At 67.1% G+C, this 111,142-nt stretch carries 105 protein-coding genes (2 of these 105 only partly in view); 43 read left to right on the top strand and 62 right to left on the bottom strand.

The window, feature by feature from the left end:
• A protein-coding gene (locus tag ABRP34_RS17120; protein WP_353711105.1) for a hypothetical protein crosses the window boundary here: on the bottom strand, positions 1 to 1,114 show its 5' portion. It extends 68 nt beyond the left edge of the window; the window shows 1,114 of its 1,182 coding nt (coding positions 1–1,114); it begins with the start codon at positions 1,112 to 1,114; its stop codon lies off the left edge, out of view.
• Positions 1,115 to 1,267: 153 nt separating this feature from the next.
• Here ABRP34_RS17120 and ABRP34_RS17115 point away from each other — a divergent pair, with 153 nt between their 5' ends.
• On the top strand, positions 1,268 to 1,927 hold the full coding sequence (locus ABRP34_RS17115; RefSeq protein ID WP_353711104.1) for a DedA family protein: 660 nt from the start codon (positions 1,268 to 1,270) through the stop codon (positions 1,925 to 1,927).
• A gap of 25 nt (positions 1,928 to 1,952) precedes the next feature.
• Here the strand turns inward: ABRP34_RS17115 and ABRP34_RS17110 are convergent, their stop codons facing one another.
• Both ABRP34_RS17110 and ABRP34_RS17105 read right to left on the bottom strand, forming a co-directional pair.
• The gene (locus ABRP34_RS17110; RefSeq protein ID WP_353711103.1) at positions 1,953 to 4,778 is read right to left on the bottom strand and encodes a PEP/pyruvate-binding domain-containing protein; all 2,826 of its coding nucleotides are present in this window, start codon (positions 4,776 to 4,778) and stop codon (positions 1,953 to 1,955) included.
• 3 nt (positions 4,779 to 4,781) lie between these two features.
• A complete protein-coding gene (locus tag ABRP34_RS17105) occupies positions 4,782 to 5,819 on the bottom strand; it encodes a universal stress protein (RefSeq protein ID WP_353711102.1) in 1,038 nt (345 codons plus the stop codon).
• A gap of 443 nt (positions 5,820 to 6,262) precedes the next feature.
• Here ABRP34_RS17105 and ABRP34_RS17100 point away from each other — a divergent pair, with 443 nt between their 5' ends.
• Positions 6,263 to 6,892 carry an FAD-dependent monooxygenase gene (locus ABRP34_RS17100; protein WP_043417914.1) on the top strand — a complete coding sequence of 210 codons (630 nt, stop codon included), beginning with the start codon at positions 6,263 to 6,265 and terminating at the stop codon, positions 6,890 to 6,892.
• Between the two features lie 34 nt (positions 6,893 to 6,926).
• Here the strand turns inward: ABRP34_RS17100 and ABRP34_RS17095 are convergent, their stop codons facing one another.
• Positions 6,927 to 7,523 (bottom strand): copper resistance CopC family protein, encoded by a 597-nt coding sequence (locus tag ABRP34_RS17095; protein WP_353711101.1) that lies wholly within the window; start codon positions 7,521 to 7,523, stop codon positions 6,927 to 6,929.
• 112 nt (positions 7,524 to 7,635) lie between these two features.
• On the opposite strand from ABRP34_RS17095, the gene ABRP34_RS17090 reads away from it, so the two are divergent.
• The gene (locus ABRP34_RS17090; protein ID WP_003799155.1) at positions 7,636 to 9,075 is read left to right on the top strand and encodes an NCS2 family permease; all 1,440 of its coding nucleotides are present in this window, start codon (positions 7,636 to 7,638) and stop codon (positions 9,073 to 9,075) included.
• 97 nt (positions 9,076 to 9,172) lie between these two features.
• Positions 9,173 to 10,129: a formimidoylglutamase gene (gene hutG / locus ABRP34_RS17085; protein ID WP_353711100.1), complete on the top strand. Its 957-nt coding sequence runs from the start codon at positions 9,173 to 9,175 to the stop codon at positions 10,127 to 10,129.
• Positions 10,130 to 10,174: 45 nt separating this feature from the next.
• Here hutG and ABRP34_RS17080 read toward each other — a convergent pair whose 3' ends face one another.
• Together ABRP34_RS17080 and ABRP34_RS17075 are read right to left on the bottom strand one after the other, a co-directional pair.
• The gene (locus ABRP34_RS17080; RefSeq protein ID WP_353711099.1) at positions 10,175 to 12,394 is read right to left on the bottom strand and encodes a transglycosylase domain-containing protein; all 2,220 of its coding nucleotides are present in this window, start codon (positions 12,392 to 12,394) and stop codon (positions 10,175 to 10,177) included.
• 64 nt (positions 12,395 to 12,458) lie between these two features.
• Positions 12,459 to 13,763, bottom strand: a complete 1,305-nt coding sequence (locus tag ABRP34_RS17075; protein WP_353711098.1) for a cation:proton antiporter — start codon at positions 13,761 to 13,763, stop codon at positions 12,459 to 12,461.
• A gap of 222 nt (positions 13,764 to 13,985) precedes the next feature.
• Here ABRP34_RS17075 and ABRP34_RS17070 point away from each other — a divergent pair, with 222 nt between their 5' ends.
• A complete protein-coding gene (locus ABRP34_RS17070) occupies positions 13,986 to 14,246 on the top strand; it encodes a hypothetical protein (RefSeq protein ID WP_353711097.1) in 261 nt (86 codons plus the stop codon).
• A 111-nt stretch (positions 14,247 to 14,357) separates the two neighbouring features.
• Here the strand turns inward: ABRP34_RS17070 and ABRP34_RS17065 are convergent, their stop codons facing one another.
• The 4 genes from ABRP34_RS17065 to ABRP34_RS17050 form a co-directional block, all read right to left on the bottom strand.
• Positions 14,358 to 14,594, bottom strand: coding sequence for a hypothetical protein (locus tag ABRP34_RS17065; protein ID WP_003799164.1), 237 nt, complete (start codon positions 14,592 to 14,594; stop codon positions 14,358 to 14,360).
• Between the two features lie 165 nt (positions 14,595 to 14,759).
• On the bottom strand, positions 14,760 to 16,352 hold the full coding sequence (gene hutH / locus ABRP34_RS17060; protein ID WP_353711096.1) for a histidine ammonia-lyase: 1,593 nt from the start codon (positions 16,350 to 16,352) through the stop codon (positions 14,760 to 14,762).
• A 72-nt stretch (positions 16,353 to 16,424) separates the two neighbouring features.
• A complete protein-coding gene (gene hutU, locus ABRP34_RS17055) occupies positions 16,425 to 18,122 on the bottom strand; it encodes a urocanate hydratase (RefSeq protein WP_003799169.1) in 1,698 nt (565 codons plus the stop codon).
• A gap of 222 nt (positions 18,123 to 18,344) precedes the next feature.
• Complete coding sequence (locus ABRP34_RS17050) at positions 18,345 to 19,169, bottom strand: IclR family transcriptional regulator (protein ID WP_003799171.1); 825 nt, start codon at positions 19,167 to 19,169, stop codon at positions 18,345 to 18,347.
• A gap of 210 nt (positions 19,170 to 19,379) precedes the next feature.
• Here ABRP34_RS17050 and ABRP34_RS17045 point away from each other — a divergent pair, with 210 nt between their 5' ends.
• The 5 genes from ABRP34_RS17045 (at position 19,380) to ABRP34_RS17025 (ending at position 23,583) form a co-directional block, all read left to right on the top strand.
• Positions 19,380 to 20,297, top strand: a complete 918-nt coding sequence (locus ABRP34_RS17045) for an SDR family oxidoreductase (protein ID WP_353711095.1) — start codon at positions 19,380 to 19,382, stop codon at positions 20,295 to 20,297.
• Positions 20,298 to 20,585: 288 nt separating this feature from the next.
• The gene (locus ABRP34_RS17040) at positions 20,586 to 22,091 is read left to right on the top strand and encodes an amino acid permease (protein WP_353711094.1); all 1,506 of its coding nucleotides are present in this window, start codon (positions 20,586 to 20,588) and stop codon (positions 22,089 to 22,091) included.
• Positions 22,092 to 22,348: 257 nt separating this feature from the next.
• Positions 22,349 to 22,603, top strand: coding sequence for a hypothetical protein (locus ABRP34_RS17035; protein WP_003799177.1), 255 nt, complete (start codon positions 22,349 to 22,351; stop codon positions 22,601 to 22,603).
• Between the two features lie 47 nt (positions 22,604 to 22,650).
• Entirely contained in the window at positions 22,651 to 22,869 is a 219-nt protein-coding gene (locus ABRP34_RS17030; protein ID WP_003799178.1) for a helix-turn-helix domain-containing protein, read from the top strand.
• 78 nt (positions 22,870 to 22,947) lie between these two features.
• Positions 22,948 to 23,583 carry a LysE family translocator gene (locus ABRP34_RS17025; RefSeq protein ID WP_353711093.1) on the top strand — a complete coding sequence of 212 codons (636 nt, stop codon included), beginning with the start codon at positions 22,948 to 22,950 and terminating at the stop codon, positions 23,581 to 23,583.
• Positions 23,584 to 23,611: 28 nt separating this feature from the next.
• On the opposite strand, the gene ABRP34_RS17020 is transcribed toward ABRP34_RS17025, so the two are convergent.
• A complete protein-coding gene (locus tag ABRP34_RS17020) occupies positions 23,612 to 24,361 on the bottom strand; it encodes a 3-hydroxybutyrate dehydrogenase (protein WP_353713389.1) in 750 nt (249 codons plus the stop codon).
• A 152-nt stretch (positions 24,362 to 24,513) separates the two neighbouring features.
• Here ABRP34_RS17020 and ABRP34_RS17015 point away from each other — a divergent pair, with 152 nt between their 5' ends.
• Complete coding sequence (locus ABRP34_RS17015; protein ID WP_353713388.1) at positions 24,514 to 25,458, top strand: LysR family transcriptional regulator; 945 nt, start codon at positions 24,514 to 24,516, stop codon at positions 25,456 to 25,458.
• On the opposite strand, the gene ABRP34_RS17010 is transcribed toward ABRP34_RS17015, so the two are convergent.
• The 3 genes from ABRP34_RS17010 to ABRP34_RS17000 all read right to left on the bottom strand — a co-directional run bounded on the left by ABRP34_RS17010 (position 25,437) and on the right by ABRP34_RS17000 (position 29,550).
• The gene (locus ABRP34_RS17010; RefSeq protein WP_353711092.1) at positions 25,437 to 26,417 is read right to left on the bottom strand and encodes a fused MFS/spermidine synthase; all 981 of its coding nucleotides are present in this window, start codon (positions 26,415 to 26,417) and stop codon (positions 25,437 to 25,439) included. The genes ABRP34_RS17015 and ABRP34_RS17010 overlap by 22 nt on opposite strands.
• Positions 26,418 to 26,527: 110 nt before the next feature.
• Complete coding sequence (gene rfaE2 / locus ABRP34_RS17005; RefSeq protein WP_353713387.1) at positions 26,528 to 28,045, bottom strand: D-glycero-beta-D-manno-heptose 1-phosphate adenylyltransferase; 1,518 nt, start codon at positions 28,043 to 28,045, stop codon at positions 26,528 to 26,530.
• A 65-nt stretch (positions 28,046 to 28,110) separates the two neighbouring features.
• Entirely contained in the window at positions 28,111 to 29,550 is a 1,440-nt protein-coding gene (locus tag ABRP34_RS17000) for an aldehyde dehydrogenase family protein (protein WP_353711091.1), read from the bottom strand.
• A 291-nt stretch (positions 29,551 to 29,841) separates the two neighbouring features.
• Here ABRP34_RS17000 and ABRP34_RS16995 point away from each other — a divergent pair, with 291 nt between their 5' ends.
• Positions 29,842 to 31,101 carry a glycosyltransferase family 9 protein gene (locus tag ABRP34_RS16995; protein ID WP_353711090.1) on the top strand — a complete coding sequence of 420 codons (1,260 nt, stop codon included), beginning with the start codon at positions 29,842 to 29,844 and terminating at the stop codon, positions 31,099 to 31,101.
• On the opposite strand, the gene ABRP34_RS16990 is transcribed toward ABRP34_RS16995, so the two are convergent.
• From ABRP34_RS16990 to ABRP34_RS16960, 7 genes are all read right to left on the bottom strand, one after another.
• Positions 31,067 to 31,768 (bottom strand): SDR family oxidoreductase, encoded by a 702-nt coding sequence (locus tag ABRP34_RS16990; RefSeq protein ID WP_003799194.1) that lies wholly within the window; start codon positions 31,766 to 31,768, stop codon positions 31,067 to 31,069. The genes ABRP34_RS16995 and ABRP34_RS16990 overlap by 35 nt on opposite strands.
• A gap of 63 nt (positions 31,769 to 31,831) precedes the next feature.
• The gene (locus ABRP34_RS16985; RefSeq protein WP_353711089.1) at positions 31,832 to 33,205 is read right to left on the bottom strand and encodes a PfkB family carbohydrate kinase; all 1,374 of its coding nucleotides are present in this window, start codon (positions 33,203 to 33,205) and stop codon (positions 31,832 to 31,834) included.
• Positions 33,202 to 33,825 (bottom strand): SIS domain-containing protein, encoded by a 624-nt coding sequence (locus ABRP34_RS16980; RefSeq protein WP_353713386.1) that lies wholly within the window; start codon positions 33,823 to 33,825, stop codon positions 33,202 to 33,204. Before ABRP34_RS16980 ends, ABRP34_RS16985 begins: the two co-directional genes overlap by 4 nt.
• Positions 33,826 to 33,986: 161 nt before the next feature.
• Complete coding sequence (locus ABRP34_RS16975) at positions 33,987 to 35,240, bottom strand: glycosyltransferase (RefSeq protein WP_353711088.1); 1,254 nt, start codon at positions 35,238 to 35,240, stop codon at positions 33,987 to 33,989.
• Positions 35,237 to 36,304 carry a glycosyltransferase gene (locus ABRP34_RS16970; RefSeq protein ID WP_353711087.1) on the bottom strand — a complete coding sequence of 356 codons (1,068 nt, stop codon included), beginning with the start codon at positions 36,302 to 36,304 and terminating at the stop codon, positions 35,237 to 35,239. Before ABRP34_RS16970 ends, ABRP34_RS16975 begins: the two co-directional genes overlap by 4 nt.
• A complete protein-coding gene (locus ABRP34_RS16965) occupies positions 36,301 to 37,377 on the bottom strand; it encodes a glycosyltransferase family 9 protein (protein ID WP_353711086.1) in 1,077 nt (358 codons plus the stop codon). The genes ABRP34_RS16970 and ABRP34_RS16965 overlap by 4 nt, the downstream gene beginning before the upstream one ends.
• Positions 37,374 to 37,925, bottom strand: a complete 552-nt coding sequence (locus ABRP34_RS16960) for an HAD-IIIA family hydrolase (protein ID WP_353711085.1) — start codon at positions 37,923 to 37,925, stop codon at positions 37,374 to 37,376. Before ABRP34_RS16960 ends, ABRP34_RS16965 begins: the two co-directional genes overlap by 4 nt.
• A gap of 115 nt (positions 37,926 to 38,040) precedes the next feature.
• Here ABRP34_RS16960 and ABRP34_RS16955 point away from each other — a divergent pair, with 115 nt between their 5' ends.
• The gene (locus tag ABRP34_RS16955) at positions 38,041 to 38,985 is read left to right on the top strand and encodes a glycosyltransferase family 9 protein (RefSeq protein ID WP_353711084.1); all 945 of its coding nucleotides are present in this window, start codon (positions 38,041 to 38,043) and stop codon (positions 38,983 to 38,985) included.
• Here the strand turns inward: ABRP34_RS16955 and ABRP34_RS16950 are convergent.
• On the bottom strand, positions 38,880 to 39,833 hold the full coding sequence (locus ABRP34_RS16950) for a sigma-70 family RNA polymerase sigma factor (RefSeq protein WP_353711083.1): 954 nt from the start codon (positions 39,831 to 39,833) through the stop codon (positions 38,880 to 38,882). The two genes, ABRP34_RS16955 and ABRP34_RS16950, sit on opposite strands and share 106 nt — an antisense overlap.
• Before the next feature lie 178 nt (positions 39,834 to 40,011).
• Between ABRP34_RS16950 and ABRP34_RS16945 the strand changes: the two genes are divergently transcribed.
• The gene (locus ABRP34_RS16945; RefSeq protein WP_353711082.1) at positions 40,012 to 41,076 is read left to right on the top strand and encodes an NAD-dependent epimerase/dehydratase family protein; all 1,065 of its coding nucleotides are present in this window, start codon (positions 40,012 to 40,014) and stop codon (positions 41,074 to 41,076) included.
• Positions 41,077 to 41,133: 57 nt separating this feature from the next.
• Here the strand turns inward: ABRP34_RS16945 and ABRP34_RS16940 are convergent, their stop codons facing one another.
• A complete protein-coding gene (locus ABRP34_RS16940; RefSeq protein WP_003799216.1) occupies positions 41,134 to 41,709 on the bottom strand; it encodes a hypothetical protein in 576 nt (191 codons plus the stop codon).
• Positions 41,710 to 41,913: 204 nt separating this feature from the next.
• Between ABRP34_RS16940 and ABRP34_RS16935 the strand changes: the two genes are divergently transcribed.
• Both ABRP34_RS16935 and ABRP34_RS16930 read left to right on the top strand, forming a co-directional pair.
• Positions 41,914 to 42,129, top strand: a complete 216-nt coding sequence (locus ABRP34_RS16935) for a hypothetical protein (RefSeq protein WP_353711081.1) — start codon at positions 41,914 to 41,916, stop codon at positions 42,127 to 42,129.
• 117 nt (positions 42,130 to 42,246) lie between these two features.
• A complete protein-coding gene (locus tag ABRP34_RS16930) occupies positions 42,247 to 43,425 on the top strand; it encodes a YihY/virulence factor BrkB family protein (protein ID WP_353711080.1) in 1,179 nt (392 codons plus the stop codon).
• Positions 43,426 to 43,485: 60 nt separating this feature from the next.
• Here the strand turns inward: ABRP34_RS16930 and ABRP34_RS16925 are convergent, their stop codons facing one another.
• From ABRP34_RS16925 to ABRP34_RS16900, 6 genes are all read right to left on the bottom strand, one after another.
• Positions 43,486 to 44,241 carry a glycosyltransferase family 2 protein gene (locus ABRP34_RS16925; protein ID WP_353711079.1) on the bottom strand — a complete coding sequence of 252 codons (756 nt, stop codon included), beginning with the start codon at positions 44,239 to 44,241 and terminating at the stop codon, positions 43,486 to 43,488.
• The gene (locus ABRP34_RS16920) at positions 44,238 to 45,602 is read right to left on the bottom strand and encodes a bifunctional PIG-L family deacetylase/class I SAM-dependent methyltransferase (RefSeq protein ID WP_353711078.1); all 1,365 of its coding nucleotides are present in this window, start codon (positions 45,600 to 45,602) and stop codon (positions 44,238 to 44,240) included. The genes ABRP34_RS16925 and ABRP34_RS16920 overlap by 4 nt, the downstream gene beginning before the upstream one ends.
• Complete coding sequence (locus tag ABRP34_RS16915) at positions 45,596 to 46,774, bottom strand: acyl-CoA dehydrogenase family protein (protein ID WP_353711077.1); 1,179 nt, start codon at positions 46,772 to 46,774, stop codon at positions 45,596 to 45,598. The genes ABRP34_RS16920 and ABRP34_RS16915 overlap by 7 nt, the downstream gene beginning before the upstream one ends.
• Positions 46,775 to 46,816: 42 nt before the next feature.
• The gene (locus tag ABRP34_RS16910; protein WP_307099345.1) at positions 46,817 to 47,296 is read right to left on the bottom strand and encodes a DNA starvation/stationary phase protection protein; all 480 of its coding nucleotides are present in this window, start codon (positions 47,294 to 47,296) and stop codon (positions 46,817 to 46,819) included.
• A 119-nt stretch (positions 47,297 to 47,415) separates the two neighbouring features.
• Positions 47,416 to 47,865 (bottom strand): signal peptidase I, encoded by a 450-nt coding sequence (lepB, locus tag ABRP34_RS16905; RefSeq protein ID WP_003799229.1) that lies wholly within the window; start codon positions 47,863 to 47,865, stop codon positions 47,416 to 47,418.
• Between the two features lie 113 nt (positions 47,866 to 47,978).
• Positions 47,979 to 49,583: a multicopper oxidase domain-containing protein gene (locus ABRP34_RS16900; protein ID WP_353711076.1), complete on the bottom strand. Its 1,605-nt coding sequence runs from the start codon at positions 49,581 to 49,583 to the stop codon at positions 47,979 to 47,981.
• 362 nt (positions 49,584 to 49,945) lie between these two features.
• Here ABRP34_RS16900 and ABRP34_RS16895 point away from each other — a divergent pair, with 362 nt between their 5' ends.
• Entirely contained in the window at positions 49,946 to 52,099 is a 2,154-nt protein-coding gene (locus ABRP34_RS16895) for an FG-GAP-like repeat-containing protein (protein ID WP_353711075.1), read from the top strand.
• 106 nt (positions 52,100 to 52,205) lie between these two features.
• Here the strand turns inward: ABRP34_RS16895 and ABRP34_RS16890 are convergent, their stop codons facing one another.
• The gene (locus ABRP34_RS16890; RefSeq protein WP_353711074.1) at positions 52,206 to 52,883 is read right to left on the bottom strand and encodes an O-methyltransferase; all 678 of its coding nucleotides are present in this window, start codon (positions 52,881 to 52,883) and stop codon (positions 52,206 to 52,208) included.
• A gap of 55 nt (positions 52,884 to 52,938) precedes the next feature.
• Complete coding sequence (locus ABRP34_RS16885; protein ID WP_353711073.1) at positions 52,939 to 53,277, bottom strand: thiamine-binding protein; 339 nt, start codon at positions 53,275 to 53,277, stop codon at positions 52,939 to 52,941.
• A 113-nt stretch (positions 53,278 to 53,390) separates the two neighbouring features.
• Here ABRP34_RS16885 and ABRP34_RS16880 point away from each other — a divergent pair, with 113 nt between their 5' ends.
• Both ABRP34_RS16880 and ABRP34_RS16875 read left to right on the top strand, forming a co-directional pair.
• Positions 53,391 to 54,011, top strand: coding sequence for a TetR/AcrR family transcriptional regulator (locus ABRP34_RS16880; RefSeq protein ID WP_353711072.1), 621 nt, complete (start codon positions 53,391 to 53,393; stop codon positions 54,009 to 54,011).
• A 167-nt stretch (positions 54,012 to 54,178) separates the two neighbouring features.
• Positions 54,179 to 54,403: a hypothetical protein gene (locus ABRP34_RS16875; RefSeq protein ID WP_003799243.1), complete on the top strand. Its 225-nt coding sequence runs from the start codon at positions 54,179 to 54,181 to the stop codon at positions 54,401 to 54,403.
• Positions 54,404 to 54,456: 53 nt separating this feature from the next.
• On the opposite strand, the gene ABRP34_RS16870 is transcribed toward ABRP34_RS16875, so the two are convergent.
• The 4 genes from ABRP34_RS16870 to ABRP34_RS16855 all read right to left on the bottom strand — a co-directional run bounded on the left by ABRP34_RS16870 (position 54,457) and on the right by ABRP34_RS16855 (position 57,261).
• Complete coding sequence (locus ABRP34_RS16870; protein WP_353711071.1) at positions 54,457 to 55,122, bottom strand: SIS domain-containing protein; 666 nt, start codon at positions 55,120 to 55,122, stop codon at positions 54,457 to 54,459.
• 94 nt (positions 55,123 to 55,216) lie between these two features.
• On the bottom strand, positions 55,217 to 55,528 hold the full coding sequence (locus ABRP34_RS16865; protein WP_003799246.1) for an AzlD domain-containing protein: 312 nt from the start codon (positions 55,526 to 55,528) through the stop codon (positions 55,217 to 55,219).
• A complete protein-coding gene (locus ABRP34_RS16860) occupies positions 55,525 to 56,319 on the bottom strand; it encodes an AzlC family ABC transporter permease (protein WP_353711070.1) in 795 nt (264 codons plus the stop codon). The genes ABRP34_RS16865 and ABRP34_RS16860 overlap by 4 nt, the downstream gene beginning before the upstream one ends.
• 12 nt (positions 56,320 to 56,331) lie before the next feature.
• Positions 56,332 to 57,261 carry a glycerophosphodiester phosphodiesterase family protein gene (locus ABRP34_RS16855; RefSeq protein ID WP_353711069.1) on the bottom strand — a complete coding sequence of 310 codons (930 nt, stop codon included), beginning with the start codon at positions 57,259 to 57,261 and terminating at the stop codon, positions 56,332 to 56,334.
• Between the two features lie 50 nt (positions 57,262 to 57,311).
• Between ABRP34_RS16855 and ABRP34_RS16850 the strand changes: the two genes are divergently transcribed.
• Positions 57,312 to 58,682: a DUF445 domain-containing protein gene (locus ABRP34_RS16850; protein ID WP_353711068.1), complete on the top strand. Its 1,371-nt coding sequence runs from the start codon at positions 57,312 to 57,314 to the stop codon at positions 58,680 to 58,682.
• A gap of 26 nt (positions 58,683 to 58,708) precedes the next feature.
• Here ABRP34_RS16850 and ABRP34_RS16845 read toward each other — a convergent pair whose 3' ends face one another.
• The 3 genes from ABRP34_RS16845 to ABRP34_RS16835 all read right to left on the bottom strand — a co-directional run bounded on the left by ABRP34_RS16845 (position 58,709) and on the right by ABRP34_RS16835 (position 60,957).
• Positions 58,709 to 59,458: a 5-oxoprolinase subunit PxpA gene (locus ABRP34_RS16845; protein ID WP_043417936.1), complete on the bottom strand. Its 750-nt coding sequence runs from the start codon at positions 59,456 to 59,458 to the stop codon at positions 58,709 to 58,711.
• Entirely contained in the window at positions 59,442 to 60,239 is a 798-nt protein-coding gene (locus tag ABRP34_RS16840) for a hypothetical protein (protein ID WP_003799257.1), read from the bottom strand. Before ABRP34_RS16840 ends, ABRP34_RS16845 begins: the two co-directional genes overlap by 17 nt.
• A gap of 127 nt (positions 60,240 to 60,366) precedes the next feature.
• Positions 60,367 to 60,957, bottom strand: coding sequence for a hypothetical protein (locus ABRP34_RS16835; protein WP_003799259.1), 591 nt, complete (start codon positions 60,955 to 60,957; stop codon positions 60,367 to 60,369).
• 61 nt (positions 60,958 to 61,018) lie between these two features.
• On the opposite strand from ABRP34_RS16835, the gene ABRP34_RS16830 reads away from it, so the two are divergent.
• Positions 61,019 to 62,311, top strand: coding sequence for an MFS transporter (locus ABRP34_RS16830; protein WP_353711067.1), 1,293 nt, complete (start codon positions 61,019 to 61,021; stop codon positions 62,309 to 62,311).
• 79 nt (positions 62,312 to 62,390) lie between these two features.
• Here the strand turns inward: ABRP34_RS16830 and ABRP34_RS16825 are convergent, their stop codons facing one another.
• The 3 genes from ABRP34_RS16825 to ABRP34_RS16815 all read right to left on the bottom strand — a co-directional run bounded on the left by ABRP34_RS16825 (position 62,391) and on the right by ABRP34_RS16815 (position 66,813).
• Positions 62,391 to 64,760 (bottom strand): glycosyl hydrolase family 65 protein, encoded by a 2,370-nt coding sequence (locus tag ABRP34_RS16825; RefSeq protein WP_353711066.1) that lies wholly within the window; start codon positions 64,758 to 64,760, stop codon positions 62,391 to 62,393.
• Positions 64,761 to 64,845: 85 nt separating this feature from the next.
• On the bottom strand, positions 64,846 to 65,592 hold the full coding sequence (locus ABRP34_RS16820; RefSeq protein ID WP_003799264.1) for an HAD-IA family hydrolase: 747 nt from the start codon (positions 65,590 to 65,592) through the stop codon (positions 64,846 to 64,848).
• A gap of 603 nt (positions 65,593 to 66,195) precedes the next feature.
• A complete protein-coding gene (locus ABRP34_RS16815) occupies positions 66,196 to 66,813 on the bottom strand; it encodes a phospholipase (protein ID WP_003799266.1) in 618 nt (205 codons plus the stop codon).
• Between the two features lie 170 nt (positions 66,814 to 66,983).
• Here ABRP34_RS16815 and ABRP34_RS16810 point away from each other — a divergent pair, with 170 nt between their 5' ends.
• From ABRP34_RS16810 to ABRP34_RS16780, 7 genes are all read left to right on the top strand, one after another.
• Complete coding sequence (locus ABRP34_RS16810; RefSeq protein ID WP_353711065.1) at positions 66,984 to 67,241, top strand: DUF6458 family protein; 258 nt, start codon at positions 66,984 to 66,986, stop codon at positions 67,239 to 67,241.
• Positions 67,242 to 67,493: 252 nt separating this feature from the next.
• On the top strand, positions 67,494 to 68,300 hold the full coding sequence (locus tag ABRP34_RS16805) for a DeoR/GlpR family DNA-binding transcription regulator (RefSeq protein WP_003799270.1): 807 nt from the start codon (positions 67,494 to 67,496) through the stop codon (positions 68,298 to 68,300).
• Positions 68,297 to 69,295: a hexose kinase gene (locus tag ABRP34_RS16800; RefSeq protein ID WP_003799271.1), complete on the top strand. Its 999-nt coding sequence runs from the start codon at positions 68,297 to 68,299 to the stop codon at positions 69,293 to 69,295. Before ABRP34_RS16805 ends, ABRP34_RS16800 begins: the two co-directional genes overlap by 4 nt.
• A gap of 2 nt (positions 69,296 to 69,297) precedes the next feature.
• Complete coding sequence (locus tag ABRP34_RS16795) at positions 69,298 to 71,355, top strand: fructose-specific PTS transporter subunit EIIC (RefSeq protein ID WP_353711064.1); 2,058 nt, start codon at positions 69,298 to 69,300, stop codon at positions 71,353 to 71,355.
• A 51-nt stretch (positions 71,356 to 71,406) separates the two neighbouring features.
• Positions 71,407 to 71,685, top strand: a complete 279-nt coding sequence (locus tag ABRP34_RS16790) for an HPr family phosphocarrier protein (RefSeq protein ID WP_003799274.1) — start codon at positions 71,407 to 71,409, stop codon at positions 71,683 to 71,685.
• 258 nt (positions 71,686 to 71,943) lie between these two features.
• Positions 71,944 to 72,423 carry an SRPBCC family protein gene (locus ABRP34_RS16785; protein WP_353711063.1) on the top strand — a complete coding sequence of 160 codons (480 nt, stop codon included), beginning with the start codon at positions 71,944 to 71,946 and terminating at the stop codon, positions 72,421 to 72,423.
• A gap of 53 nt (positions 72,424 to 72,476) precedes the next feature.
• Positions 72,477 to 72,743 carry a Rho termination factor N-terminal domain-containing protein gene (locus ABRP34_RS16780; RefSeq protein ID WP_353711062.1) on the top strand — a complete coding sequence of 89 codons (267 nt, stop codon included), beginning with the start codon at positions 72,477 to 72,479 and terminating at the stop codon, positions 72,741 to 72,743.
• Positions 72,744 to 72,783: 40 nt separating this feature from the next.
• Here the strand turns inward: ABRP34_RS16780 and ABRP34_RS16775 are convergent, their stop codons facing one another.
• Positions 72,784 to 73,932, bottom strand: coding sequence for a Ku protein (locus ABRP34_RS16775; protein WP_353711061.1), 1,149 nt, complete (start codon positions 73,930 to 73,932; stop codon positions 72,784 to 72,786).
• 40 nt (positions 73,933 to 73,972) lie between these two features.
• On the opposite strand from ABRP34_RS16775, the gene ABRP34_RS16770 reads away from it, so the two are divergent.
• Positions 73,973 to 76,549, top strand: a complete 2,577-nt coding sequence (locus ABRP34_RS16770; protein WP_353711060.1) for an ATP-dependent DNA ligase — start codon at positions 73,973 to 73,975, stop codon at positions 76,547 to 76,549.
• Positions 76,550 to 76,633: 84 nt separating this feature from the next.
• Here the strand turns inward: ABRP34_RS16770 and ABRP34_RS16765 are convergent, their stop codons facing one another.
• The 3 genes from ABRP34_RS16765 to ABRP34_RS16755 form a co-directional block, all read right to left on the bottom strand.
• Positions 76,634 to 76,894, bottom strand: a complete 261-nt coding sequence (locus ABRP34_RS16765) for a hypothetical protein (protein WP_307099294.1) — start codon at positions 76,892 to 76,894, stop codon at positions 76,634 to 76,636.
• Between the two features lie 229 nt (positions 76,895 to 77,123).
• Positions 77,124 to 77,630, bottom strand: coding sequence for a DUF2231 domain-containing protein (locus ABRP34_RS16760; RefSeq protein ID WP_003799286.1), 507 nt, complete (start codon positions 77,628 to 77,630; stop codon positions 77,124 to 77,126).
• Positions 77,631 to 77,676: 46 nt separating this feature from the next.
• Positions 77,677 to 77,862, bottom strand: coding sequence for a hypothetical protein (locus ABRP34_RS16755; RefSeq protein ID WP_139023247.1), 186 nt, complete (start codon positions 77,860 to 77,862; stop codon positions 77,677 to 77,679).
• A 156-nt stretch (positions 77,863 to 78,018) separates the two neighbouring features.
• Between ABRP34_RS16755 and ABRP34_RS16750 the strand changes: the two genes are divergently transcribed.
• Together ABRP34_RS16750 and ABRP34_RS16745 are read left to right on the top strand one after the other, a co-directional pair.
• A complete protein-coding gene (locus tag ABRP34_RS16750; RefSeq protein WP_353711059.1) occupies positions 78,019 to 79,629 on the top strand; it encodes an MFS transporter in 1,611 nt (536 codons plus the stop codon).
• A gap of 218 nt (positions 79,630 to 79,847) precedes the next feature.
• Positions 79,848 to 80,933 (top strand): FUSC family protein, encoded by a 1,086-nt coding sequence (locus ABRP34_RS16745; protein ID WP_353711058.1) that lies wholly within the window; start codon positions 79,848 to 79,850, stop codon positions 80,931 to 80,933.
• On the opposite strand, the gene ABRP34_RS16740 is transcribed toward ABRP34_RS16745, so the two are convergent.
• The 5 genes from ABRP34_RS16740 to ABRP34_RS16720 are packed head-to-tail and all read right to left on the bottom strand — an operon-like array spanning position 80,872 to position 87,138.
• Positions 80,872 to 81,675 (bottom strand): SDR family oxidoreductase, encoded by an 804-nt coding sequence (locus ABRP34_RS16740; protein WP_353711057.1) that lies wholly within the window; start codon positions 81,673 to 81,675, stop codon positions 80,872 to 80,874. The genes ABRP34_RS16745 and ABRP34_RS16740 overlap by 62 nt on opposite strands.
• A 54-nt stretch (positions 81,676 to 81,729) precedes the next feature.
• Positions 81,730 to 83,565 (bottom strand): IucA/IucC family siderophore biosynthesis protein, encoded by a 1,836-nt coding sequence (locus ABRP34_RS16735; protein WP_353711056.1) that lies wholly within the window; start codon positions 83,563 to 83,565, stop codon positions 81,730 to 81,732.
• A complete protein-coding gene (locus ABRP34_RS16730) occupies positions 83,562 to 84,134 on the bottom strand; it encodes a GNAT family N-acetyltransferase (protein WP_353711055.1) in 573 nt (190 codons plus the stop codon). The genes ABRP34_RS16735 and ABRP34_RS16730 overlap by 4 nt, the downstream gene beginning before the upstream one ends.
• Complete coding sequence (locus ABRP34_RS16725; RefSeq protein WP_353711054.1) at positions 84,131 to 85,501, bottom strand: lysine N(6)-hydroxylase/L-ornithine N(5)-oxygenase family protein; 1,371 nt, start codon at positions 85,499 to 85,501, stop codon at positions 84,131 to 84,133. The genes ABRP34_RS16730 and ABRP34_RS16725 overlap by 4 nt, the downstream gene beginning before the upstream one ends.
• A complete protein-coding gene (locus ABRP34_RS16720; RefSeq protein WP_353711053.1) occupies positions 85,498 to 87,138 on the bottom strand; it encodes a pyridoxal-dependent decarboxylase in 1,641 nt (546 codons plus the stop codon). Before ABRP34_RS16720 ends, ABRP34_RS16725 begins: the two co-directional genes overlap by 4 nt.
• Before the next feature lie 400 nt (positions 87,139 to 87,538).
• Here ABRP34_RS16720 and ABRP34_RS16715 point away from each other — a divergent pair, with 400 nt between their 5' ends.
• Positions 87,539 to 87,787: a hypothetical protein gene (locus ABRP34_RS16715; protein ID WP_353711052.1), complete on the top strand. Its 249-nt coding sequence runs from the start codon at positions 87,539 to 87,541 to the stop codon at positions 87,785 to 87,787.
• Positions 87,788 to 87,834: 47 nt separating this feature from the next.
• On the opposite strand, the gene ABRP34_RS16710 is transcribed toward ABRP34_RS16715, so the two are convergent.
• The 4 genes from ABRP34_RS16710 to ABRP34_RS16695 all read right to left on the bottom strand — a co-directional run bounded on the left by ABRP34_RS16710 (position 87,835) and on the right by ABRP34_RS16695 (position 91,116).
• Positions 87,835 to 88,146 carry a hypothetical protein gene (locus ABRP34_RS16710; RefSeq protein WP_353711051.1) on the bottom strand — a complete coding sequence of 104 codons (312 nt, stop codon included), beginning with the start codon at positions 88,144 to 88,146 and terminating at the stop codon, positions 87,835 to 87,837.
• 228 nt (positions 88,147 to 88,374) lie between these two features.
• Positions 88,375 to 88,728: a GNAT family N-acetyltransferase gene (locus ABRP34_RS16705; RefSeq protein WP_003799312.1), complete on the bottom strand. Its 354-nt coding sequence runs from the start codon at positions 88,726 to 88,728 to the stop codon at positions 88,375 to 88,377.
• Complete coding sequence (locus tag ABRP34_RS16700; protein ID WP_353711050.1) at positions 88,725 to 90,038, bottom strand: acyltransferase; 1,314 nt, start codon at positions 90,036 to 90,038, stop codon at positions 88,725 to 88,727. The genes ABRP34_RS16705 and ABRP34_RS16700 overlap by 4 nt, the downstream gene beginning before the upstream one ends.
• 148 nt (positions 90,039 to 90,186) lie before the next feature.
• Entirely contained in the window at positions 90,187 to 91,116 is a 930-nt protein-coding gene (locus tag ABRP34_RS16695) for a PaaX family transcriptional regulator C-terminal domain-containing protein (protein WP_353711049.1), read from the bottom strand.
• A 179-nt stretch (positions 91,117 to 91,295) separates the two neighbouring features.
• On the opposite strand from ABRP34_RS16695, the gene ABRP34_RS16690 reads away from it, so the two are divergent.
• From ABRP34_RS16690 to ABRP34_RS16680, 3 genes are all read left to right on the top strand, one after another.
• Positions 91,296 to 92,669 carry an MFS transporter gene (locus ABRP34_RS16690; protein WP_353711048.1) on the top strand — a complete coding sequence of 458 codons (1,374 nt, stop codon included), beginning with the start codon at positions 91,296 to 91,298 and terminating at the stop codon, positions 92,667 to 92,669.
• Positions 92,670 to 92,760: 91 nt separating this feature from the next.
• On the top strand, positions 92,761 to 94,506 hold the full coding sequence (locus tag ABRP34_RS16685; RefSeq protein WP_353711047.1) for a CocE/NonD family hydrolase: 1,746 nt from the start codon (positions 92,761 to 92,763) through the stop codon (positions 94,504 to 94,506).
• Complete coding sequence (locus ABRP34_RS16680) at positions 94,503 to 94,991, top strand: DUF3237 domain-containing protein (protein ID WP_353711046.1); 489 nt, start codon at positions 94,503 to 94,505, stop codon at positions 94,989 to 94,991. The genes ABRP34_RS16685 and ABRP34_RS16680 overlap by 4 nt, the downstream gene beginning before the upstream one ends.
• Before the next feature lie 67 nt (positions 94,992 to 95,058).
• Here the strand turns inward: ABRP34_RS16680 and ABRP34_RS16675 are convergent, their stop codons facing one another.
• From ABRP34_RS16675 to ABRP34_RS16665, 3 genes are all read right to left on the bottom strand, one after another.
• Positions 95,059 to 95,928, bottom strand: coding sequence for a class II fructose-bisphosphate aldolase (locus ABRP34_RS16675; protein ID WP_353711045.1), 870 nt, complete (start codon positions 95,926 to 95,928; stop codon positions 95,059 to 95,061).
• The gene (locus tag ABRP34_RS16670) at positions 95,928 to 96,836 is read right to left on the bottom strand and encodes an NAD(P)-dependent oxidoreductase (protein ID WP_353711044.1); all 909 of its coding nucleotides are present in this window, start codon (positions 96,834 to 96,836) and stop codon (positions 95,928 to 95,930) included. Before ABRP34_RS16670 ends, ABRP34_RS16675 begins: the two co-directional genes overlap by 1 nt.
• 63 nt (positions 96,837 to 96,899) lie before the next feature.
• Positions 96,900 to 98,381 carry a four-carbon acid sugar kinase family protein gene (locus ABRP34_RS16665; RefSeq protein WP_353711043.1) on the bottom strand — a complete coding sequence of 494 codons (1,482 nt, stop codon included), beginning with the start codon at positions 98,379 to 98,381 and terminating at the stop codon, positions 96,900 to 96,902.
• A 154-nt stretch (positions 98,382 to 98,535) separates the two neighbouring features.
• Here ABRP34_RS16665 and ABRP34_RS16660 point away from each other — a divergent pair, with 154 nt between their 5' ends.
• Positions 98,536 to 99,237: a FadR/GntR family transcriptional regulator gene (locus tag ABRP34_RS16660; protein ID WP_353711042.1), complete on the top strand. Its 702-nt coding sequence runs from the start codon at positions 98,536 to 98,538 to the stop codon at positions 99,235 to 99,237.
• Between the two features lie 75 nt (positions 99,238 to 99,312).
• Positions 99,313 to 99,525: a dodecin gene (locus ABRP34_RS16655; protein ID WP_003799328.1), complete on the top strand. Its 213-nt coding sequence runs from the start codon at positions 99,313 to 99,315 to the stop codon at positions 99,523 to 99,525.
• 162 nt (positions 99,526 to 99,687) lie between these two features.
• Here ABRP34_RS16655 and ABRP34_RS16650 read toward each other — a convergent pair whose 3' ends face one another.
• The 3 genes from ABRP34_RS16650 to ABRP34_RS16640 form a co-directional block, all read right to left on the bottom strand.
• Positions 99,688 to 99,879 (bottom strand): hypothetical protein, encoded by a 192-nt coding sequence (locus ABRP34_RS16650; protein WP_353711041.1) that lies wholly within the window; start codon positions 99,877 to 99,879, stop codon positions 99,688 to 99,690.
• 159 nt (positions 99,880 to 100,038) lie between these two features.
• Entirely contained in the window at positions 100,039 to 100,248 is a 210-nt protein-coding gene (locus tag ABRP34_RS16645; RefSeq protein WP_353711040.1) for a hypothetical protein, read from the bottom strand.
• Positions 100,249 to 100,401: 153 nt separating this feature from the next.
• Positions 100,402 to 101,118, bottom strand: a complete 717-nt coding sequence (locus ABRP34_RS16640) for a CDP-alcohol phosphatidyltransferase family protein (protein WP_353711039.1) — start codon at positions 101,116 to 101,118, stop codon at positions 100,402 to 100,404.
• Between the two features lie 166 nt (positions 101,119 to 101,284).
• Here ABRP34_RS16640 and ABRP34_RS16635 point away from each other — a divergent pair, with 166 nt between their 5' ends.
• The 4 genes from ABRP34_RS16635 (at position 101,285) to ABRP34_RS16620 (ending at position 105,650) form a co-directional block, all read left to right on the top strand.
• Positions 101,285 to 102,115, top strand: coding sequence for an aldo/keto reductase (locus ABRP34_RS16635; protein ID WP_353711038.1), 831 nt, complete (start codon positions 101,285 to 101,287; stop codon positions 102,113 to 102,115).
• A 147-nt stretch (positions 102,116 to 102,262) separates the two neighbouring features.
• Positions 102,263 to 102,526 (top strand): GlsB/YeaQ/YmgE family stress response membrane protein, encoded by a 264-nt coding sequence (locus ABRP34_RS16630; protein WP_214845850.1) that lies wholly within the window; start codon positions 102,263 to 102,265, stop codon positions 102,524 to 102,526.
• 111 nt (positions 102,527 to 102,637) lie between these two features.
• Positions 102,638 to 103,120: a hypothetical protein gene (locus ABRP34_RS16625; RefSeq protein WP_003799339.1), complete on the top strand. Its 483-nt coding sequence runs from the start codon at positions 102,638 to 102,640 to the stop codon at positions 103,118 to 103,120.
• A gap of 334 nt (positions 103,121 to 103,454) precedes the next feature.
• A complete protein-coding gene (locus ABRP34_RS16620) occupies positions 103,455 to 105,650 on the top strand; it encodes a DUF222 domain-containing protein (protein ID WP_353711037.1) in 2,196 nt (731 codons plus the stop codon).
• Positions 105,651 to 105,760: 110 nt separating this feature from the next.
• On the opposite strand, the gene ABRP34_RS16615 is transcribed toward ABRP34_RS16620, so the two are convergent.
• The gene (locus ABRP34_RS16615) at positions 105,761 to 106,582 is read right to left on the bottom strand and encodes a putative protein N(5)-glutamine methyltransferase (protein WP_353711036.1); all 822 of its coding nucleotides are present in this window, start codon (positions 106,580 to 106,582) and stop codon (positions 105,761 to 105,763) included.
• Between the two features lie 249 nt (positions 106,583 to 106,831).
• Between ABRP34_RS16615 and ABRP34_RS16610 the strand changes: the two genes are divergently transcribed.
• Both ABRP34_RS16610 and ABRP34_RS16605 read left to right on the top strand, forming a co-directional pair.
• Entirely contained in the window at positions 106,832 to 107,875 is a 1,044-nt protein-coding gene (locus ABRP34_RS16610; protein WP_353711035.1) for a beta-propeller fold lactonase family protein, read from the top strand.
• Positions 107,876 to 108,035: 160 nt separating this feature from the next.
• Complete coding sequence (locus tag ABRP34_RS16605) at positions 108,036 to 110,861, top strand: alpha-amylase family glycosyl hydrolase (RefSeq protein ID WP_353711034.1); 2,826 nt, start codon at positions 108,036 to 108,038, stop codon at positions 110,859 to 110,861.
• A gap of 56 nt (positions 110,862 to 110,917) precedes the next feature.
• Here the strand turns inward: ABRP34_RS16605 and malQ are convergent, their stop codons facing one another.
• On the bottom strand, positions 110,918 to 111,142 hold the 3' end of the coding sequence (malQ, locus tag ABRP34_RS16600; protein ID WP_353711033.1) for a 4-alpha-glucanotransferase. 2,034 nt of this gene lie beyond the right edge of the window; 225 of the gene's 2,259 nt are visible here — the last part of the coding sequence; its start codon lies off the right edge, out of view — the gene reads right to left on this strand; its stop codon occupies positions 110,918 to 110,920.

Genomic DNA, 111,142 nt, shown 5'->3' with positions numbered 1-111,142 from the left:
CCGTCAGCAGGACATTGACCAGTGATGTGGAGATGGCCCGTCCGCCCTCAACAGTCACAGTCGCCTGGCGAAGCAGGGGATCATTGAGCAGCCTGTCGACCGGTTGCTTTCCGGACTCAGGGGACCGCGCGGAAGCGGAGGGGGCCGGAATGCCGACGATCCGTTCCCAGCCTGAGCCGGTTACCGTCGGGGCGTGGCCGCGCAGGTCCTTGTGGGCTGAATCCTTTTCGGACTGATCCTTGCTGCCCAAATCCCTGTCAGCGGGATTGCTGCGGGTCCGGTTCCTGTCAGCCAGGTCCCTGGTGCCGCTGGGCTTCGCCGGCACCGCAAGTTCCTTCACCGAGGCACCCGGCGGCGGCGAGAAGTTGAACAGGCTCGCGTCGGGGGCCCCGAGCGTCAAGGTGGAGAACGCGGTCCGGAACGCAGGCTCCTGTTGCCCGCGTGCCCGCACTTCCACGCTCAGCGGCATGCCGTTCTCACCGTCCACGGCCACAGCCACGGAGCCCACCAAGGTCACGTCCGACCGCGGCGTGAGGACCAGATTGTAGGCCGTCCTGCCTGCCACCTCTGTGTCTTCGGCCACGGCCACGTCGGTGCTGCCGTCCAGCTTGTCAAGCATCTTGGCGGCCAGTTCCTCCGGCGTTGCCACACCTGCCGGCATGTCATGGCTGCGGGACTCCTTCGACGCATTCGCGGGAAGGGTGACGTGCGTGGCCGTGTTGTCCTTGGAGTTGTACAGCCACAGTTCGTTGCCCTGCCGGACGGCGTCGCGCTCGGCCATCCGGTCCATCACCTGGATGCGGGCCCTGCTTGGTCCGTCGACGTAGACCCGGGCGCTGTGTGGCCCGGTCAGCAGCTCGGCGAGGGAACCCGTGCCTGCGCCCGAGGTGGGTCCAACCTGAGGGACATCGGGCAGGCCAAGCTCGGAGGACTGCTCCACCGTGCCGGAAAAGGACTTGGTTTGGTGTTGTCCAATCATCGCCAGCACCTGTGCCGGCGTCTTCTCAGGCAACGGATCCCGCGCACTCGCGGGCAGGGACCCCGCCAGGACTCCAGCAGCAATAACAGCAGGTACGGCCACGGCGGGCGTCCACCGTAGCCAGGTCGCAGTCATGTCAACTCCGCTCCGACGTCGCAGCTCATACCATCAGGGTACGCCTCGGCATCCCTTGTGGCAGCCCCGGCCGGGCTGTCGGCTTTGCCTGTACCGGCTGGTGGACCAGACTGGGTGGGACGCCGTTTTCCAGCTTCCAGGAGCCTTCCCCACATGCGCATTCCAGGTGCCACATCCAGTCCCGCCGACGAACTGACAGGCATCGTGGGTTTTGCCGCCCAGTCGATCGATTCGCTCGGGGAATGGGGTGCGGGCCTCTTTACGCTCCTTGAGACCGTGTTCCCGCCGATCCCCAGCGAAGTGATTCTTCCCCTGGCGGGGTTCCTGACCCGGCAGGGGTCCCTCAACCTGGCCCTGGTCTTCGTCACCAGCACATTGGGGGCGTACGTGGGAGCCTTGGCGCTGTATTTCCTGGGCGCGAAGGTGGGGCTGGAGCGTTCGATCCGGTGGCTGTCCAAGCTGCCGCTGATGGACCGGGAGGACTTCGAGCGCGCAGACGTCTGGTTCCGCCGCCACGGCAGGTCGGCGATCTTCTTCGGACGGCTGCTGCCCGGCGTGCGGAGCCTCATTTCGTTGCCGGCGGGCGCCGAACGGATGCACCTGGGCACCTTCAGCATCTTCACCATCGCCGGCAGCGCCATCTGGAACGGAGCGCTGATCGGCCTCGGCGTGCTGCTGGGCCGGCAGTACTCGATGGTGGAGCAGTACTCCCGCTTCCTCAACTACGCCGTGTACGCCGCCCTGGCCATCTTCCTGGCCTGGCTCGTGGTCCGGCAGATCCGGCGGGGAAAGCCGGCACAGGACCGCCAGTAGCCCAGCCCTCAGTGGTCCCGAGCCCTTAGGCGCCGGGCACCACGGTGCCAGCACCGCCGTCGACTGTCACTTCCTGGCCCGTATTGAGCAGCGAGGTGGCGTCGGCGACGCCCACCACGGCGGGGATGCCGTACTCCCGGGCGACCACCGCGCCGTGGGAATTGGGGCCGCCCATCTCCATCACCAGGCCGCCTGCCGTGAGGAACAGCGGGGTCCAGCCCGGGTCCGTGGACGGTGCCACGAGGATCTCGCCCGGTTCCAGGTGGGCACCCACGGGGTCGAGGATGACGCGGGCGGGCGCTGTCACCGTTCCCGCCGACGCCGGGCTCCCGGACAGTGCCCCGGCGTCGGCGGTTCCGACCGCGGTAAGCAGCGTTTCGGGTTCCGTTCCGTCCGAGAGCAGCATCCGCGGAATGTGGCGCCGCTCAAGTTCCAGGTAATAGGCCCCCTGCCGCTGCGCCACAAGGTCCTGCATGTCTGTACCGTCCAGCGCCTGGTTCGCTTCGGCAAAGTCCAGGAAGAAGATGTCCTCTGCCCGGGCGAGCCGTTTCTGTTCCGCCAGCACGGTGCCGACTTCGGCCAGCTGTTTCCGGACCTCCGCCAGCGCCAGGACGATCTGGAATTTGGGAAGTTCGCGCAGCCCGGCGAAGAGCCTGGCCCGCCGCAGCGCCCCCCGGACGGCCACGGCGCGGAGGCGTCCCCTCGAACGGGCCTCGGCCACCAGCCGCTCGATGTGTGCGTCCGCTTCGGCCGCTGCCTTGCTGAACTGCCGGTCGGGGGCGCGTTCGGGGTCCTCCAGCCGGAGGTAGTTGGCCAGGACACCAAGGATGTGGGTAGGGTCGTCCCGCCAGCGGGGCATCCCGACGTCGATCTCGGCGACAGCCCGGTGCCCGTACCCGGCCAGGAATTCTGCCAGCCCATCTTGGGCTGCAGCCGGCAAGTCGCCCGCGGCGAAGCGCTGCGCCAGCACCGTCGGGGGATGCCCGGTGAGCACGGCCACCGATTCTGCGTCGGACCTGACCGCCGCGGCGATCCGCCACAGCTCGAGGTCCATCTCGGTTGTCACGTTGTTGGGGAGACCGCGGAGCACGGGCTGGAGGTCGATGTCACGTTCCGGCCCGGCATTGTCCTTGCTGGCACTGTCTTGCCCGGTGCTGCGTGTGCCGGCACCAAAAAGTTTGCCGGCACCAAGGAGTTTCCCGGCGAGCCCGAGCATGGCGAAGCCCAGGCCGGCCAGCGGGAGCACGGCTGGAAGGTTGGGGAAGAGCCGCGAGAGTATCCCCTCGGCGTGGTCAAGCCGCGCGCGCGGGGAGGCGCCCTGGGGCAGTTCCAGCGTCGCGTTGAATTCCGTGGTGAAGCGGTTCAGGCGTTTGAGGGCCGCCTCGGGACGGACCAGCGCCCGGATCGCTGCTTCCGGGACGCGGGCCCGGGCCGCGAGGGGGACCACGTGTCTGAGAAGGTCCCAGGGTGTGCGGCGGGTGACGGAGAGTCGCGGGTCGTCGAACACGCTGCGCAGGACCTTGGCGGAGCGTGCCTCCATGACGTCGAAGACATTCGGGACGATCCGGCGGCCCACGGTGCTCCGCGCGGCGGCGGTCAGGTCGACGAAGATGCGCTGTCCGGCCTCGACGTAGGGCGGGGGCCCGCTGCGGGGGTCCGGAACGTCAAAGCCGGCGGCGGCAGCAACCGACGAGCCGACCCGCCTGAGGGCGGCGAGCCCCATGGGAGTCAGCGGCCGGGTGAGGCCCTGGGCAAGGCTAAAGCACAGGTAGACCCGCAACTCCTCCACCGGGCTGCCCCGCCACGGGGCACTCTCCGTCAGACCGGCCTTCTCCCCAAGACGGTCCTGCTCCCCATGACGGTCCTTCGCCGGCAGCGGGTAAAGCGTGGTGATGGGCCGGGACTGGGTCAGCCAGACTTTACCCTCGCCGTCGAGCGCCCACTCCGTGTCCTGCGGGGCGCCGAAGTGGGCTTCGGCCTTGCTCCCCAGGGCTGCGAGTTCCCGGATCTGCGCGTCGGTGAGGCAGGGCTGGTTCGGTGCAACCTCATCTGTGCCCGCGCCCTGGTCTGTGCCCTGCTCGACGTATTCGGTGCCTCCCCCGGGCAGCGGCCTGACAGCCGTCCGCTTGTCGCCCAGGCGGCGCTGCAGGATGGCACCGGATGCGGTGTCCACGACGAAGTGGTCTGGATTGACGGCGCCCGACACCACGGCCTCGCCGAGCCCGGAGCTGGCGTCGATCACAGCCTCCCGGCGCCTGCCGGTGACCGGGTTGGCGGTGAACATCACCCCCGCCGCGTCGGCGTCCACCATGCGCTGGACGACGACGGCGAGGGCCACCGTTGCGGGGTCGATGTTCCGGCTGGCGCGGTATGCCACCGCCCGGTCAGTCCACAGCGAGGCCCAGCACTTCCGGACGGCGTCCAGCAGCGCGACGGCGTCGATGACATTCAGGTAGGTGTCCTGCTGGCCGGCAAAGCTGGCGAAGGGAAGGTCCTCGGCCGTGGCCGAGGACCGCACCGCGACGGGAACGCCGTCCAGCGCCCGGTAGGCCGTGAGTATTTCCCCGGCGGTCGCCGTCGGCAGTTCTGCTGCCGTAATCAGGCTGCGGGCCCTGCCGGCCAGGCCCGCGAGCGTTTCGAGGTCGTCGGCCGGAGTGTCCTGGAGGGCGCTGTGCACCTCTGCGAGCCCCAGCGGCCCCACGGCCTGGACGTAGGCTTCAGTGGTCAGGCAGAACCCGTCCGGCACCGGGAGGCCAGCCGCCAGCAACTCGCCGAGGTTGGCGGCCTTGCCGCCAACCTGCGGCAGCATGGATGCGCTGAGGTCCCCGAGGCCGAGCACCAGCCCGCTCATGCGCTACGAGGCGCCGAGCACCGGTCCGAAGCTGGCACGGTCGGCGAGCCGGGGGTCTTCCCGGTCCGGGACCACCATCACGGGGCTCTTGGCATGGTGCAGGACGCCATCCGACGTCGACCCCAGGAGCATGCCGGTAAAGCCGCCACGGCCGCGGGTTCCCACGACTATCAGCTCAACGTGCCGGCTGGCCTCCACCAGCACATCCACGGGCGAGCCGTCCAGCAGGCGGGTCTCGATGGCCAGCCGCGGGAAGTGGCTCTGCAGCCAGGCCACCCCGGCCTTGAGCTGGACCTGGATATCGGCGAAAAGCGCTTCCCGGTCCAGCGGGGCCGGAACCCAGGCAAGGGATCCGCTGTACTGCGGCACGGCGCAGATCACCCGAAGCGGCGCGCCGAGGCGTTCGGCCTGCTCCGCGGCTTCCAGGACCGCGACGCGGGCCTGCTCAGACCCGTCCACCCCCACGGCAACGACCTGCTCCACGGGGCCGTGGCCGGCCTTGGCCTGCTCGGCCCGGATGTGTTTGTCCTGGGTGGTCTCGCCCAGACGGTCGGAACAGATCAGCGGAACCGTGACCGTGGGGCATTTGGCGTGGGCCGGAAGCGCGCTGCTCACGGAGCCGAGGAGCCGCCCTACGAAGCCGCCACGCCCCCGCGTCCCGAAGACCAGCAGCTCGGCGGATTCGGACAGGTCCAGCAGCACGCCGGATGCGTCCCCGTTCTCGACCGAGGCACTGACGTTGATGTTGTAGCCCGCCACCTTGTCCACAGCATGCTGCAGGATGGCCTCGGCGCCCTCGCGGATCACCGAGTCATCCACGGTGGCATAGCCGCCGTCGAGTCCGGACGCGGCAAAGATGGGCACCGAGTAGGCGGTGACAATGTGGAGGGGACGACGGCGGCGTTCGGCTTCACGGGCAGCCCACACGAGTGCGCACTGGCCGTGGTCCGAACCGTCGACGCCGACGACGATTCCTTCGGGTCTCGCGTGCCGGGCACCGCCATCCCGTGCCGGGTCGGGATGCAATTCGTGTGCGTCCATTCGGTCCGCCTCCTCGCGATACTGCCTGATGATGCGGCTATTCTGCCAGAAGCGGCCCGCCTAGCCGTCACCGGCAGGCCGTCCGGTTCCCGGTTATGCACAGCCTGCCTTAAGACCAACTATTCTCGGTCGGCGACCTCTTAGCAAGCGGGCCCGACGGGGCCCTGAAGATCCTCGCGGGGTGCTGTTTTCCACCCCTTCTGGCACTCCTCCGGCGCCCTTCAGGGTGCTCCGGTGACGCCATGCAAAGCCCTGCAAATCAATGTTTCCGGAAGGGTATCCAGCGACCAAAAAATTCTGTAATGTCGAGGCACCATCGATCCGGATTGTGCTCCACCGCACAGCCGGAGATGGCTTGTGTCTGCTTGCTGGGGCAGTGGACGGTGCACGGCGATGATGCCCTGTACTTCGAAATTCTCGAGGAGGAAGTTGTAGTGTCACGCATGCCTGGTCTCAGCGGCGCAGAACGGACCACCACTGTGGTCATCGGCACCGGGCTTCCCGGTTTGGCAATCGCCACGGAACTCCGGCGCCGGGGAGTTGATTCAATCATCGTCAGCCGGCTGGAATCCCCCGGCGGCCAGTCGTTCCAGAAATCCGGGCACCAGCGGTGCGACGACGCCGAGGCGGCGTCAATCCAGGAGCGGAACGAAATCCTTCGGCACTTGCGCAACTACGCGTCAAGCCACCAGCTGGACATCCGCAGCGACACGTCTGCCGTGTTGCTCGACAAGATGGGGCCGGGGGCGGAAGCCTCGCTGCACCGCTGGGCCGTGCATACCCCGGACGGCGTCCTGCTGGCCGACCACATTGTGCTCACGCGCTGTGCGCACAGCCAGCTGCGGCGCATGCTCACGGACCTCGGCATCTCCATCGGCACCAACCTGGTCGCCGCCATGCGCGCCATAGGCATTTACCTGGTCGGCGTGGGTGAGCTCATTACGCCGACGCCGAAGGAAGTGTTGCGCCAGGCCAAGGTGGTGGGCCAGGCCATCTCGGCGAAGGTCTACCCGGACAGTGTGCCGTCGGTGCTGACCGGAAGCTTCCCGGCTCTGCCCGCCCCGGCTGTCTGAAGCGGGCGTCTGAAGCGGGCGTCTGAAGCGGGCGCTATTTCCCGGCATCCCCGTCGTCAGGCCGGTCGCCCACGCCGAGCCTCCGGCGTGCCAGCACACCGAGGATGACGAGCAGGCCGAGAGCCACGGCGGCAAACACCACGATGCTCCACGGGAAGGGCTCCGAGGACTCCGGAGCTGTTCCCGTGGCCTGCGTGGCTCCCGGCTGCGGCGTACCGGCGGTCTGAACGGGCGCCGATGTTCCCCCCGCCGCAGCGGCCGTGGCGGTAAAGGCGAACGTGCCCTCGATCGGATGGGAATCCGAGCTCACTACGCGCCACACCACGGTGTACTTCCCGGCAGGTGCGCCTTCCCGCAGCTTCTGCGAGGCGGTGTTGTCCACGATCTCCACCTTGCCGTCGGCCCAGTCAGTTCCGGCGGCGTCGGTCACCTTGACCTGCGAGCCGAGCCCCAGCGGGGTGTTGTTGAAGGTGATCGAGACCTTGGCGGGAGCTGTTGCCACCGTGGCGCCGTCGGCAGGGCTGCTGGCTTCGGCGGCGTCGTGCGCGGAAGCGGGTCCCGCGGTAAAGAGCAGGGCGACGAGCGCGAGCGCGCCAAGGAGGGCGGACAGCAGCTGGCGGGTGAAACGCATGGGCGGACGACTCCTCGTGTTGACTTCCTTACAGACTAGGCGAATTTGCTGGGTAGGCACCCGGCAACCTACTAGGATTCAAGTAACCCCACGCTCTCTCACCGGAGGACTAATGCTCAAACAGGGCTCTGCACTGGACCGGTACTTCAAGATTTCCGAACGGGGGTCCAACCTTTCCCGCGAGATCCGCGGCGGTTTTGCCACGTTCTTTGCCATGAGCTACATCGTGGTGCTAAACCCCCTGATCCTGTCCGTTGCGGACTCCTCCGGCGCCACACTCGGTTTCCAGGCGGTCGCTGCCGTCACCGCCTTTGTTGCCGGCATCCTGACCATCCTCATGGGCGCGTGGGCAAAGCACCCCTTCGCCATGGCCACCGGCCTGGGAGTCAACGCCTTCGTGGCCGTGACAGTGGCCACCAACCCGGGCCTGACCTGGCCGGACATGATGGGACTGGTGGTCCTCTCGGGCGTCACCATGATGATCCTGGTCCTGACCGGCTTCCGGACCGCCGTGTTCCGGGCCGTTCCGGACGGGCTCAAGACCGCAATCGTGGTGGGCATCGGCCTGTTCATCGCCCTCATCGGCCTGGTCAACGCCGGCTTCGTCCGGCGCGTTCCGGACGCGGCCGGGACCACCGTTCCGGTGGGTCTCGGCTTTGACGGCAAGCTCCTGGGCTGGCCCACCCTGGTGTTCGTGTTCGGCCTCATCCTGACCATCGCCTTGCTGGTGCGCAACGTCAAGGGCGCCATCCTGATCGGCATCGTCGCCTCCACCATCCTGGCCGTCATCCTCGAGTTCACGCTCCACATCGGCCCCAGCTTCGACGGCAAAAACTTCAACCCGCAGGGATGGTCCCTGGTTGCTCCCACGTTCACCGAATGGGCCGCTCCCGACCTCTCCCTGATCGGCAAAGCCAACCCGGTCGGCGCCTTCAGCCATCTGGGCGTTGTGGCCGCAGCGCTGCTCGCGTTCGTCATCCTGCTCAGCATCTTCTTCGACGCGATGGGCACCATGGTGGGCCTGGCCAACGAGGCCGGCACCGTGGACAAGGACGGCAACATCCCCAACGTTGACCGCGTCCTGCAGGTGGACGCCCTCGGCGCCATCGTCGGCGGCGGTGCGTCCGTCTCCTCCAACCAGATCTACGTCGAGTCCGGTGCAGGCATCGGCGAAGGCGCGCGGACGGGCCTGGCTTCGATCGTGACGGGCCTGCTGTTCCTGGTGGCCATGTTCTTCACCCCGCTCATCAACCTTGTGCCGTTCGAGGCCGTGGCCCCGGCCCTGGTGGTGGTCGGTTTCATGATGGTGGCCCAAATCAGCAAGATCCACTGGCAGGACTGGGGCATCGCCATGCCCGCTTTCCTCACGTTCACGCTGATGCCGTTCACCTACTCGATCGCCAACGGCCTGGGCGCCGGCTTTATCTCCTATGTCCTCATCCGCACCTTCCAGGGCCGCGCCCGCGAAGTGCACCCGCTGATGTGGGCCGTCGCAGCTGCCTTCGTCCTGTTCTTCGGAATCGGCCCGATTGAGCAGGCGCTGGGCATGTAGCACCGGCCTTCCTGGCGGGTTTGCCGTTTCCGGTATTTCAGACATCACGACGGCGGCGCTGCTGGCTTTAGCTGTGTCCTTACGGTGAGCTTGAAGCATGGACTTTCCCGCGCTCCCAGTTGACGTTCAACCCCGCCCCTGGACGGGCCGCTACGACGGCGACGGCGAAGCACACCGCCGGTGGTGGCAGGCGGTGACGCCTGCCACCGGTAAGACTGTGCTGGGCTCCGCCACACAGCGCCCGGCCGTGATTCTCGGGTTCTGCAGTGACGAGGGCGTGCGCCGGAACAAGGGCAGGACCGGAGCCGCGGCCGCCCCGGCGGCCATCCGCAGTGCACTGGGACCGCTCGCCTACCACTCGGAGCGGCCGGTCGCCGACGCCGGTGACGTGGCGGTCCGCGACGGCGAACTGGAGGCAGGCCAGGCCCGCGCAGGCCTCGCCGTTGCGGCACTGCTCGACGGCGGCCGCCTCACCGTGCTGCTGGGCGGCGGCCACGAAACCGCCTACGCCAGCTACCTCGGTGTGGCAGGGTCCCGGGCGGTCCGCGATGGCCAGCGGCTGGGCGTGCTCAACCTTGATGCCCACTTCGACCTCCGGGAGGAGGCCGCACCCAGCTCCGGGACCCCATTCCTCCAGATGGCCCGCGCGGAAGCGGCCGCGGGGCGCGAACTGAAGTACGCCGTCGTCGGAATTTCCGAACCCAACAACACGCGCGCGCTGTTCAGCACCGCCGACGAGCTGGGCGTGAAATACCTCCTGGACGAGGACTGCACCGCCGCCGCGGCCGAGGCCTTTGTGGCGGATTTCCTCAGCGGGATCGATGTCCTTTACCTGACCATCGACCTGGACGTGCTGCCGGCTGCGGTGGCCCCGGGCGTCAGCGCCCCGGCGGCGTACGGCGTTCCGCTGCCGGTGATCAGTGCCGTCTGCCGCCAGGCGGTGGCCAGCGGCAAGCTGCTGCACGCGGACGTGGCCGAACTGAACCCGGCCTTCGACATCGACAACCGGACCGCCCGCGTGGCCGCGCGTCTGGTCAGCATCCTGCTGGGCTGAGCGTTCGTCCGGGTTGTCCGGGGCCGTCTAAATCCTTGGCCCCGGCTAATCCTTGGGCTTGGGCTTGGCCGTGGGCTTCGGGGCTGGACGGGCGGGCGCCCCGGGCTTCGCCGCGGGCTTGCTGACGATCGACGCCGGCGGCTTGGGGAAGGCGGCGGCGGGATAGAGCCGCGCCACCTGGAGCATGTAGTTTGCCCACTGCGGACCCGCGATCATGTAGCCGTCAATGCGGTCGTAGTGCGTGCCCTTGATGGTGATGTTCCGGCCCGGACGCTGCTGGCCCTCGAGGGCGTCCCCGAAGAACGAGGCCGTGGCCAGGCCGGTGGTGTAGCCCAGCACCCAGGTGGCGCCGTTGCTGTTGTTGGTGCCTGTTTTGGCCGCCACCGGCACGCTCTTTTGCACCTTGGGGTTGATGTAGATTCCGGAGCCCTTGTTGAGCATGTCCTGCAATGCCTTATTCACCCCGCGGACCACGTTCTTGTCCACGGTTTCGCTGCACTTCTGCACCTCCGCGGGCAGCTTCTTGCCCGCCATGTCCGCCACCCCGGCCAGGGCCACCGGCACGCAGTAGCGGCCGTCCGCGGCGAAGGTGGCAAAGGCGTTGGCCATGGTCAGCGGGGCAACGCCGGTGCCGCCCAGGAGGTTGCCCAGCTGGTGCATATCGATTGGCGTCCCGTCCAGCCCGCTGCGGAGCCCGACCGCGTTGACCATGTTCTGGATCCCGCAGAAGTCCAGCTGCGCGGCCTCGGCAAAGGTGGCCGTGTTGATGGAGTTGTAGAGCCCGTAGTCGGCCGGCATCTTGCGGTAGTAGCCCTCCGAGGCGTTCTGCAGGTCGTCAGCCGTTTCAAGTCCTGCCCTGCGCTGCTTGGTGCTGTAGCCGCCGGCCACCTTGCCGCAGGAGGACCGCCAGCGGAAGCCCAGCGGATACTCTCGCTTCGAGGCGTCCACGACCGTGGTCATGGTCTTGCCCTGGTGCAGCCACTCGGCGAAGGTGAAGGGCTTCATGGTGGATCCGGGCTGGAACCCGCCGGCGCCGTTGAGGTCGTTGCCGATGGCGTCCTTGGCGTCCACGTTGAAGTTCAGCTGGGTGTCGAACTTGCCGGGCTGGGGCAGGTACACCGTGTTCTGCGCCATCGCCAGGACCCGGCCGGTGCCCGGCTGGACGGTGACCAGCGAAGCGCCCCACCTGTCCGGATTGGCGCCGGCGGTGGCGTTCACCTGCGCCTGGGCCTTGGCCTGCAGCCGGCTGTCCAGCGTGGTGGTGATGGTCAGGCCGCCGCGGAAGAGCCGCTTTTCCCGGGCCTCTGTGTCAGCGCCGTAGGCCGGGTTGTTGAGGAAGAGCCGGGTCACGTAGTCGCAGAAGTACGGGGCCATGGTGGCAGCGGCGCACCCCTGCCGCGAAGGCCGCACCTTCAGGCCAACCCCTGAAGCCACCGCGGCATCATGCTGCTTCTTGGTAATCATCTTCTGCTTGAGCATTTCGCCAAGGACCTGGTTGCGGCGCTTCAGCGAGTTCTTGGGGTTGGCCACAGGATCGTAGAAGCTGGGGCTGTTAACCAGGCCCGCGAGCAGCGCAGACTGCGGCAGGGTCAGCCTGCTGGCCGGAAGGCTGAAGAAATACTGGGCCGCCGCCTCAATGCCATAGGCGCTGCGGTTGAAGAAGACGATGTTGAGATAGCCCTCGAGGATCTGGTCCTTGGTGAATTTCTTCTCCAAGGCCATGGCGAGCCGCATCTCGCGCAGCTTGTCCCCCATGGTCTTCTGCCCGCTGAGCACCACCTGGTCCTCACGGCCTTCGGAAATCAGGGACTCGTTCACAATGTTGGTGACGTACTGCTGGGTGAGGGTGGAGGCGCCCTGCCGGTCGCCGCGGGTCAGGTTGCTGGTCAGAGCGCGGAGGATGCCCTGCGTGTCCACGCCGCTGTGCTCATAGAACCGGCTGTCCTCGATGGCGACGACGGCCTTCCGGATAAACGGGGACATCTGCTTCAGCGGAACGCGGACCCTGTTCTCTGAGTAGAACGTAGCGATGAGCTTGCCGTCAGCCGTCAGCATGCGGGTGGTTTGCGACGGCGCAGGCACCGCGAGTTCGGTGGGCAGGCTGTTGAAGTAGGAAATCGACCTGCTGACCGAGGTGCCGGCGAGGGCGGCCCCGGGCACCAGGAAGCTGGCCACGAGGACCCCGCAGAGGCAGCTGACAATCACGAACCCCAGCAGCTTTGCCAGCGCGAGGGCCAAACGGGATACCAACCTTCTGCCTGCCATGATCCAAGCTCACCACACGATCGGCCGGAAAGCAGAATACCCGCGAGATTCGTGATCCGCTGGGTCAGACCGGCGTGTGCGGCGCCTTTCCCTCGTCGCCGAATTTCTCGGCCGCCTTGTGCTCGCGGAGCCGGTCCAGACGCTTCATGACCGGCGCCGTGGTGGCCCCGTGAAGCACCACGGACATGGCCACGACGAGTCCGATGATGCTCCACAGGCGCTCCGCCTGGTCCCCGAAGCTGCCCTGGCCCAAGGCGTACGAAAGGTAATACAGGGAGCCGATGCCCCGGATGCCGAAGAAGGAAATGGCGATCCGTTCCCGGGGACCGGTCTTGCCGCGGGCCAGCGCCAGCCAGCCGGACAGCGGACGGACCAGGACCAGGAAGGCCAGCGCCACGCCCACCTCGACCCACCCGACGTCGGCCAGCAGGCCCCGCACGATCGCCCCGCCCAAGAGGACCAGGATGACCACCGTCAGGAGCCGCTCGAGCTGTTCCACGTAGGAGTGAAGGATGCGGTGATAGCCGTGGGTGCGTTCCGCCGCCCTGATGGTCACGGCACAGACGAACACAGCGATGAAGCCGTAGCCCTCGATCATTTCGGTGACGCCGTACGCCAGGAAGGTGGCGGCCAGCGCAACGAAGCCTTCGGAGTGGTTGGACAGCCGGATGCTGTCGTGCCGGGCGGAGAAGAACAGCCGGGCCAGCACCTTGCCAGTACCGTAGCCCAGCAGCACGCCCATTCCGATGCGCCACAGGACGTCCACGCCGAACCACTCCGGAAACCAGGCCGACGGCGCGGTCCCCACGAGGCTCATGGCAATGGCCAGGTACACAAAGGGAAAGGCCAGCCCGTCGTTCAGTCCCGCCTCCGAGGTCAGGGCGAACCTGACCTCGTCTTCCTGGTCGGTGCCCTCTTCCTCGTCGGCCGGCTCTCCCACCTGCACCTCGGACGCCAGGACCGGATCCGTGGGGGCCAGGGCGGCGGCCACGAGGAGCGCGGCGGCGAGTCCCAGGCCCAGCAGCCAGAGTCCGAGGAGTGTCAGGCCGAGCATGCACAGGGGCATCGCAATACCGAGCATCCGCCAGGTGGTGGCCCAGTTGCGCCGCCCCACCGGACGGTCCAGCGCCAGCCCGGCTCCCATCAGCGAGATGATCACGCACACCTCGGTCAGATGCAGCGTCAGTTCGGGGTGCTGGACAGGGCTCGGGTCGGGAAGATTGGGAAGCAGGCCGAAGGCGGCGGCGCCGGCGCCCAGGAACACCATCGGCATGGAGATTGGAGCATCGCGCAGGGCCTTGGGCAGGATCGCGGCAACAAAGACGGCTATGCCCGCCGCGGCGAACATGATGCTGGCACCTTCAAACACGGTCGCCTCCTGCGCCGTCGGCCTCTCGGACCTGACCAACACTAGCGCGCAAGGCACGAGGGAGCGCGGCGCAGGGGCGCTTCCAAATGCCGCGCCAGGGCAAAATGGTTGATAAGACAACTATCGTCAACAAGCTTGTCAAATGACAGTCATCTTACCTTTGGGCCGATTCCCGGTAGAATGGTCTACTGCCCCCCGGCAAGAACCAAAGAAAGTCAGTACATGAGCACAGCAACCATGGAGCGCCCAACCGCTCCTTCGAGCGCGTCCCGCTCAGCGGATGCCCGGTCCATCGACCTGGCCTTCACCAGCGCCGACCAGGTCCACGACGGCCTGGAAAGCGCGGTTGAGAGGCTGATCGAAACCGCTGCCCAGGAAGGCACCTGCGGCATCAAGGTCACCCGCCTGGAGCCAGGCCGTTACACGGTGGCCCTCGACGAGTCCGTTCCGTTCGGTGAAACACACGAGGACATCGCAGCCTAACACGCGAAAAAGCCCCCGATCCTGAGCCCATTCTGGCCGAAACGCCAAATGATCCAAGGTCGGGGGCTTTTTGATTTCCTGCGTGCGTTCTACCGCACGGCTTCAGCCGGATTACATCCGGCGCACCTGCACGCCGTCGGACTTCATAAAGAGCTGCGACTCTGCTGCTCCGCTGCAGACCAGCCACAGCACGTTTCCGCTCCGTGAGATTTCTTCCACCTCGCCTGCCGCAATGACGTGCGCCTGCTTGATGATCTCAACCCGCTCGCCCACGTGCAGCGATCCCCAGTCGGAAACCGTAGCTGCGTGTGCCATGCGTCTGGACAGAACTGTCCCGCGTGCTTTCATGTGAACTTCTACCCCTTTGTGGATGTTCTTCTTACGCCACAGCTTCTTTGATGTGACTTTTACTACACCTTTAGTTCTACTACACTCGCAGGGCTCTGTGCGGCGCGTTGCAGAGTATTTCGGCACCGCCGGCAAATGTTTGCCGGCGGTGCACAATGTTCACCTCTAGGCGAGGTTTCCGACGGCGGATTCGGCTGCCGTCCGCACCGCACCGGAGGCGACCAGCCGGTCGGCGGCCTCAAGCTCGGGTGAGAGGAACCGGTCCGTGCCCGGACCTCCAACGACGGTCCGCAGCGTTTCGAGGACCGCCGCCCCGGCAGGTCCGGGCGTCAGCTGGCCACCCGAAAGCTGGGTGCGCATGTCAATCGCCCGTGCCGAGGTCACGAGTTCAATCGCGAGCACCCGGCGCAGGTTCTCCACGGCCTTCCGGAGCTTGCGGGCAGCGTGCCAGCCCATGGACACGTGGTCTTCCTGCATGGCGGAGCTCGGGATGGAGTCCACGGACGCGGGAACCGCGAGCCGCTTGTTGTCCGAGACCAGACCGGCCTGGGTGTACTGGGCGATCATGAGGCCCGAGTCCACGCCCGGATCCGCGGCCAGGAACGCCGGCAAACCGTGCGAGCGGGCCGGGTCCAGCATGCGGTCCGTCCGCCGTTCGGCGATGGAGCTAAGGTCCGCGACCGCGATGGCCAGATAGTCGAGCACGTAGGCCACCGGGGCACCGTGGAAGTTGCCGTTGGAGCTGACCCGGCCGTCAGGCAGGACCACCGGGTTGTCGATGGCGGCCGCGAGTTCACGGGAGGCCACCAGTTCGGCGTGGTCCACGGTGTCCCTTACGGCGCCCGCGACCTGGGGTGCGCAGCGCAGGGAGTAGGCGTCCTGGACGCGGGAATCGCCCACGCGGTGCGAGGCAACGATCGCTGAGTCGGAAAGGACCCGGAGCATGTTGTCGGCACTGGCCGCCTGGCCCGGGTGCGGCCGCAGGGCGGCGTGCAGCTCGGGCAGGAACACCTGGTCGGTGCCGAGCAGCGCCTCGACGCTGAGCGCCGCGGTGATGTCCGCCGTCGTCAGCAGTTGCCGCAGGTCCGCAATGGCCATCAGGAGCATGCCCAGCATGCCCTCGGTGCCGTTGACCAGCGCCAGCCCTTCCTTCTCGGCCAGGGTCACCGGCTCGATGCCGTGCGCGGCGAGCAGCTGGGCAACCGTGGGCTGGCCGGCACCCCCGTAGAGTTCGCCGTCAGGCCCGGTTGCCTCGCCTTCGCCCATGAGGACAAGGGCGCAGTGGGACAGCGGTGCGAGGTCGCCGGAGCAGCCCAGCGAACCGAACTCGCGGACCACCGGGGTGATGCCGGCGTTCAGCACATCCACCATGGTCTGCAGGACCACGGGCCGGACCCCGGTGCGGCCCGATGCCAGCGTCTTGGCGCGCAGGAACATGATGCCGCGCACCACTTCGCGTTCCACCGCAGGGCCCATGCCGGCGGCGTGGCTGCGGATGAGGGACTTCTGCAGCTGTGTGCGCAGCTCGTTCGGGATGTGCCGGTTGGCCAGCGCGCCGAAGCCGGTGGAGATGCCGTAGGCCGGGACTTCGCTGTGGGCCAGTTCGTCGATGTGCGCGCGGACCTTGGCGACCGTGTCCAGTGCTTCCTGGGAGACAGTCACCTTGGCGTCGTGGCGGGCGACGGCGACGACGTCCTCAGGCGTGACACCGCTGGCACCGAGGGTAACGGTAAGCGGTTCGTGGGTAATGGCAGTCATGGTTCCTACTTCAGTGGTGGAGGTTTGCGGCGGTGGTTGAGCTTGTCTAAACCTGGATTTCGGCAGGCTCAATCACCGGGACTCGTTCATGGGGATGCGGACGCCGCGTTCCTTGGCGACGTCGACGGCGCGGTCGTAGCCGGCATCGACATGCCGGATCACGCCCATGCCCGGATCGTTGGTGAGAAGCCGCTCGAGTTTCTGCGCCGCGAGGTCGGTACCGTCGGCGACGGATACCTGGCCTGCGTGGATGGAGCGGCCGATGCCCACTCCCCCGCCGTGGTGCAGCGAGACCCACGTGGCGCCGGACGCCGTGTTGAGCAGGGCGTTGAGCATGGGCCAGTCGGCGATGGCGTCGGAGCCGTCGGCCATGGCCTCGGTCTCGCGGTACGGCGAGGCGACGGAGCCGGAGTCGAGGTGGTCGCGGCCAATCACGATGGGCGCCTTGACCTTGCCTTCCTTGACCAGCCGGTTGAACAACAGGCCGGCCTTGGCACGTTCGCCGTAGCCCAGCCAGCAGATCCGGGCGGGCAGGCCTTCGAATTCGACGCGCTCCTGGGCGGCGTCGATCCAGCGGTGCAGGTGCTTGTTCTCCGGGAACAGTTCCTTGATGGCCTCGTCGGTGACGCGGATATCTTCCGGGTCACCGGACAGGGCAACCCAGCGGAACGGGCCGAGGCCTTCGCAGAACAGCGGCCGGATGTAGGCGGGGACGAAGCCGGGGAATTCGAACGCCCGGCTGTAGCCGCCCTTGCGGGCTTCGTCACGGATGGAGTTGCCGTAGTCGAACACCTCGGCGCCGGCGTCCTGGAACTCGACCATGGCCTGGACGTGCTTGGCCATCGAGGCCTGGGCCTTCTTGGTGAAGCCCTCCGGATCAGCCTCGGCTTCGCGGTGCCATTCGTCCACGGAAATGCCCTCCGGCAGGTAGCTCAGGGGGTCGTGTGCGGAGGTCTGGTCGGTGACAATGTCGACCGTCAGCTCGCCGGCCTTGTGGCGGCGAAGCAGTTCGGGGAAGACCTCGGCCGCGTTGCCCACATAGCCCACGGACCAGCCGCGGCGTTCCTCTTTGGCTTTGAGGACCTTGGCGATGGCGGCCTCGAGGTCGGTTTCCACCTCGTCCAGGTAGCGCTTGCCGGCGCGGCGGCGCAGGCGGGTCTCGTCGACGTCGACAATCAGGCAGGCGCCCTCGTTCAGGGTGACGGCCAGCGGCTGGGCGCCGCCCATGCCGCCGCAGCCGCCGGTCAGCGTCAGGGTTCCCGCCAATGTGCCGTTTTCGTCCCCGGTGATCTTGCGGGCGATCGCGGCGAAGGTCTCGAAGGTGCCCTGCAGGATGCCCTGGGTTCCGATGTAGATCCAGGAGCCTGCCGTCATCTGGCCGTACATCATCAGGCCCTCGGCCTCGAGCCGGCGGAATTCCGGCCACGTGGCCCAGTCGCCGACGAGGTTGGAGTTGGCCAGCAGCACGCGCGGCGCCCACTCGTTGGTGCGGAACACCCCGACGGGCTTTCCGGACTGGACCAGCAGGGTCTCGTCCTTGTCCATGGTTTCGAGGGTTCGGGTGATGGCGTCGAATGCTGCCCAGGACCGGACCGCGCGGCCGGTGCCGCCGTAGACCACCAGGTCATCGGGGCGTTCGGCGACCTCGGGATCCAGGTTGTTCATGAGCATGCGCAGGGGTGCCTCGGTCTGCCAGGACTTGGCGGTGAGCTCGGTGCCGCGGGCTGCTTTGACCGGGCGGGCACCGGTGGTGAAATCGGCGGGTGCCATGGTGGCTCCTTCGTCTTGCGGGTGTGGGATGTATCGCTGTTGCGGGTTGCAGAATTCTTGGTTTGAGCGGAAGTGCTTCTGTATCAACTAAAGCCCCTTCTGAGCGGGCCAGACAGGGGTTTCCGGCTGGTGCTGTCCGGTATCCCAGACCCAACTAGGTAGCAGCACAGGGGGTTCTCAGGGCTGGGAACGCCCTCTGCTGCTACCTAGTTGGGCTGCTGCCTATTTCGCAGGGCGACCGTGGATGCGCACCGAGAGTTCGTCGGCGACCTTTTGCACACGGGCGGCGAGCACCGGCCACTGGTCCTCCGGCAGCTTGTCCTCGAGGAACGTGACGGCGACCGCCGCCGTCGGCCATCCAAGATGATCCGTGACAGCGGCGGCGATGGAGCCAAAGCCGGGTGTAACCTCCCCGTGTTCCGTGGCGTAGCCACGCTGCCGCACCTGGTCCAGGTGCGATGACAGGGCCGAGTACTTCATGATGGCCCCCTCCACCTCGTGCCGGGCAGTGAAGGCGGCGGCATTCGGATATAGCGCGCGTACCTGGGACTTGGGCAGTGCGGCAAGGATGGCCCGACCGCTGGCGGTAAGGTGGCTGGGCAGCCGGACCCCGACGTCGGTCACCAGGGATGGCCGGTGCTTGGCCCGCTCCTCCACAATGTAGAGCACGTCCCGGCCGTGCAGTACCGCCAGGTGTGCGCTTTCGCCAAGGACATCAACAAGGGACGCGAGCATGGGCCGCCCCAGCCTGGACAGCGGTTCCTGCCGCGAGTACGCGGAACTGAGCTCGAAGGCGCTGATGCCGAGGCCGTAGCGCTGCTCCTCGTGCAGGTGCAGGACGAAGCCGTTCGCCTCCATGACGCCCAGGAGGTGGTAGACGCTCGAGCGGGGCAGCCCCAGCGCCGTGGCAATGTTCGACGCCGCCATCGGCCCCCGCCTGGAAGCCAACAGTTTGAGGATCCGCAGGGTGTTTTCCGCGGCGGGAACCTTCGCTTTGACCGCTGATTCCGGCCGCCTTGCCGCCGTCGCCGCCATCGTGCCTGCCATGTGTCCTCCACGCCTCGTCGTCTGGCCGTCCATTCGGGATTTCTGTCTTTTCGGGGTCTAGCCCGAAAGGTGTCCGGTATCCCGTACTTAAGCTTGCGCCCAGTCCGCTCTCTGCGACCCTCCTTCGGAACCACGGCCGTCTGGAATACCAGACATCACTTGGTTGGTCCCATCATCCCGCTTCCCCGGATACGGCGGTAGCGTTTGTCCATGGAATTTCCGCTAAGGGGCAAGGTAGCGCTGGTCGCCGGGGCCACGCGGGGGGCAGGCCGCGGAACGGCCTTGGCCCTCGGTGAAGCCGGGGCGGTGGTCTACTGCACCGGACGCACTACCAAGGGCCGGACGTCCGACTACCGCCGCCCGGAAACCATTGATGAAACGGCCGCCATGGTGAGCGAGGCCGGCGGGACCGGCATCGCAGTGGCGGTGGACCATTTCAACGCCCCGGAGGTAGAAGCGCTGGTCCGCCGAATCGAGGACGGGCACGGTCGGCTTGACATCCTCGTGAATGACATTTGGGGCGGCGAAAACCTCATCCAGTGGAATACACCCCTTTGGGAACACGACCTGGACGGAGGTCTGCGGATGCTGCACGGGGCCGTCGACACGCACCTGGTCACGAGCCACTTCGCGCTGCCGCTGCTCATCCGGCGGCCGGGAGGACTAGTGGTGGAAATGACGGACGGAACGCGGGAGTACAACACCACGCATTACCGGCTTTCGGCGTTTTACGACCTCGCCAAGTCCGCTGTCCTGCGGCTCGCCTTCAGCCAGGCCGAGGAGCTGAAGCCGTTCGGTTGCGCGGCCGTGGCACTGACCCCGGGGTGGATGCGCTCGGAAATGATGCTCAAGCACTACGGCGTGACCGAAGCCAACTGGCGGGAGGCAGCGGCCACGAATCCGCACTTCGCCGCCATTTCGGAAAGCCCGTTGTTTGTGGGCCGGGCGGTCGCGGCCCTGGCCGCCGATTCTGACGTACACCGCCGAACCGGCGGCTCGTTCTCCTCCGGCGGGCTGGCACTGGAGTACGGCTTCACCGACGTCGACGGCTCCCGGCCTGACTGCTGGCGCTACCTGGCGGAGGTCCAGGACGCCGGACTTCCCGCCGATGATACCGGCTACCGCTGAGGCGGAGGGGGCTGCTGGATCTGACTTCGGCAGCTGCCATCCATCTCCTCGGGCTGCATGCATCTCGGATCCGGCAAAAACCAGGCACGGGGTTGCGAGGCATTAGCAGCAGGGACAGGGCACATTTTTGCCGACGCGGCCGCGGAGCATGGCCACCGTTCGCACCAAATGCAGTGCGTCGCACAGTCTGAAATCAAAGACACCAAGAGCCCGTGAGTCTCATCACAGCTCCTCCGAACATGGTCTGCTGGATAGCGATCCCCCTCCCAATGACGAGAAGGTATTCGCATGCAACAAGCCCAAACAACTGATGAGTTGGCGCCCGAAAACGCGACCAGCACCGCCGTCGGAACCGGGCGCAACGCCGTCGGAACCGCCGTCGGAACCGTTCTGAACCGCGGCCTCAACGTCCGCCACATCCGTTTCATGGCGCTGGGCTCCGCCATCGGCACCGGCCTGTTCTACGGTTCCGCGTCGGCCATCCAAAAAGCCGGCCCCGCCGTGCTGCTCGCCTACATGATCGGCGGCGCGGCCGTGTTCATGGTGATGCGCGCACTTGGCGAAATGGCCGTGCGGCACCCGGTTTCCGGATCCTTCGGGCAGTACGCCAGCCGCTATCTTGGCCCGCTCGCAGGCTTCGTGACCGGCTGGACCTACGTCTTCGAGATGGCGATCGTGGCCATCGCCGATGTCACCGCCTTCAGCATTTATATGGGCTTCTGGTTCCCGTCCGTGGAGCGGTGGGTCTGGATCCTGGCCATCATCTTCCTCCTTGCGGCGCTGAATCTGCTGAGCGTAAAGGTCTTCGGCGAACTCGAATTCTGGTTCACGCTGGTCAAGGTTGCAGCCATTATCGCCATGATCGCGGGCGGTGCGGCCATCCTGGCGTTCGGGTTCCAGAACGGTGACACCTCGGCAGTTCCGGGCCTGGGTAACCTGGTGGAGCACGGCGGCCTGTTCCCGAACGGCTTCGAGGGGCTCCTGGCCTCGTTCGCCGTCGTCATGTTCGCCTTCGGCGGGATTGAAACCATCGGCATCACAGCCGGCGAGGCAGCCGACCCCAAGAAGGTGATCCCGAAGGCCGTCAATACAGTGCCGGTCCGGGTCCTGCTGTTCTATGTACTCACCCTCGGCGTGCTGATGAGCCTCTTTCCGTGGAACGAGATCGGCAGCGGCGGCAGCCCGTTCGTGCAGATCTTCAGCGGCCTGGGCATTCCCGCCGCACCGCACATCCTCAATGCCGTGGTGATCACCGCCGCCCTGTCCGCCATCAACAGCGACATCTTCGGCGCCGGGCGGATCCTCTTCGGCTTGGCCAGGCAGGGGCATGCACCGCAGAGCTTCGGGCGGGTTTCCCGGCATGGCGTGCCGTGGATGACTGTGGTGATGATGGCCGGGATCCTGCTGGTGGGAGTGGTCCTGAACGCGGTCATCCCGGAAGATGTCTTCCTGCTCATCGCATCCATCGCCACGTTCGCCACGGTGTGGGTGTGGGTCATGATTCTGGCCTCCCACGTGGCGATGAAACGCGAGATCGCCCGGAATGGCCTGCCGGCGTCGGAGTTCCCCTCGCCTTGGTGGCCGGCGGCGTCGGTCCTCACCATCGGCTTCATGGGGCTGGTGATCGCGGTGCTTGGCTTCTTCGACGACACGCGCGTGGCGCTCTATGTGGGGGCCGCGTGGCTGGGACTGCTGGTGGTCGCCTTCCGGCTCTGGGTCAGGGGCAGCGGACGACGGCGTGCCCACCTTGAGGATGAGACCTCCCCGTTGCCTGTGGTCGCCAAAACTGAGTAGGATTCCCGCGAAAATGGCGTGGCAAGTGGGAAGAAGCAAAAACAAGTAGTAAAAATGGGTAAAGACAGGTACTTTCAGCCTGTTACGCGAGTGGCTGATGTGATAAATGAGGTAGATGTTACTCGTGTGACGTATGTGATTACTTCCTACAGTGGACTACACGGTGCAAGCCGGCTGGGGTAATGACCCCGGATGATGACCCGGAGCCGCGCCGCCAGTGATTCGACTATCGGTCACACTGTGAAGGAGTGGTCCTCATGTTGGAAATCCAGGCCGGGGCGCCGGCAAAGCATCTTCAATCCGGGCGGACACCCGGTTTCCTGGCCCAGACGCTGCAGCGGGCGCGCACGGCCGCTGTTCCGTACAAGATCGGCGACGTCCTGGTGGGCGACGACCCGTTCAACGGCCGGCGCGAAGGCACTGTTGTGGTCAAGAACGGCCGGTCGATCGGGATCTGCACCTCGGATCGGGTGTATTTCTACGACTACCGGCAACTGAGGCGGCCGGACTAGGCGGATCATCCCGCCAGTCCAGCCGACGTTCAACAGGAGCCGATCCCATGTCCATCACCAACCTGCCAACCGCGTACCTCACCATTGCCGAGGTTGCCGCGGCTCTGCGCCTTTCCAAAATGACCGTCTACCGGATGGTCCGGGCCGGGACCCTGGCGGCCGACCGGTTCGGCAAGTCCTACCGTGTGCCGGAGTCTGCCGTGGAGGAGTACATCCGGGCCTCGGGCAGCCCAGTTACTGAGAACCAACAGGGCGCACGCGGCTGAGGCGGGAAACTGCCTGGGCCACGGGCCTGAAGCACACAGGTGCTGGCTGGCAGACATCCGCCGGCGTTACGATCAGGCATGCTCCCGCTGCAGAATCTCCTGGCCTTTGCCTTGGTCTCGGCGCTGCTCATCGCCGTTCCGGGCCCCAGCGTCCTGTTTGTCATCGGACGGTCGCTGGCCCTGGGGCGGCGGGGCGGCCTGCTGAGCGTTCTCGGCAATGCGGCCGGGGAACTGCTGCAGATCGCAGGGGTGGCCTTGGGCCTCGGCGTGGTGCTGGCTGAGTCGGTGCTGCTGTTCACCGTGGTGAAGTTCGCCGGCGCGGCCTACCTTATCTATCTGGGAATCGTGGCGGTGCTCCACCGCCGGGGCGGCCCTGCAGGCCCGGATCCGTCCAGCCCGGCCACCACCCGGCGGATTCTGCGTGAGGGCTTCATTGTGGGGGCCACGAATCCGAAGTCCGTGGTGTTCTTCGTAGCGGTCCTCCCCCAGTTCGTGGACCATTCCGCCGGCGCCATTCCGGTCCAGCTCGCGCTGCTTGGTGCCACGTTCCTGGGCATCGCGTTGGTCTCGGACAGCGTCTGGGCACTCGCCGCAGGAACCGCGAGGCAATGGTTCGCCCGCTCACCCCGCCGGGTGGCAGCTGTCACTACTACTGGCGGGGTAATGATGATCGGGCTCGGCGGCACCCTCGCGCTGACCGGTTCAAAGAGCTGACTGGTTTCGACAAGCTCAACCACCGGGGTTACCGGGCGGACCAGCCCCCGTCCATCGTGTAGCTGGCCCCGGTGACCATTCCGGCTGCGTCGGAGGACAGCCACGCAACCAGCGAGGCAACTTCTTCAGGTTCCACGAGGCGTTTCACCGCGGACTCGGTGAGCATCACCTTCGCCAGGACCTCCGACTCCGGAATCCCGTGGACACGTGCCTGGTCCGCGATCTGCTTCTCCACCAGCGGCGTCCGCACATAACCGGGGTTGATGCAGTTGGACGTAACCCCGTGCTCGCCGCCTTCAAGAGCCGTCACCTTGCTCAGTCCCTCAAGGCCGTGCTTCGCCGAGACGTAGGCGCTCTTGAACGGGGAGGCGCGGAGGCCGTGCACCGAGGACAGGTTAATGATGCGCCCGAATCCGTTGGCGTACATGTGCGGCAGCGCGGCGCGGATCAGCAGGAAGGGCGCCTCGAGCATGAGCGCCAGGATCCGCCGGAACGCCACGGGATCGAAGTCCTCGATGGGGCTGATGCGCTGGATGCCGGCGTTGTTCACCAGGATGTCGCAGTCCAGGCTCAGCGCGGCCAGCGCCTCGACGTCCAGGAGGTCGACTGCCCAGGACGTGCCGCCCACCTCATCGGCGAGGGCCGCGGCGCCGGCTTCGTCGACGTCGGCCACCACCACCTTGGCTCCCCTGACGGCCAGTTCCCGTACGCAGGCGGCGCCGATGCCGCTGGCACCGCCGGTCACCAGCGCCTTGCGGCCGTTAAGGTTCTTTTCCACGTCCGGACCTTGTGCGTCCACAGTCTGCTCCTCAAAGTGTCCACGTTGACACGTGCCGCCACGTGCAGCACTTCCGATTCACCCGAGTATTCCTGCAGAAGGAACGGGGTTCAATGACTAATCAGGCACTGGATTCGTGCAAAATTGCAGATATGGATGCCAACCCGGACGACCTGCTGGTGCTGCTCGCCGTCTCACGCTCGGCGAAGTTCACGACGGCGGCCCAGGTTCTGGGCCTGAACCACACCACCGTTTCACGCCGGATTGCCGCACTGGAAAAGGCCCTGGGCGGCCGTGTTCTGGCCCGGGCGTCCGGGGGTTGGGAGCTGACCGAGCTCGGCGCCCAGGCCGTGCTGGTGGCTGAGCAGGTGGAGACGGCGGTGCGTGCGCTGGGACCGTCAGGCCACGCGCCCGACCCGATTACCGGCGTCGTACGCATGACGGCGACCGACGGTTTCAGCGCCTACATCGCCGCCCCGGCGGTGGCCCGGCTGAGGAAGGATCACCCGGGGCTCAGCGTCGAGATCGTCACCGTCACGCGCCGGGCCCTCCAGCAACGCTCGGGACTGGACATCGAGGTGGTGGTCGGCGAGCCGCAGGTGCACCGGGCCGAGGCGTTCCGGCTGGGCGAGTACGAGCTCGGGATGTACGCGTCCCGCTCGTACATCGAGGCCAACGGCATGCCGGACTCGGTAGAGGCCCTGACCGCACATCCGCTCGTGTACTTCGTGGATTCGATGCTGCAGGTGGACGATCTTGACGCACCGCGCCGGCTGGTGCCGGCGATGCGCGAGGGCGTGAGCTCCACCAATGTGTTCGTGCACGTCGAGGCGACCCGGGCGGGTGCCGGGGTGGGGTTCCTGCCGTGTTTCATGGCCGACCGGCACGAGGACCTGGTGCGCCTGCTGCCCGGGAACATCGCCGAACGGCTGCCCTACTGGATGGTCCTGCGGCCCGACTCGATGCGCCGGCCGGCCGTCGCCGCAGTGGTAACGGCGCTGCGCGATCAGACCACGGCGCACCGGGAGTGGCTACTCGGACGGGGCCGCGGCGGCAAAGGCAGGGACGCGGCGGTTCAACCGCTGACTGAAGGCTGAGGTGCCGGCTCGGCGGGAGGGGCGGGGTCGTGGCGCACCTGGGCCCCGGCAGCGAAGGCCCGGACCTTGGCATCGTCCCAGATGTGAGCGGGTACCGCCCCGCCCAGGAGCCGCCGCGCGAGCTGCGGATCGTCCTCGAACGGCTGGTCGCTGCCGGCCATCACCATGTTGCCGTACCGGCGTCCCTTCAGCATGGCCGGGTCCGCGATGATGGTGGTGTGCCCGAACGTCGCCGCGAGGGTGGCCGCCTCCTCACGGGCGTTTTTCAGGTCCGGGCCGTCGCCCGAATTCACCACGTAAATGCCGCCGGGCGCCAGCACCCGCCGCACATGCGCGTTGAACTCGGCGGTGGTCAGCGGAAAGGGGGTCACCGCGCCGGCGAACACGTCCCTGATGATGAAGTCGCGGGTGTCCGGGGTGAGGGTTTCCGTCACAGCGCGGGCCTCGCCGACGCGCAGCCGCAGCAGCGGGGCCTTGGGCAGGTCGAACCAGCCGCGGACGTACTCGGCCAGCTTCCCGTCAAGCTCCACCACCACCTGCCGGGCATCCGGGTAGGCAGCATGGAAGTAGCGGGCCAGCGAGCAGGCCCCGCCACCCAGGTGCAGGCCCCGCAGCCTGGGCTTGGACTCCGTCGGCCAACGCGATTCGATCAGGGCGGACATCCAGCGCATGTACTCGAAGTCAAGGAACAGGGGATCGGCAAGGTCGATGTGGGAACTCATCACACCGTTGATGCGCAGGAGCCAGCCGGTGGAGTTGTCCTGGTCTGCAATGAGCTCGCAGTCGCCTGTGTCGATGTAGTAGATGCCCTCAACAGGGCCATCTGCACGAACTCCCCCGGGACGCGCCTTACTGGCATCTTCCAGCACGATGGAGGCCGTTGCTGTGCCTCTTCTGCCGCCGGATTTGGTGGCGGCTTTGGGCCCGGATTTCCCACCTGACTTAGTGCGCCGTGCCATCAGTTCTCCGCCGCTTCCGTCATGCTTCAAGCCTAGTTGACCGCAGGCTGCCGCTGCCCCCGGCCCTGTTCCCCGCCAGAGCAGCGGGCGACAGGCCAGACCCGCGGGCCCTACGCCTCCGGCACCGGCGCTCCCTCGCCGTTGCGGATGCGCTGGACCATGGCCGTGGTGGAGCGCTCGGCCACGTAATCGAGGATGGTCACCGTGCCGCCGTAGGCCTCCACGGCCTCGGTTTCGGCCAGCATCTCCGGCGTGTAGTCCCCGCCCTTGGCGTAGATTTCCGGCCGCAGCTGTTCAATCAGCGGAATCGGCGTCGGGGTGTCGAAGACGGTCACGTAGTCCACGCAGCTCAGGGCGGCGATCACTGCTGCCCGGTCGGCCACGCTGTTAATGGGGCGGTCTGGCCCCTTGAGCTTGCGCACGGAGTCGTCGCTGTTGAGCGCCACCACCAGGATGTCGCCGAGCTGCTTGGCCTGGTTCAGGTAGCGCGTATGCCCTCGGTGCAGGACATCGAAGCAGCCGTTGGTCAGCACCACGCGCTGGCCGTCGCTGCGGTGGGCATGGATGTGCCGCTCCAGTTCGTCGGCCGCCAGCGCGGTGTCCGCGAAGCTTTCCAGGTAGCGGCCCAGCTCGTCCGTGCCGCATACCGACGTCCCGGGGTGGTGGACCACCACGTCCGCCGCCGCCTGTGCGAGGTCGAGGCTGGCCGTCAGCGGCAGCGACGCCGCACGCGCCAGGGTCAGCGCCGCCACGAAGGTGTCGCCCGCGCCGGAGGCCTGCTTCTCGGTAGCCGGCCGGGCCCACGTCCGGTGCGGGTTGCCGGCCGCCGGGATGAGCACCGTTCCGTCCCGGTCCAGCGTGACCACGACGGCGCGGGCTCCCGTTGCCTGCAGCAGCTCGCCGCCGTGCGCGGTCACCACGTCAGCGCGCCCGGGCCCATTGCCCAGCCTAAGGTCCAGCATCCTGGCCACCTCCTGCGCGTTGGGCGTGACCAGGTCCGGCTCGAGCCCTGCCCACGGGCGGGGATCGTGCGCGTCCACCACCACCAGCGTGTCCTGCCCACGGCGGGCAAGGGTCTGGATGAGCCGGCTGCGCACCGGTTCCACGAGGACTCCGGTTCCGTAGTCGCAGATCACCACCGCGTCCTGGCGTCCGACGGCGGCGGGCACCGCCGCTGCGAACGTTGCCAGGGCGTCCGCCGGGACAGCTTCCGCGGAGTCGTCGAAGCGCAGCAGGACCTGGCCGCCGCTGCTGATCCGGATCTTGGTGGTGGTGACCATGCCCGGGTGTTCGGCGAGCAGTGCGGTGTCCACCCCGGCGGCGATCAGTTGGCGCCTAAGTTCCGCGCCGGCGTCGTCCGCGCCGATGATGCCGGCGACGCTCACGCGGGCACCGAGGGCAGCCAGGTTCATGGCGGTGTTGGCGGCGCCGCCGGGGGCAAAGTCCCGCCGGTTGATGTCCACTACGGGAGCCGGGGCCTCGCGGCACATCCTGTCGATCGAGCCGGTCCACCAGCCGTCGAGCATGAAGTCGCCCACGACAGTGATGGCCGGCTGCTCCTCGGCCAGCCTCCGGGGAAGCCACGCGGCGAGGCCGCGCTGTTCGGAAAGCATTGGTTCGGAACGCATTGGTTCGGAACGCTGCCGCGCGCCGTCGTCCCCGGCGAGTCCTCCGGCGCCGGGTGCTGCGGCCGTCACGATGCTGCCCCGTCGGTTTCATGAGCAGGGGGCGCAGCTTCACGGGCAGGCGGCGCCGCGATGTGCACCACCTTGACCCGGGTGAATTCATCCAGGAGTTCGGGGCCGTAGCCAAACCCATGCCCGCTTTCGCCCCGGGGCTGGGCGGCCCCGCCGGGTGCACCACCGAACACCTCGTTGACCTTGACGGTCCCCACCGGCAGCGCGGCCACGGCCTGCTGGGCGTGGGCGAGGCTGCCGGTCAGAACGGTGGCGGCAAGTCCGTACCGGCCGGCCGCGGCGAGGGCCAGCCCTTCCTCAAAGCTGTCCACCACACGCACGGGAGCAACAGGGCCGAATGTCTCCTCGGCCATGACGTCCATGGTGTCGGCGCAGTCCACCAGGACCGTGGCCGGGTAGAAGGCTCCGGGCCCGTCCGGGACCGTGCCGCCCTCGATGGCTCGCGCGCCCAGCTGCAGCGCCTCGGCAACATGCCGGTGGACCGTGTCCCGCATCCGGGTATCCACGAGCGGCGCGAGGGGATGTTCCGTGTTGCGGTCCCGGGCCTGCCCGGCGAGCGCATGGCAGAACGGTTCGGCGATGGACCGGTGGACGTAGATCCGCTCCACCGACGTGCAGATCTGCCCGCTGTTGCTGAACGCCCCGATCGCAGCCTGCTCCGCGGCCCAGCCGGGGTCCACGTCCGCGTCCACCAACAGCGGGTCGTTTCCGCCGTTTTCCCTGATGACATAGGCACCCGTCAGCACCGCCGCCCGCGCAATCCGGTCACCGGTCGCGCTGGATCCGACGTGGGCGAACATGTCGACGTCAGGCTGCTGGGTCAGGAGGGTCCCGACGTCGGCCCCTCCGGTGAGCGTGACCAGCACGTTGGGCGGAAATACCGGCGCCACTACCTCCCCCAGCAGCTTTCCCAGGTGCGGGCACCGCTCGCTCGGTTTGTGAATGGCGCTGTTCCCGGTAACCAGGGCCGCCCCGATGAGTCCGCAGGCCACGGCGACGGGATCGTTCCACGGCGTCAGCAGGACGGCCACGCCGCGGGGCTCAGCGACCGTGTAATCAGCTGCAAGCGCGTTGCCGCGCAGGCTGTGCCCACGATGTACGGGTCCAAGTTCCGCGTACTGCTCCAGCGTGGAAACGCCGGCGGCAATGCCGGCAAGGGCTTCATCCAGCGGACGGCCGGTCTCCTGCGCGTTCAGTTCCGCAAGCCCGGCGGCGGCGGTGTCCAGCGCCCGGGCCGCCTCGCGCAGCAGCTTGCCGCGCTCCCCCGGAGGCGTTGCCGCCCAGCCGGGCTGGGCAGCGCGGGCAGCCGCCACGGCTCCCGCCACATCATCTGTTCCGGCGACGGAAAGACTGCCGACAGGTTCCCCGGTTCGCGGGTTCAGGATGGTGAGCATATCTTCCGCGTTTGTCAGCTCACCGGTGATGGTCGATTGCATGGGGCTCCTCACTGGGGATTGGCCTGCTGCTAAGAGTTTTGGCGGTCCGTTCCCGCCCTCTCTGAGGTCATCCGTACCCCGGCGCCGAAGGGTTTACACGCGCCGGCAGCAGGAGTTTTTCGGGCCGGCGGGCTGGATCCCGTTGAGTACGCGGGCCGGGTTCTCCGGGCTGGAAATACAGGTTTTCCAAGCTGGCAATACAGGGCCGATGCACCGTAGGGTGGGCCCCACTACCCACCCGACCTGAACGCATCCTGACCTAAACCATCCGGAACCGAGAGGGCTGACACCTTGGAACTCATCAACGCCGACTTCGGCGGAGCACGCATCACAGGCCACGGAATCGGCCCGGTTTTGGAAGAATTCGGCGGTGTTTCCCGCATCGCTGTCCTCCGTGGCGGCGGGCTCGGTGACCTGATGTATGCCCTCCCGGCGGTGGCGGCCCTGAAGGCCGCCTACCCTGGGGCCAGCGTCACCCTGCTGTGCACGCCGGTCCAGGCTGAACTGCTGTCGCAAACCGTGGGACCGGTGGATGAAACGGTGATTCTGCCGTTTGCCGAGGGGGTCCGCCCGGGGCCGGAAGACCCTCACGAAGTGGAGCGGTTTTTTGCCGGGATGCGCGCCAGGAACTTTGACCTGGCCGTCCAGGTGCACGGTGGCGGCCGGTACTCAAATCCGTTCCTGCTCCGCCTCGGCGCACGCCACACCGTGGGCACCAGGACCCCGGACGCAGCTCCGCTCGAGCGGACCGTGCCCTACGTGTACTACCAGCACGAGCCGCTCCGTGCCCTCGAGGTGGCGGGGTTCGCAGGGGCTCCTCCCCGTGAGCTGGAGGCCCGACTCCAGGCTCTGCCGGAGTTCATCCAGCGGCTCGGGCAGGCGCTGCCCCTGGGAAATGGCGGGTTGGCCAAAGGCGGGTCGGGGCGCGGCGACGGCGGGCCGGGGCACGGCCGGGTGCTAGTGATCCATCCGGGTGCGACGGATCCGCGCCGGCGCTGGCCGGCTGAACGCTTCGCCGCGGTGGCCCGGAGGGCCGCCGACGACGGCTTCCGGGTTTATGTGGTGGGCGACAGCAGCGAAAAGGAACTGGCCGAGACGGTTGTGGAACTCGCCCTCGAGCAGGCCGGAACAGGACAGGCCGGAACAGGACAGCCCGCCGCTGGACACGTTGCAGAAGCCCGCCCGGCCGTAGAGTCGCTGGCCGGCAACCTCAGCCTCGGTGAGCTGGCGGCACTGCTGGCGGGCAGCGCCGTCGTGGTGGCGAATGACAGCGGACCGCGCCACCTCGCCCAGGCTCTCGGCACCTCCACCGTGGGCATCTACTGGGCGGGCAATGCCATCAACGCAGCCCCGCTGGGCCGCAGTAAGCACCGGGTCCGTCTGGGCTGGGTCACGCGTTGCCCGGTGTGCGGCGTGGACGTCACCCAGGTCGGGTGGACGGCCCCACGGTGCCCGCATGACGAGTCCACCGTGAAGGCCGTCGAACCCTCAGAGGTCTACGAGGATGTACTCCAACTCACGGCCATGAGCCCTCTTCCTCATGGCAGATAAGCATTTCGCGGACCTCGCAGCCGGTGGGCTGGGACAGGACGAACAGGATTGCCTGCGCCACGTTGCCGGGATCATTCAGGCGTGAATCGTCCTGCGGCTTGTATTGCTCAGCGCGGTCGTCGAAGAAGCGAGTCTTCATGCCGCCTGGGATCATGGTGGTCACGCCGATCTCGCCGCCCGTTTCAGCCGCCAGGGAATGGCTGAAGCCCACCACCCCGAATTTTGAGGCGCAGTACGCTGTGGCCTCCGGCAGTGCCCGCTTTCCCAGCGTGGACGCGATGGTGACCACCCGGCCGCGGGACTCCTTAAGGTACGGAAGGGCCGCCCGGACGACGGAAACGGTGCCCATCAGGTTGACCCCGATGACGCGTTCCCATTCCTCCGCGGCCACGTCCTCCAGCTTGCCGCACCGGTCGATGCCGGCCGCCGTGACCACGGCATCCAGCCCGTCCAGGGTCTCAGCCGCCTGCCGTACTGCCTCGGTCACGGCTACGCGGTCCGAGACGTCCACTTCAAATGCCTTCGCCGCGGAGACGTTCCGGATGTCCCGGTCAAGCACCACCGGGGTTCCCCCGGCTTTCAGCACGGCATCGACGACGGCGGCCCCCAGTCCGGAGGCACCGCCGGTTACCAGGACCCGGCCGGGCCGGATAGTCGATTCAGTCATGGTGTTCCTTTCAGTCGGGTCTAATGTCAGGTTTGTGTGGCGGTTCAGCTGAGCATGGCCAGTTCAGCTGACCTTGGCCAGGGCGTCCGCGAGGACTGAGGTGGACCGGGCCGGGTGGAACGGCACCGTCATGCAGCGCCCTCCCCAGCTCTCGACCAGCCCCGCTTCGGGCAACTCCGAGGCGCGGTAGTCGCCGCCCTTCACCCAGACGTCCGGGCGCAGCGTCGCCAGGCAGGCCTCCGGCGTGTCCTCCCCGAAAACCAGGACGGCGTCCACGCACTCGAGTGCCAGCAGGAGCTCGGCCCGGTCCTGCTGGCTCACGATCGGCCGTTCCTCGCCCTTGATCCGGCGCACCGACTCGTCCGAGTTCAGGCACACGATCAGGCAGTCGCCAAGGTCCCTGGCCGCCGACAGCGTGCGGGCATGGCCGGCGTGCAGCAGGTCGAAGCAGCCTCCGGTGGCCACGACGGTTCCTCCGTTGGCGCGCACCCGCCGGGCAAGGCCGACGGCGTCTTCCTCGCGGCTGTGGTGCCAGACCGGCCGGTGGCGGGCCGGCAGGGAGGCCACCCCGCCAGCGCCGAGGAAGGCGGCCGCTTCATTTATGGCCAGTTCCGCTGCCTCCTGCAGGCTGCGGCCCTCCGCCAGGTGCACGGCCAGGCTTGCCGCGAGCCGGTCGCCGGCGCCGCAGGGATCCGCGACCTCGGTGGCAGGGGCCGGGATGGCCACGGGCGGGGTGTCGGGCCGGGACAGCAGGCCACCGCGCTCCCCCATGGTCACAAGGACCGCCTGGCTTTGCCAGCGGTCCAGCAGTGTTTCGCCCAGGGCGCTGCCGACGGCGGGAATAGCCCCAGGCGTTCCAACGTCGATATCCGCGGCCTTGGCGGCCTCGGACAGGTTGGGCGTCACGACCGCCACCCCCGGTACGGGCATGGCACCGGACGGATGCGGGTCCCACACGATCGGAATGTCGCCGGCGCGGGCCGCGAGCATCTCGCGGATCTCCGGGTTCGCGGCAACGCCCCTTCCGTAATCGGCCACGACGATCACCTCGGCCTGGTCCAGCGCCCTGAGCATGCCCGCGGTGACCGCCGGTACTTCCGGCCGCTCGCATCCCTCGTCCACCCGCACCACCGGCTGGCTGCCCGCCCGCACCCGGGTCTTCACAGGCGTTTTCGCACCGGAAGGCCCGGACACAACCCGCACGCCGGCGAGCGCACCTTCCAGTGCCAGGGAGGCGTCGTCGTCGGAAAGCACTGTCACCAGGGTGACCCGGTGGCCGTCGTGGGCCAGCATCCGGGCCACGAGCCCGGCACCGCCGGCCCGGCGCCGGACGTCGGAGACGTCCACCACGGGCACGGGCGCGTCGGGGCACAGCCGGGTTGCTTCGCCGGAAAGGTCCACGTCCAGCAAGACGTCGCCCACTACTGTGATCCTCATCCGCGATCAGCCCCCGGCCCGGGAACGCCCTGGCCCCTGCGGGCCACTTCAGCCTCGAAGGCCCGGCAAATTGCGTGCAGCGCAATCAGATGCCCTTCCTGGGCGTTGGCGGAGATGGCATCGACGGCCACAGCGTCGTCGCAGCATGAAGCCAGCGGGTTGGGCGCCGGGCCGGTCAGGGCCCACGTGGTCACGTTCAGCCTGGCCGCCGCCTCGGCCGCCCGGAGCAGGTTGGGGCTCTGTCCACTCGTAGACAGCAGCACGAGGATGTCCCCGGATCTGCCGTGGGCGCGGACCTGCCGCGCGAAGAGTTCCGCGTAGCCGTAGTCATTGGCGATGGCCGTGACGGCCGAACTCTCCGCGTGCAGGGAGATCGCGGAAAAGGGCATCCGGTCGCCGTCGAACCTGCCCACAAGCTCCGCGGTCAGGTGCTGCGCCTCGGCGGCGGACCCGCCGTTCCCGGCGGCGAGCAGCTTCTGCCCGCTCAGCAGTCGCTGGGCCAGTTCCACGCCCCAGCCGGCCAGCCTGTCGGCCTGGCTTTCCAGGGACCGGAGGGCAGGCAGGACGTTTTCCAGGTGGGTCCGCACAGCCTGCTGCGACCCCAAGGCGACTTCGTGCAGCGACGCGTCCGGCCCCGCCGTGTCCGGAGAAGCGACGTCCGGAGAAACCCCGTCTGGAGAAACCCCGTCCGGTGAGGAAGTTGCGGGAGGTGGGGAGAAACCGGGCCGGGCGCCAACCCGGTGCACGGCGGGAAGTTCAGCCTCCCGCAGGGATTCGGGAGTCACAGTGCCGCTCCTTCCATCGGTTCCATGCTGCCTGCGTCAGCGGTGCCTGCGACGGCCAGCTGGTAGGCCTTTTCAGTTTCCGCGGCGACCCTGCTCCAGGAGTAGCGGGCCTTCGCCCGCCGCTCGCCCGCCTGCCCAAGTTTCGTGCGAAGGTCCGGGCTGGCCAGCAGCGTTCCGAGGGCGTCTGCGATGGCTTCGGGGTCCTTGGGCGGCACGTGCAGGCCGGTTCCGCGGTCCACCACGCTGTCCGTCAGGCCGCCAACTGCAGCGGCAACCACCGGAACGCCGCAGGCCATCGCCTCCAGGGGCACAATGCCGAAGGGCTCATACCAGGGCGTGCACACCACAGCGTCCGCGCTTCGGAAAATGCCGGGCATGGCGTCCCTGGGCACCTGGCCACGTAGCTCCACATGGCCCGCCACGCCGAGCTCCCGGGCAAGGTCCAGCAGCCTGCGCGCTTCCGGGTCCTGCCCGCCCGCGTCCGCCCCGCCGCCTACGATCAGCAGCTCAAGGTCGTCGAATCCCGCGTTCAGCAGGTACGGCAGCGCGCGGATCACCAGGTCCACACCCTTGCGCGGAACCAGCCGGCCCACGGAGAGGATCCGGTGGGAACGGGACGTCGCGTCGGTCGGGCCCTCGCTGGAGAAGAGGTCCAGGTCCACCCCGCAGGGAGCGATGGAAACCCTGCGGGTATCGATCCCCATCGCCCGAAGCTCGAAGACCTCATCGGAGCAGGTGGCCACGATGCGGTCCGCCGAGCGGCCCACGGACGGTTCGAGGAACCGCCTCTCGGCGGGGCTCGTGTCGGCGGCACCCTGGTGGCGGCGCTTGACCGTGCCCAGCGCGTGAAAGGTCTGCACCACGGGAACCCGGAAACCGCCGGGCTCGCGGCGTGCAGCGTCCAGGGCGGCCACGCCGGACATCCAGAAGTGGCCGTGCACCACGTGCGGCGGCGAATCACCCCAGTCCTGCACCACGCCGTCCGCCAGTTCGCCCATGAAGGGCAGCAGCTCGTCCTTGGGCACCTGCTCGGCGGGCCCGGCGTCCACATGGACCACTTCGAGCCGGGGATGCACCTGCACCCGCGCGGGCAGGCCGGGCGCGTCCCGCCTGGTGTACACAGTCACCCGGTGGCCCCGCCGCGCGAGGGCCGATGACAGGGCGGCAACATGTACGTTCTGGCCGCCCGCGTCCACTCCGCCTAGCGCTGCCAAAGGACTGGCGTGTTCCGAAATCATCGAGATCTTCACTGGGTATTCCTTTCTCGCGCCGCGGACAGGGCATCCGGTCCGGACACCTTCAAAGCTGCATCCCCCGATGCCACCCTCTCCTGAGACCCCCTTTGCGGCCTGGCCGCCCCCAGATCTGCCAGCACCTGGTCCCAGTCCGCCAGGAACCGCTCAAGTCCGTAGCGCTCCAGCGCCGCCTCCCGCGCCGCCTTGCCCCGCCGTCGGGCCTCCTCCGGGTCGTTGACCAGCAGCCGCGCACACCGGCGCAGCTCCTCCACATCCGTGGAGATGCAGCCCGCTTCGGGCGGGACGGCCCGCGCCGCCTCAGTGGTGGCCAGGGCCAGGACCGGCATGCCAAGGTGCATCGCCTCCAGCAGGGCCAGTCCCAGGGAAGTCCAGCGCAGCGGGTGCAGGTATGCCCGGCAGCGCGACAGTTCCCGGTGGAGCTCTGTGGTTTTCAGATCGCCCCTGATAATGAGGCGCGGCGCCGGGATTCCGGTGGCCTCGGCCAGCCCGCCGCTGCCCATGCCGAAGACCTGAAGCGGGGCGGCGGTGGCGAAACGGGGCAGCAGGTCCGTTCCCGTCACGCGTCCGCGGCGCACCGGTTCATTGACCACCACGCCCAGTTCCGGGACCTCGCCTGTGTAGAGGTAGCCGGGGTCCGCGATGCCGTGCTCGATGACCTTGGTGCGTGCCTTGCCGCTGTCCCAGAACAGCTCGTTGAAATGGGTCACGTGGACGATCGGGATGTCGCGCTGCTCCCCCAGCGGATGGACGGTGAACGGAACATCGCCCTTGGGCGTGTTGTGTTCCACGTACACGGCGGGAAGATCGATGCCGGGACGGCGGCCAAGCACGCGCGTCACCTCCGCGGCTTCCTCCGTCCGCTGAAGCACGACGGCGTCAATGCTGCCGGCGTCCAGCTCGGCGAGCGCGACCTCCCGCACCGAAGCGGGCCAGTCCCGGCCGGCCCGGCCCAGTCCCCAGGACCCGCCACCGGGCAGGACCGGCAGCAGGTACTCGTGCCGGCCGCGGACGAACGCATCCGTCCACGACCCGTGCACGTGCCAGAGCAGAATTCTCATTGTTTCCTGACCTTTCTGCGTGTGCTGAGAGAGGAGACCCCGCCCAGCAGGCGTTCCACCGCTTCCACCACCTGTTCCGGCGAAACCGAGCTGAGGCAGGGATGTCCCGGCACCGGACAGATGCGTGCGCGGCTAAGCCGGCACGGTGCGTTCTGGTCCCCCAGCAGTTCCAACGGGACGCCGTACGGCGCCCAGCGGACAGCGGGGACAACGGGGGAAAACAGGCTCACCACCGGGGTTCCGACGGCGGCGGCCAGGTGTGCGGGTCCGGTGTTTCCGGTGACCACAACGTCTGCGTTGGCCAGGACACCGGACAGGGTGGAGAGGTCCGTCCGGCCGCCCAGGTCGACGGCGGAGGGGCCGGCCACGGTTGCGGTGAGGCCAGTTTCCCCGGGGCCGCCGGTCACCACCACCCGGTGGCCCGCACCCTCCAGCAGTTCCACCGCCGCCGCATGGTGCAGCGGCGGCCAGGCCCGGGCGGGCACTGTTGCCCCGGGGTGGACTACGACGTAGGGGCCGTCACCCACCAGGTGCCGGATGCCGGGAGGGTCCTTGACCGCGAGTTTGCCGTCATCACCCGCCCTGAGCCGGAAGCCCGCCGCCCGGGCGATGCCGAGCGCCCGCACGGACTCCGGCTGGTCCTCGGGAAAGTCCTCGCCGGGTTTGAGCCGGACATCCAGCAGGGAACCCGCGTAGTCGGTGGAGGCTCCGGTGATACGCTCCACGCCGGCCAGCCGCAGCAGGAGCGCCAGGGGCAGCGGCGACTGGTGGAAGGAGGTGAGAATGACCGCCTCGGTGATACGGGAGTTCCGGACATAACCCACCAGCGAGTCGAGGTGCGGGCCGGTCACCTGCGGCGCCGGATTGCTGATCCACGGCGTGTCCCAGGCAAAAACGTCGGCGACGTTGGGCAACAGTGAAGCTGCCGCCTGGCCCTGCGGGCCGCAAAGCACGACGACGTCGTTGGGGCTGCCGCCGTCGGCCCGCCGCCCATTGGCGACAGCCCGGACCGCCGGGCCCGCCAGGAGGACGTCACCGACGCTGTCCAGCCGAGCCACCAGGACCCTGCTCATGCCGGTCCTCGAAGCAACGGTCCCTGGAGCAGCAGCGCGACGGCCTCCTCGAGGTCCGCGGCAACCTCGGCGGCGGCCTCGACTTCTTCGGTTCTGGTCTGCGGAGTGGGAACCAGGACGCCCCGCGCGCCGGCGGCCGCGGCCGCTTCGACGTCGCTGCCGATGTCGCCGATGAACGCCGCCTCTGACGGGTCGATGCCAAGGCGCCGGCAGGCGCTGTGGATCATGCCCGGCGCCGGCTTCCTGCACAAGCACCCGTCACCGGCTCCGTGCGGGCAGACCTCCCAGACGTCAAAGGGGCCCAGGAGATCCTCCACCCGCGCGTTCACGCTGTCCACTTCCGCTGCTGTCAGGAGGCCTCGGGCAATGCCCGACTGGTTGCTTAGGACGCCGGTGGCCAGGCCCCGGCTGCGCAGCCCGTCGAGGACACTCCTCGCGCCGGGATACGGCTCCACCCGCTGCGGATCACCGTTGTACGGCACATCAACCACGAGCGTTCCGTCCCGGTCGAACAGCACAGCCTTGAGCACCAAAGCGTTAGTTGCCATACCCCCTCCGTTCCCCGACTGGGAGACACCTAAACAACTGGCCGCCCACTTCTTCTCGGCTAGACTCCTCGACAAGCGGCCCCAGGGGCTGACGCCGAGGAGCAGAAGGACGGCAGTGGAAGCACTGAACGGCAAGCACGAACAACCGGTCCTGCTAGTGCTGAGGGCCCTGAAGCTGGGCGACCTGCTGGTTGCCGTGCCGGCGCTCCGAGCGCTGCGGCGTGCCTATCCGGAACACCGCCTGCTCTATGCGGCCCAGGACTGGCTGGAAGATGCGCTGGAGCTGGTGGGCGGCTACGAACTGCTCCCGACCCATGGCCTGGATGTTCCGATTCCCATCGATACTGGCACGGTGGACATAGCAGTGAACCTGCACGGCAGCGGACCCGAAAGCGAGGCCCGGCTCGCTGCCGTGCAGCCAAGGACCATCGTCGGCCACCGGACCCCCGAGCGGCCTGGCCCCGCCTGGCTGGAGGGAATCCATGAGCGCGAGCGGTGGACCAGGCTGCTGCAGTGGCACGGCATTGACGCGGAACCGGACGATTTCCGGCTGCTCCCGCCTGCCGTTTCCAGCCTCTGCCCCGGTGCCACCGTGGTGCATGTGGGGGCCGCCTACGGCAGCCGTCTGTGGCCGGAGGACCGCTTCGCCGAAGTGGCCCGCACCCTCTCGGAGGATGGCCATCAGGTGGTGTTCACCGGCAGCTCGGCGGAACGGCCGCGGGCACTGCACGTCGCACGGCTCGCCGGCCTCCCGGAAGACCAGGTCCTGGCGGGGCGGCTGCGGCTGGCCGAATTCATGGCCGCCGTCGCGGAGTCCCGGCTGGTGGTGTCAGCGGACACCGGTGCCGCGCACCTCGCCTCTGCCTATTCGCGGCCTTCGGTGGTGCTTTTCGGTCCGGCCCCGGCCGAGGTCTGGGGGCCGCCACCTGGGCCTCACATTGTGCTGACGGACGCTCAGGCGCGGCGCGGCGACACCTTCGCGGCAACCCCGGACCCGGCCCTGCTGGCGGTCACGGTGGAAGACGTACTGGCGGCCGTCGGGCAGCTCCGGCCCGTCTGATGCGCACCGGCCCTCCCGCTGCCCGCCGGGGCGCTGCCTGGCCTGGTGCTGCCCGCCCGGCAGCTGTCCGTGGTTCCGCCCCGGCCCTCTTCGTCGAGCAGCCGGCGCTGTAACCAGACCAGGATCCGGGAGAGGCGCCGGGACACCTGCATTTGGGAGATGCCGAACCGTTTGCCCAGTTCCACCTGGGTCTCCTCGCGGAAGTACCGCCGGTACAGCATTTCCCGGTCGTCAGGGTCCAACTCCTGGATCGCCTCATTGAGGCACACGAGCTCTTCGAGGTGCTCGATCGGCTGGTCCGGCGAGACAAGCCCCTCGCCCATGGCTGGTCCGCCCCACGGATCGGGGCTGTCCAGCGAGTCGGGATGCATGCTGCTGCCTGCTGCCTGGGCCTCCCGGACGTCAGCCGGGGTGACTCCCAACTCGCTGGCCAGCTCCTGCGCCGAGGGAACACGCCCCAGTGACTGGGCCAGGTCCGGGGCGGCATGAAGGAGTTGCGTCCGGACGTCCTGGACATGCCGCGGCGGCCGGACGGTCCAGCACCGGTCCCGCAGAAAGCGCTTGAGTTCGCCGTTAATAGTAGGCGCGGCATAGGCCGGGAAACTTTCGCCCTTTTCCTCATCAAAGCCGCGGGCGGCCTTGATGAGCCCCAGGTAGGCCACCTGGACAAGGTCGGAGCGCTCGCGTCCGCGGGCGACGTACCGCGAAGCGAGCGACTCTGCCAGGTCGAGGTAATTGAGTACCAGTTGATTCTGGAAGGCATCGTGCAGCCGTCCGGCCTGGGTCGCTGGCTGCGGTGCTGCGCAAGCAGGGAAGGACGCGGACAAGGAGGGCGGGGTTTCTGGCATTGTCGTGGATTCCTTCGATCGGGAGGTCGAGAAAGCCTGCGGCAAGACTTAGATGTAGGAAATCATAAGCGTGCTTATTACACAATGCCCTGAGACGCTAGGCTCGAAAGAAGCACCACGGCCACGGCCCGTCGTCGGGCGGCCGGAACATCCCACGGCAACGGACGGAGAGCATTTCATGCGTATCGCGATCACGGGCGCCAGCGGCAATGCGGGGACAGCACTCCTGCGCAGGCTCCAGGAGGCCAGGCAGGAACACCCGGGTGGACTGGAACTGGTGGGCATCAGCCGCCGCTCGCCGGACACTTCACGGCCGCCGTTCGCCGGCGTCGAGTGGCACACCCTGGACGTGGGCGGGGAGGGTGCTGTGCAGGATCTGGCCAAGGCCTTTGCCGGAGCCGACGCGGTAGTGCACCTGGCGTGGCAGATCCAGCCGAACCGGGACCTCCCTCAACTGCACCGCACGAACGTCACCGGCACTGCCAACATGCTGGCGGCTGCCCGGGAAGCAGGAGTGAAGCACGTGGTGTGCGCTTCCTCCGTGGGCGCCTACAACAAATCAGCCAAGGACCACCGCGTGGACGAATCCTGGCCTGCGGGAGGCATGGAGGGCTCACATTACAGCCGGCACAAGGCTGAGCAGGAAAAGCTGCTGGACAGGTTCGCTGCGAACAATCCGTCGGTTGCAGTGGCCAGGCTGCGCCCCGGCCTCATCTTCCAGGGCGAGGCCGGAAGCGAAATCGGCAGGTACTTCCTGGGGTGGGTCCACCCGAGGTTCATCCCGCGCCGGCCCGCGTTGCCAATATTGCCGATTCCCGAGGAACTGATCTTTCAGGCAGTGCATGCCGACGACGTCGCGGACGCGTACTGGCGCGTGCTTGAGCGCAGGGCCAGCGGCGCGTTCAATGTGGCAGCCGAGCCGGTGGTCACGCCGCAAAATCTGGCCCGGCTCTTCTCCGCCAAGAGGATCCTCCCCGTCCCGGTCCGCGCGCTGCACGCCTTCGTCGGCGCCACCTGGCGGCTTCGGCTGCAGCAGACTGACTCGGGATGGGTGGAGATGGCGGCAGGCGCGCCGGTCATGGACACCACGCGGATCCGGAACGAGCTCGGCTGGGAGCCGCAAACGCCGTCATTGGACGCCATCCGCGAAGTGATCGAGGGCATGGGCAAAGGCGCCGGCGTCCCGGCGTCGCCCCCGCTCAGGCCACGCCGCGGGCTCTTGACGCTCCTGCGCCGGCGCTAGCTCCGCCCGCTCGCTACCGCGGGCGTTGACAACGCGGGCGTCGACGGCCGGCGACGGCTACTCGCGCGGAGTGTTCCGCCTAGTGGCGTCCGTGGTGGCGTCGGCATCCGGGCGGGCATCAGCGTTGCGGGCATTATCTGCCCGTCCATCATCTGTCCGCACGTCATCTGCCCGCGAACCCATGTCGCGCGCAGCCATGTCCCGTTCACCCGTACGGGCGTCATCAGCCCGAATATCATCACGTCCCGCATCCGCCCGTGCATCGTGGCGCCGATTGCCATCATCATCCACATCCGGGTCCAGCGCATCAGCCTTGTACTGGTGCTTCTCGGCATCCGTCCGGAATTCCTGCGCGGCCGACTGCCGCTGCTCTGCCTCCTGGCGAAGCCGCGCCGCCTCGACCTGCGCCTTCTCGGCGTCGGCCTTGGCATGCATGGCCCGGGCTTCGTTTTCGCGTGCTTCAAGGTCGGCGTTCTCCGCTTTCCTGCGGATCTCTGCGGCATGCTGGCGGTTCTGCTCATCCCGCTTCTGCCGGAACGCCTCCCGGCGCTTGCGGCTGGACATCAGAAGCACCGCGATGAGCGCGATGACGACGATTACAACGACGATCCAAATCCAGGCAGTTGGGTCCATCGTGGATCCACCTCTCTCTTTTCCAGCACGTCATTTCGGGCAGAATCCGGCCGCTGGCAGCCGGCGTGACGCTGCCGGAGGGGCGGCCGTTTGAACTAGCGGCGATCAGGGTACTTACGATCTAATAGTAACCATGCTTACTATTTTATGGCGAGCGATTACCGGTGGCACTCGCCAACCCGACATGCCGGAAAGGGATCAACCATGACGGATAACCAACGGCCGCAGGGCGCCGGCGCTCCCCCGCCCAACGCGCAGGACCCCAACCCCCTGGCTTCCGGCCAACTGGCCGAAAGCCCGCAGTCGGACACCCGGACAGCGGACGATCCGCTGGGTGAGAAGCAGCTGGCCGACGATCCGATGGGGAGTGACCCGCTCACCCTGGACCGCCGCAATCCGCCCCGGTCGCCCGGATCGTAAGGGACCCGACCCCTGATGCGACCTCACAAACCACCCGCGAGCCCGAACCCCTGATAGCGGGCAGGGAACGATCCGCGACGCCGGAACACGTCCCGCCCGCGAACGAAAGGATGCCTCATGGCGACGAAAGAAGCCCCGGAAACCAGCACCGCAAAGGCCGGCAGTGCCCCCGCACCGGATGACCCGCGAAAGCCGGATAGTCCCACGGACGTGGACAAGCCGTCGTGGAAGTACATTGCCCGCAAAACCCTGCGTGAATTCACCGCGGACCAATGCCCCGACCTCGCCGCCGGGCTCACCTACTACGCCATCTTTTCGATGTTCCCCGCACTTCTCGCCCTAGTTTCCCTGCTCGGCATCTTTGGCCAAGCGGAGAAAACGACGGCGGCACTCCTGGAAATCGTCCAGGGCATCGCGCCCGGGCAGGCTGTGGAGATGATCCGCGAGCCCATCCAGGAACTGACCACCTCACCGGCAGCCGGCTTCACCTTGGTTATCGGCCTCCTGACAGCCCTCTGGTCCGCATCAGGGTATGTGACCGCGTTCGGCCGGGCCATGAACCGGATATACGAAATTGATGAAGGCCGGGGCTTCGTAAAGCTTCGCGGCACTATGCTCGCGGTGACCCTGATCTCGCTGATCATCGTTGCGCTGCTCGCCGCCATGCTGGTCATCAGCGGCCCGGTGGCAGAGGCCGTCGGCAACGTCATGGGCCTGGGCGGCGCCTTCCTGACCGTCTGGAACATCGCGAAGTGGCCGGCCATCGTCGCGCTGGTGATCGTCGTCATCGCCATCCTCTACTACGCCACCCCCAACGTCCGCCAACCAAAGATCCGCTGGATGAGCCTGGGTTCCCTCATCGCCCTGCTCATTTTTGTGCTGGCCTCTGTGGGTTTTGGGTTCTACGTGGGCAACTTCAGCAACTACAACAAGACGTACGGCGCCATCGGCGGCGTGATCGTCATGCTGCTGTGGCTCTGGATCCTGAACATGTCCCTGCTTTTTGGTGCGGAGTTCGACGCCGAGATGGAACGTGGCCGGCAGCTGCAGGCTGGCATTGAGGCCGAGGACACGCTCCAGCTTCCGCCCCGCGACACCAAGAAGAGCGACAAGCTGCAGGAGAAGGAAGAGGAAGACATCCGGCTGGGACGCGAGCTGCGCGAGAAATACAGCGGAAAGGCCAACGGCCACGAGGGCAAAGACCAAGACGGCAGCGACCGCCACAACCGGGACGCCGACCGTCGGAACGGCCATGGCGGAGCCACCGCCCGTGAAGGCAACGGCAACAGCCGCTGAACCACCCGACTCCACCCCGGGCAGCTGCCTGCCGGCAGCTGCCCGGGGGCGTTTCCGGCTTCAGCTGCTCCGGAGGGCCGCGGCCGTCTCCACGCCCAAGGCACGGAGGTATGAACCAAAACCGTGTGGTGCCCGGGCAGTGGTCCGCCCGGAAGTCAGTACACGCGTGCTGTCCGTGGCGGTGACGGCGAAGCCCCTCCGCCGTAACAGTTCCACCAGGGCACGGTCTTCCGAGGACGGCAGCGGCGGAAATCCGCCAGCCTGGAGGTACGCCGAGGCGCGCACGCCGAGATTGGCGCCGTACACATTGCCGTGCCGTTCCTCCAACGGATGTCTGAGGCGCCAGCTCCGTAGCAGCTCCGGATCCATCCCCGCGGAGTCCGGCTCCACGGAACCCAGCAACACGTCCCAGCCGGCGTCCGCGAAGTGCAACTGGCGAACAAGCCAGCTCTCTGGAACTCTGGAATCGGCGTCCGTATTTGCCAGCCAAGTGGTGTCAAGAGTGCCGCTGTCGAGGTCCCGGATGGCTGCCGCGACTCCCGCCGCCCTGCTGGCACCGGCGTTGCGGAACCGGCGGCGCAGCACTCTTACCGCCGGCTGGGACCCGGCGAAGCGGTCCGCGATCTCTGCCGAACGGTCGGTGCAATGATCGAGGACAACGGTGATTCCCACGCCCACTGAGGGTCGCCGGCGGGCCAGGGCTTCAGACGCGCTGCGGAGCGCGGAAAGGGCAGCTCCAAGGTGGCCCTCCTCGTCATGCACCGGCATCACCACCTCAACCCGGCTGATGGCTGGCCTGGATCTGTGCGGCGTCACGCGCTGGTTCCGGCGCGATCTGGTCCCGGCGCGATGAAGGTTTCCAGCACGAAGTCCCGCTCCCGGTATATGCCGGCTGACGGCCACCGCAGCTGGCTCCGTGTCATCGCGTGGACAGCGTCGCCGTCGAGCTCCCAGCCGGACACCGGATGCCTCCAATGGCAGAGCAGCAGCGTTCCGCCCGAGGTCAGGGACGCGGCGATCCGGGTGATCAGCTCCTCCAGTTCCGCGGCCGCAAGGTAGTAGCCCATCTCGGAGACCACGATCAGGTCAAAGTTGGCGGCCGGCCACTGTTCCGGCAGGGTCAGCTGCCGCGCTTCGGCGCCCGGGAACCGGGCGAGCCGTTCGGCGGCGCGTGCCACGGCAGTGCCGCTGGCGTCCACGGCCAGGAACTTACCGCAGCGCCCTGCCAGCTCCGCGCTCAGGGTGCCGATCGAGCAGCCGACTTCCATGCCGGCGTCGTACTTCTGTTCAGGGAGCGCGGCGAGCGTCAGACTGCGTTTGCGCTGCTCGTACCAGCTGTCCTGGTACTTCCATGGATCCTCGGCGCTGCGGTGCAGGGCATCAAAGACGGCCTCGGCGTCCCGGGCGCCCCGCCGTCCGGTGACCGGCGGCCGCCACGCGAAAACCTCAAAGGGCCGGGCGAAGTGCGCAAGAAACTGCTCTGACAGGAGCGCCTCGTCGCCCGGCTGGTCAGAGAGCGGCCGCAGCTGGGAGGCATGGGTGTGCAGGGCCTCGCGTTTGGTCCGCTGTTCCGCGGGGCTCAGGGGCAGCCGCACCCAGTTCCGCCACGCGGTGTCACCGGGCGTGGCCCACAGCCAGTACCAAAGGGGGTATTCGAGAAGCCCGTGGCCGCCGGCCTCGGCGGTCTCCGCAGCCACGGATCCCAGGGTGTCGTGGTCGATGTGTCCGTCTCCGCGGTACGGGGCAACAATGGCCACGGTGCGCTGCCCAATAGCGTCCGTCAGGCGTTCGGCGATGACGGCGCGGTGCTGGGCCAGCCCGCTGTCCGGCAGGTCCAGGAACTGCCAGTGGTCCGCCAGTCCGAACGCAGCCATGGCCGCCGCGAACTCCTCCCGGCGGACGGCGGCAAGCTGCTCCGGCGTCGTGGTGGGCGAATCCGGATGGGACGCCTCCCCCGCCGAACACAGCAGCACCTCAACGTGCGCACCGGCGGACGTGAGGCGGGCAAGCAGCCCTCCGGCACCAAGCGATTCGTCGTCCGGGTGGGCAACCAAAACGACGAACTCCATCCCGGCCAGCTCCGCCGCATCCAGCGGGAGTTCGCCGATCGTGTCCAGGCCGCTGGCCGCCCAGGCCGCCTCATCGGTGCCCGCATCCGCGTGCGAGAACGTCACCACGCGTGCTCCCCCTTAAGCGTGAGCACGCCCAACTGGGCGTCGTCACGCGTGGCGTGGTGCTGCCGCACGTAGAGGGACAAGTCCGCCATGCCCTTGCCGTACCGTTCGTCAAAGGCCAGGGGGCCGGGCCCCAGGTTCTGGCTCACCAGGAGCTGGACGCGTTCGACGGCGGCGGCAACAGTTCCCCGGACACGGAGCGCCTCGCTCCACCCGCCAACGGCACTGCGGTCCAGCCCGGCCCCGCCCCCGGTGCTGGGCTGGCCGTGGGCCCCGTCCATGGCGGGTTCCCGTTCCGCCCCGGCAGCGTCCACGGCGTCGGCAGCACGGGTGAGGTACTGGAGGGTAGAGGTCAGGATCCGGTCCACTTCGCCGAGGGCGGCGAGTGCCACCTGGTCCGGCTCGCGCTGGGACCTGGCACCCCGCAGGAGGGCGGCTTCGAAGTGCCGGCCCAGCGCGACGGCGCCGCCCAGCCAGCACGCTGCCACGCCCATGCCGCCCCAGGCAAAGCCGGGGCGCTGGAAGTACCAGCCGTCGCCGCCGAGCGGGACGGCCGGAACCCGGTCAAAATGGACAGTTCCGCTGGGGATCTCGCGCAGTCCGCGGCTGGTCCATTCCGGGACGTCGCACGTGACGCCGGCGGCCCTGAGATCGACGGCGAAGGCGGCCCGGCCACCGGTCTCCGTGTGTGCGGTCACCACGGCGTGGTCCACGAACTGGGCCAGAGAGCACCAGGGCTTGGAGCCGTTCAGCTGCACGCCCGCGGCTTTCCCGGTGGGTTCTGCCTCGCCGGGTCCTGCCTCGGCGGCCAGCCGCGTGCCGGGGGCCTCGGCTGCGTACACGCCCCACGATCCAGTAAAGGATTCCGGTGTTCCCGCCTGGGACAGGATGGCGCCGGCATCCAGGTGCGGTTCCATAACCCGCGCAGCAGCCACGTCCACCGCGGCCACGGATGCCAGCAGCTCCCAGAGCCGGGCTGTCCGCCCGTCACCGGGCTTCGGCGCGGAACGGCCGGCCTGCTGGGCGATGGCCAGCAGGGCAGGGACGTCCCCCACGGCCGACGCGACCCTGTCCTGTAGCTGCTCGACGTCCAGCGGAGGTTCTTCCAGGGCGGACTCGCCTTGCGACGGCGGGCTGAGGCGGATGGGCTGCCACTGGCGGTGTGGAGCGTTCATGCGGTGTCCGCTGACGAGCGGGATGGCGGGATCATGGCGCTGCTATTTCCGTTCCGGGGCGGTCACGGACGCCGAGGCCGGCATCACTTCCGCGTTCACCATCCAGGCCAGCTGCTCCAGCCGGGTGATGGCCTCGTGCAGGAGGTCCGCGCTTGTGGGATCTTCTTCATCAACCTCATCGTGGACGTCGCGGATGGTCTTGACCGTTTGTTCCAGCCTCTTGGTGATGAGCTTGGCGGTGTCCTTGGTGACGGTCAGGCCGGCAGGATACTGTTCCAGCCTGGTGCCGGACGAGACGGTGGCGCTCCGGCCGTCCGGAAGGGCATGGAGCGAGCGCATGCGCTCAGCGGTCTGGTCGGCGAGCAGCCGGGCGCTGTCCACGATCTCGTCCAGCTGCAGGTGCAGGTCGCGGAAGTTGGTGCCCACCAGGTTCCAGTGCGCCTGCTTGCCCTGAACGTGCAGCTCGATCAGGTCGGTGAGGACCTTCTGCAGATTGCTGGCCAGAGTGTCGGATGCTTTCATTGTCTTCCTCCGCTGCGGTCACCGATGCGTTCCATGCCTGGCCGGCCGGGCAGCCGGCAAGGATGATTCCCAGCATACTTATCTTTTTGGCCGGGGTCTTTTTGGCGCGGGCGTGTGCATTAGCGGCCGGAGGGCCACAGCACCGTTGCCTGCAGCGATTCCAGCGGAACGCTCCCATAGGTGCGTGAATCGATGGAGCCCGCCCGGTTGTCCCCCAGGACGAAGACGTGCCCGGCCGGCACCGTGACCGGACCAAAGTAGGTGCCGTCGATGCGGCTGTGGTCGATGCCCGGCTCGGCCTGTGCGATCCCGTCCACCACCAGCACCGAATCCTCGATGGCGACGGTCTGGCCCCCGAAGGCAATGGCCCGCTTCACGGCAGGGTTGCCGTCCTCCGGGCTCGTGAACACCACCAGGTCTCCGGTCCTGAGGGACCCCAACGCTGGGCCCGGCTTGAACATCAGCACCGTGCTGCCCCTGGGCAGTGCCGGTTCCATGCTTTCCGAGCTGACCGTCACCGGCTCCACCAGCCACAGGCGGGCGGCGAGCAGACCGGCGGCCAGCAGCACCGCCGTCGTGATTGTCCTCCCCCGAAAACCCTGCCGGGCGGACCCGGCAGGGTTTTCGGTAATGGTTCTGCTGTCCGGGCCGGTCCTGGACTTTGGATCGGCCCGGTGCGCCGCTAGCCGTCCCACTGGGGCAGCGCCGCCGTCATGGGGTCGTTGGGATCGCTGTCATCTTCCTTCAGCCCCACCCGGAACTGAACCATCATGTCGTGGTCCTCGTGGGGCAGGTTGTGGCAGTGCACCATGTAGCGGCCGCGGTGCGGACCGAACTTCATGAGCAGCCGGACCGTCTCCCCCTCACCCACGTAGACAACATCCTTGGGACCGAGCTCATGGGGAAAAGGTGCCCGGCCGTTGCGGCTCAGGACCTTGAAATCCACGAGGTGGATGTGCACGGGGTGGAACCAGCCGCCGGACCGGTTCTCGATCTCCCACACCTCGACGGCGTCCAGGTCCACCTCCGCGGCGACCTTCTTGTAGCCGCTGGCAATGACGTCCTGCCAGCTGTCGTCGTCGATGGTCCAGATGTTGGTGACGTCATTCCGCTTGACCCGGAACTTGCGGACCTTCGTGGCCTGCTTCTCGGTCATGGTCATGACCTCATTGGTGGGCGCCAGCTGCGTGGGCACCGTGTTCCAGGTCGGGTCGCCGGTGTTGACCGGTTCATCCGTAACGTCGAAGGCCATCACCTTGCTGGTGAAGTCGTAGTCAACGTTGTTGGGGTTGGACAGGTTGCGCAGCTCGATCCGCTGGCCGGCTTTGTACTTCCGGAAATCGATGAGCACCTCGTACCGTTCTGCCCCGGCATGGCGGTAGTTGGCCACCTTTTGCGGTGTGGGGACCAGGCCGCCGTCGGTACCAACGATGATCAGCGGATCCCCGGTGCTCAGCGTCAGCCTGACGGAGCGGGAAATGCTGCAGTTCAGGACCCGGAAGCGGTAGATGCGCTTCTGCACCTTCATCACCGGCCACGGCTTGCCATTGACCAGGATGACATCCCCCCAGAGTCCGGAGTGGGTATTGTCGTCGTAGCCCAGGGCGCCGTTCGCGGCGAACATCGCGTCGGAAATAATGAGAGGCACGTCGAATGCGCCTTGCGGAAGCAGCTGGCGTTCCAGCGGATCGTGCAGGTGGTACTGGGCTGCCAGGCCGGAGTAGGCGTTTTGTGCCGTGAAGTGCACCCCGTGGTCGTGGTACCACAGCGTGCGGGCGGGCTGGAAGTTCGGGTAGTGGTAGTCCTTGAAAAACCCGGTCTGGGTGACGTCACTGGCATACCCGTCGAACTGCGGCAGCGAGGCGGAACCGTGCAGGTGTGTGGACGTGGAAAGCACGTGGCCATCGTTCGGGTGTGTTGCGGGAAGCCGGTTCCGGACCCGGACCACCGCCTTGGTGCCCTGGTCCAGGCTGATCGTGGGGCCGGGGAAAATCCCGTTGTAGCCCAAAATAGGTGTCTGAAGCCGCGGCAGGATGGATGCCATGGCTGCCTTCTCGGTCACGGTGTAGTAGTTAACTGGCTTGCCGTCGGCCGGGTCCACCTCCACCTTGTCCGGGGCCAGCACCGGCGGCATCACGAACGCCGACTGGAACGGTTTGGGCATCTCTGCGCCGCTGAGCCTGCTGGCGGATTTGGCCTCCACTTCGCCGTGCGGGAGCGAAACAACGCCGGCTCCAACAACGCCGAGGCCACCCAGTAACAGGACATTTCGTCTGGACACGGTCATAACCGGGCCTCCTTTCGATTCGGATGGTTCGAGACCGGTTGGGATAGTTCGAGGATGTCGCGGCGTACTTGGAAAAAGCCGGACCGGGCTGGGAAGGGGTGGGGGTCGCCGGAGGGCGCCCCCAATTGGGCCCCCTCAAATCGATGGTCTAATTCCGTTTCACCGGCCGGAGTCCGCACGATTTCCGGACCGTATCCCTTGGCATACGCGAACATGGGGCAGCGCAGCCCCCCGAATTCACCGGTTTTATACGACCTTTATCCAAGGTGCTGCGTCCAGTGTTGACGCAGTTGGGAACGCATCTCCCGGCTTGGCCTTGAAGGTACTGGGGGCCACAAATCGAGTGTCCATAAGGAGTTACCATGTCCTCGCATTCCGCGATGAGGCCCATGATGCCCGACGGAGCCAAGCGCTCCCGGCCAGCGCACCGCAAGGCCTCCATTACGGCCGGCCGTATTGCCCCGGCTGTCGCCGGCGCCCTGCTCGCCGCCGCGTTGTCGCCCCTCGGCGCTGTCCCGGCTAACGCCGAAACGGCCGGGATGGGCCCGGTCGACCCCGCAAACGGGTTCCCCACCTGGTTTTCGGACGGCACGGTCAGGCTGCAGCTCTGCTACCAGGCGGGGCAGGGTTGCCTCGTCGAGCCGCCGAACCCCGATCAGCCGGCGTCCTACCCGGACAACTTCCCCGACGAAGCCTTCTGGTTCGCCGCTGAAGCGTCCGGCGGCAACCTTGGCCTCTACGAAGCGGCCCTCGAAGCAGCGCATGCCAACGAGGCCGTGATCGACGGCGACCAGATGGGCTTCGCCCGGCTCCGGTTCCGCCTGGACGGCCTCGTGGCCGGGCAGTCGTACACCATCACCCACCCGTACGGCATCCACACATTCACGGCAGACGCCGATGGTGTCATCAACGAGACCCTGGACCAGGGCGCCTGCGCCCCCACCCCCGACGCCGCGTGCAACTGGGCCGGCGTCGGAGCCGCCTTCCTCGGCGACTTCGGCAGGGGGACCACCGCGACCTTCCTCCGCCAGGTGGGCGCTGCGGCCGGCACCCTGGGCGACATCAACACCGCACGGACTGTCACCGGCGCCCCCTCGGGCAACAACTTCGTGAACGTCGTCGGACCGAACGCCGGCGGGCCGGGCGTGAACACCCTCACGGTGAACACCTTCACGGTCCAGGGCCTGCTCGCGACGGACTCCGTTGGGGGTCCCAATACGCCTGACCTGCCTGCTGCCAGCGACAGCGGCCGCTCCAGCTCCGACAACATCACGAGGGTCAACGCGCCTACCATCACGGGCACGCTGCCCGCGGGAACCGCGGGCCCGGTTCAGCTCGTTGTCGACGGCGGCGCTCCCCGGGCCGCCACCGTTACCGGTTCTACCTACTCCCTGAAACTGCCCACGCTGGCGAACGGCCCCCACTCTGTGCAGGCTGTTGCCGGCGGACTGACCTCCGGGACCCTCAGGTTCACCGTGGACACGGTCGCGCCGCCGGTTTCGATCGTGTCACCGTTCCCGTCCTCGCCCAGCCTGGACAACTCCCCGACCCTGAGCTTCACGAGCAGTGATACGGGTGCGCGGTTCGAATGCCAGCTCCAGCCCACGAACGTGGTCTGGGATCCCACCTGCGCCTCACCGAAGACGTGGGACGCACAGGTCAGCGGCACGTACAACTTCCTCGTCCGTGCCACGGACGCCGCCGGCAACGTCAGCCCGCTGGCGAGCCGCACCGTGCAGATCGGCACCACTGTCACCGCTCCGTACCGCAAGGTGCAGGACTTCAACGGTGACGGCCGGGCCGACATCGTTTCCCGCGACTCCACCGGAACCCTGTGGCTCTACCGCGGCAACGGCACCGGCGGCTTCCAGACCCGGACCAAGGTCGGAACCGGCTGGAACTCGATGAACTCGATCATCAGCAGCGGCGACTTCAACAACGACCGCAAGGCCGACGTCATCGCCAGGTCCTCCACCGGCCTGCTGTACCTCTACAAGGGCAATGGACTCGGCGGCTTCTCCAGCCGCAGCCAGATCGGTTCCGGCTGGAACTCCTTCACCGCCATCACCGCCGGGGGCGACTACAACGGCGACCGCAAGGCCGACCTTGTGGCCCGCGACAGTGCCGGCAGGCTCTACGCCTACCTCGGCGTCGGCAACGGCGGCCTCTCCGGACGGATCCAGATCGGCAGCAGCTGGAACACCCAGAACACCATCCTGGGCACCGACTTCAACGGCGACGCCAAGCCCGATATCGTCTCCCGGGACGCTGCCGGCAGCCTGTGGCTCTACCGTGGCGACGGCGCCGGCGGGTTCCTCGCCCGGGTCCAGATCGGCGCCGGCTGGGGCGGCCTGAGCTCCCTGGCGACCCCCGGTGACCTGAGCGGTGACGGCAGGGCGGACATCACTGCCCGTGATTCGAGGGGAACCCTCCTTCTTTACCGCGGCAACGGCAGCACCCTCGTCAGCAAGTCCACAGCCGGCACCGGCTGGAACTCGATGAGTTCGATCCAGTAGCTCACCGGCTCCTGGAAGGAAGAGCACCCAGCAAAAAGAGCACCGCCCGCGTACAGCCAGTACGCGGGCGGTGCTTCGCTGTGGGGCGGTTAACGACGACGCGGGGTTAACGCACAACGGCCAGCGCGAAGCCGTCCCAGCCTTTGGACCCCACGGTCTGGATGACGGTGGCGTCCAGCCGGCTGTCCTCCCCCATCATCTTCAGCGCGCCGATGATTCCCGGGGCGTTGACCTCATCGATCGAGGGGTCCAGCGCCACACCCTCCCATACGACGTTGTCCATCACGATGCTGGTTCCGGCCCTGCCCAGCCGCACTGCCCATTCCAGGTACTGCGGGTTGCTTTCCTTGTCTGCGTCGATGAAGACGAAGTCGAACGGAGCCGCACCTTCGGCTTCGAGGGCGGCCAGCGTGTCCAGCGCCGCACCCGTCCGGATCTCCACCTTGTGGCCGACGCCCGCCGCGTCCACGTTTGCCCGGGCAACATCGGCATGCTTCTGGAGGTATTCGCACGTCACCAGCCGCCCGTCGTCGGGCATTCCCTGGGCCATCCAGATGGTGCTGAAGCCAGCCAGCGTGCCGATCTCCAGCACCCTGCGGGCGCCGGACGCCCGCACCAGCAGCTTCAAAAGCTTTCCGGCGTTCGGGGTCACCTCGATCGGCGGCATCCCGGCCTCTTCGGCGGAGCGGACGGCGCGCTGGACGGAATCGTCGGGGTGGACGACGACGTCGGACAAGTACTCTTCTACGGCCGTCCACTCGGGCCGCGGCTTGTGCTCAAACATGCGCACAGTCTTACAGCAAGCGCCCGGCCCGGCTAGGCTGCGGCAGTCAGTAGCCTCAGGCTTGGGGACCGTTCAAGGCACCTTCCAGGCGCTCCACTTTGGCCGTGAGTTCGCCGGAATAGCCGGGCCGGATGTCGGCCTTGATCACCAGGGACACCCTGCTGCCGAATTTCCCCACCGCCTCCGTGGCACGCTTTACGACGTCGAACACCTCGTCCCACTCGCCCTCGATGGTGGTGAACATGGAGTCCGTCTGATTGGGCAGCCCGGATTCCCTGACGATCTTGACAGCGGCAGCCACGGCGTCGTGCACCGAGGCATCGCCGTTCCCCGCCGCAGCGTAGGCAGTATCAGCGGGAATTCCGGAAGGGGCGACAGAAAAGGCAAGCAACATGGGTCCAGTCTGACACGGAGGAATCTGCCGCCCGGAAACGTGTGCTGCGTCATATTCGGCGCTACCAACCGGTAACGGAGTCAGGCTGACACAGCGTTGCTAACCTTGGTTCCATGAACCTCGCAGTAGAGCGCAAGCCACTTCGTGCTGACGCTGCACGCAACGTGGACAAGATCATTAATGCCGCCCGCGAGTGTTTCCGGCAGTATGGCCCGGATGTTCCGTTGCAGACCATTGCCGCCACCGCGGGAGTGGGGCCGGCAACACTGTTCCGTAATTTCTCGGACAAGGAGCAGCTCGTCCTGGCTGCCCTGAACCGACAGCTCCGCCTCCACGTGGACCCTGTTATCGACGTCGCCCTTGCCGGCACCGATGCCGCCGACGGCCTGTTCCGGGTCATTGACGCCGTGATGAGCGCAGCCAGCGACAACGCCAACCTGCTCGGTGCCGTAGCCGGCCGGCGGGACTTGCTGACCGGAATCACCGGGAGCCTGATCGAGTCCGTTGGCGTACTCCTTGACCGCGGCCAGGACCAGGGCACCCTGCGGGTGGACATCTCACTCACGGACATGGTGCGGCTCCTGGCAATGCTGATCGGAGTGGTCGACACCATGGAGCCGGGTTCGGACGCCTGGCGCCGCCCGGCTGCCCTTGTCGAGGACGCCATCCGCGCGGAACGGCCCACCAGGCCGCTGCCTGCCCAGGTGCCGCTCCCGTCATCACAGTTTGAGTAGCAACTGGTGTGGCGGCCTCGGAAACCCGGGCCGGCATATTCCGCACACAGTGCTTGCACAGTAAGCTAGGCACACCAGTGGGTTAGGCAGCCAGCCTCGGGCATTCCAAATACGGAGCACATCATGTCATTCTTTTCATGTGTTCATCTGAAACCGGCCGTGGCACCATGAACCGCTCACAGCTTGCCCAGTTCATGAAACACGCGCCGGACCCTGAAGCTACCCTGATGGCAGCCTCCACCGACGAGCTCGCCATCATCGTGGACGCACTCTACCGGAACCTCGATACCCCGACGCCAGTGTTCGGCGCCCAGGACTGGTACGATCTCGCCACCGAAGAGCTCGCCAGACGGTCCGAGCCAGCTTCCCCTGACGCCTACGGCGCCGCCTGAGTCCGGCCCGACCAAGCCCAACCCCGCGCCTCAGGGCCCCTGGGGCTTCGGGTTCATCTGGGCGGTTCCGGCCGGGTGGCCGTGGCGTGCAGGGCCGCAGCCAGGCATTCGCTCATGGCTTGGAGTGCGATCAGTTGCGCTTCCCGCACCTGCGGTTTGGGAGCGTTGATGCAGATCGATTCATCCGCAGCCTGGGCCAGCGGGTTGGGCGCCGCCCCCGTCACCGCCCAGACGGTGGCTCCGGCTGCCCGCGCCGCGGTCGCGGCCTCCAGCAGGGCATGCCGGTGCCCGCTGGCGGAGACTACCAGGAGGACATCGCCGGAACGGATGTGCGCCCTCACCCCGACGGCAGCCTCTTCGGCGTGGCCCTGCGCGATTTCGATGGCACTGACCGGCGCAGCGCTGGCTGCCACCCCTGGCCGAAGGGCAATGACGGAGAATGGCCGGCGCTCACCGGCGTGGCGCCCCAGCAGTTCCGCGGTGAACTGCTGCACTTCGGCCGCCGAACCGGCGCTTCCCGCCGTGAGCAGGCGGTTTCCGGACAGCAGGCGGCGGGCCAGTTCCTCTCCCCAGCCAGCCAAGCGCGAGGATTCGTTCCGCAGGGAGGCCAGTGCGGGGCCCACCTGGCGCAGGTGCTCGAGGACGATATCCACCGGGGCTTTCACTTCGAACTGCGCGTCGGTGGCGCGGGTACGCGACAGTCTGCTGACGGCCTTCATTTTTTGATGCTCCTCTTAGCTACTTCGAGCATACAACGGATGTGATTCACGTCACTCAAAATGCCGCGTCGGCCTGGCTGATGTGCCAGCCGGCTCAGTTCCAGCCGGCCAGCCGGAGCAGGGCCGCAGCTCCCGCACCTGCCAGCACAACCACCAGGAAGGGCGCCCGGAGGAACAGGGCTGCAGCGGCGGCCGCCAACGCGCCCAGCCGGGCATCGAGTACCAGCGCCTGCCCGCTGGCCAGGGTGTTGACGATCGTCAGGGATGCCAGCAACCCGATGGTCATGGTTCCGGCCATCCGGGACATCCTGGGGTTCTGCAGCAGGCTGTCCGGAAGCAGGTAGCCCACCAGCTTCCACGCGTAGGCGAAGAGGCAGGAAAGCAGCAGCCACACCCACAGACTCATTTGGCTCCTCCGGGGTTGGTCCCGTTGCCCTTGTACTGTCCGGCGCCCGGGTGATGGCCGGGGTGCCGCTCCGTATAGGGATCGATGTCCGGTTCAAGCCCTTCGTCCTGGCGGCCATGGCTGAGCCAGCCGATGACGGCGGCCACCACGGCGGCAATCAGGATGGGGACACCCGCCGGGACGAACGGCACCGCCAGCACCGTGGCCAGGGCGCAGACAACGGCGATTGCCACCGGCTCCCGGCCCTTGAGCCGCGGCCACAGCAGACCGAGGAACGCCGCGACGGCTGCGCCGTCGAGCCCCCACTGTTTCGGGTCTCCCAGCGCACCTCCGGCCAGCGCGCCAACCGCGGTGAAGACGTTCCAGAGGACAAAGATCCCGATGCCGGCGGCCCAGAATCCGCGCCTCTGCTCGTCCGGGTCGGACTGCCCGGTACTGGTGGCGGTGGACTCGTCAATGGTGACGTGTGCGGCGGCAAACCGGCGCCACCCCCGCGGCTGCAGCAGTGCGTTCAGCTGCATGCCGTAGATGCCGTTGCGCATGCCCAGGAGAGTTGCCGCGCCCATAGCGGCCACCCCTGATCCGCCGCCCGCCACCACGCCGATGAACGCAAACTGGGAGCCGCCGCTGAACAGCAGCAGGCTCAGTGCCATGGTCTGCCAGAAGTCCAGGCCCGAGGTCACGGAGAGGGCCCCGAAGGATACCCCGTACAGGCCGGTGGCGACGCTGATGGAAAAGCCAACACGGACCGCAGGGGAACGCAGGAGTTTCGGGGGCCAGGTGATGGGCATGCCACCACTCAATCACAGCGGCGGCTGCGACTGGGTTGTGGTCGCGGTTGACGCCAGGGCTGGTTGCCGGAGATGGGCCAGGACCTGCCCCGGCCGGTTGGTGGTGATCTCATGGATGCCCAGCCCCCGGCACAGCTCCACATCGTGGTCCTCGTCCACCGTCCAGACCCGGAACCGGCGCCCGGAGTCCAGCCAGCGCCGCACAGTGCCGGGATGCCGGCGGACATAATCAATGCCGGGCCCGGCCATTTCCACTGCGCCCTCGTTGAGAATCCGTTCACCCTCCAGCTGCGCGGCCTTCATCACGTTGGCCACAGCACTGCCCGTGAAAGGCCCCAGGCCCAGCTCCTCACGGATCCCGGTGACATTCACGTCGTCCACGAGCTGGCAGATGAACTCACCGGGCACCGACTTGCGAAGGTGCCTCACCGAGTCCGGGCTGAAGCTCATGAAGGTCACCCGGATGTTGCCCAACCTGGATGTGGCGGCATCCCAGCCCTCGGCCCGCAGCACTTCCAGCACCCGGTCCTCCAGCCGCAGCTGGTAGGGGCTGGGATGCTTCAGCTCGATGGCCAGCCCGATCTCCCGCCCGGCAGCCCGCAGCAGGTCCAGCAGGTCCGGCAGGGTCAGGAACTGTTCGGACCTGGGCCCGTAGGCCTCGGGGATCCGGACGCCCTTCCAGGATGAAAAATCCAGCAGCCGCAACTGGTCGACGGTGCGTTCGGCCACGGGACCGGTGCCGTCCGAGGTCCTGTCCAGATTGGAGTCGTGCAGCAGGACAACGTGCTGATCGCGGGTGAGGTGCACATCGCACTCCACGCCGTCCGCGCCGTCGGCGAGCGCCCGGAGATAGGCGGCGCGGGTGTGCTCGGCGAAATCCGCACTGGCACCCCGGTGGGCGTAGACCAGGGGACGGGTTAGGGCTGACTCGTCGGCTGTCATGGTCACACGTTAGCGGACCGCGGCCGCCAAAGCGGGGCTAGGCTTGGCACATGCAGGTGAACTCTGAGCCAACCACCCAGCAAGATTCGACGGAGGAGCTTTCCCCGGAAAGCCCCGAGCGGAAAGACGAACAGGGCGGCCGAACTCCGGCGCGTCCCGCCGTCGTACGCCAGCTCACGGCGGGCGACGCCGAAAAGGCGGCCGCACTCCGGAAGATGAAAGTGGTGGCACTGTGCCTGCTCATAGCCATGGCTGTGGTGTTCGTCGTGGCCTTCGCGCTGCAGAAGCAGTACCCCTGGCTGGAGTACGTCCGGGCCGCTGCGGAAGGCGGCATGGTGGGCGCACTGGCCGACTGGTTCGCAGTGACGGCCCTGTTCCGCTACCCCATGGGGCTGAAGATCCCGCACACCGCCATCATTCCGCGCCGCAAGGACCAGATCGGCGCGTCCCTGGGCGAGTTCGTGGAGACCAACTTCCTCTCCGAACAGGTGGTCCAGGACAAACTGGCCAGCATCAACATCTCCGGCAAAGTGGGTAGCTGGCTGTCGGGCCCGGGCGGCGCCGAGCGCGTGGCCAAAGAGGGCGCCGCCGTCATCCGCGGTACGTTCAAAGTCCTGAACGACGACGACGTCCAGGCCGTTATCGAGGGCATGGTCCGCAGGCACCTGCTGGCTCCCCCGTGGGGCCCGCCCGTGGGACGCATGGCCGAGCGGATCTTCGCCGACGGGCACCACCACAAGCTGGTGGACCTCCTCGTGGACCGGGCAGCGGACTGGGTGGCGGCCAACCACCAGACGGTAAGCCGGCTCGTCACGGAGCGCTCCCCGCAGTGGGTGCCCAGCTTCGTGGACGGCCTGGTGGGGGACAAGGTCTACATCGAGCTGCTGAAATTCACCCGGGCGGTCCAGGATGACCAGCAGCACCAGGTCCGGCTGTCCATCGACAAGTACCTGACCGACCTGGCCCAGGATCTGCAGCACGATCCCGCCATGATCGCCCGCGCGGAGGGCATCAAGGCGCAGGTGCTTGGCGATCCGGAGGTCCGTGAACTTGCTTCCCGGACCTGGGCCACCATCAAGGGCGCGCTGCTCACCGCCGTCGACGATCCGGACAGCGAACTGACGGTGAAGTTCAAGGCGGCCGTCCGCGATTTCGGCACCCGGCTGGTCACCGACGAGGAACTGGCCGGCAAGGTCAATGCCTGGATCGGCGACGCCGCCGGCTATCTGGTCCGCACCTACCGGTCCGACATAGCCGGGGTGATCACGGATACGGTGGCCCGCTGGGATGCCGAGGAAACGTCGCAGAAGATCGAGCTCCAGGTGGGCAAGGACCTGCAGTTCATCCGGATCAACGGCACGGTGGTGGGATCCCTCGCCGGACTCGCCATCTTCACGGTGGCCCACCTGACGTTCGGCTGACACGCCGCGTCCCCGGGCTGACGGGTTTAGGCGAACGGCGTTAGTTCCACGCCGGCTTCCTCCAGGCCGGCGCGGACGGCCGCAGCCATTTCCACCGCGCCGGGGGTGTCGCCGTGGATGCACAGGGAATCCGGGTCCACCCGGACCACGGTCCCGTCCACCGCCACCACCTCACCCTTGAGCGCCAGGCGCACCGCCCGCTCAACGATCGGCACGACGTCGTGCAGCACGGCGCCCTCCTGCGAGCGCGGCACCAGAGTGCCGTCCGGCAGGTAGGCGCGGTCCACGAACGCCTCGCGGAATACGGGATGCCCGGCATCCTGCGCCTGCTTCAGCAGCTCGGAACCCGGAAGACCCAGGATCGGCAGCCCGGGATCGTACGCGTGGATGGCTGCCACCAGCGCGGAAGCCTGCTCGGCATCGTGGAATGCCCGGTTGTAGAGGGCACCGTGCGGCTTGACGTAGTCCACGGTGGCACCCACCGCGTGCGCTACCCCGTCGAGCGCCCCGAGCTGGTACAGGACGTCGCCGAACAATTCGTCGAAGGACATGTCCAGGGAGCGCCGCCCAAAGCCGGCGAGGTCCCGGTAGCCAACGTGGGCGCCGACCGTGACGTCCAGTTCATAGGCGGCGCGGCAGCTATCCAGCATCGTCACGGGGTCTCCGGCATGGAAGCCGCAGGCCACGTTAGCACTCGTGATGAGCTCGAACATGGCCGCGTCATCACCCATGGTCCAGGAGCCGAAGGACTCCCCGAGGTCAGCGTTCAGATCCACCCGCACTACCTTCCGTTGTGTCCCGTTGACTCGTGAGCTCGCCCGGTAACGTGTCCGGCATCGGCCCGAAGGCTTCTTTCGCGTTGGCGACGACGGCCCTGCCCATCATGAGGTTACCGGCACCGCCCACCACCGCTCCAATGCCGAAAGGCAGCGCACGTCCGAACAGGGCGGTTCCCTGCCGCCTGAGCAGGTTCCGCAGGAAGGCCTTCTGGATGCGCTCACGGATGAAACCGAACCCGGACGACGGCATCCTGCCCGCCAGCGCATTTCCCCAGGCCTGGCTGGCACCCTTGCCGCGGCCCATGGCCTGGCCGCTGAGCGAGCCCAGCAACGCGGTGCCCTCCTCGCCGAGCATCACGGCCATCACCAGGGTGCTGGCTTTCTCCGGATCCGTCATCCGGATCCCGTGCAGTTCGGCCAGCGAGGTGGCGTACAGGGCCGTTGCCTCGAGGAAACCGACGGTGGCGGCGGCAGAGAGGCCCAGTGACGCCACAGTGCCGACCCCGGGAACGACGGCGGTGGCCCCGACCAGCGCTCCCCCGCCTGTCACTGCCCGAAGATAGTCGCGCTCCAGGATGTCCGCGAGCTGGGCTGCAGATGCCCGCGGGTTGCGGCGCTGGAGCCGGCGGATGTTCGCCACCACCAGCGGGCGCTGGATCTCCACGGCCCGCAGCAGCAGGTTGTGAACGCCGGGTTTGGGATTGCCGTGTGCGTCGAACACGGCGTTGTGGGCTGTTTCCTGCGCGATTCTCATCGCGGGATTGCGTCGCTTGGCCATCATCACCTCTACCTCGGAACAACCGGCGGCCGGAGACCGCCGTCTAGCCTTAACACTAGGCCACACCTCAAGATACCAAGCATGCTGATCATAGTGGTGCCGGGCCAGCCCTCACATCAGCCGGCACTCACAGCGCCCAGGACTCGCCCACGGCCATGTAAGCCGATGAGGACGGCCCGCGGGGTCCGGGGTAGACAGTAGGGGCGCCGGGCCATTCGACGCCGAACTCGGAGAGTTTGCCTCCGCTGCAGGGGTGGTAGACGTTGCTCATGGAGGCGCTGGCGGGTCCCAGCTGGAAGTCCGGCGCAGAAAACTGCCGCCGGTCCAGCACCCCGGAGATCTCGAGGGCGGCCCGCCGCCCCGTCGCCCGGAATCCGCGCTCAAGGTCCAGTTCGACGTCGAACTCGTCCTGGGTGTGGCTGACCGCACCGAGCGGAAAGCGCGTGGCCTCCGGAAAGAAGCGCGTCAGTTCGGTGGCCAGGGAAGAGGCGAAGAATTCGTTGGAGCCGTAGCTGCGCCAACCCTGGAGCGTGGCCACCATGAGGACCGTTCCGGTGCCCCACCGGGACCAGTCAGCCACCCAGAAAGAGGCGAAACAACTGGCGGGTTCACCGGGGATATGGACGCCGTTCCGGTCCACCGGGTGCAGGGCAAGGCCAAAGTTTGCGCCGATCAGCGCCACATTGCGCCGCCCCGGCCGGGCCGGTGTGTTCCCCATGGCTAGAGCCTATCCCGCCGGACGCGTTCCACGCGCCAGAGGCTCGGCCTAAGATTGCCGTGTGCCCCTCCCCCGCGCCATCCGACCCTTTTCCCACCGCGAATACCGCGTCCTGATCGGCGCCCTCGCCGTATCCATCTTCGGCTCAGGCATGTGGGCCGTGGCCATGGTGTACCAGGTCATCCACATCGGCGGCGGCCCGCTCGAACTGTCCCTCGTCGCGGCGGCAGGCAGCGTGGGCCTCGTGGCATTCGTCCTGGCCGGCGGCATCGCAGCGGACCGCGTTCCGCAGCGTCTGCTGATAATCGCCGTCGAGGGAACCAACCTTGCCGTGATCGCAACTGTCAGCGGGCTGGCGATGGCCGGCTGGCTTCAGCTCTGGCATTTGGTGGCCGGTGCCTTCGTCCTTGGCGTCGGGGCGGCGTTCTTCTTCCCGGCGTACTCGGCGATTCTGCCGCGGATCCTGCCGCCGGAGGACCTGCTGGCCGCCAACGGCATGGAAGGAACCCTGCGTCCCACACTGCAGCAGGCGGCGGGTCCTGCCGTGGCCGGCATCGTTGTGGCGGCGTTGTCGCCGTCGCATGCGGTGACGGGCGTGGCGGGGTGCCACCTGCTGGCCTTCATCATCCTGAACTTCCTCGGCCAGCACGCCCTTGCGGCCCCCGGATCCGCCACGGCAGCACCAGCCAAGACTTCTTTCTTCTCCGACCTCCGTGAGGGCGTCAGCTATACGGTCCGGACGCCGTGGCTTCTGTGGACGCTGCTGTGGGCGTGCATTTCGGTGCTGTTCCTGATCGGGCCCATCGAAGTGCTCCTGCCTTTCGTGATCCGGGACCAGCTGGGCGGGGACAGCCGCATGTTCGGGTTCCTGCTGGCCGTCATGGGGGTCGGCAGCGCCGTGGCCTCGCTGGTTACGGCGTCCGTCCGGCTCCCGCGCCGCTACCTCACCGTCATGATGGTGTGCTGGGGAGCGGGCACCCTGCCGCTGGCAGCGGTGGGGCTCATGGACAGCTTCTGGCTGCTGGCCCTGGCACTCTTCATTTTCGGTGCCACGGGCAGTGTGGGCATGGTCATCTGGGGAACGCTGCTGCAGCGGCGCGTGCCCCCGCATCTGCTGGGGCGGGTTTCCAGCCTGGACTTCTTCGTGTCGCTGGCGCTGATGCCGGTCTCCATGGCGCTGGCCGGTCCCGCCGCCGCCGTGCTCCCGATCTGGCTCATCTTCCTGGTGGCGGGCGGGGTCTGTCCGGTCATGGCGGTGGCGGCCCTGCTGGTGGCCCGGATGTCCGTGGACGAAATCGCCCATCCGCTCGACCGCCGGGACGCGCTGCCCGCCGGAGCCGAGGCCACCACCTGACCGCGCGCCCGCTACGGTGTGCCCGCTGACGCCCGTCCCCTGACCGGGCACCACCAACCGGGCACCACCAGGTCCCGGGTCACTCGCGGGCGCGCACCACGGGGATGCTCGCCGTCGGCGGCCCGCTGGGGAACACCGAGGGCTCGGGGACGTGCACCGGTTCCAGCGCAACCCGCACCGGGTGGGAAGCCACGGAGTGCCGGACCCCGCGCACGTCGATGTCCAACGCATCGCCGTCGAGGACTGTCAGCGTAATGGCGTCCTGATCGAGTTCCACCAGGAGCCGGCGGCCCTGGAGCTGCAGGTGGAAGCTTAGGGTGTCCCATTCCTCGGGCAGCCGGGGATCGAAGAACGGCACGGGGCCCTGGTCGCGGAGTCCCGCGAAGCCGCACACCAGCGAGCTCCACACCCCGCCGGTGGAGGCGATGTGGACGCCGTCGATCGTGTTGCCGTGGGAGTTGTCCAGGTCGATGAACACGGCATTGGTGAAGTGCTCCAGGGCAGCCTTGCGGTACCCCACCTCGGCGGCCATGATCCCCTGCACACACGCCGACAGCGTGGAGTCCCCCGTGGTGATCGGATCGTAGAAATCGAAGGCACGGCGCTTCTCCTCCGCGGTGAACTCCTGCCACTGCAGGAACATGGCCAGCACCGTGTCCGCCTGCTTCAGCACCTGGTGGCGGTAGATGACCAGCGGGTGGAAGTTCAGCAGCAGCGGGTACTTGGAGCGCGGCGTTGTCCAGTCCCACGGTTCCAGGGTCATGAAGTCGTTGTCCTGCGAGTACACCTGGAAGTGCTCGTCGAAGGGCAGCTGGATCCGCTCCGCAGCCGCTTCCCACAATTCCCGTTCGGCGTCGTCGACCGCCGCGTGGTTCAGTGCGGCGGCTGCCCGGAGATTGAACCGGGCCATGACGTTCGTGTAGAGGTTGTCGTTCACCACCGCGGTGTACTCGTCCGGGCCCGTCACGCCGTGGATGTGGAACAGGCCGTCCTTGCCGAAGAAGCCCAGGGAAACCCACATGCGGGCGGTCTCGATGAGCAGGTCGGCCCCCATCCCGGCCCGGAACTCCGAATCACCGCTGGCCCAGAGGTACCTGTTGGTGGCAAAGGCAATGGCCGCGGCGATGTGGAACTGCGCCGTGCCGGCGGCGTAGTAGGCGCTCGCCTCCAGGCCGTTGATGGTGCGCCAGGGGAAAAGCGCCCCGTCAACGCTCAGCTCCTTGGCGCGGATCTTGGCGTCCGGGAGCATCTCGTGCCGGAACTCCAGGACCTGGCGCGCGCCGTCGGGGTTTGAATACGTCATGTACGGCAGGAGGTAAACCTCCTGGTCCCAGAAGTAGTGCCCGTCGTAGCCCGAACCGGTGACACCCTTGGCCGGGATGCCTGCGACACCCGCCCTTGCGGTGGCCTGCGCCAGCTGGAAGAGGTTCCAGCGGATGGCCTGCTGCAGTTCAGGCTGCCCGCCCACCTGGATGTCGGCGCTGGCCCAGTAGCTGCGGTAGTGTGCCTCGCTTTCGGCGAAGACATCGCCCACCGGCTTCAGCCCGGCTTCCGCCGCGACGGCCGGGTCCTCCCCGGCTTCCGCGTCCGCAGCGCCGGGCACACCCGTCCGGGCACCCCGGGACACGGCGTAGCTGACACTCTTTTCGAGCCGGAACGGCTCGTCGGCGGCGACCGCCAGCACGTAGCGGACGCTGCTGCCGTCCTGGTCCACGAGGGTGTCGAACGGCTGGTGGCCGGCGGACGTCCAGTGTTCGACGGCCATTCCCACCCGCTGTTTCGATTCAGCAGCCTCCCACGACAGGCGCAGCGAACCGTCGCCGCCCTCCATCTTGAGAGGCAGCAGGACCCGGCCCGCGTGCCGGCCCGACCGGCGCGGGTCGTGGGTGGAGTGGTCCTCCACTGGCTGGTCCTGCCGGTTGATGACGGACGAGGTGACGTCGGCGGAGACCGCCCGGTCGGCAGAAACCTCCAGGGAGATGCCCAGGCTGCCGCGCGTTTCGAAGCCCACAGCCCGGCGTTCCACGGTGGTCACCGTGGCGCCGGAACGGCACTGCCAGACGATGCTGCACTCGTAGATGCCGGTGGCGAAATCAACGGACCGCCGGTAGTCCAGCACTGCCGATTCGGTGAGGCTGAGCATTTCACCGTCGATGATGACCGTGAAGTTGTTGGCGTCCGGAATGTAGAGGATGCGCTGGCCCGTGCGCGCGAAACCGTAGGCATTCTCTGCGTGCTTGATGTCCCAGATCTCGTGGAACCCGTTGATAAAGCTGCCGGGCAGTTCAGCATCGGCCGATGCCCAGTGGGCACCCCGGACACCGAGGTGTCCGTTGCCGAGGGCGAAGAGCGTCTCGAGCGTCCCGGCGTCGCCGGGTGCGTGGCTCGTCTCCACGAGCCTCCAGGGATCACTGGGGAAGCGGACGCGGTCAGCGTTGATGAGTGCCATGAGTGGCGTTCCTTAGACGGTCGAAAATGGTGCTGGAAGTTCTGTCGGGCCTGCGGGGCCCGGTCGGTGTACGGGAGCTGCGGGCCTAGAGAAGTTCCTCGAGGTCGTTGACCACCAGGGTGGCGCCGGCATCGAGCAGCGTCTGCCGCCCGGCCCCACGGTCGACGCCGATGACTGAGTGGAAACTGCCGGCGCTGCCCGCCTGCACGCCGGACACGGCGTCCTCGACGACGACGCACTGCTCGCTCGGCAGGTCCAGGAGCCGGGCGGCATACTCGTAGGTCGCGGGGTCCGGCTTGCCGGGCAGCCCTTCCTCAGCGGCCACGACGCCGTCCACGACCACCGGGAACCGCTCCGCCAGCCCCGCCGCACGCAGCACCGAGGGGGCGTTCCGTGAGGAGGAGACGACGGCGACCTTCAGTCCGCGGTCCAGCGCGGCTTCCAGGAAACGCACCGATCCCGCGAAGGGCTCCACCCCGGAACTGACAATGTCGTTGAAGATCCGGTTTTTCCGGTTGCCCAGGCCCTGGACCGTGATGTTGTCCGGATCGTCGTCGGCCGGGCCCTCGGGCAGCGTGATGCCACGGGACGTCAGGAAGTCCCGGACGCCGTCGAACCTCGGTTTGCCGTCGATGTGGTCAAAGTAGTCACTCTCCCGGTACCCGTCCTTTTCCGGAACGGTTTCGAGGTAGCCGTCGAACAGCTCCTGCCAGGCGCGCTCGTGGACCACGGCAGTGGGCGTGAGCACGCCGTCAAGGTCAAAAAGGATGGCGGCGGCGCCGGTCCAGCTGTTTGGCCGGCTGCCAGCGCTGGTATTCAGGGTTTTGGTCATGCTTTGTTCCGTGTCCTTTCGGGGGTCGGACAGCAATGTGTTGGGAATTACCAGGAACGTGGTCGCCGGTGACCTAAGAATGTGGTGCGCCCGCAGAAACTGCCGCTTGCTGAACCTGCGGCCTGCAGCATCTGGGTTCAGGGCAGCGGGCTTGGCGGGTTCAGTTACGGTGATTCTGCGGCGTGAACAACAGGCCGGCACATCCTGCGGACCGGGCTGCGCTGCCCTGGCCGCCACCAGCGTCCTGCTGTTGGCGCGGCCGGCTTGGTTATGTCCGGCGGGTGAATTCTCGCGGTTCCGCCACATGCACCGCGGCGTTGCGGGCCAGGCAGAAGGCTTCCATGCGCGGGCGCACGATTTTTTGCCTATGTCCATGATGAGGGCGCGGGCGGTTCAGGGCAAGCCAGCGGAACATCCCCGCAGGACGGGTGGCGCAAGGATGCATGGCGCGGTCCTGCCCTTTCGAACACTCTTCGGTGATGCACTGCCAGCCGCCACCCCCGAATGGACGCCTGCCGGCCGAGTCCCGGCCGAAGAAGAGTGTAAGCGCTTGCAGTTTTACCCCGCAACTGTTTTTAATTGCGCCTCCGCCGGAACCGGGAGTCAGCCCAGGACGTAGTGCCGCAGGAACGCACTGACGTCCACCATCTCCTGCTTGGACATGGCGTGGCCCATGCCCGGATATGTCCTCGCCGTGAGCCGGGTGTGCGTGTTGAGCCACTCCTCGGTGTACGCGGTTGCGTCCCCGTTGATCACGAGATCGGCCTTGTCCCTGCCCCAGAAGAACGGGGGCCGCTCGTCAAACGACTCGCTGAGCGCCAGCAGGTCGTTGTCCAGGACGAACCCGGAAAGCCCCACCACCGCCGGGAAGCCCCGGGGCCGCAGGCGCAGGAGCGTGCTCGCCATGGCCATCCCCTGCGAATAGCCCAGCAGGCTCACACTGGTGTGGAGCGACCGGACCGAGTCGATCCAGGAAAACACTGAATTGGCAGCCGTGATGACATCGGCAAAATCGTTGGTCAGGAAATAGTCCAGCAGGAACCAGCCGTAGCCCTCAGCGATTGGCATGGGCGCGCGGAGTGCCGCACAGGTGAATTCCGCGGGGAGATAGTCGAAGAGGTTGACCATCCGGGATTCATCGGTCCCGTAGCCGTGCATCATCACCAGCAGCGGGGTGCCGGGACGCTCCTCTTGCGGCTTGGACCATACAACCGTCTCCATCCGACCAGCCTATCGAGTTGCCGAAAGCCACCCTCGCCCTGACCTGCGGATTTGATTGAAACGGGACTTACCCGGATGTAGCCTGACGCTTGACAGCATGCTTAGCAAATGACGCACGGCCAACCGTAAGAACCAAGTTACGAGAAGTCCGCGAACGCAAGGAGCAAGTCATGAGAATCGGTTCCGCCATTTTCCTCATCGCCCTGGGTGCGATCCTCGCCTGGGCCATCACACCAGGCCTCATTCCCAACGTGGATCAGACCCTGATCGGCTACATCCTGATGGCCGTGGGGGTGATCGGCCTCATCGCATCCCTGGTCATGGCCTCCCCCGGCCGGAGCCGCCGCATCAGCGAGACACGCTCCGTCGTGGACCCCAACACGGGTGAAAGGATCACCCGGAATGAAAGCCGTGACAACGGCCTCTAGTTGCGACGGTGACGTTGAACGGGAAGCGGTGAAGCCAGCAGCTTGGCCGGACCGGACCTTGGGGTCGGGTCCGGCCATTTTGGTTTTCTGTTGTTTTTTCGTTGACAAACCAACAAGAACGAAGATAAAGTCAAGTACTTGCAGATTTGTGACAGCGGTCACTGACCACGGTTACTGATCGAGGGATTACGACAGGTGCAGGAAGACGCACTGCAGAAAATTGCAGCGCAGTAACTACGCAATGGAGGGTATGTGTTTGCCGAGGAGCGTCAGCAGCAGATCGCCGGGCTCGTTGCGGCCAGCGGCCGCGCCAGCGTGACCGATCTCGCCGAGCGCTTCCGCATCACCACCGAGACCGTCCGCCGCGACCTCGCGGCCCTGGAGTCGGCAGGCACGGTGCGCCGCGTGCACGGCGGTGCCGTGTCCGCAGACCGCTTCAGCACCACGGAGGAGAGCATCCTCGAGCGGACCATCCAGCGGCAGGCGCAGAAGCTCCGCATCGCCGAAGCCGCCCTGGGCTTCCTTCCAAAGGGCCCCTCCAGCAGCATCCTCCTCGACGCCGGTTCCACCACCGAGGTCCTCGCCGACCTCCTCGCCCGCCGCGGCGCCGCAGCTCCGGCCAAACCGGCTGATCCGTCCCGGGAACTCCTTGTCATCACGCACGCCGTCCCCATCGCCGCCAAGCTCGCAAGCACACCAGGCATCGCCCTGCAGATTCTCGGCGGCCGGGTCCGCGGACTCACGCAGGCCGCGGTGGGCCAGGGCACGGTGGAAGCCGCCGGCAAGCTGCGTCCGGATATCGCTTTTGTGGGGACCAACGGCATCCATGCAAGCTTTGGCCTCAGCACACCAGATTCTGAAGAAGCCGCCGTCAAGGCTGCCTTCGTCCACTCGGCACGCCGCATCGTGGTGCTGGCCGACTCGTCCAAGCTGGATGCGGAAACGCTCGTCCAGTTCGCCTCGTTGAAAGATCTGGATACCGTGATCACTGACCGCAAACCCAGCTCGGAACTAGCGGCGGCCCTCGCCGACGCCGGAGTGGAGGTGGTAGTCGCATGATCGTCACCCTCACAGCCAACCCAAGCCTGGACCGGACGGTGGCGCTGCCCGGCCCCCTCGAACGGGGCGAAGTGCAGCGCGCAGTTTCCGTCCGCCAGGAATCCGGCGGCAAGGGAGTTAATGTTTCCCGTGCCCTCGTAACCTCCGGCCTCGAAACACTTGCGGTGCTGCCCGGCGCGGAAACCGATCCCGTGCTGGCCGGCCTGCGGGAAGAAGGCGTGCCCTTCGCTTCGCTCGCCATCCACGAACCGTTGCGCACCAACGTGGCGCTGACGGAGCCGGGCGGTGTCACCACCAAAATCAACGAACCTGGCCCTGTCCTCGCCGAGGACGCACAGGAGGCGCTGATCAGTCTGCTCCTGGAACGTTCACGCGGAGCCAGCTGGGTGGTCCTGGCGGGTTCGCTTCCGCCCGGCGTCCCGGCTGACTTCTACGCCACGGTCACCCGGCGGCTGCGCAATGCCGACGCCGGGGCCGGCGTTCCGATGATTGCCGTCGACTCCTCCGGCGCACCGCTGGCAGCGGCCGTCGCCGGCGACGCAACAGAAGCAGCGTCCGGAAAACCGGACCTGCTCAAACCCAATGCCGAGGAGCTGGCCGAACTGGCCGCAGCAGCAGGATTTTCCTCGGCAAGCACGGCTGAGGAACTCGAAGCGGATCCGTATGCCGCCGCGGCGGCAGCTGCCGCCGTCGTGCGTTCCGGTGTGGGGGCCGTGTTGGCAACGCTCGGTTCAAAGGGCGCTGTCCTCGTGACGGCCGACGGCGCGTGGCTGGCCACGCACCCGCCGGTCACCGCAGTCAGTACGGTCGGCGCCGGTGACTCGTCGCTGGCCGGCTATCTGCTGGCCGCCAGCCAGGGCGCAGCCCCGGCTGACTGCCTCCGCCAGGCTGTGGCGCATGGCGCCGCTGCCGCTTCCCTGCCGGGCTCCACCGTCCCGGCAGTCCACCAAACAACCCCCGACGCCGTAACCATCACGGCTCTCCGGAAGGATTGACAGTGACTCAGCTCATCACCGCGGACCTGGTCGAGCTTGACCAGAACCTGGGCAATTCGCCCGAGGACGTGATCCGGCACCTGGCCGGCCGTGTTGCCGCCAACGGACGCGCCAGCGAAGTCGAAGGCCTCTTCACCGATGCCTTCGCCCGCGAGCAGAAGACCGCCACCGGCGTTCCCGGCGGCATCGCCATCCCGCACTGCCGCTCGGCTGCCGTGACCGAACCGACCCTTGCCATGGCACGCCTGTCCCAGCCCGTCGACTTCGGCGCCAAGGACGGTCCCGCCGACCTCATTTTCTTCATCGCTGCACCGGCCGGCGCCGACCAGGAGCACCTGAAGCTGCTGTCCAAGCTTGCCCGCTCGCTCATCAAAAAGGACTTCACCGGCGCGCTCCGCGCGGCCACGTCCCGGGAAGAAATCGTGGAGCTCGTGGACAACGCCCTGGCAGACAAGCCGAAGGCTCCCGCCTCCGAAACCGCGGCCCCCGCTGCTGCCGGCGGCGCCACGGCCGGCGCTGCAACTGCCGGCGCTGCCTCCGGTGGCGCTGCTGCCGGTGGACCGCGGCGCCTCGTCGCCGTCACGGCCTGCCCCACCGGCATCGCGCACACCTACATGGCCGCGGACTCCCTCGTGGCCGCGGCCCAGGAAATGGGCGTGGACCTCCAGGTTGAGACCCAGGGCTCCTCCGGTGCCAAGCCGCTGGACCCGGCAGTCATTGCCGCAGCCGACGCCGTGATCTTCGCGGTGGACGTGGACGTGCGCGGCAAGGAGCGCTTCGCCGGCAAGCCGGTCATCAACGCGCCGGTCAAGCGCGGCATCGACGAACCCGCCAAGATGGTCCAGGAAGCACTCGACGCAGCCAACGACCCGCACGCGCGCCGCGTCCCGCACTTCGGTGCCGAAGAGCAGGCGGAAAAGGAAGCCGCCGAAAAGGGCGAGCACATTGGCCAGAAGCTGAAGAGGGCGCTGCTCACCGGTGTGAGCTACATGATCCCGTTCGTGGCCGGTGGCGGCCTCCTGATCGCTCTGGGCTTCCTGCTGGCCGGGTTCGACATCGCCCTGGGCACCAAGGCCAACGACATCCTGGCCAACAACTCCCTGGTTAACCTTCCCGACGGCAACCTCGCCCTGTACCTCGGAACCGTCTTCTTCAAGATCGGTGCCCTGTCCATGGGCTTCCTGGTTCCCGCCCTCGCCGGCTACATTGCCTACGCGATCGCCGACCGTCCGGGTATTGCACCGGGCTTCGTTGCGGGTGCTGTCTCCGGCTTCATGGGTGCCGGCTTCCTCGGCGGCATCGTCGGCGGCCTGCTCGCCGGCTACATCGCCCACCTGATCGGAACATGGTCAGTGCCCCGCTGGCTCCGTGGCCTGATGCCCGTCGTCATCATTCCGTTGCTGGCCTCCATCATCGCCTCCGGCGCGATGTTCCTGTTCCTCGGTGGACCGATTGCCGGCATCACCGTCGGGCTGAACACCTGGCTCTCGGGCATGTCCGGCGCGTCCGCCGTCGTTCTGGGCATCATCCTCGGCCTCATGATGTGCTTCGACCTCGGCGGCCCCGTCAACAAGGTGGCCTACGCCTTCGCCGTCGCCGGCCTCGGCGCCGGCAGCGCCACCAACCAGGCACCCTGGCAGATCATGGCCACCGTGATGGCCGCCGGCATGGTACCGCCGCTGGCGATGGCCCTGGCCACCGTCCTGGACAAGAAGCTCTTCAGCCTCGCCGAGCGCGAAAACGGCAAGGCCGCCTGGCTGCTGGGTGCCTCCTTCATCTCCGAGGGTGCCATTCCGTTCGCTGCGGCGGACCCGCTGCGCGTCATCCCGGCGAGCATGGTCGGCGGCGCTGTCACCGGCGCGCTCACCATGGCCTTCGGCGTCACGTCACAGGCACCCCACGGCGGCATCTTCGTGTTCTTCGCCATCGGCAACGTGCTGATGTTCATCGTGTCCATCCTGGCCGGAACCGTGGTCACGGCGCTCATCGTGGTGGCCCTCAAACGCTGGGCTGCCCGCAAGGCCGTTGATACGGTGGAGAACGTCCCCGTAACTGTCTGACCGCGCTGTCCTTCAGCACCCAAACCCACACTGCAAATGCAAGGAGCAGAAATGTCCGAACGTACCGCAACAGTCGCCAGCCGCGTAGGCCTGCACGCCCGTCCCGCCGCCATCTTCGCTGAGGCAGCAGGCGAGTTTGACCTCGACATCACCATTGCCCGCGAAGGGGAGCCTGCCGACGAGGCCATGGACGCAGCCAGCATCCTTTCCCTCATGAGCCTTGGCGCATCGCACGGCGACGTTGTGGTGCTGCGGGCCGACGGTGATGGCGCCGACGCCGCCCTCGAGCGCCTGGTCCAGATCCTGGAAACGGATCACGACGCCGAGTAGGCACCGCGCGCTTTACGGCCGGCCTTCGCAGCAGCTTCCGTCAGGGGACTGCCGCGAAGGCCGGCCGTTGCCGTTTCCGGATGGTTATTGCCCCGGGTGCATGGGCGGGGCCCGTCATCGCACCTGATCAGCGGGCGATTGCCCGTCAGTAAGCAAACTTAGTAGTTTCTTGTTTTTGATTCTTCGCCGCACTAGCTTGGAACTGTGGCCAGCCATTCGATTGACCCCGGGACTGCCGGGCTGAAGGAGGATGACAGAGTGGAAACCTTGCAGGAAAGCGTGGACGTCGAGGTACCAGTCAGCACGGCCTACAACCAGTGGACACAGTTCGAATCGTTTCCCCGTTTCATGAAGGGCGTCGAGTCCGTGGAGCAGATCGACGAGACCTCCCTCCATTTCCGTACCAGCGTGGCGGGCGTCAGGCGCGAATACGACGCACAGATCCTGGAACAGACGCCGGACCGGTGCATCGCCTGGGTCAGCAAGGACAAACCCCGCAACGCCGGCCGAGTCACGTTCGAGGACTTGGGCGAGGACCTCTGCCGCGTGAACGTGGAACTCGCATGGGAGCCCGAGAGCCTGCTGGAAAGGGCCGGTGCCGCCGCCCACGTTGATGAGCAGCAAGTGTCCTCCGACCTGGTGCGGTTCAAGGAATTCATCGAAGCCCGGGGCATCGAGACGGGCGCCTGGCGTGCCGCGGTGGACCGGGGCGAAGTAGACAGTCCGGGAGCCCACTGACCTGATCCACCCGATCGTTCCTTACGGCCTGTCGTCCCATCACGGAGGTAGCAATGCCAGGGAAGAAGAACCCCAGCGTGAAAGATCCAAAACTCTACGAAGAGCTCCGCGACGAGGGGGCCTCGAAGCAGAAGGCTGCGCGCGTCTCCAATGCGGCAGCCAACAAGGGACGCTCCGAGGTGAGCCGCAAAGGCGGCAAGTCCGGGAACTATGAGGACTGGACCGTGGATCAGCTCAAGGCCAAAGCCAGGGAAATCGGCCTCAAAGGATATTCAGGCAAGAAAAAGAGCGAGCTCGTCTCCGCGCTCAGGAATTCCTAAGCGGGTGCACATGCAGCCGCGCCGCGGGGCGCCCGCCCATTCAGGCGCCCTTACGCGCGGTCTTCGCCGTGGACTTGGCAGCGGTACTGGTCTTCGAGGCAGCGCCGGTTTTGGAGCCGGCGCCGGTCTTGGAGGCGGTGCTTGCCGCCGACGCTGTGCCGGTTTTCGACGCTGCGCTGGTCTTGGCAGCGGTACTGGTCTTGGACGCGGCACTCGTCTTGGCGGCGCCGGCAGTCTTGCTGCGGGTCCTGGCGGTACCGCTCTTGGCGGTTTCGGCGTCGGAATCCTCCGCCTCCTTTTTGGCGGTGCTGCTCCGGCTGCTGCTGCGGCCGCTGCGCTTGGCCGGACCGGAGGGTTCGTCCTCGGACGACTCGTCTTCAGAGGTCTCCTGTGCGGCCGGCCCTCCACCGCGCTTCTTGTCGAGGCTGCGTTTCAGGGCCTCCATCAGGTCGATCACTTCCCCCTTGCCACCCTCGGCCTCGGCACCGAACGTCTCTTCGGTGTCCAGCGCGTCGCCCTTTTCCAGCTTCGCCTCGATAAGCTGCCGGAGCTGGGCCTGGTAGTCGTCGGTGAACTGCGCGGGCTCGAAGTCGGAGGCCATGGACTCCACCAGCGCGGCGGACATCTCCCGTTCCTGCGCGGAGATGCGGATGGACGTGTCCAGGGCAGGGAACGAGGCGTCCCGGACTTCATCCGCCCACAGCAGCGCCTGCAGCATCAGGACGTCGTCCCGGATCCGCAAAGCACCCAGCCGGGTCTTGTCCCGCAGCGCGAACTGCACCACGGCCACCCGCTCAGTGTCCTCCAGTGCCCTGCGCAGCAGCATGTAGGCCTTGGGCGACTTGGAATCCGGCTCCAGGTAGTAGCTCTTCTCGAACATGATGGGGTCGAGCTGTTCGGAGGGGACGAACTGCACCACTTCGATTTCATGGCTGTTCTCCGCGGGAATGGACTTGAGCTCCTCTTTGGTGAGGATCACCGTCCGGCCGTCGTCCTCGTAGGCCTTTTCAATGTCGGAGTAGTCGACGATCTCGCTGCAGACCTCACAGCGGCGCTGGTAGCGGATGCGGCCGCCATCGGCGTTGTGCACCTGATGGAGGCTGATGTCGTGGTCCTCGGTGGCGCTGTAGACCTTCACCGGGACGTTGACCAGCCCGAACGCGATGGCACCTTTCCAGATGGCTCTCATGGGACAAGTCAACAGCACACAACGCCGGAGGTGAAGCCCCATGGCCGGCGGTAAGGAACGTGTGCGCGTCGGCGGCCGCGAATTGACCCTGACCAACCTCGACAAAGTGATGTATCCCGCCACCGGCACCACCAAGGCGGACGTCATCGCCTATTACGCCGCTGTGGCCCCGGTGCTGATCCCCGCCGCCAGAAACCGACCGGCAACCCGCAAAAGGTGGGTGCATGGGGTAGGAACCGAAGCGCAGCCCGGCGAGATGTTTTTCCAGAAGAACCTGGACGACTCTGCCCCGGGCTGGGTGCCCCGCGCCGCCATCACGCACAAGTCCAATACCAACTACTATCCACTGGTTAATGATCCGGCCACCCTCACCTGGCTGGCGCAGATCGCCTCGCTGGAAATCCACGTGCCGCAATGGACGGTGGACTCCCACGGCAGTGCCCTGCCGCCCGACCGGCTCGTCCTGGACCTCGATCCCGGGGAAGGCGCGGGACTGCCCGAATGCGTGGAGGTGGCCAAGCTGGCCCGGACCATCCTGCAGGACGTGGGACTTGAGCCGGTTCCGGTCACCAGCGGCAGCAAGGGGATCCACCTGTACGCGGTCCTGAAAGGTACCCAGACCTCGGACGAGGTGTCAGCTTTCGCCCGTGAACTGGCGCGGGCGCTGGAGGCCGACCACCCGGACCTTGCGGTCAGTGACATGAAGAAGACCCTCAGGACGGGAAAGGTCCTGGTGGACTGGAGCCAGAACAACGCGGCGAAGACCACCATCGTTCCTTATTCGCTCCGCGGGCGCCTGCACCCCACCGTGGCGGCTCCGCGGACCTGGCGTGAGTTGAGCTCGCCGTCGCTCAGGCACCTGGACTATGAGGAAGTCATGCGCCGGGTGGCAGCCGGCAAGGACCCCTTCGCCCCGGTCAGTGCGGGCACCGGCCACCCCGGCCCCGCCCACGCTGCCCACGCCGTCACCATCCATGCATCCCCCGAGCCTCCAAAAACGGCGGGATCGCGCGGCGGCGGGCACGCGGATCCCCGGCTGACCAAGTACCGGTCCCTGCGCGACCAAGGCAAGACGCCCGAGCCGTTCACCGCGGAAGAGCACCACGCGGCAAAAGCCAACGGCCTACCGGGGCAGGCGGGCAAGGAGATCTTCGTCATCCAGGAACACCACGCCAGCCGGCTCCACTATGACTTCCGGCTGGAGCACGAGGGCGTGCTTGTCTCCTGGGCGCTGCCAAAGGGCGTGCCGGAGTCAGGGGACAAAAACCATCTGGCGGTACAGACCGAAGACCACCCCATGGACTACGCCGATTTTGAAGGCGACATCCCCAAGGGCGAGTACGGTGCGGGCAGTGTGAGCATCTGGGACAAGGGCGTCTACGAGCTCGAAAAATGGGTCAACGGCAAGGAAGTAATCGCCACGCTGACGGGCCGTGAGGGCGGCGGGCTGGGCGGCAGCAGGAGGTTCGCCCTGATCCACACGGGAAAGGGCCAGGGCGAGGAGTCACAATGGCTCATCCACCTGATGGACAGGGTTTCAGGGGCACGGAAATCGCCTGGTAGCACCAAGGTACCGGCTGGCGCCAAAGAACCGGCGGGACCGGCCCGCACGGCGGCTTCCAGGACGGCAGCACCCCGAAGGGATACCCTCCAGGAGGACCCGGCCCCCATGCTGGCCTCGGCGGGCACCCCGGCGGACCTGCACGGCAGCGACTGGCTCTTCGAACTCAAATGGGACGGGATCCGTGCGCTCGTGGTGGCGGACGGCGACCGCATCCGGCTCCTGAGCCGCAACGGCAACGACATGTCGGCCAGCTATCCCGAATTCACGGACCGGAGCTGCTGGCCACCGCAGGACTTCATCGCGGACGGCGAGATTATCGCCGTCGGGCCTTCCGGCACGCCCGACTTCGGGCTCCTGCAGGGAAGGATGAAACTGACCAGGCCGGGCGACGTGAAACGTGCCCGTGCCGCCATCCCGGTCCGGATGATGCTCTTTGACCTGCTCGCCGACGGCGGCGACGATCTGCGCAGGCTTTCCCTGCGGAAACGGCGGGAACGCCTCGCTGACTTTTTCAAGCCCGCGGACTGCCCGGTGGAACTCTCGGAGACCCTGGACGACAGGGTGGAACACATCCTGGAGAGCGCCCGCGAGCTCGGCCTGGAAGGCGTGATGGCCAAGCGGGCGGACAGCCGCTACGTCAGCGGGCAGCGGACCCACACGTGGATCAAGCTCAAGATCGAGAAGACCCAGGAAGTGGTGGTGGGCGGCTGGCGCGCCGGCAGGGGCGACAGGTCCAACACCGTGGGCTCCCTCCTGGTCGGCATTCCGGAGGGCAAAGCGCTGCGGTATGTGGGCCGCGTGGGAAGCGGTTTCAGCATGCGTGAACTGGAGGAACTGCGGAAAAAGATGGAGGGGCTGGCCCGGAAGACGTCGCCGTTCGATGACGTTCCCTCGGCGGACGCGGCAGACGCGCGCTGGGTGAACCCCGCCCTGGTGGGTGAGGTGACCTTCGGTGAATGGACCGGAAGCGGCAAGCTCCGCCATCCGGTGTGGCGCGGCTGGCGGCTGGACAAGGAACCGGCGGAGGTCGTGATGGAATCCCCGCAACCGTGATGGCACAGCCCTGCCAGCCACACAGAACAGCCTGGCGGCGCCCGATATTGGGCGCTGCCAGGCTGACTGGTGTTTTTCAGCTGGTCAGGACGAGTGCGGCATCTGCGGGCGGCTGGTCCGGTGGATTGCCGTCACAGCGGCACCCTGTCCAAGGCGGCCGGGGCTTGCGCCGTGTTCCTTGGGGTGGCGCCGTTTGCCGTTGCCGTCCGGCCACTGCTTCGCCCCACCCATTGCCGTGGTCACGGCCAAGGTCTCGGGAGTGGGCAGCGGCGGCGTGTCCATCGATTCCGCCAGATGCGCAGCGACATCCGGCTTGATGCTGCTTCCGTTGTGGGAGTCGGCCATTTGTTCTTCCTTTCCGCGATGAAATGGAATGTCCCCATATGAGATCCGTGATTCCGCCGGTACCGGATGGCAAGGAAGCCCTGCTCCAGCGAAGAAGCAGTGCGAAGCCAGAAAACCTGAACAGGCGGAGTTGATTGCGGCGGCGAATGCCAGAGCCGGCACTACTCAAAGATCAGTGTTCCCATGGGTCCACCTTAGGCAGAATCACGCTGTCCGGGAAGAGACTTCTTTAGTCGTCGGCCCCGGTCCGGAAGGATCCTTCCCAGACCGCCCTGGACCCTGATTCCCCGATCAGCGCCACGGCAGTTACTGCGCCGCCGCAGAGCACCAAGGCGACCACCACGGCGACAATCCCCGCGATGCGGGACCCGGCGGCACCCATTCGCCTCCGCATCCCCTCTGCCTGCGTGGTGCCGTAGCGGAACCACAGCCACTGGGCCAGGGCCACGAGGAACACGCCCACCACCCACGGCAGGAGCGTCCCGGCAAGCTGCATATGGGCATTGATCCGCGGGGTGGGATCAACGCGGTCCAGGAGCCACGCGCCGGCAGCGGCGGTGACCGGCACCAGGACCAGCGCCAACAGGCCAATAAGCGGCGTAACGATTCCCAAACGCCGTCGGGCCGCGGGCCAGAGAAGGCTGAGCAGCGTGCAAAGGGCCGCCAACGGAACGAAGACCACCGTTGCGTGGACGAGCAACACATGCATCGGCAGACCGCTGATCTCGTAGTCCATGGCGAACACCCTGTCTGGAAGTGATGAACTGTCTGGAAGTTATGACCTAACCAATCAGACGAGCACCGCGGTTGAACGGTTCAATCAGCACCCGTCCGTTGCTCATTTCCCTTGCCGGCAGGCCCGGAATCGGCACAAAATCGGGCCCGTACAGCCCTGTTCCAGAAAAAGGTTTGATAACGATCGCCGGCGATGCGGAAAATCCGCGGAATGGCGGGGCCAGATCGGCCAAAACAAATCTGACTTTCGGTCAGTTCCACCCCCCGAAACCGGGCGATCATACGGCACCCAACTCTCGATTTCCATGGAAATCCCGTAAAATTGAAGGCCTGCCCGGAGCGGGGCAGCTATAAGTCGCAAGCAAATGACCTCCACAGGAGTTGCCCAAATGCCCACAGACCGAAGCACGACCGACTCTTCAGCAGGCGCCAGGAACGCCAGCGGAACCAACCAGGCCGCACCCCAGGGTGCGAAGAAACCAAAGCTGCTCGCGCGGCGCCGGCTCAAGGTATCCGACGTTAACGTCGTCGACCAGCCCATGCTCAAGAAGGCCCTCGGCGGCACGATCGTGGGCAACACCATGGAGTGGTACGACGTCGGCGTGTTCGGCTACCTCATCACCACCATGGGGCCTGTGTTCCTGCCGGAAGCCGACAAGAGCGTGCAGACGCTGTTCCTCCTGGGCACGTTCGCTGCCACCTTCATCGCGCGCCCGCTCGGCGGCGTCGTGTTCGGCTGGCTGGGCGATAAGGTCGGCCGGCAAAAGGTCCTCGCGGCCACGCTGATGCTGATGGCGGCGAGCACCTTCGCCGTCGGCCTGCTGCCCGGCTACGCGCAGATCGGCATGTGGGCAGCCGCCCTCCTGGTGGTGCTCAAGCTCGTGCAGGGCTTCTCCACCGGCGGCGAATACGCCGGCGCCACCACCTTTGTCAGCGAGTACTCCCCTGACAAGCGCCGCGGCTTCTTCGCCAGCTTCCTGGACATGGGCAGCTACCTCGGCTTCGCCCTGGGCGCCGCGCTGGTGTCTGTGCTGCAGCTGACCCTGGGCCAGGCCGCCATGGAGGACTGGGGCTGGCGCCTGCCCTTCCTGATCGCGGGTCCCCTGGGCCTCATCGCCGTGTACTTCCGGAGCAAGATTGAGGAGTCGCCCCAGTTCCAGGCCACCCTGGACGCCCAGGAGGAACTCGCCAAGGATGCTGCCGCCGGTGATGAGGCTGCCGCAAAGGGGCCCATCGGCATCGTCAAGGCTTACTGGCGCTCGATCATCGTGGCCATGATCCTCGTGGCAGCGGCCAACACCGCCGGCTACGCGCTGACGTCCTACATGCCCACCTACCTCACCGAGTCCAAGGGTTACGACCCCGTCCACGGCACGCTGCTCACCATCCCTGTGCTCGTGGTCATGAGCCTCTGCATTCCACTGACCGGCAAGCTCTCTGACCGCATCGGCCGCCGCCCGGTTCTCTGGATCGGTGCCGTCAGCACCGTGGTCCTGGCCGCCCCGGCGTTCATGCTGATCGGCATCGGCAGCATCTGGTCAACCCTGGCCGGCCTGTCGCTGATCGCGTTCCCCGTGACTTTCTACGTTGCGAACCTCGCCTCCGCGCTGCCGGCGCAGTTCCCCACTGCCAGCCGTTACGGCGCCATGGGCATTGCCTACAACTTCTCTGTGGCAATCTTCGGCGGCACCACGCCGTTCATCGTGGATGCCCTCATCAACGCCACCGGCAACGACATGATGCCTGCCTACTACCTGATGGCCACCTCGGCTGTTGGTGCCGCAGCCATCTACTTCCTCAAGGAATCCGCCCAGCGCCCGCTGCCCGGCTCCATGCCCAGCGTGGACACCGCGGCGGAGGCCCGTGAACTGGTGGCCACCCAGGACGAGAACCCGCTGATCGATCTCGACGAACTGCCGTTCGACGCCATCGACGAACTCGACCGGGACCTGGACAAGGACCTCGACGACGAACTCAACAAGGTGCCCGCCCGCGCCTGATGCAGGCTGTTGGCACTGAAAGCTGACGCGACTGAAGGCCCGTCCGGGCCACCCTCTCCAAGGGGCATACCGGGCGGGCCTTCGCGCTGCCATCTCGACAGCGCTGACCCAGTTGCCGCCTGTTGAACCGCCCCTGTTGCCTGCCTCACTTTGTGACGCAGCCCGCGGTGAGATCTTTGCGGCGGTGTTACCTTCGTAGGGTGAAAGGGGTCGTGCCGGTGCAGTCTGTAGTGCACCACCTGCGGCAGCTCCACAGCCTGGGCCCCGCCAACAACGACCACCTCTCCGCATGGCGTGTGGCCATCAGCGTGGCCGTCCCCTCCCTCGTCCTTTTGCTCGCCGGCCGGCCGGAGCTCACCATTTACGCCGTGTTCGGAGCGCTTACCGGCATGTACGGCCGCTCGGAGCCGCACCAGCTCCGGCTCAAGCACCAGCTCCAGGCGGCGCTGGTCCTGCTCTCGGGCGTGACCGTGGGCGTGTTCCTTTCGGTCAACGGCCTGCATTCATGGTGGCTCGTTGGCATCGAAGCCCTTCTGGCCGGCGTAGGATCCGTCTATTCGGACAAGGTCCATCTCCGGCCCAACGGCCCCTTCTTCGGGATCCTTGCCCTGGGCGCCTGCGCATCCGTTCCCACCGCCGTACCTTGGTACGTTGCGCTGCTCATCGCTGCCGCGGCCGCCGCTTTCTCCCTGCTCGTGGGATTCGGCGGCTGGGTCCGGGGCAGGGCATGGCGCCGCGGCGCAGCGCGGCCGTCCGCCCGGCTGCGGGGAGCACTGCGCCGCCGGACAGCCCTGCACGCTGCCCGCTATGTGCTGGCCGTCGGCGCCGCCGGTGCCATCGGCGTCCTGACCGGAAGCGGCCACCCGCATTGGGCGATGGCTGCGGCGGCGGTTCCCCTCGCCGGCGCGGACCTGCCCAGCAGCGTCCACCGCGGCATCCACAGGATCATGGGGACGTTCCTCGGGCTGGTGCTGGTCGCCGTCGTACTTCTGCCTGGGCCATGCGCCCCACTGCACTTCTTCCCGGGCGCGGAGGCTGCGATGCTGGCGCTGCTGGTGATCGTCTTCCAGTTCGGCACCGAGCTGTTCATGACCCGGCACTACGGGCTGGCGATGGTCTGGTTCACTCCGGTAATCCTGCTGATGACGCAGCTTGCGGCGCCGGCGGACCCGCAGGTGCTCATCGTCGAACGCGCCGTCGAAACCGTGGTGGGGGCCGGCACCGGAATCCTCGTGGTGCTCCTTATCCGCTCGCGGCGGAACCGACGCCAGGCTCCTGCGGCCGGCGCGGCGGCCCGGCCGTAAACCTGTCCGGCACCACGCGGACGACGGCGGCCAGCACTTTGTAGCGCTTGGTCGGGATGGAAACAGCCTTTCCGCGCTCATTGTCCGCCAGCGCTTCGCGGACCACGCGCCCCGGCCGCAGCCACGTCCAGCCCGGGGACACGGACTTGTCCATCCCCATCCGGTCATGGAACTCGGTGTGGACAAATCCGGGGCAGACGGCGGTCACCTTAACGCCGCGGGGTGAGTAGGCAAGGTTCGCCCAGCGGCTGAAGCTGAGCAGCCAGGCCTTCGCCGCCGAGTAGGAACCGCGGGGAAGGAAAGCCGCCACACTGGCCACGTTGATGATCCGGCCGGAACCGCGGGCCAGCATGCCCTGCAGGGCGGCGTGGCTGAGCTCCATGGCCGTCTGCACATGGAGCTTCAGGTGCTTCCGCTCGTCCTCGATCGGGTTCTCGTCGAAGTTGTGCAGCAGCCCGATTCCGGCGTTGTTCACCAGCACGTCCACCGGCCGTGACGGGTCGGAAAGGCGTCCGACGACGGCGGCCACGCCGCCGTCGTCGGTCAGGTCCGCGGTCAGCACCTCCGCCGTGGTTCCGTACCGCCGCCGCAGCTCGTCCGCTGTGGCCTGCAGCCGTGCCGTATCGCGCGCCACGAGCACCAGGTTGTTTCCCTTTTCGGCGAGCTGGCGGGCAAATTCGGCGCCAAGTCCCGCGGTGGCGCCGGTGACGAGGGCTGTGGGTCTGGCGGTATTGGGCGTCATGCCACCAGCCTAGCCCCGCAGCACCGATGAATCAGCCGTGCCTGACGGCGGAGTTCAGGCGAATGTGGCCAGCGGATTCGCGAGCCGTCCCGCCTTCTGCAGGCCCCCGGACGGGTCAGCCAGGTCCAGCATCTGCTGGTTGTTGCGCAGCTGCAGCCGGTTCAGGCAGGACAGTTCGAAGTCCGGGGCGAACAGATCGTGGCGGGCAAACTGGTCCGCGAGTTCCGGGTGCTCCGCCTGGTAGCCGCGAACCGCTGCGGCCGCTGTGCGCCAGAACTCCTCGCCGCCGAGCACGCCATCCTCCTCCAGGAGGGCGGCGAGGAAGCGGAAGATGCAGTCGAACACGTCGGTGAAGATGGATAGGACCTTGTCGCCGTCGGGAATGTCCACCTTGATCCGGGACACCGCTTCGGGCAGGTCAAGCCTGTCCCCCATCACCACGATCTCCTCGGCGATGTCCTTCATGACGGCGCGGACCGGCACGCCGTTCTCGAGGACCAGGATCACGTTCTCGCCATGGGGCATGAAGGCCAGCTCGTAGCGGTACAGGCAGTGCACCAGCGGGACGAGGTACGCCTCGAAGTACTGCCGCAGCCACGCGCCCGGCTCCATCCCGGACTGCTCGATCAGCGCGGACACCATGGGCTTGCCCGCGGCGTCGACGTGCAGGAGGGAGGCCATGGTGGCCAGCTGCTGGCCGTCCTTGAGCAGCGGCAACGGACTTTCCCGCCACAGCGCGGAGAGCATCTTCCGGTACGGCGACTCCTTCGCAGCAGCTGCCTCGTAGTAGCCGTTGTGGTAGCCGATGGCCGCCACTTCACGGATCATGGCAAGCCCCCGGCCCTGGAGTGCCTCGTCACCGGCGATCAGGTCCTGGAGCCAGTCGTTGATCGCCGGCGTTGCCTTCATGTACTGCGGTGACAGCCCGCGCATGAACCCCATGTTGAGCACGGACATGGCTGTTTTGACGTACGTTTTCCCCGGCGCGGTGGTATTGAAGAACGTGCGGATGGACTGCTGGGCCTGGTACCTGTCAGCCCCGATTCCGAGGTGGACAATGTGCCGCTGGGCGATTTCGGCGGCAAACGTGACCGTCAGCTTGTTCTCCCACTGCCACGGATGCACCGGCATCAGGAAGTACTGGGCAGGGTCCGGGCCAAGGGCGCCGAGTTCGGCGTCAAAGAAGGCCAGGGTGCCTGCCCCCAGTTCCGCTTCCAGGTGCGCGGCGTAGTCCAGCCCTTCGCTGGATGTGAAGACCGCCTTGCTGCGGTGCACCGCGATCCATTCCAGCTGCACCGGGGCTGCTGCCTCCGGGGCAAAGGCACGGTAGTCACCGATTCCGAACCCCAGCCGCCCGTTGTTGGCGACAAAGCACGGGTGCCCCTCGGTCATGCTGCGTTCAATCGTCTGGAAGTCCGTGGCTGCGTCCGCCCCGCGGGTCACGCCGGCTGCCAGTTCGGCCGACGACGGCTGGCCCATCCACTGCTTGAACGCATGGCTGGAGAGGGTGCTGCTGATCTCCTCGAGGTAAATGGGCAGCATTTCCTGGCGGATGCCCAAGGTTCCGGAGAGTTCAGTAATGAAGCGCAGCGCATCCAGCGGGGCGTCCTGGCCGTCGCGGCTGCAGGTAATCGAAGCCGCGTCGACGGACCAGTGGTCCATCTGCAGGATCCGGGCGGAGAAGCGGTATTCAACGGTGCCGTCGTCACTGCGGACCCGGTACCCGCCGTCGCCGTTTCCGGTCGGTTCCGGGACGAGGATCCGCTCGTGCGAGAACTCGGCGAGCGCTTTGCGGATCAGGTGCCGGTTGGCAGCGGCCCAGCGTTCCGGCGTGAGGTGGGGAGCCGCATTGCCGGCGGTCAGGACAGATTCAAATTCAAGGGTGGTCACAGTGATGCTTCCTGCGTTGATTGGCGTGTCGGGGTCAAGGAACGGGCGGCACGCGCAGCGTGGAATGACTCGCGCGTACAAAAGCTCAGGAGTGCCTGCTTGTCCGGCAGGGTCACCTCGCCGGCAGGCTCAAAGCCCAGCCGGGCGTTGAGGACGTGGATCTTCGTGTTGCGGGCGTCGGGCTCCACCACCACGCGCTCCACACCGGGTTTTTGGAAGAGCCGGTCCAGGACCGACTCCATGACGTCGGCAGTGAACCCCGGACGCGGCATTCCCTGCGGCGGGGCGACCAGCAGGTGCATGCCGATATCACCCGGCTGGACGGCGTAGACGCTGCTGAGCGGCGACAATGCCGGCAGGTACTCCTCCATCAGGAAGGCCGGGACGCCGTCGTCGATCCCCAGCAGCGCGTGGTGGTGTCCGCTGGACTGGATCTTGGAATATTCCTCCACCACGTCCTCGACTGACGCGTTCAGCATCCCCCAGAAGGAGGCGTACGGGCGGGTGACCCAGCTGTGGAGGAGCGGTGCGTCGGCTGCTGCGTCAAGGCAGCGGAAGGCGAAGCTCATGCGGGCACCTCCGCGTCCGCAGCCAGTCCGGCGGCGTCCGCCGGCGCAAGCACGGCGGGCGCTCCGAACTCCTGGAAGGCAATGCTGCGCTCCACCGGATAGACCTCGCGGCCCAGGATGTCCCGGAGGATGCAGGAGTTCCGGTAGGCGGCCATGCCGAGGTCCGGCGTGACGAAGCCGTGGGTGTGGAGTTCGGCGTTCTGCACGAAGATTTCGCCGGGTTCGACGCCGGTGCTGTAGTTGCGCTGGACGGCGAACCTTCCGGCGCTGTCGCGGGCAATGCGGTCCTGCACGCCGGCAAGGAACGCCGGCTCGCGGTAGGCGTATCCGGTGGCAAGCACCACGGCTTCGGTGTCCAGCGAATAGTCCGCGCCCTGCTCCCCGTGGGACAGCTCCAGGGTGTGGGACCCGGTGGAGGCGTTCCAGTCCGCACCGGTCACGGTGGAATGCGTGAGCAGCCGGGTGTCCACCATGCCGGAGAGGCTCTTGGTGTACAGGAGGTCGTAGATGGCATCGATGAGCTCGGAGTTGATGCCCTTGTACAGGTTTTTCTGGCTCTTGATGAGGCCGTCGCGCTGTTCCTGCGGGAGCCCGTGGAAGTAGTCCACGTACTCCGGCGACGTCATTTCCAGGGTGAGCTTGGTGTACTCCAGCGGGAAGAACCTTCCCGAGCGAGTGACCCAGTTGAGCTGGTACCCGTGCACGTCGATGTCCTGAAGCAGCTCGTAGTAGATCTCCGCCGCGCTCTGTCCGCTGCCGACGATGGTGATGCTCCGCCGCTGCTGGAGTTCGCTTTTCCGCGCCAGGTATTCCGCGTTGTGGAGGACCGGTCCCCCGGCAGCCAGAATGCCGCGGCATGCTTCGGGAACATAGGGCGATGTTCCGGTGCCGAGCACCAGCCGGCGCGCACGAAGCACCTCCGGCCCGGCCGGGCCGTCCACCGAAAGTGTGTACACGCCGCCGTCGTACGTCACGTCGGTGACGTCCGCGCCGAACCGGACCGACGGCAGTTGGCCGGCCACCCACTGGCAGTACTGGTTGTACTCGGCCCGCAGCGGGTAGAAGTTTTCGCGGATGTAGAAGCGGTAGAGCCGGCCGGTCTGCTTGAGGAAGTTCAGGAAGGAGTACGGTGATGTCGGATCCGCCAGGGTCACGAGATCCGCCATGAACGGCACCTGCAGGTGGGCCGGCTCCAGCATCATGCCGGGGTGCCAGTCGAAGGATTCCCGCCGTTCCAGGAACACGCCGTCCAGGCCCTCGATCGGTTGGCTCAGCGCGGCGAGCCCAAGGTTGAAGGGCCCGACACCGATGCCGGCGAAATCGTAAACGTGGCCTGCGCCTGAGGTACTGAAAGATGCCGTGCTCATGCGTGTGCCTCCGTCCGTGCGGCCGAGCCGGCAGCGAGCAGGCTCTCGCCCGAGCTTCGAAGCAGGGCAATGATCTCGCCGATATCCTCGAGCGTTGCCTCGGCGTTGAGGAGCGTGAATTTCAGGTAGTGCCGGCTGGCGACCTTGGTGCCGGCCACGACGGCCTGGCCGGACGCGAACACGGCCGAGCGGATCGCCGGATTCAGCTCATCGGCCGCGTCCTCGGATAGCCGCGTCCCGTCCGCCGTGAGCGGCCGGTACCGGAAGACCAGCGTGCTCAGCTGCGGCTCGGCCGCCAGCTCGAAGTCGTCGTCCGCTGCGAGAACGGAGCCCACACGGGCCGCCAGGTCGATCGCCTCGTCGAGCAGCGCACCCACGGCATCGGCGCCCATGATGCGGAGCGTCAGCCACAGCTTGAGGGCGTCGAACCGGCGAGTGGTCTGGATGCTCTTGTCCACCTGGTTCGGGATCTCGGCGCGGGCCGCGGTTTCCGGGTTCAGGTAGTCGGCGTAGTAGGTGACATGGCGCAGCATTGCGCCCTCACGCACCAGCAGCGCGCTGGAACTGACGGGCTGGAAGAACGTCTTGTGGAAGTCCACCGTGACGGAGTCCGCCAGCCTGATGCCTTCCAGGAGATGGCGGTGGCGGTTGGAAACCATGAGTCCGCCGCCGTAGGCAGCGTCAACGTGGAACCATGCACCGTAGGCTCCGGCGAGGGCGGCCAGTTCCGCCAGCGGATCCACGGCGCCGAAGTCCGTGGTCCCGGCCGTACCCACAACCGCCATGGGAACCAGGCCGTCGTTGTGGGCCGTGGCCAGGGCGGTGGCCAGGGCGGCCGGATCCATGCGGTGGTCGGGCGAACAGGCGACGGACACGACGGCGTCGAACCCCAGTCCCAGCATGGACGCCGACTTCTGGATGCTGAAGTGGCTGTCCACCGAAGTGAAGATCCGCAGCTTCTCCAGCAGCAGCGGCAGACGCAGCCCCTCGTTGGCCGGATCCTGCCGCAGCCGGGCCACCGCGTGGTTGCGGGCAATGAGCAGCGCCTGCAGGTTGGACTGGCTGCCGCCGGACGTGAACACGCCGTCGGCGGTGCTTCCCAGGCCGAGCCGCTCGGCGGTCCAGTCGATGAGGCGGCGCTCGATCATTGTGGCGCCTGCGCTCTGGTCCCACGTGTCCAGCGACGAATTCACGGCCGACAGCACTGCCTCGCCCACGAGGGCGGGAATGACCACCGGGCAGTTCAGGTGCGCGGCGTACTTTGCGTCATGGAAGTACACGGCGTCGCGCAGGTAGGTGTGCTGCAGCTCCTCGAGGGCTGCCGCCGTGTCCGGCAGCGGCCGCTCCAGGTCCACTGCCTCGACGCGGCGCTTCATCTCGGCCGGGCCGACGCCGGTGAACGGCTTCGAGGTGCGCTCGAGTTTGGTGGCCACGGCGTTGACGCCCTGCAGCACCTGGGCCACGTAGCGCGGCGCATTCCGGGCGTTGAACAGCTGGTTGCTGGCCGCGAGCGCGAGTTCCACGCCGGACCCGAAATCCAGGCCGGAAGTGCCTTGGGCAGACGTGTGTTGGGCATGCGGGCCAGTTCCGGCATCGAAGTCCACGCGTGGTTCCTCCACGTCGGGCAGCAGCGTCATAAGTCATCCTTTTTTCGGCGTGATATGCACCAGGCACCAGCAACGGGCACCAAGCAAGGCAAGCCTTACTTAGGACAGCCTTTTAGTCAAACTTATGTGATGTATTTCTGGGAACCGCGAAGATCCGCGGTTTTTTCCCCGTTTTTCGAGGTCATTGACTTTCGCCGCCCAGCCGAATCGCACATAATGCCCGCCTGGCGGGCGGGACGCCCTCCCGGGACACGATGGGACGGGCGGAGTAGAGTTTCTGCACGAGGCGCCGACCGCAGCAGGAAGCAGGGGGAACATGTCCGGCTACGAGCAGGATCCGATAAATTTTCGGGAAGTGGATTCGCAGGGCAATCCCACCGCATACGGGCCCGGCGCCGGGCAGCCCGGAATGCAACGGAGCCGGCTGTCCGTGAACCCATTCATCGTTGCGCTGTGGGTGATCGAGGCGATCCTGCTGGTGTCACCATTCGGAGTCTTCACACTGGCCCAGGAGTCATTGAACTCCGGTACCCAGCCGCAGGTCATGCCCGTGAGCTACATGTGGATCACGTTCGCGCCGCAGATGCTTTTCGCCGGCCTCGCTGGATTCCTCGGCCTGCTTTTCTGGCACGCAGCGCAATGGCAACGCAACCGCGCCACGCAGCCCCCGCCGTCGTAATCCCACCCAGCGCGAACGCACACTTAAGCCCCACGGCGCGGGCGCGCCTACCCGGCGGCGGCCTCGCTTGCGACCGGGTCCGCCGGAGCGGCGCCCGGGCGGGACGGGCGAAGGCGGCGCCGCCTGAGTTCCTCACTGACCTGGACATACCAGAAGCGGGCGCCGAAGGCAGGGCTGGGCGTGTCCAAATGCCGGTACAGCCCGTCCGCCAGCCGGGCCAGCTCCGCGTCCGGCACCGCAGCGAGGGTTGCAGCCGGGTCCACGGCTCCGTCCAGGCGTCCCTCCAGGTGGCGGCGCAGCTCCTCATCCGTCATGGCACGGTCGCTCATCGCCGGATCAGTCAAGATTTCGTCAGTCATCGCACCGCACCCCCGGGACCAGGCAGGTGGGCACACGGAGGCCGGAAGTGACGTGCCAGGGGTGTTCGACCCGCACCGGCACCACGCAGTTGTGATTCAAAGAGATCCCCAAGAGAGAGTCCAAAGGCCAACTGCATAGCCTTGCCCGATCGTACGGAAATGCCCCGCAGCTCACAAGTGCCGCGGGGACGCAGGTACGGCGGGGACGCTGCCGGCTTGGGACGTGCGTCAGGTACCGAGAAGCTTGGGTGCGGCCGCCTCAGGCCAGTCGATGCACTGCGTGTACACCTCGTGTTTGCGCAGGTAGCGGGCGGTAAACGGGCAATGCGGAATGATCCGCTTACCCGACGCCACAACATCGTCGAGGGCAAAGTGGATGAGCACCTTGGCCAGGCCGTGGCCCTGGAACTGCTCGGACGTCTGGGTGTGGATGAAATCCACGTGCCCAGGCTTGTCTTCGAACCTGACCTCCACCGCCAGCTTTCCCCCCACGTGCAGTTCGTAGCGGTGGAGCTCATCGTTCCGGAACGTGGTGACGTCCGGGGTGAAATGGTCCTCGGTGGCTGCCGTGTTCTCCGTCATGGTTCGACATTGGCACTTAATGCCTGTGCTGGCAATGGTCGAGTGCCGCGGGCGGGAACGCGCCCCAGCAGCAGCACAGCCATCGCAAAGCAGGCGGCACCGCCGCCAAGGAGTCCCAGCGTCAGGCCGTTGACGGCGGCGTCAGCCACCGGGACAAAAACGACAACGACGGCGGTCACCACGGCGGCCGGTGCCCGGCCGCGTGAGTGCATGGCCGGCGTCGGCCGTTCCTCAAGCCGCCCGAACAGGAGAACCGCGGGCAGCAGGAGGAGGACCACGCCGAAGAAAACGAGCGGGCGGGACCACCACCATCCGGCGGTACCCGAGGCGGGCTTGGGAAAGTCGGTCAGCAGGAGCAGCCCGGTCATGGCGGCCAGCAGCGGCAGGTGCCAGAGATAGACCGTCATGGCATGGCGGCCCGCAACAGCCACCACTGCACGGATCCACCGCACGGCGGCGAGTGCGCTCAGCAGGGGTCGGGTGAGCTGCAGCACCGCCGCCTGCGAAACGCCCAGCAGGACCAGGCTGAGGTTGGGCGGATTCAGGTTCACCAGCATGTTGTCCCGGCACAGGCCCAGCACCACCAGGACAACCATCACCAGGTTGCAGGCTGCGATCAGCCCCACCAGCTGCGAGCCCCTCCACCGGTCCAGCCAGCCGTCGGCCATGAAGAACCCGAGTTGCTGCACGGCGCACCAGACGAACACCATGTTGATGTAAGCGAACGACGGGAAAGCGCCGCGGAAGCAGTCCACCGTCACCACTAGCGCCACCAGTCCCAGGAGCGTCAGCCACGGGGCACGCCGGTGCAGCCGCACCAGGAGCGGAATGTTCAGCTGGGCCGCCAGATAGGCAGCGAGGAACCACAGCGGCATCCCGGCTCCACTGGCCAGCAGCTGCACCACCTGCGGATCCACACCGGCCAGCAGCGCACCCCACAGGCCAACAAACATTGCCGCCAGCAGGGCCGCCGCCGGGCGGACCAGGCGCAGCAGCCGGGACTGGACGAACTCAAGGCCGCTGCCGCCGCGTGCCTGCATGCGCCGCCAGGATTGAATCCCGGTGATGCCCCCGGCCACAAAAAACAGCGGCATCACCATGAAGACCCAAATGACCGGCTCGAACCAGTCCTGCTCGGCCAGGGTGTTTTCGGTGGTGACGGTGCCGTCGGGATGCAGTACCGGGCTGGTCATCATGCAGTGCCCCACCACCACAAGGGCGAGGCAAACGAAGCGCGCGAGATCGATGGCCAGGTCGCGGGCGGTCCCGGCCATGTCCTTTCCTGCCGCTGGCTCCGTGGAATTCTTCATGGCGCCCCACTGGAACTCGCTTACGTCGTTGTGGTTTCCATTGTGCGCCAACTTCCCCCACATGTGGCGGCATGGAGTCCTTGTCCACTTATTGGCCCCTAAGGCCCCCGAACTCGCGAGACGTGTACAAAACTCCCGCGGGACGCGCTCAGTAGCTGCCGGAGCGCACCGGCATGACACTGGCAGAGCCCGCCAGGTCCGGGGCCTCCCGGGCCACGGCCTCCTCGACGTGCTCAAGCGCCGCCGGCGCCAGCCCGTCATACAGGCGGACCAGGACCTCGCGCGCTTCGGTGCGTGGCCAGGCCTCCGGCAGCAGTTCGGCAGGAAGGTCCGGGTCGCTCCAAGGGAATGCCCGCCAGGCATCCATCAGCTCGGTCCGCACCCGCAGGGCCTCCGCCGGCGTCACAGTCCCGGCGTCGAGGCGCTCCAGCCACGGGGCAAACCTGTCGATGAAGGGCTGATACTGCGCCCTGAACTCCTGCGGCGACCAGGCATCGATGAACCTCTTGCCGCGGAGAGTTGAATCGGCGGTTCGAAATATGGCGAAATCGTCAACGCCGAAGGCCTTGCATGTGCTTTCGAGTTCCTCCGAGTGGTCCTGGGGCGAGACCCACACCGCCCCGAACAGCGGCGCAAAGCCGCGCCACCGCAGCCGCGACCGGAACAGTTCGCGGACATCCCGTGACGTCTCAGGGATGGAAAATGCGATAACCGTCCAGCTGCCGTCCCAGGGACGCGACTGCTCACCGAACACCGAAACCTGCGCCAGTCCGGAGCGCACACGCTTTCGCGCACCCTCGGTGATGCGGTAGCGGGACGACCGGCCGGCGCTTGACTGCTCCAGCACACCCCGGGAGGCGAGGCGGCTGAGGGCCGTGGCCGACGCTGAAGCCGTGATGCCCAGATCCGCTGCCAGCGCACCGATCAGCCGGGAAGGCAGCCACGCATCGCTGTTGACCCAGTAGTCAACCAGCAACGTCATCAGCTGGTGCTGGCTCGAGGGCCCCTTCAACGGCCGCGGAAAATCAATGGCCATGTCCGGATCCATGCCGGGGCCGGGGACACGAAGCTTGCTCATCACGCCTCCATCATGCCAGCAGCGCATCCCGCACTTATTTTGCATGTTTATTGACGAGCGCAGAATCAAGTGCATACTATTGACCAACGCGTGACGGAGGCCACAGCCGACCCCGCCACGCGGCTCAGCATGCGAGCCCCAGTAATCTTTCCTTCCCTTGCCTCAGTAGGAGATCCGCAATGACCGCTGGTCCCATCGATCCGCCGACGCCGTTGACGCCGTCCGCGGAACAGGTCACACCCGCTTCCCATCAGGGAACCAAGCATGCACGCCGTGCCGCCGTTGCCAGTTTCATCGGCAGCACCCTTGAGTACTACGACTTCTTTATCTACGGGTCGGCGTCCGCGCTGATCTTCAACAAAATCTTCTTCCCGGGGATCGATCCCGCCTTGGGCACCATCCTGTCCATGGCCACCATCGGCATCGGCTACGTTGTCCGCCCGCTGGCCGCGAGCGTGATCGGGCACTACGGCGACCGCATCGGCCGCCGCCAGATGCTGGTGCTCACGCTCGTGGTGATGGGCGTGGCAACCTTCCTGATCGGCTGCCTGCCGCCCACCGCTGCCATTGGCGCGGCGGCCCCCATCCTGCTGGTCGTCCTGCGTGCCCTGCAGGGGGCCTCGGCCGCCGGTGAATCTGTTGGCGCCGTCACCATGACAATGGAACATGCCCCCAGCAACAAGCGGGCCTTCTACAGCAGCTGGGTCAACACCGGCGCGGCTGCCGGAATCATGCTCGCCTCGCTGGCGTTCCTTGCCGTTTCGATGCTGCCGCAGGAGGACCTGCTCAGCTGGGGCTGGCGCCTGCCGTTCCTTGCCAGCATCCTGGTGGTCGGCGTCGGGCTCTACATCCGCATGCGCCTTCCGGAGTCCGAGGTGTTCGAGGCCGCCAAGGAAGCCGAAACCGAAACTGAACTTCCCATCAAGGTGGTCCTCCGCGACCACTGGACCACCATCATCAAGGTGATCTTCTTCGGACTCTGGAGCGTGGTGTCCTCGGTTTTCGCCGCATTCGGCCTGGCCTACGCCACCAGCAAGTTCGGCATCCCGGCGCCGGCCATGCTGGGCGTCACCATCCTCACGGCAGGGCTGGCGGTCATCGCCCAGCCGGCAGCCGGCATCCTCGCGGACAGGATCGGACGCAAGCCTGTCTTCATCACCGGAAACCTGATCTGCGCCGCCGCAGCGTTTGCCTTCTTCTGGTCCATCAGCACCACTTCGGTGCCGCTGATCTTTGCGACCGGCATCCTGTTCATGACAGTGGGATACGGCATGGTCAACCCGCTCGGCCCGGCGATGACAGCCGAAATGTTCCCCACGAAGGTCCGCTACTCCGGAGCCGCCACCGCCTCCCAGCTGGGCCTCGTTGTCACCGGCTTCGCACCCGCCATCGCGGCCGCGGTCGTCCAGCCGGGACCCACCGGATGGATCCCCGTGGCCGCGTTCACCGCAGCATGCTGCCTCGCTTCGGCTGCCGTGACCGCCATTTGGGTCAAGGAGACCTACAACGTAGCCACCGAGGACCTTGGAACCAAGGCAACCGCCAACACCTAAACCTTTACCCCGGGCAAGGAGGGAGTGACAGGGCACCCGCCCCGGCGCTCCCTCCTTGCAAATCCGGCCACACCACAGTGAGGAACCTTCCGTGACAGCCCGCCCCGTACTGATCGAACAAGACGTCGAAACCCCGCTCCCGGACGGCACCGTCCTGCGCTCCACCGTTTACCGCCCCGCGGATGGCGAGCCGTGCCCGGTCCTGCTGACCAGGACACCCTACGGCCGCGACCTCGCCGTCAATTCCGCCTACTTCAACCCAACAACCGTTGCGGCGGCCGGGTACGTCGTGATCATGCAGGACTGCCGCGGACGCTTCGGTTCCGACGGCGACTTTGACCCGTCAGTCAATGAAGCGTCCGACGGCGCCGCAACAGTCGAATGGGCAGCGCGGCTGCCGTACGCCAACGGTTCCGTCGGGATGTGGGGCCGGTCGTACTTCGCCGAAACCCAGTGGCGGGCGGCGTCCCTTGCCCCGGCCGGACTCGCCGCCCTGGCACCGGGCATTTCAGCGGGGGCCAACGCCAACAACGGCTCGCTGTACCGCGGCGGCGCCGTCGAACTCGGCTGCCGCTTCAGCTGGGGCCACGCGTCAGCCTCAGCCAACGAGGTGCTCCGTGAATTTTCGGAGGACGCTGAACGGCAGGGCAAGGAATTCCAGTCCTGGCTGGACCTGGACCGTTCGTTCGCCGGCGGCGACGCCTTCGATGCCCTCCCCCTGTCCGACCTCTCCGCCAGGCTCGGGACATTCATGAACCGGCACATCCTGCCCTCGGCCGGTGAATCCCCCGGGAACGGCTTCACCCGGCTGTGGGACGAAACTTCGGCGAAGCCGGTGCCGCTGCCCACCCTGCACATCGGCGGCTGGTTCGACATCTTCTGCCCGAGCACACTCGCGCAGTACGCCATGCAGCTGGCGCACAGCCGGACGGGCGCCGCACCTGTGCCACGGCTCATCATGGGTCCGTGGACCCACACGAACTTCTCCGGCGGCTACGCGGATGTGAACTTCGGGGTGAACGCCGCCGCATCCGTGCTGAACGGCCTGGGTGATCTTTCCGGGCTCCACACGGCCTGGTTCGATGCCGTGCTCAAGGACCGGCCGGAAAGCATGGACCGTGTCCCCGCCGTCCTGCTGTACTTCATGGGCGAAAACCAGTGGCGCGGTTTTGACGAACTTCCCTCGCCGAACAGCCAGCGCAGCTGGTTCCTGGGTGCGGACGGGACCCTCATGGACACGCCCGCGTCCGGCGGTTCCATCGAATACGACTACGATCCCCTGGATCCTGTGCCCACGGTCGGCGGCGCCACCATGATCCATGGCGCGTTTCCCGCCGGGCCGGCAAAGCAGCACGATGTGGAAGCCAGGGCCGACGTCCTCACCTTCACCACGGAGGAGTTCGAGGAGCCGGTCACGCTGTTCGGTGAAGTCACCGCCACCTTCTTCGCCGCCTCCACCGCCGTCGATACGGATTTTGTGGTGCGGCTGTGCCGGGTGGCTCCGGACGGAACGTCACTGAGCATTGCCGATGGAATTGTCCGGGCCTCCTGGCGGGACAGCCATGCCGGGACCGGCCTGTTCCAGCCCGGCCACGCGCCGTCGCCGATCGAACCGGGCAGGGCCTACGAGTACTCAGTCAGCCTGTGGCAGACCGCCTACACATTTGCCGCCGGCGACAGGCTGCGCGTCCAGGTCACGTCCAGCTGCCATCCGCGCTGGGACCGCAACCTCAACACCGGACGGCTGGCTTATGACTCGGCCGAGACCATGGTTGCCCGGCAGACCATCCTGTTCGGCGAGGACCATCCGAGCCGCCTGACAGCAGGCATCCTGTGACCGCCCCGCCGGAAGCACGGCAATCCCCGGCAGCCCCCGGGCTCACCTTCCTGGCGGAACTGTCAGTCACCGTCGGCGAGCCGATCGACGTCGGGCCCACCCCGGAAGGCCACCGCCGCATCATCCCCATCACCGGCGGAACAGTCAGCGGCCCGCGCCTGAACGGACGGGTCCTGCCGGGCGGCGCCGACTACCAGCTCCTCCTTAGTCCCACACTGACGGAACTGGACGCGCGCTATGTCCTGGAGACCACGGACGGCCACCGCATCTTTGTTCAGAATTCGGCGCTGCGCCACGGGAGTGACGAGGACATGGGGCGGCTCAACCGCGGCGAGCCCGTAAATGCCGGCAGCATCTACTTCCGCTGCTGGCCACGGCTCACCGCGTCCGCGCCGGAATGGGACTGGCTCAATACGCGGCTGGCGGTGGGGACCGGCGAACGGCATCCGGACCGCGTGGTGATCCGGGTCTTCGTGATCGACTGACGAGCTTTTGTCCACGTATTGGTTTCTGAAGGCCCCCGAACTCGCGATACGTGTACAAAGACTCCAATCAGCGGCTGAGGATCGCCAGCGTGCTCGTGCCGAAGTCCTTGGCGGCGGCGTTCCACCGGGTCAGGAGTCCCTGCAGGTTCTCGCCGTCGGCCCGGTGCGCGGGGAGCTGTTCCTCGAGCGTGGCGAGGACGCCGGTGCGGAGTTCGGTATTGAAGTTGACCTTGCCCACGTTCATGGCGGGCGCCTTGGCCAGCTCGTCCGCCGGAATGCCCGAGGCGCCATGAAGCACCAGCGGGATGTGCGTGCGCACGGCAATGTCCTGCAGGACGTCCCAGCGCAGCCGCGGCTCGCCCTTGTACTTCCCGTGGACGTTGCCCACGGCGACGGCGAGCAGCTGTGCGCCCGTCCGTGCCACGAAGTCCTCCACCTGGGCGGAGTCGGTGAGCCCGGCAACCTCGTTGCCCGCCCCGTCGCCCTCCGTGCCGAAGGCCCTGTCCTCGTCCCCGGCCAGGCCGCCGAGTTCAGCCTCCAGGACCACTTCGGCATGCCCTTGGGCTTCGAGTGCGGAACGCACTGCGCACACCAAGGCAATGTTGTCCTCGTACGGCAGCGCCGAGCCGTCCGCCAGGACGGAGTCGGCCCCCGCGGCGACGGCGGCGGAAATGACGTCAAGGTCTGTGGCGTGGTCCAGCTGCACGGCAACCGGGACGGACGCGTCGTCGGCCAGACCCCGGAGCGCGGAGATGAGCCTCAGTCCGTTGGCCGTGGCGGCAGTCTTGGGCGCCACCAGCAGGATGACGCCGCGCTGCGCTTCCTCCGCGGCGCTCACCACCGCCAGCGCCGTGGTGAAGTCGTAGCAGGTGAACGCCGGTACGGCCGACCCCCGTTTGAGGGCGGACACCGCCAGCTCATCGAGTTGTGCCCGCATCAGCCTTCCCCGCCGGTGCGCTTGGTGGGGGCAACAACCTTGATGACGGCGGAGTCGTCAGCGGCGGCCAGCCCGTGGGCCTGGCCCAGCAGGTACAGCTGCTCGGCGGCGGCGGCAACGGGGGTCGCCAGGCCGGCACTGCGCGTAGCCTTGCCCACAATGCCCATGTCCTTGACGAAGATGTCGAGGCGGCTGAGCACCTCGGCGCCTTCCTCGCTGTAGGCCTCCAGGATCCGCGGTCCGCGGTTGGACAGCATGAACGAGCCCGCCGCGCCGGCCTCCAGCGCGGCCAGGGTCTTCGCCTGGTCCAGGCCCAGCGCGTCGGCCAGCGCCATTGCTTCAGCGGCAGCCGCAATGTGGATACCGCACAACAGCTGGTTGACGGTCTTCAGCGCCTGGCCGTCACCGGGCTTGTCGCCCACGACGGTCAGCGTCGACGCGAGCAGCTCAAGGACCGGACGCGCAGATTCCAGCGCCTTGGGTTCGGCTCCGACGACGATCAGCAGGTCGCCCTCGCCTGCACGCTTCGGGCCGCCGGACAACGGGGCGTCCACAAGCCCGACGCCGAATTCGGCCAGGCGCGCGACGGTGGACGGAATCGCCTCGGTGCCCACCGTGCTGGTCAGGATGACGACGGCGCCCGGCTTCAGTACCGAGGCCACGCCGTTCCCGCCGAACAGAACATCGTCGAGCTGTTCGCTGTTGCGCACGGCGAGCAGCAGGGCGTCAGTGTCCTGGGCGGCGTCACGGGCGGAAGCGAAGGTCTTCACACCGGCTTCTTCGGCGAGGCGCAGGCGCGGTTCGGCGATGTCGAACCCGTGGACGGTCAGCTGGCTGGCGAGTCGGGTGGCCATGGGCAGGCCCATGGCACCCAGGCCGAGGACGGTGACTTTGTAATTCGAGGTCATGGTGTTCTCCGTTGAAGTTTCTTGGGCCCCCGCGTACTGGGTTCCCTGGCCGAGCTTGCGAGGTTAGGGGATACGCGGGGACGTGTTGCTGAGCTTGCTGGTGACCTGGGCGAGCGACTCGTCGTCACCGACGTTGCCGGCAAAAACGATGTACGGAATCCCCTTGGCCGGGCCGTCAACCGGCTCCCAAAGGCTCACGATGCCGGGCAGCATGGGCCCGCGGACGATCGCGTGCCGGATCTCCAGCCCGTGCGCGGCAACATCCGAGGATGTGATCCCGCCCTTGGCGATGACGAACCGCGGCGGGAAGGTCTTCAGTGTCCGGTTCACTACGGCGACGACGGCGGCGGACACGGTGCGCGCGATCCGCAGGCTTTCGGCCGGGTCATCGGTCTTGATGAGCAGGCGGCTGGTGTGGACGATGACGTCGCCGCTGCGCAATGCCGCCACCACGGCATCCACCGTCTGGTCGAGGTAGGCGGGTGCATCCTCGCCCAGGAGGTGTTCGACGTCGATCTCCACGATGCGCGCACTGCTGTGCCGGTCGGTGAGCACCTTGAGCTGCCTGGTGGTCACGCCCACATGCGAGCCCACCACGATCAGGCCGCCGGCTTCGGACGGGGTGTTGCCCGCGTAGGCTTCCTCGCCGCTGAGCTCGGGCCGGATGTCCTGGCCGATCCGGGCGCGCATGAACGGCGGGCCAACCCGATACAGCAGCTTCTTTCCGCGGCGCTCGGCCTCTTCCAACCCGAGGGCCAGGGCGCGCATGTCGTTTTCCGTGACGATGTCCACCACGATGGGCGTGGACTGCGTGGCCGGCTCGATGGCGTCAGCAATTGCCTTGGCCGACACCTCAGCCTGCCCGGTGGCGGAACCGGCGCGGATGATGTTCAGGTCCAGCACGATCACGGAGTCCGCGGCAAACCGCCCCTGCGACTTCTCTTCCACGTACTTGGCCATCTCGGAATTAGCGAAGCCGAAGGTGGCATCCTTGGCGAATTCGGTCTCGGCAACGGGGGTCAGCTCGCCGGCCCCGGGTCCGCGAGTGTAGTGGACACCGCCAATGGTGATGCGGCCGGCGTCGGGAAATGCGGGAACCATCACGACGCCGTCGGTGGCCTCTCCGCTTTCTGCCGCCACCGTGGCGGCGATGACGTCCGGTTCCAGGGGGAAGTGGCCGCGGAGGGTCGAATCACTGCGGCTAACAAAGCCGAGCCGGACCTCTCCGTCGCGGGCAGCGGCCAGGGCGTTGCGCACCACCTCTTCGTTGCGGGCGGCTGCTTCTTCCGGGTCGAGGCTCCGGGTGTTGGTCAGCACGTACACGGCGGGCTTACCCTGATGCAGAGCCCACTGGAAGTCCTCGACTTCCCAGCGGGTGAGCACAGGGAGATCTGCCACCGACTGGGTGCCGGTGGGGTCGTCGTCGAGCACCACGAGGACGCGCGGGGACGTTGCCGCCGTGGCCGCAACGGCGTCGGCAACCTGCCGGGCGGGGATCTCGAGCTCGGCGGGAAAGGCGGCCAGGACGTCGGATTCGAGGGGCACTGTGCACTCCGTTGTGTCGAAACTGTCATGCGGATGATTTGTCAGATGTCAGACATCTTGCGTCTGGTGCTAGTGTGGCATAACGCACAGCACGTGCGCAAGTACACTTTTGCAGACATCACGGCTGAAGGGCCGCACACGCTGAACGGAAGAAATGGCACGCAAATCATTGGTGGGCGTCGTCGCCGACGAACTCCTTGACCGCATCATCTCCGGCGAGTTTCCGCCGGGCAGCAGCGTGCCGGGGGAGCTCGAACTCAGCGCGCGGCACGACGTCAGCCGCATGACGGTGCGGGAGGCGATGAAGACGCTTGAAGCGCAGCGCATCCTCAGCGTGGAACGGGGCCGCGGCACGTTCGTGAACCCGCTGAACCGCTGGTCGTCACTGGAGGCAGTGCTCCGGGCCGCCTCCGAGGGCCAGAACGGGCCGGCCGCCGCGGTCCAGCTGATCGAGCTGCGCCGGATGCTGGAAACAGGCGCCTGCGAACTGGCGGCCCAGCGCATCACCGATGACGAGCTTGATGGCCTTCGGACCTGCGTGGCGGATATGCGGAAGGCGCACCAGGCCAACGACGTGGCGAGCTTTGTTGCCGCCGACCTGGCATTCCATGACCAGATTCTCCACGCGTCCGAGAACGTCTTCGTGGCAGTCCTCTTCGAACCGCTGCACCGGGTTCTCGAAAAGGGCCGAACGGAAACCTCGAAGGTGCCTGATATCCAGGAGCATGCGATCGGGCACCACCAGAACATTTTCGAGGCCCTGGCTGCCCGCGATCCGCGGCAGGCACGCAACGCCATGGACGCCCACATGCAGCAGACCCTCGACGACCTCAGAAGCTACGTGCTGGAAGCCTAGTCCCTGGGCGCCTCGTCCGATACTCTGCAGGAACGGCCCGCAGCCGGGTATCGATGGCGATCACGAGGAGCGAAGATGTCTAATAACACCTACAGCATTTCTGAAATTGTCGGAACCTCGACCGAAGGCGTCGACGCGGCCGTCCGCAACGGCATTTCCGACGCCGCAAAGACCCTGCGCAACCTGGACTGGTTCGAGGTCAAAGAGATCCGTGGCCATCTCGAGAACGGCCAGGTGGCGGACTGGCAGGTCACCCTCAAGCTCGGATTCCGCCTGGAGCGGGACTGACCGCGCGGCAGCGGAACAGCGGCAGCGGAACAGCGGCAGCGGAACAGCGGCAGCGGAACAGCGGCAGCGGAACAGCGGCAGCGGAACAGCGGCAGCGGAACAGCGGCAGCGGAACTAATAATGCGGCGCCGGCTGTTGTTCAGCCGGCGCCGCATTATTTGCTTAATCCTGGCCGGCAGCACTCCGGCGCCACACGGTGGGGATCCCGCGGAACGCGGGAAATACCTGTCCTTCAAAGAAGGCGTGCGCCTCGTCCGGCGCGTCGACGGGGGCCCACATTCCCGACGCCGGGCAGTGGGTTCCGGTCGAAGCGGAGGGTGTGGAGCGTTCCCGAAGCAGTGCGATGCGTTTCATCGTTGAAGGTCATCCTTGGGTCGGAGGGCTGGGAGAAGTTCTCCTCCAAGGCTAGGAAACACGCCACACGCGCCCAATGGACGAATGGATAGAATCCTGCCCTACGGCTGGGCATCAGCACAGGCCGGCGACGGGGCGCGGGCCTGTGCTGATGGGTTGCTAACGGGAGGGCGGCCGCTGCGGATCCTCCAGCGCGGGCTCATCAGGTTCGCCGTCCGGGCCGGTGGGTGGCCCCGGGGTGTCCTGGTGCGGAACTGCCGGTTCCTCCTGGGGCGGGTCCTGGTTGGGGTCGAAGGGGAATCCCTGGGGTGAACCTCCCTCGGTCTGGTCCGTCGGGTTCTGCTCCGGATCGGCGGGCGTGTCGCTCATGGTCTGGATCCTTAGCTGTTGGAAGGGCCGGGACTTTCCGGCCGGGCCACTCCAAGAATTACCAGCGCCTCCACGGTTAGTCCAGAGCACCAAGCCCTTCGCCACGTGCAGGCGTCGGCAGTTCACCTGGAGCCGCCAGTTCACCAGTAGCCGTCAGTTCACCAGTTCAGTCCTGGAGCGGTGGCCGGTCAACTTGCGGTGGCCTTGTTCCAGTTCGACGATGTCGCGCCCGAACGAAGCCCCCAGCGTCACGAGCGCCACGACGACGCTTGACGCGCCGATTCCACCGGGGACTCCGGGCGTGAGTGCCACCAGCAAGGCGAAGGGCTGGAAGGCGCCGATAACCTTGCGCAGCCTTTTAACGGGCAGCATTCGTTTCAGTTCAGGCCTGATCCAGCCGGCGGCAACGAAGGCATACCACAGGAGCCCGATGGCCAGCACCCAGGGACCGACGACAGGGATAGCTGCACACGACAGTACGAGGACCAGCGCTGCGTCGGTCTGGACATCCAGCCGAGCTCCCGCCGGGCTCACGCAGGCAAACCGCCGTGCAACGGCCCCGTCCACCGCGTCAAGAAGAAAAGCCACCGCACCAAGCACGACCACCGGCATGCCGGGTCCGGCTCCGCTGAACAACGCCGGAACCGTTGCCGCCGCACAGCATGCCACCAGGACAGCACGGGTCAGGGTAACGCGGTCCGCTGCCGTGGTCAGCCGGGGCCTGCGGCAGACGATGGAAGCCGCAGCATGTCCTACAACCGCCACTCCGGCACCTATCGCGGCAAGGAAGTGCGGTGCCCCGGCACCGGTAGCAGTCAGAAGCCAAGTCCCGGACACAAGGAAACCAGCCATGGCAACGGCTACGTCCACCAGAGCGCGCCTACCGAGCAAGACCTGCATATGCCTCCTTGCGCTCATCGTAACAACAGGCGGCCCGTAAGCTTTCCCGGGCTGACCTCGGAAGATAGCAACACGGGCGGTCAAGCTGGCAACCGGGGTCTGGGCAAACAGCCCCCGATAGGAAAGACTCTTCCGCATGGCACTCGCACCAGTCATCGAGCTGAACGACGGCAACCGGATACCCCAAATCGGCCTTGGCACCTGGCCGCTGAACGACCGGGAGGTGAGTGACGCCGTCGTACGCGCTGCGGAAGCCGGATACCGTCATATCGATACGGCCGTGCGATACGGGAACGAGGCCGGCGTCGGATCCGGAATCCGAGCCAGCGGCCTGGACCGGGAGGAGTTCTTCATCACCACCAAGCTGGACGGGGAATTCCAGGGTGGGGATCTGGCCGTGGCAGGCCTTGAAGGCGCGCTGAAGCGCCTGAACCTGGACTATGTGGACTTGCTGCTGATCCACTGGCCGCTCCCCCGCCGCGGAGATTTCATCTCCACGTGGAAGACCTTTGAACGTCTGCAGGGCGAAGGGAAAGCCCGGTCGATCGGCGTATCCAACTTCAAGCCCGCCCACCTGGAAAAGCTCATGTGGGAGACCGACGTTGTACCGGCCGTGAACCAGATCCAGCTCAACCCCTCCGTGACCCGCTCCGCGGACTGCGCCTACAACGAGCGGCACGGGATTGCCACCGAATCATACAGTCCGCTGGGTGCCGGATCGGGCCTCCTCTCCGCGCCCGTTCTGAACCGAATCGCCGGCAAACACGGCCGGACGGTGAGCCAGGTGGTGCTGCGCTGGCACGTCCAGAAGGGGCTGGTGGCCATCCCCAAGTCCGCCGATCCGCAGCGAATGACGGAGAACATTGACGTCTTCGATTTCACTTTGGATGAGGAGGACCTGACCGCCATTAGCACCCTCGATGAAGGGCCCGAGGCGGGCGTAAATTCCGACGTCCAGGGCCACTGACGCCCGGGCGTGCGTTCGCCTTCCCGGCCGCTCCGCACCGGAGGGCGACTGGAAGAAAAATAGTAAGCATGTTTAGTATTAGGGAGAAGGACGAAGCGTACCCGGCAATCCGGGTAACTCCTTTAGCTGAAGAAGGAACGATAAAAAATGGGTTTTTTTGCATTTCTGATTCTGGGTCTCATCGCTGGAGCCATCGCTAAGGCCATCCTCCCCGGCCGACAGGGCGGCGGCATTTTCATCACGCTCTTGCTGGGTGTCGTCGGCGCAATCCTCGGCGGCTTTATCGGCAGCGCGCTCTTCAACGTGGGTATCAACGAGTTCTTCTCGCTGTCCACATGGCTGCTGGCGATCGGTGGGGCACTTATCGTCCTGCTGGTCTACGGCATGATTACCAAGCGCTCGGCCCACTAGGCCGGACAGTGCCGGAACCGGCTCCGGGGAAACTTCCCGGAGCCGGTCTCCTACCCGGCCCAACGGGCCGAATCAATTCGTACAGATCCCCCTCAAGAGCAGGAGATCATCATGAAATCCAAACTTCTCTTCGGCGCCGGAATCGCTGCAGGCTACGTGCTCGGATCCAGGTCCGGCCGGGCAGCTTACGACAAGCTCAAAGCACGGGCCGCAGGCATCTGGGACAGTAAGCCGGTCCAGGACAAGGTCACGGCAGCAACGGAAGCCGTCAAGGAAAAGGCCCCTGAGGTCGGTGACCAGTTGGCGGAAGCCGCGCGCCGGGCAGGAACCGTACTCAGCTCGGCCATGCACCACGACACGCCGAAACCGGGTGATGCTGGCACCGCTTCCGCCGGCACTGCATCTGCAGCCGGTACCTCGGCAGACAGCGGGCACGTGCCCGCCCACAGCACGCATCCGGAGACGGTCAACCTCGGAACCTCCGATGTGGAGTCCGATCCGGCACGCAACGACAGCACGGGCCAGGACTGGTCGGACGAGGGCGGAGCCACTCCCGCCGGCGCCGCCACGAATGTAAATCCAGACAAGCAGTAGCCGGTTGGCTGCTTGAGCCTGCACCCTGGGTGGTGTGGGCAAGAAATTAAATGTCAGACCCCTCTGACAATGTTTTCCTATGGAAGCCACCGGGGAAACTGCGGACAGGATGTCAGGCCGGGCAACATTGCCCGGCCTGCATTCTGCCCTGCTGCATGGCATCCCCGCTTCCGGACGTCCGGCTTCTGCCGGATCAGGCACCGCCGTTGCGGACACTCCGGCGGCGGTGCCGCCGCCGGCTTGGAGGCAGGCAGTGCTTTCGGTCACATCCAAAAATGTCAGACCCCCTTGAGATAGTTTTCGCATGGAAGCCTTTGGGGAGGATCGAGCGGAGATGGCAGCCGGGACTGACGTCTCGAGCCTGGGTTCCGCGGCCCTGCTGCCTGGCCGCCGGCTGCGCAGCGTCCCTGCAGCTCCCCTTTCTGACGCACCGGCCAAGGACGTGTCCGACGGCGGTGCTGCCGCCGGCTTTGCAGCTGGCTCCGGCCCTGCCACTCCACACCTCGGCACGGACGGCCCGGAGTCAGCGGCCCTGTTGACCGCTGAACTGGCGCTGGCAACGACTGATCTGAACGCGTCACTGGCGCTGCTGGAGTCCGCCACCAGCTCGGCGCCGGAGGAGCTCGCCGCGGCCAACTTCCTTCAGGCGGCCGATTTCGCGGAACTGACCGAGAAGCTCTCCCGCCGCGTCGAACACCTGCAAGTACTCGCCGCCGCGGCAGTGGACCGGACACGGACCGAGGCGATCAACGCCGCCGCGACCGCCAGCCGCGCCGCCGGCTGGACCACAGGCTGGTGCACCGAACCCGGGCCTGTCCCGGATCCTGGCGCTCAGCCCTCCGAGCCGGCCGCCACCACGGCTGGAGCCTCTGGCTCCTCCTTAGCCGCTGCCGCCGCCCCCGCTCCAACCCCGGCGGCCTCTGCCTCTGCGGTGACCTGGTCCCCGGCCGATGACGGAGCCCGAAACACCGCCGAGTTCCTCCGCACCCGGCTCCGGATCAGCACCCCCGAAGCACGCCGCCGCCTCGCCCTCGCCAACGCCACCCTCCCCCGCACCGGACTCGCCGGCCGGCCCATGCCACCCGAACGCGAAGAAACCGCAGCAGCCCTCACCACCGGAATCATCTCCTCCCGCGCCGGAACCACCATCACCACCGCCCTGGACAAAGTCCGCCACATCCCCCACCCCGCCCTGATCACCGAAATGGAACACAACCTCACCCAAACCGCGATCGAAAACGACCACGACTTCCTCACCCGCATCGCCCACCGCTGGATCGACGCCCTCGACCAGGACGGCACCGAACCCTCCGAAGAAAACCTCCGCCACCGCCAAGGCGTCTTCCTCCACCACAAACGCGGCGGCCTCCACCACCTCGAAATCCGCGCCACCACCGACCAATACGAAGTCCTCACCACCGTCATGAACACCGCCACCAACCCCCGCACCACCACCCCCAACACCACCTGCGGGAATACCGACAACGGCACCAGCGGTCATGGCGGTACCAGCAGTGACGGCTGTACCAGCAGCGCCGGCAGCGCCGGCAGCGGTGACGGCGGTACCGGCGGTACCGGCAGCGACGACGGTATCAGCGCCGCCGCTGCCGACCCCGACGCGGCCTTCACCGCCCCCACCCCGGAACCGGACCTGGACCGCCGCACCCTCGCCCAGCAACGCCTCGACGGCCTCGTCGGCGCGTCCAAGGCAGCCCTCGCCGCCGGCACCCTGCCCACCACCGGAGGACTCCGCCCCCAAGTCATGGTCACCATCGGCTACCGGGACCTCCTCAACAGCATCCAAACCACCGCCAACCGCGGCCCCCGCTACGCCCCGAACACAAACGGCCCCGGCACCCGGCGAACAGACAGCCCCCGGCCAACACCCACCCCCTGGCAGGCCACCATCAATCCGCCAACAGGCCCGGACATCTGGCAAACCAGCGAATCCCAACCCGAGCCAGGCACCGACCCGACCAACTGGCAGACCAGCGAACCCGACACCCTGACAGGCAAACAGCCCGTCACCACGCTCCCCGGCATCAACTGGTCCGGCACTGACCTCTTCGCCACACCCCCCTTTAACGCACCCGCAAGCACACCACCCACCGGCAGCGGAACATTCACCTACACCGGCCCCGTCACCGCCTCCACCATCCGCAAAATCGCCTGCGACGCCGACATCATCCCCGTCCTCCTCGGCAGCCAAGGACGCATCCTCGACATCGGCCGCACCACCCGCATCTTCCCGCCCCACATCCGCAAAGCCCTCAACGCCCGAGACAAAGGCTGCGCCTTCCCCAACTGCACCATCCCCGCACCCTGGTGCGAAGCCCACCACATCACCTACTGGTCCCAAGGCGGACCCACCAGCACCGACAACGGCGTCCTCCTCTGCACCCATCACCACCACTTAATTCACAAGGAACAGTGGAAAATCCACGTCAAAAACGGGGTCCCGTGGTTTATCCCACCGCCCCACATCGACCCCCGACAACAACCCCGACAAAACCACCACCACAAAACATAAGCCCGCCCGAAAGACGGGCGCCGGGCCCGCGGGACCCGCGGTGAACGCCAGCGTTGGCGGGAAGAGCGCGACTGCGCGGCAAGTGGGGCGAGCCCTGCACCCCAAGCGGGCTACAGCCGCTGCCCGATCGCCACTGTCCCGTCCAGTTCGGCTGACGTGGCGATCCGAGGGCGCAAGCCCGCACTGACCATGGCCGCAGCTGTACTTGGAGCCTGCAGCCGGCTCGTTTCAATGAGAAGGTGCCCGCCGGGGCTGAGCCACGCGGCTGCTTCTGCGATGACCCGACGCTGGATGTCCAGGCCGTCGGGCCCTCCGTCGAGCGACACCCGTGGCTCGTGAACTCGGGCCTCGTGGGGCATGCTGCGGATGGAAGCCGTGGGTACATACGGCGCATTTACCGCCAGGATCTCAACATTGCCCCGGAGCCGGGCAGGCAGCGCAGAGTAGAGGTCACCCTCGTGGACCACTCCGCCCACCGGCACGACGTTGAGGCCGGCGCAACGCACCGCAGCTGGGTCGACGTCGGAAGCGTGCACCTCAATGCCGGGCACGAGTGCCGCCAACGCGGTGCCTACAGCTCCGGAGCCGCAACACAGGTCAATGACGACTGGCGGGGTCGATGGCGATCCCTCCGCGGACGCCGCCTCCAAGGCAGCAAGGAGTGCAGCTGCCTCGCGGACCAGCAGCTCCGTCCGGCGGCGCGGCACAAAGACTCCGGCACCGACCCTGATCCGCAGGCCGCAAAACTCTGCCCAGCCGAGAATATGCTCGAGCGGAAACCCTTCGACCCGCATCTGCACGGCGTTCACCAGCTCATTGGGGGCGAGGCCAGCGGAAAGGAGGAGGTCCGCTTCGTCTTCGGCAAAGACACAGCCGGCGGCGCGCAGTCTGCTGATGACGGTGAAACGGGAAAGCGGCGATTGAACCTGCATGGAGGCGTCCTTCGGCTGGATGATGGGCGCTCCGTGCATACGGCCGTCTAACCTTGGCGGTCCGAAGGGCGGCGAGCAGGAAGAACCCAAGCTGGCATTGCGTGAATGGCTCTCACCTCCCGGTAGTACCGAATCGGCACATCATTGACGCTGCGCCGGCACTTCAAAACGTGCCCCGCAGCCAAATCGGCGCTGCAAAAGTCCATGTTATCCGACGCCGAATCCGGCAATTATTGGCAGGATATAACGATGACCCACAGCGAAACCCACACGCTCATCTGGACCGGCTCCTACACTGCGGACAGCGGCGGCCACGGTGCCGGAATCGGGGCCGTATCGGCCAGCGCTGATGGGACGCTCACCTGGCGCGGCACGGCCGCAAAGGCGGACTCGCCGTCGTTCGTTGCCGCGCACCGGCAACTGCCGGTGGTTTACGCCGTTGGCGAGAACGCCAAAACCGTCCAGGCGTACCGGCGACGCGGAGAGTTCGGCCTCGAAGCCGTCGGCGAACCCTGGGTGGCCGGCGAAGCTGCCTGCCACGTCACAGTCGATCCGCAGGGCAAATTCCTGATTGTTGCCTGCTGGGGTGACGGCCAAGTGCTGTTGTACGAACTGACGGACGACGGCGGGATCACCCGCCGCCTTCCGGCGGCGCCTTCCAGCTATCCGCACCGGGACGACCGCCCCAGCCGGGCGCACGCCAGCCTGGTACTCGCTGACGGCCGGATCATGACCACCGACCTCGGCCACGATCTCCTCCGGGTGTGGAACCACGTCCCCGGGACGGGCCTGGTGCTGGACCATGAGGTGGTGCTTCCGAAGAACAGCGGGCCCCGCCACCTGGTGCAGCACTCCGATGGAACGGTGTTTGTGGTCTCCGAGTACTCCATCGAGGTTTTCGCAGCCCGGGCCGCCTCGGCATCGGGGAAGTTCGAGCTGACCGGGCAGGGTCCCGCGACGTCCGACGGCGCCAAGGACGGTGACTCCGCGGCCGAAATCGCCTTGTCGGCAGACGGGCGGTTCGCCTACGTAGGCGTGCGCGGATCCAACCGCGTCGGCGTGCTGGAAGTGACGCCGTCAGCTGAGGGCAGTCTGCTTAGCCCGCTCGGCGACTTTGCCAGCGGCGGCGACTGGCCCCGTCATCACCTGGTCCGCGGCGGGTGGCTTCACGTGGCCCATGAGCGGTCCCACGACATTACGACGTTCCGCTTGGACCTCCGGACCGGACTTCCGGAAGGCCCACTTCAGCGCCTCGTTGCGGGTTCCCCCACGGCCTTGATTGTGGCAAGCTAAACCGCAATCGACAAAGCCAATACAGGATTAGTCATCGCCAATACCGTTCCATCACAGGAGCTGGTATTGGTTATCGGGCTTGCCTTGGACGAGTCGGCACCCTAACGGATTCCGGGCTTCCCCACCCGGACAAGCAACGTTGCTTTGCGGAAGGTCCAACATGTTCACCGTCCCTCGCCTGAATTCCCCGCGCCGCACCGGCGATCGCACCAAGCCCGCCCGCGCAACTCTGGCAGCGGCCGGCGCGCTCGTTCTGCTGGCTGCATCAGCACTGCCCGCCCAGGCAGCCCTTCCCACCCAGGCACAGACCCAGGCCGCCGTCACCAGCAATACCCCGGGACCGCCGTCGGACGCGGATAAAGGCGCCCATTCCCTCCGCACCCCTGTCACCGACGAGAACTTCTACTTTGTCATGGCGGACAGGTTCAGCAACGGCGATACCGGCAACGACCAGGGCGGCCTGGGACCGGATCCGATGGTGTCCGGCTTCGACCCCACCCGCAAGGGCTTCTACAACGGCGGGGACCTCAACGGCCTGCTGGACAAGATCGACTACATCCAGGGGCTCGGAACCACGGCGATCTGGCTGACACCGAGCTTCAAGAACAAGGCGGTCCAGACCGAGGACAATTCCGCCGGCTACCACGGCTACTGGGTCACGGACTTCACCCAGATCGATCCGCACCTGGGCACCAACGCCGAGCTGAAGGCGCTGATCGACGAGGCGCACGCGCGCGGCATGAAAGTGTACTTCGACATCATCACCAACCACACCGCGGACGTTATCGGCTACAAGGAGGGCGCCCGCACCGGCTACGTCTCCAAGGACAAGGAGCCGTACCGCACCGCCTCAGGCGCTGCCTTCGATGACCGGGACTTCGCCGGCCGCGCGGACTTCCCAAAGCTCGACGCCGGGACCTCCTTCCCGTACACACCGGTGCTTGATGCGGCGGAACAGAACCTTAAGGTTCCGGCCTGGCTCAATGACCCCACGCTGTACCACAACCGCGGCGACACCACCTTCGCCGGCGAAAACTCTTTCTACGGAGACTTCTTCGGCCTGGACGACCTGTTCACCGAACACCCGACGGTCGTGGCCGGCATGACGGACATCTATGAGGCGTGGATCCGGGATTTCGGCGTGGACGGGTTCCGCATCGACACGATGAAGCACGTCAACGATGAATTCTGGCAGCAGTTCGGGCCCGACGTCCTGGCCTACGCCAGGGAGCACGGCAAGGACGAGTTCTTCATGTTCGGCGAGGTCTTCGACACGTCCAAGAGCAACACGAGCCAGTTCACCACCCGGAACAGGATGCAGGCGGTCCTCGACTTCCCGTTCCAGGATGCGGCACGCAACTTCGCCTCGAAAAGCGAGGACGCGAAGCAGCTTGAGACCTTCTTCGTGGCAGACGACTGGTACACCGACGCGGATTCCAACGTCTACCAGCTGCCCACCTTCCTGGGAAACCACGACATGGGCCGGATCGGCAGCTTCATCGGCACCGACAACCCGGGCGCGGACGACGCCGAACGCGTGGCCCGGGACGAACTCGCCCACGAGCTCATGTACTTTTCCCGCGGAAACCCGGTGGTTTACTACGGCGACGAGCAGGGCTTCACCGGGAACGGCGGGGACCAGGACGCCCGCCAGACGCTGTTCGCCAGCAAGGTGTCCGACTACCTCAACGATGACCTGCTCGGCACGGACGCCACCCATGCCACCGACAACTTCAACACCGGGCGTCCCCTCTACGCCAAGATCCGCGAACTCGCGCAGCTGACCAAGGAGCACCCCGCCCTGCGCGACGGCGCCCACCAGCACCGCTACGCCTCGGACGGGCCCGGCATCTATGCGTTTTCCCGCACCGATGCCAAGGACCAGCGCGAGTACGTGGTAGCGCTGAACAACACTGAGGAACCGCAGACCGCCGCTGTTCCCACCTACATCCCCAAGCGCAATTACAGCCTTCTCTACGGCGACGCCGCCCAAAACTCCAAGACCTCAGCCGATGGCAGACTGACCGTCACGGTGCCGCCGCTGTCCGCCGTCGTCTACCAGTCCTCCGGCCGGATCCCCCGGGAGAAGACGGCACCCGCCGTTGCACTGCAGCCTCCCGTTTCCGCCGCGGCTACCGCCACGTCCGCCGGGGACAACGGCCGCCTCCAGGTGACGGCCGACGTCGGCGGCAACTCGTTCTATGAGGTCACCTTTGAGGCCAGGACGCCGGGCGGCACGTGGGAGCGCGTTGGCACAGATGACACCGCCCCCTACCGCGTCTTCCACGATGTCTCGGGACTGAATCCCGGCACTGAGGTGGAATACCGGGCAGTCGTCCTGAACAACGCCGGCCGCACGTCTGTCAGCGCTTCCCGGTCCGCCGTGGTGCCGGACCCGGTGCTGACCATCCAGCAGCCGGCCGAGGGCAGCACCGTCCAGGCGAACGTGGAAGTGGTTGCCACGGCGGACCCGGAGAAGGCCAGCCACGTGGTGCGCTTTGAGCGCAGCATCGCGGACGGACCGTGGACAGCCATCGGCACCGAAGATGACTCGTCGCCGGCCTACACGGTGGCAGACGACCTGGCCGCCCGGAACCTCGCCGACGGGACCAAGATTCGCTACCGGGCACGCCTCGAAGGGTCAACCGTGGTGAGCAATGTCCGGACCGTGGTGGTGGGCGCCGCACCGCAGCCCGACTCGGTCACTGTGGCGGGAAGCCTGAACAGCGAGATGGGCTGCCCTGACGACTGGCAGCCGGCGTGCGCGGCGGCGTTCATGGCTTTTGATCCGGCTGACCGGCTGTGGAAACTCACGGCCGACCTTCCGGCGGGGCAGTACGAATTCAAGGCCGCCATCAATGGCTCCTGGGACGAGAACTACGGCCAGGATGGCGCTCCGAACGGTTCCAATATCGTGCTGAATCACGACGGCGGCCCGGTCACCTTCCGGTACGGCCACACCACGCACGTGATCACGGCCGGCTAGGCACGCCCGGGCGCCAAGCCCGCCGGCCGTGGCGGCCGGTTTGGCGCCCCGGGGAGTCAGGACCGCATGGCCTCCTCGACCGCCGCGAGCAGGGAGTTGAACCGGTCATCGTCCGCGAGGGTGTCGATCAGGACCGGGTCCCCGTCGGGGTTGGCCAGTGGCACCTGCCAGTTGGGGTACTGGGCGGAAGTGGTGCCGGGCTGGTTCTGCACCCTGCGTTCTCCGACAGCGTCGACGAGGGCCACCCCGAGCAGGACTGACGGGGTCTGCGCGAGCAGCCG

Source organism: Arthrobacter sp. K5 (assembly GCF_040448525.1).
Lineage (GTDB): Bacteria > Actinomycetota > Actinomycetes > Actinomycetales > Micrococcaceae > Arthrobacter > Arthrobacter globiformis.
Note: the sequence above shows the minus strand (reverse complement) of the source record. Positions and strands in the feature narration are given on the sequence as shown.

What these genes read in the sequence shown, in the direction of transcription:
- ABRP34_RS17115 (WP_353711104.1), top strand. Translation starts at nt 1,268, where the DNA reads ATGCGCATTCCAGGTGCCACATCCAGTCCCGCCGACGAACTGACAGGC.
- ABRP34_RS17110 (WP_353711103.1), bottom strand. Translation starts at nt 4,778, where the DNA reads ATGAGCGGGCTGGTGCTCGGCCTCGGGGACCTCAGCGCATCCATGCTG.
- ABRP34_RS17105 (WP_353711102.1), bottom strand. Translation starts at nt 5,819, where the DNA reads ATGGACGCACACGAATTGCATCCCGACCCGGCACGGGATGGCGGTGCC.
- ABRP34_RS17100 (WP_043417914.1), top strand. Translation starts at nt 6,263, where the DNA reads ATGCCTGGTCTCAGCGGCGCAGAACGGACCACCACTGTGGTCATCGGC.
- ABRP34_RS17095 (WP_353711101.1), bottom strand. Translation starts at nt 7,523, where the DNA reads ATGCGTTTCACCCGCCAGCTGCTGTCCGCCCTCCTTGGCGCGCTCGCG.
- ABRP34_RS17090 (WP_003799155.1), top strand. Translation starts at nt 7,636, where the DNA reads ATGCTCAAACAGGGCTCTGCACTGGACCGGTACTTCAAGATTTCCGAA.
- hutG (WP_353711100.1), top strand. Translation starts at nt 9,173, where the DNA reads ATGGACTTTCCCGCGCTCCCAGTTGACGTTCAACCCCGCCCCTGGACG.
- ABRP34_RS17080 (WP_353711099.1), bottom strand. Translation starts at nt 12,394, where the DNA reads ATGGCAGGCAGAAGGTTGGTATCCCGTTTGGCCCTCGCGCTGGCAAAG.
- ABRP34_RS17070 (WP_353711097.1), top strand. Translation starts at nt 13,986, where the DNA reads ATGAGCACAGCAACCATGGAGCGCCCAACCGCTCCTTCGAGCGCGTCC.
- ABRP34_RS17065 (WP_003799164.1), bottom strand. Translation starts at nt 14,594, where the DNA reads ATGAAAGCACGCGGGACAGTTCTGTCCAGACGCATGGCACACGCAGCT.
- hutH (WP_353711096.1), bottom strand. Translation starts at nt 16,352, where the DNA reads ATGACTGCCATTACCCACGAACCGCTTACCGTTACCCTCGGTGCCAGC.
- hutU (WP_003799169.1), bottom strand. Translation starts at nt 18,122, where the DNA reads ATGGCACCCGCCGATTTCACCACCGGTGCCCGCCCGGTCAAAGCAGCC.
- ABRP34_RS17050 (WP_003799171.1), bottom strand. Translation starts at nt 19,169, where the DNA reads ATGGCAGGCACGATGGCGGCGACGGCGGCAAGGCGGCCGGAATCAGCG.
- ABRP34_RS17045 (WP_353711095.1), top strand. Translation starts at nt 19,380, where the DNA reads ATGGAATTTCCGCTAAGGGGCAAGGTAGCGCTGGTCGCCGGGGCCACG.
- ABRP34_RS17040 (WP_353711094.1), top strand. Translation starts at nt 20,586, where the DNA reads ATGCAACAAGCCCAAACAACTGATGAGTTGGCGCCCGAAAACGCGACC.
- ABRP34_RS17035 (WP_003799177.1), top strand. Translation starts at nt 22,349, where the DNA reads ATGTTGGAAATCCAGGCCGGGGCGCCGGCAAAGCATCTTCAATCCGGG.
- ABRP34_RS17030 (WP_003799178.1), top strand. Translation starts at nt 22,651, where the DNA reads ATGTCCATCACCAACCTGCCAACCGCGTACCTCACCATTGCCGAGGTT.
- ABRP34_RS17025 (WP_353711093.1), top strand. Translation starts at nt 22,948, where the DNA reads ATGCTCCCGCTGCAGAATCTCCTGGCCTTTGCCTTGGTCTCGGCGCTG.
- ABRP34_RS17015 (WP_353713388.1), top strand. Translation starts at nt 24,514, where the DNA reads ATGGATGCCAACCCGGACGACCTGCTGGTGCTGCTCGCCGTCTCACGC.
- ABRP34_RS17010 (WP_353711092.1), bottom strand. Translation starts at nt 26,417, where the DNA reads ATGGCACGGCGCACTAAGTCAGGTGGGAAATCCGGGCCCAAAGCCGCC.
- rfaE2 (WP_353713387.1), bottom strand. Translation starts at nt 28,045, where the DNA reads ATGCGTTCCGAACCAATGCTTTCCGAACAGCGCGGCCTCGCCGCGTGG.
- ABRP34_RS17000 (WP_353711091.1), bottom strand. Translation starts at nt 29,550, where the DNA reads ATGCAATCGACCATCACCGGTGAGCTGACAAACGCGGAAGATATGCTC.
- ABRP34_RS16990 (WP_003799194.1), bottom strand. Translation starts at nt 31,768, where the DNA reads ATGACTGAATCGACTATCCGGCCCGGCCGGGTCCTGGTAACCGGCGGT.
- ABRP34_RS16985 (WP_353711089.1), bottom strand. Translation starts at nt 33,205, where the DNA reads ATGAGGATCACAGTAGTGGGCGACGTCTTGCTGGACGTGGACCTTTCC.
- ABRP34_RS16970 (WP_353711087.1), bottom strand. Translation starts at nt 36,304, where the DNA reads ATGAGAATTCTGCTCTGGCACGTGCACGGGTCGTGGACGGATGCGTTC.
- ABRP34_RS16965 (WP_353711086.1), bottom strand. Translation starts at nt 37,377, where the DNA reads ATGAGCAGGGTCCTGGTGGCTCGGCTGGACAGCGTCGGTGACGTCCTC.
- ABRP34_RS16960 (WP_353711085.1), bottom strand. Translation starts at nt 37,925, where the DNA reads ATGGCAACTAACGCTTTGGTGCTCAAGGCTGTGCTGTTCGACCGGGAC.
- ABRP34_RS16950 (WP_353711083.1), bottom strand. Translation starts at nt 39,833, where the DNA reads ATGCCAGAAACCCCGCCCTCCTTGTCCGCGTCCTTCCCTGCTTGCGCA.
- ABRP34_RS16945 (WP_353711082.1), top strand. Translation starts at nt 40,012, where the DNA reads ATGCGTATCGCGATCACGGGCGCCAGCGGCAATGCGGGGACAGCACTC.
- ABRP34_RS16940 (WP_003799216.1), bottom strand. Translation starts at nt 41,709, where the DNA reads ATGGACCCAACTGCCTGGATTTGGATCGTCGTTGTAATCGTCGTCATC.
- ABRP34_RS16935 (WP_353711081.1), top strand. Translation starts at nt 41,914, where the DNA reads ATGACGGATAACCAACGGCCGCAGGGCGCCGGCGCTCCCCCGCCCAAC.
- ABRP34_RS16930 (WP_353711080.1), top strand. Translation starts at nt 42,247, where the DNA reads ATGGCGACGAAAGAAGCCCCGGAAACCAGCACCGCAAAGGCCGGCAGT.
- ABRP34_RS16915 (WP_353711077.1), bottom strand. Translation starts at nt 46,774, where the DNA reads ATGAACGCTCCACACCGCCAGTGGCAGCCCATCCGCCTCAGCCCGCCG.
- ABRP34_RS16910 (WP_307099345.1), bottom strand. Translation starts at nt 47,296, where the DNA reads ATGAAAGCATCCGACACTCTGGCCAGCAATCTGCAGAAGGTCCTCACC.
- ABRP34_RS16900 (WP_353711076.1), bottom strand. Translation starts at nt 49,583, where the DNA reads ATGACCGTGTCCAGACGAAATGTCCTGTTACTGGGTGGCCTCGGCGTT.
- ABRP34_RS16895 (WP_353711075.1), top strand. Translation starts at nt 49,946, where the DNA reads ATGTCCTCGCATTCCGCGATGAGGCCCATGATGCCCGACGGAGCCAAG.
- ABRP34_RS16890 (WP_353711074.1), bottom strand. Translation starts at nt 52,883, where the DNA reads ATGTTTGAGCACAAGCCGCGGCCCGAGTGGACGGCCGTAGAAGAGTAC.
- ABRP34_RS16885 (WP_353711073.1), bottom strand. Translation starts at nt 53,277, where the DNA reads ATGTTGCTTGCCTTTTCTGTCGCCCCTTCCGGAATTCCCGCTGATACT.
- ABRP34_RS16880 (WP_353711072.1), top strand. Translation starts at nt 53,391, where the DNA reads ATGAACCTCGCAGTAGAGCGCAAGCCACTTCGTGCTGACGCTGCACGC.
- ABRP34_RS16875 (WP_003799243.1), top strand. Translation starts at nt 54,179, where the DNA reads ATGAACCGCTCACAGCTTGCCCAGTTCATGAAACACGCGCCGGACCCT.
- ABRP34_RS16870 (WP_353711071.1), bottom strand. Translation starts at nt 55,122, where the DNA reads ATGAAGGCCGTCAGCAGACTGTCGCGTACCCGCGCCACCGACGCGCAG.
- ABRP34_RS16865 (WP_003799246.1), bottom strand. Translation starts at nt 55,528, where the DNA reads ATGAGTCTGTGGGTGTGGCTGCTGCTTTCCTGCCTCTTCGCCTACGCG.
- ABRP34_RS16860 (WP_353711070.1), bottom strand. Translation starts at nt 56,319, where the DNA reads ATGCCCATCACCTGGCCCCCGAAACTCCTGCGTTCCCCTGCGGTCCGT.
- ABRP34_RS16855 (WP_353711069.1), bottom strand. Translation starts at nt 57,261, where the DNA reads ATGACAGCCGACGAGTCAGCCCTAACCCGTCCCCTGGTCTACGCCCAC.
- ABRP34_RS16850 (WP_353711068.1), top strand. Translation starts at nt 57,312, where the DNA reads ATGCAGGTGAACTCTGAGCCAACCACCCAGCAAGATTCGACGGAGGAG.
- ABRP34_RS16840 (WP_003799257.1), bottom strand. Translation starts at nt 60,239, where the DNA reads ATGGCCAAGCGACGCAATCCCGCGATGAGAATCGCGCAGGAAACAGCC.
- ABRP34_RS16835 (WP_003799259.1), bottom strand. Translation starts at nt 60,957, where the DNA reads ATGGGGAACACACCGGCCCGGCCGGGGCGGCGCAATGTGGCGCTGATC.
- ABRP34_RS16825 (WP_353711066.1), bottom strand. Translation starts at nt 64,760, where the DNA reads ATGGCACTCATCAACGCTGACCGCGTCCGCTTCCCCAGTGATCCCTGG.
- ABRP34_RS16820 (WP_003799264.1), bottom strand. Translation starts at nt 65,592, where the DNA reads ATGACCAAAACCCTGAATACCAGCGCTGGCAGCCGGCCAAACAGCTGG.
- ABRP34_RS16815 (WP_003799266.1), bottom strand. Translation starts at nt 66,813, where the DNA reads ATGGAGACGGTTGTATGGTCCAAGCCGCAAGAGGAGCGTCCCGGCACC.
- ABRP34_RS16810 (WP_353711065.1), top strand. Translation starts at nt 66,984, where the DNA reads ATGAGAATCGGTTCCGCCATTTTCCTCATCGCCCTGGGTGCGATCCTC.
- ABRP34_RS16800 (WP_003799271.1), top strand. Translation starts at nt 68,297, where the DNA reads ATGATCGTCACCCTCACAGCCAACCCAAGCCTGGACCGGACGGTGGCG.
- ABRP34_RS16790 (WP_003799274.1), top strand. Translation starts at nt 71,407, where the DNA reads ATGTCCGAACGTACCGCAACAGTCGCCAGCCGCGTAGGCCTGCACGCC.
- ABRP34_RS16780 (WP_353711062.1), top strand. Translation starts at nt 72,477, where the DNA reads ATGCCAGGGAAGAAGAACCCCAGCGTGAAAGATCCAAAACTCTACGAA.
- ABRP34_RS16775 (WP_353711061.1), bottom strand. Translation starts at nt 73,932, where the DNA reads ATGAGAGCCATCTGGAAAGGTGCCATCGCGTTCGGGCTGGTCAACGTC.
- ABRP34_RS16770 (WP_353711060.1), top strand. Translation starts at nt 73,973, where the DNA reads ATGGCCGGCGGTAAGGAACGTGTGCGCGTCGGCGGCCGCGAATTGACC.
- ABRP34_RS16765 (WP_307099294.1), bottom strand. Translation starts at nt 76,894, where the DNA reads ATGGCCGACTCCCACAACGGAAGCAGCATCAAGCCGGATGTCGCTGCG.
- ABRP34_RS16760 (WP_003799286.1), bottom strand. Translation starts at nt 77,630, where the DNA reads ATGGACTACGAGATCAGCGGTCTGCCGATGCATGTGTTGCTCGTCCAC.
- ABRP34_RS16750 (WP_353711059.1), top strand. Translation starts at nt 78,019, where the DNA reads ATGCCCACAGACCGAAGCACGACCGACTCTTCAGCAGGCGCCAGGAAC.
- ABRP34_RS16740 (WP_353711057.1), bottom strand. Translation starts at nt 81,675, where the DNA reads ATGACGCCCAATACCGCCAGACCCACAGCCCTCGTCACCGGCGCCACC.
- ABRP34_RS16730 (WP_353711055.1), bottom strand. Translation starts at nt 84,134, where the DNA reads ATGAGCTTCGCCTTCCGCTGCCTTGACGCAGCAGCCGACGCACCGCTC.
- ABRP34_RS16725 (WP_353711054.1), bottom strand. Translation starts at nt 85,501, where the DNA reads ATGAGCACGGCATCTTTCAGTACCTCAGGCGCAGGCCACGTTTACGAT.
- ABRP34_RS16720 (WP_353711053.1), bottom strand. Translation starts at nt 87,138, where the DNA reads ATGACGCTGCTGCCCGACGTGGAGGAACCACGCGTGGACTTCGATGCC.
- ABRP34_RS16710 (WP_353711051.1), bottom strand. Translation starts at nt 88,146, where the DNA reads ATGACTGACGAAATCTTGACTGATCCGGCGATGAGCGACCGTGCCATG.
- ABRP34_RS16705 (WP_003799312.1), bottom strand. Translation starts at nt 88,728, where the DNA reads ATGACGGAGAACACGGCAGCCACCGAGGACCATTTCACCCCGGACGTC.
- ABRP34_RS16700 (WP_353711050.1), bottom strand. Translation starts at nt 90,038, where the DNA reads ATGAAGAATTCCACGGAGCCAGCGGCAGGAAAGGACATGGCCGGGACC.
- ABRP34_RS16695 (WP_353711049.1), bottom strand. Translation starts at nt 91,116, where the DNA reads ATGAGCAAGCTTCGTGTCCCCGGCCCCGGCATGGATCCGGACATGGCC.
- ABRP34_RS16690 (WP_353711048.1), top strand. Translation starts at nt 91,296, where the DNA reads ATGACCGCTGGTCCCATCGATCCGCCGACGCCGTTGACGCCGTCCGCG.
- ABRP34_RS16675 (WP_353711045.1), bottom strand. Translation starts at nt 95,928, where the DNA reads ATGCGGGCACAACTCGATGAGCTGGCGGTGTCCGCCCTCAAACGGGGG.
- ABRP34_RS16670 (WP_353711044.1), bottom strand. Translation starts at nt 96,836, where the DNA reads ATGACCTCGAATTACAAAGTCACCGTCCTCGGCCTGGGTGCCATGGGC.
- ABRP34_RS16660 (WP_353711042.1), top strand. Translation starts at nt 98,536, where the DNA reads ATGGCACGCAAATCATTGGTGGGCGTCGTCGCCGACGAACTCCTTGAC.
- ABRP34_RS16655 (WP_003799328.1), top strand. Translation starts at nt 99,313, where the DNA reads ATGTCTAATAACACCTACAGCATTTCTGAAATTGTCGGAACCTCGACC.
- ABRP34_RS16650 (WP_353711041.1), bottom strand. Translation starts at nt 99,879, where the DNA reads ATGAAACGCATCGCACTGCTTCGGGAACGCTCCACACCCTCCGCTTCG.
- ABRP34_RS16645 (WP_353711040.1), bottom strand. Translation starts at nt 100,248, where the DNA reads ATGAGCGACACGCCCGCCGATCCGGAGCAGAACCCGACGGACCAGACC.
- ABRP34_RS16635 (WP_353711038.1), top strand. Translation starts at nt 101,285, where the DNA reads ATGGCACTCGCACCAGTCATCGAGCTGAACGACGGCAACCGGATACCC.
- ABRP34_RS16630 (WP_214845850.1), top strand. Translation starts at nt 102,263, where the DNA reads ATGGGTTTTTTTGCATTTCTGATTCTGGGTCTCATCGCTGGAGCCATC.
- ABRP34_RS16625 (WP_003799339.1), top strand. Translation starts at nt 102,638, where the DNA reads ATGAAATCCAAACTTCTCTTCGGCGCCGGAATCGCTGCAGGCTACGTG.
- ABRP34_RS16620 (WP_353711037.1), top strand. Translation starts at nt 103,455, where the DNA reads ATGGCAGCCGGGACTGACGTCTCGAGCCTGGGTTCCGCGGCCCTGCTG.
- ABRP34_RS16615 (WP_353711036.1), bottom strand. Translation starts at nt 106,582, where the DNA reads ATGCAGGTTCAATCGCCGCTTTCCCGTTTCACCGTCATCAGCAGACTG.
- ABRP34_RS16610 (WP_353711035.1), top strand. Translation starts at nt 106,832, where the DNA reads ATGACCCACAGCGAAACCCACACGCTCATCTGGACCGGCTCCTACACT.
- ABRP34_RS16605 (WP_353711034.1), top strand. Translation starts at nt 108,036, where the DNA reads ATGTTCACCGTCCCTCGCCTGAATTCCCCGCGCCGCACCGGCGATCGC.